The sequence below is a fragment of the Nocardioides aestuarii genome (assembly GCF_039527245.1).
In the GTDB taxonomy this organism is placed as follows: domain Bacteria; phylum Actinomycetota; class Actinomycetes; order Propionibacteriales; family Nocardioidaceae; genus Nocardioides; species Nocardioides aestuarii.
Genome location: NZ_BAAAJT010000002.1, coordinates 2196116 through 2309578, shown reverse-complemented (window position 1 = coordinate 2309578; position 113463 = coordinate 2196116). Strand labels below are relative to the sequence as shown.

Below are 113463 nucleotides of genomic sequence, written 5' to 3'. Positions count from 1 at the left end.
GGCCGGTGAACTCGCGGACCAGCCCGGTCGAGCGGTCCGCACCGTCGCGCAGCTCGGCGACCGCGGCGGCAGCCACGTCCGGTGGCACCACCGGACCGGGGCCGGCCAGGCGCCCGCCCACGGTCACGGCCAGCTCCCAGTCGACCATCTCGCTCATACCCGGACCCTAGCCCGCGGCCCCGCACGATCAGCGGGAGCAGCGGCAGGCGGCGATCTCGGCGGCGACCTCGTCGAGCGCCTGCTCGGCGTCCTCGGTCTTGAGGTACTTGATGCGGTCGGCGGCGAGCACGAAGGCGAGGGGGGTGCCGCGCTGGTCGACGGCGACCCCGGCGAGCGACCGGACGCCGGTGAGCGACCCGGTCTTGGCCCGCACCCGGCCGACCGCCGCCTCGGGGCCGGTGTCGAAGCGGAGGGCCAGCGACCCGGTGAACCCCGCCACGGGCAGCCCGGTGAGCACCGCCCGCAGCTCGGGGCGGTCGGGGTCGCCCGCGGCGCGCAGCACGCCGAGGAGGGTCTCGGCCGCGAGCAGGTTGTCGCGGGCGAGGCCGCTCCCGTCGTGGATCCTGACTCCGCGGAGGGGGACCCCGAGGTCGTCGAGGGTGCGGCGTACGCCGGCGGCCCCGCCCGTGAAGGACGCCTCCCCCTCGACCGCGGCGCCCACGTGGTGGGCGAGCACCTCGGCGCCCTCGTTGTCGCTGACCTCCAGCACGTGCTCGACCACCTGCGACAGCGGCGGGCTCTCGACGGCGGCGACCTCCTCGGCCGCGCGGGGAGCGCGGCGGGCGGTGACGGGACCGGCGACCGGCACCCCGGCCTCCCGCAGCGCCGCCGCGAACACGTCCGCAGCCGCGGCCGCCGGGTCGTCGAACCGGTAGGTGTGGTCGGGCGAGAGGCCCTCGTCGACCCAGAGCGCGGTGATCGGGCTGACGATGTCGTCGGGCACGTAGTCGGCGCGCCAGTGGCTGCTGGCCGACGGTCCGGTGAAGAGCGTCGCGTCGTAGGAGAGCCGGACCGGCTTCACCTTCTTCCTCCCGCCCTGCGCCTTCCCGCCCTGCGCGAGCGCCTCGGCCGTCCGGCGCGCCAGCGTCGCCAGGTCGGGGACGCCGGCGGACGCCTCGTCGGGGGTGCGTTCGAGGGTGGGGTCTCCCCCACCGACCAGCGTCAGCGCGCGGCCCCTCGCCACGACCGTCGTCTCGAAGCGGTGGTCGGGGCCGAGCGCCTCGAGTGCCGCGAGGCTGGTCGCCAGCTTCATCGTCGAGGCCGGCGTGAAGGTCGACCGGGTCGCGGTGTCCTCGGTGTAGGCGGGGGCGTTGCGCCGCTCGAGGTCGGCGACGGCGACGTGCACCGAGCGGCCGAGGTCGGGGTCGGCGAGACCCCGCGCGAGCGCGCGGCGTACGGCGGCGGGACGCATCGTGCCCCCGGACGCCGCCGCGGCGACCGGCTCCGGCTCCGGCAGTCCCGGCGCCTCGACGCCCTCGGGAGGGGGTACGGCGGCCGGTTCGGTGACCGGGTCGGGCTGCTCGGCGGTCAGGTAGCGGTCGACGAGGTCGTCGAGGGTGCCCGTCCGCCACGCGACAGCGGCACCACCGGCGAGCGCCAGCACGAGCACGACGGCCACCAGCCAGCCGACGCGGCCGCCCCTGCCGTCGCGCGAGTGGCGTCGGTCACCTCGTCCCACCCTGACCCCTTCCCCGATGCGCGTTCGCCGCTATTGTGCGCGACACTGGTCCGGGCCCGGACGGGCCGGGTCTGCGTGAGGAGGAGCAACGGTGCTCGAGTTCGATGTGCTGGTCGAGATCCCCAAGGGGGAGCGCAACAAGTACGAGGTCGACCACGAGAGCGGACGCATCCGCCTCGACCGGATGCTCTTCACCTCGACCGCCTACCCCGCCGACTACGGGTTCATCGAGAACACCCTCGGCCAGGACGGCGACCCGCTCGACGCGATGGTCATCCTCCAGCAGCCCACCTTCCCCGGCTGCCTCATCTCCTGCCGCGCGATCGGCATGTTCCGCATGACCGACGAGGCCGGCGGCGACGACAAGGTCCTCTGCGTCCCGACGCTCGACCCGCGCCTCGAGCACCTGCGCGACATCAACCACGTCTCCAAGTTCGACCGCCTCGAGATCCAGCACTTCTTCGAGGTCTACAAGGACCTCGAGCCCGGGAAGTCCGTCGAGGGCGCCGACTGGGTCGGCCGCGACGCGGCCGAGGCCGAGGTCCGGGCCTCCTTCCAGCGGTTCCAGGACAACGGCGGCCACTGAGGTCCCACGGGGGTGGCGATTTCCCCGGATATCCGGGGAACCAGTCATTTCGCGTGACTGGATCACTCCGGAACCGCACGACTCGCCCGGGAAGTCGGTCCCGCCTCAGGCCCTGACGCCGCGGAACCAGCCGAGCGCGCCGGTCACCCGTACCGACACCTGCTCCAGCCCGGCCTCGGCCAGCCACCGGCGTACGTCGCCGGCGGAGCCGGACGGGCCGATCAGGTTCGCCGCCCGCCCGACCCGGCGCAGCGGCTCGTGGCGCCAGCCCGTGCCGTCGAGCACGGCCGACCCGCTGAGCACACCGCCGGGTCGGAGCACCCGCCCCATCTCCAGCACCGCCGCGCGCGGGTCGGGGAAGCAGTGGAGGCCGGTGAACGACACCACGAGGTCGTAGGAGGCCTCGTCGAACGGCAGCGCCGCGACGTCGCACTCCACCGTCGTCACCTGGTCGCCGACGCCGCGTGCGTCGGCCGCCTCGCGGGTCCGGTCGAGCATCCGCGGCGAGAGGTCCGCGGCGACGTAGGCCACGCCCTGGCCGGGCCGCAGCCCGCGCAGCGCCACGCCGCCGCCGCAGGGCACGTCGAGGACGCCCGAGCCCGCCGGGAGCCGGCCGATCTCGTCGGCCGCCTCGTGGAGCAGCCGCAGGTCGCTGCCGGTGCCCGCCCGCCAGAGCGCGCCCCCGACGACCGGGTGCTCGACGATCCAGTCGTAGGCCGTCCCCCAGAGCGGGTCGGCGTCCCAGCCGCCCAGCAGCCGCCCCGCGAGCCCCATCAGCCGAGCAGCTCGGGCGAGCGGAGCATCTCGCGCGGGACCCCGAACGCGTCGACGAGGTCGACGGCGAGGGGACGGACCTTGCGGCACAGGCCGTTGACCTCACGGCTGATCGCCTTGGAGCGGGTGACCGACAGCCGCCCGTGCTCGATCCACCAGGCCCGGTCGGCCTCGATCGTCGACAGCGCGAAGAGGTCGGACAGCAGCGACAGCGCGACCTTCTGGTCGCCGTCCGGGAGCCCCGCGAGCTTGTCGAGGAAGGCGTCGAGGACCAGCCGCTCGACGTGGGCGTTGGCGGCGGCGATCACGTGGTCCTGGACCCGGGAGAACACCTCGCCGGCGTTCATGCCCTGGTCGATGCCGCGCTTGAGCCGGCGTGCGACGCCGGCGAGCATGTGCTCCTCACGGAAGCGGAACATCATCCGCTGGTAGTCCGGGTCGAGCAGCCCGGCCTCCTGGTCCCACTCGTCACCGCCGGGCAGGACGTCCCTCACCCGCTCGATCAGCTTGTGGACGGCCGTCTTCTCGATGACCGTCTCGACCGCGAGGCCCGCGACGAACCGGACCGTGCCGAACTGGTCCATGTCCTCGAACTCGCCGGCGTAGTCGGTGAGCAGGCCCTTCGCGACCAGCTGGAGCAGGACCGTGTTGTCGCCCTCGAAGGTGGTGAAGACGTCCGTGTCGGCCTTGAGCGCGGCAAACCGGTTGGCCGCGCGGTAGCCCTGGCCACCGCAGGCCTCGCGGCACTCCTGGATCGTGCGGGTCGCGTGCCACGTCCCGAGGGCCTTGGTCCCGGCTGCGCGCGACTCCAGTCGTCGTCGCGACTCCTCCCCGGCCTCGAGGCCCGAGAAGACCTGGTGGAGCTCGTCGGCGACGACCTCCTGGGCGAAGTGGAGCGCGTAGGTGCGCGCGAGCAGCGGCAGCAGCCGGCGCTGGTGCTGGCCGTAGTCGAGGAGCAGGTCCTCCTCCGGCGGGTTCGTGGCCTCGAACTGGCGCCGCCGGTCGGCGTACCTCACCGCGATCGCGAGCGCGACCTTCGCCGCGTTGATGCCGGCGCCGCCGACGCAGACCCGCCCCTGCACGAGGGTGCCGAGCATGGTGAAGAAGCGCCGGTTGGGGTTCTCGATCGAGCTCTCGTAGACGCCGTCCTCGGTCACGTCGGCGAAGCGGTTGAGCAGGTTCTCGCGCGGGACGCGGACACCGTCGAAGGTGATCCGGCCGTTGTCGACGCCGTTGAGCCCCATCTTGAGCCCGTCGTCCTCGATGGTGATGCCGGGCAGGACGTCGCCGTCGCGTCGCAGCGGCACGACGAAGCAGTGGACGCCGTGGCGCTCGCCGCCGACCTCGAGCTGGGCGAAGACGGCGCCGAGCTCGGCGTGACGGGCGGCGTTGCCGATCCAGTCCTTGCGCGCCTCGGGCGTGGTCGTGGTGAGGACGAACTCGGCCGTCTCCGCGTCGTACGTCGCCACGGTGCCGAGCGCCTGGACGTTGGAGCCGTGGCCGACCTCGGTCATCGCGAAGCAGCCCATGGTCCGCCCCGAGATCAGGTCGCGCAGGTAGGCGTCGTGATGGCGCCGCGTGCCGAGCTGGAGGATCGCGCCACCGAAGAGGCCGAACTGGACACCGACCTTCACCAGCACCGAGAGGTCGCCGAAGGCGAGGGTCTCGAAGGCCGCGACGCTGGCGCCGATGTCGCCGCCGCCGCCGTACTCCGAGGGGAACCCCATCCCGGTCTGGCCGGTCGCGGCCATCTCCACGACGAGGTCGCGGACGCGGTCGCGGAAGTCGTCGGTCGGCATCTGCTCGGCGTCCTCGAGCACGGCGTCGTAGGTGACGAGGTTGGTCCGCACGAGCTCGCGGACGTCGCGGTAGCGACCGTCGAGCAGCTCGAGCAACGACCCGACGTCGACCGTCGGCTGCTGATAGCCGGTCTCGGTCGCGGGGGCGCTGGCCGGGGAGCTCGTGTCGGTCGCCATGACACGAATCTACTGGCCGGTAGCCAACCTGTCCTCAGGGTCGCGCGTAGAAGTTCGGCGTCGTCCAGTAGTACATCGACTCCTGCACGACCGGCCGGCCGGTGCGCGGGGCGTGGATGATCTGGCCGCCACCGATGTAGAGCGCGACGTGGTAGATCGACGACGGGCTGCTCGAGGATCCCCAGAAGACGAGGTCGCCGGCCTGGAGCGAGCCGGCCGAGATCGGGCTCGACTGCTCGTACTGGGCGACGGAGTAGTGGGGCAGGCTCGTCCCGCCTGCGCCCCAGGCACCCATCGTGAGGCCGGAGCAGTCCCACGCGTCGGGCCCGGCGGCGCCCCACCGGTAGGGCTCGCCGAGCTGGGCCTTCGCGAACGAGACCGCCGCGGAGGCGCCGCCGGAGGGGGCGGGGGGCGGCGGCGGGGCGCTCGGCTGCGACGGCGTGCTGGGGGTGGTGGGGGTGGTGGGGGTGGTGGGCGTCGACGGGGCGCTCGGCTGCGTGGCCGGCTCCTGCGAGTCCTCGGCCTCCTCCTCAGCCGCCTGCTCGTCCGCGGCCTGCTGGGCGGCGGCCTCGGCGGCGGCCGCGGCCTCCTGGGCGGCCTGCTCCTCCAGTGCTGCCTGCCGCTGCTCGGCGAGCTCGATGCTGGTGTCCTGGAGCGCGGCGAGCTCGGCGATCAGACCGTCCTTGCGCCGGGCGACCTGCTGGGCCTGGGCGGCGGCGGAGTCCGCGGCCGCTGCGGCCGCGTCGCGCGCCTCCCGTGCCTCGACCTGGGCCGCGGAGGCGTCGGCCTCGGCCTCGTCGGCCTGGTCGCTGGCGACCTGGGCGAGCGTCGCCGCGGCACGGAACCCGTCGTACCTGCTGTCGAGGGCCGACTCGGCCGCCCGCATGGTCGTGGCCTGCTCCACGACGGTGGTGATCCCGTCGGCCTGCACGATCGACGACATCGCCGTGAGGCTGGGGGCGAGCTGATAGCTGGTGACCAGCGCGTCGGCGTACGCCGCCTGCTGCTCGTCGACATCGGTGCCGGCGATCGTGACCCGCTGGGCGGCGGCACGCGCCGCCTGCCGGGTCTGCCGGGCGCGGTAGCGGGCGCCGTTCCACTCCTCGGCCGCGCGGGCGGCGGCCGCGGCCGACTCCTGCAGCCGCGCGTTGGCGGCGGCGAGCTCGGCCTGGACGGCGGCGACGTCGCGCTCGGCGGCGTCCGCGGCGTCCCGGGCGTCGCGCACCTGCTGGCGGGTGGGCGTGCCGCCACCGGGTTCGGCGGCGGCGGGCCCGGCGACCGGGGGGATCGCCAGGACCGCTGCCAGTGCCAGAACCGCGGCCCGAGCCGTTCCTCCTGCACGCACGACGAGGCCTCCTGGGGGGTCGACTTGGTCCGTCGTCGACCGGCACGCTAGTGCGATTTCGTCCCAATGGGAACAAAAACCTCAGAAATCACGTGCGCCCCCGGCGTGTCGCCTTGCGAACTACACCCGTGTAGTTCTCACGGATCGGCCGAGTCGCGGGTTTGTGACGTGCCAGTCGCGCGCCTGTGACACCCCTGGCGGCCCACGTCCGCGACTCGACGGTCACGAACGCGCGACTCGACCTCGGGTCAGCCCTTGGTGGCGTCGACGGGGACCGCGGAGGTGGTGGTGGTCGGGTGGGAGGCGAGCCCGTGGCGTTCGAAGACCTGTCCACTCGCTCTGCCGCCGAGGTAGAAGGCGAGCAGGGCGATGAGGATGCCGGCGACGTCGTCGGCGACGTAGTGCCAGCCGAAGTAGAGCGTCGCGACGATGGTGACGGCGAAGTTGAGCCAGAAGACCCAGTGCACGATGCGGGAGTTGATCGTGTACTGCACCATCAGCGCGACGAGGAGCGTGATGGCCGTGTGGAGGCTGGCGAAGCCGGCCGTCGACTGCACGGCTCCCTCGACCCCCTCGATCATCACGCGGGCGCGCGCGTTCGACAACGAGTCCATCAACGCCGAGGTCGGCGTGCCCGCGTCGACCACCGGCTCGTAGACCCAGGCCACGAAGAAGCCGGGGCCGAGGGTGGGCAGCATGTAGTAGGAGAGCGTGCCGAGGCTCCAGGCGATGCACTGCGACGTCACGAACCAGTAGCCGTAGGAGATGTTGCGCGACCAGATCAGCCACGCCGTCAGCGCGATGGGCACCAGCGGCAGGAACCAGAGGTAGATGTAGGACAGGAAGTGGGCCGAGACCCCGGTCCCGAGCAGGTCCTGCATCACCCGGCCCGGCTCGTTGCCGAGGAAGATCGCCTTGTCGATCAGGTGGAGCTCGTAGTCGTACTTCTTGTCGCCCATGACGAAGGGCAGGAACGACTTGAGGTTCCGGTAGCTGACGTAGGTGATGTAGAAGCAGACCAGCCCCATCACCACGAGCGTCAGCCGCTCACGGGTCCAGTGGGTGCGCACGCGCTGGCGGACGATGTCCTTCCACATCGAGGGGTTGCCGCGGGAGTACCAGAGCGTCCGCGGGAGGACGTCGGCCAGGAAGGCACCGAGCAGCAGCAGCGGCAGCCGGACCCAGGCCGGCCCGAGGAAGCCCTCGGGGTCGGCCAGCTTCTTGTCGAGCGAGATCGCCGTGACGACCGCGAGCCCGCCCATGACGACGGCGCACCCCACGAGCAGGGCATAGGCACGGCGATACACCCCGACAGTCTAGGGGCGTCCCACCACCGCCAGCCGGGTGTGGTCCACGTGCAGCCCTACCTCGTCGCCGGCTCCGGCGTGGGCGTCCAGGGAGGCGACCGCGTCGAGGTCGCCGACGCCGTCGACGTGCACCCGCAGCCGGACCTGGTCGGGGGTGGCGCGGGCCTCCCGGACCCGCGCGCGCAGCGGGCCGTCGGGGTCGAGGGTCAGGGCCGAGCGCCGCAGGGCCACCACGTCGGCGGCCGGCAGCCCGGCCTCCGCCAGCAGCCGTACGGCGCGGGCGCCGTCGAGCACGGTCGCATAGCCGAGGAACAGGGCGGTCTGGGCGTCCGCGGGCGCCCGCCACACCTCACCGAGGTCGCCGTCCTGCACGATCCGGCCGCGGCGCATGACCGCGATCCGGTCGGCCACGGCGAAGGCCTCCTCGTGGTCGTGGGTGACCAGCAGTGCGGTCGTGCCCGCCTCCCGCAGGATCCGCTGCAGGTCGCCGGCGAGCCGCTCACGCAGCCCGGCGTCGAGCGCCGACAGCGGCTCGTCGAGCAGCAGCAGCCGCGGCTCGACCGCGAGGGAACGCGCCAGCGCGACCCGCTGCCGCTCGCCGCCGGAGAGCGTCGCCGGCATCCGGTCGGCGTGGTCCGGGAGGCCCACGAGGTCGAGCAGCTCGGCCACCCGGCGGTCCGTGCCGGGCGCCCGCCGCAGCCGCAGGGCGTAGCCGACGTTGCGGCCGACGGTGAGGTGGTCGAAGAGCTGGCCGTCCTGGAAGACCAGGGCGAAGCCCCGCTTGTGGGTCGGCACCCCCGCGAGGTCGGCGCCGTCCCAGCGCAGCGCACCGGCGGCGAGCGGCTCGATCCCGGCCACCGCGCGCAGCAGCGTCGACTTGCCGCAGCCGGAGGGGCCGAGCACCGCGGTCACCGAACCGTCGGGCACGGCCAGGGTCGCGTCGGACACGATCCGCTCACCCTCGAGGTCGACCGAGACGTCGGCGAGCTCCAGCACGTCAGAAGGCTCCCACGCTCGTGACCCGGAGCCGCTCGACGGCCAGCACGACGACCGCCGTCGTGGCGGCGAGCACGACCGACGCCGCCAGGGCCATGCCGTAGTTGAGCTCGCCCGGGTGTCCCAGCAGCCGGAAGATCACCAGCGGCATCGTCGGGAAGTCCTCGCGGGCCAGGAACGACGTCGCTCCGAACTCCCCCAGCGACACCGCGAACGCGAACCCGCTCGCCGCCAGCACCGGTCGCCACAGGACGGGGAGGTCGACCGTCGCGAGGGTGCGCAGGGCCCCCGCGCCGAGCGAGGCCGCGGCCTGGCGCTGCCGGTCGTCGATGCCGGCCAGCACGGGCACCAGCGTGCGGACGACCAGGGGCAGCGCCACCAGCGCCTGCGCGATCGGCACCAGGAGCGGGCTGTCCCGCAGGTCGAACGGAGGCCGGTCGAGGGTGATGAGGAAGCCGAAGCCGAGGGTGACGGCGGAGACGCCGAGGGGCAGCATGAAGAGACCGTCGAGCAGCCGCCGGGTCCGCCGCTCGGCCCGGCTCCGTGAGCGCCGGGTCACGACCACGGCGACCAGCAGCCCCGTCAGCAGCGCCATCCAGGTCGCGTCGACGGCGGTGCGCAGCGAGTTGAGCAGCGCGGCGGTCACGCTGACCTGGAGCGCGTCACGCTGACCGGTGGTCGAAAGCGCCGTGTAGTTCTCGAGCCCCCACGCGCCGTCGACCCGGAGCGAGCCCACCAGCAGGGCCAGCACCGGGGCGGCGATCGCCGCGAGCAGCAGCAGCGTGACCGCGACCGGCACCACGTCGGACCGGCGGAGACGGTGCGGCGTCGCCGGGCGGCGTACGACGGGGGTGGAGCGGGTGCGGCCGGCCACCAGCAGCAGGGCGAGCACCACCACGAGCTGGAGCACCGAGAGCGCGGCGGCGCCCGGGAGGTCGAAGACCTGGACCGTCAACAGGTAGATCTCGGTCTCGACGGTGGCGTAGCGGCTCCCGCCCAGGGTCAGGACGATGCCGAAGGCGGTGGCGCAGAAGAGGAAGACCACCGTCGCCGCGGAGACGACCGCCGGGCGCAGCTGCGGCCACGTGACCGTGCGGAACACCTGCACCGGGCTCGCCCCGAGCGTCGCCGCGGCGTGGCCGGGCCGGTCGTCGAGCTGCTCCCACGCGCCGCCCACGACCCGGATCACGACAGCGACGTTGAAGAAGACGAGGCCGAGGACGATCGCCGTCGCACTGCCGTCGAGGCCCAGGAAGCCGAGCGGGCCGCCGGCCCCGAGCAGCTGCCGGAAGGCGACGCCGACGACGACGGTCGGCAGCACGAACGGCACCAGCAGCGCCGAGCGCACCCCTCGCCGCAGCGGCAGCGCCGTCCGGTGGAGGACGTACGCCGCCGGCAGGCCCAGCCCCACCGACCCGACCGTGCCCGCCGCCGCCGACCACAGGGTGAAGGCGAGCACGCGCAGGGTGCGGTCGCGGGTCAGGACCTCCCAGACCTGGTCGGGCGCGAACTCGCCGTCGGGCCAGAAGCCGCGCGCCACCATGCCGCTCACCGGCACGACGAAGAACAGCCCGAGCACCGCCACCGGGACGGCGGCCAGCGCAGCGAGGGCGAGCAGCCGCCTCACGGGCGCGGTCACCGGGTGGTGAGGTCCCGCCACTGCTCGAGCCAGTCGTCACGGTGAGCCGCGATGTCGGCCGGGTCGAGCGTGAAGGGGTCGTCGGGCTGCTCGGCGTACTTCTCCCAGTCGGGCGGGAGGGCGACGCCCTCGCGCACGGGGAAGACGTACATCGAGTCGGGCAGGGCCGCCTGCACGTCCTCGGACAGCAGCCACTCGACGACGGCGGCGCCGCCCTCGGGGTTGTCGGCACCCTCGAGGACGCCGGCGTACTCGACCTGGCGGAAGCAGGTGTCGAGGAGGGCCGCCGTCGTCGACGCGCCGCCGCCCTTCGGCACGGTGAACGCCGGCGAGGAGTCGTAGGAGAGCACCACCGGCCGGTCTCCGTCGCCGCCCCCGCCGGTGAAGTCGGTGAAGTAGGCGTCGCTCCAGCCGTCGACGACGCGGGTGCCGTTGCCGAGCAGCCGGTCCCAGTAGGACGGCCAGTCGTCGCCGTACTCGGCGACCGTGGCGAGCAGGAAGGCGAGCCCCGGCGAGCTCGAGAGGGCCGAGGGCGTGACGAAGAGGTCACGGTAGGCGGGGTCGGCGAGGTCCTCGAGCGTCGCCGGCGGGTCGAGGTCGCGCTCCTCGAACCACGTCGTGTCGACGTTGACGCAGACGTTGCCGGTGTCGACGGGCACCATCCGGGCGCCGTCGTCGCCGGGCACCGTGTAGTCCCCGGCACCGGCGGGCACCTCGAGGTCGGTGGTCGCGAACACGCCCTCGTCGAGCGCGCGGGAGGCGAAGGTGTTGTCGACGCCGAAGGCGACGTCACCCGTCGGGTTGTCGGCCGTGACGGCGAGCTTGGTGGTGAGGGTGCCGGCGTCGCCGGCCGCCCGGACCTCGAGGTCGATGCCCGACTCGGCCTCGAACTCCTTCACGAGCTTCTTCGGCAGCGAGAACGACTCGTGGGTGACGAGCACGACCCGACCGCCGGCGTCACCGCCGGTCGCCGCCGACGGCTCCTCCTCGGTGGCGGTCAGGCTGCAGGCCGACAGGGTCGCTGCGAGCAGGACGACGGTCCAGGCAGCAGGAACGGGACGACGCTTCATGGTGACTCCCTACGCCGGTCTCAACCGGATCAGGTTCGGAGGGTCTGCGGCGGATCCGCACTCTCAGCCCGCGACCGGGCTCCCCTGTCTGTACGCCGCCAGCCTACGCCGCGCGTGGCTGCTTGGATGGGCCGGGTGACCGGTCCGAGCACCCGCACCCTGACCTTCGACCAGCTCGATCCCGCGACGGCGTACGCCGTCTGGCGGCTCCGGCAGGACGTCTTCGTGGTCGAGCAGGACTGTCCCTACCCCGACCTCGACGGACGCGACGACGAGCCCGGCACCCGCCACGTCCTCCTCGAGGACGACGGGGCGCTGCTCGGCTACGCGCGGGTCCTCGACGACGACGAGGTGTGGCGGGTCGGACGGGTCGTGCTCGCCCGTCCGGCTCGGGGGCAGGGACTCGCCGACGTGGTGCTGCAGGCCGCGCTGGAGGCCTGCCCGGGCCGCGACGTGGTGCTCGACGCCCAGTCGCCCCTGGCCGCCTGGTACGGCGGCCACGGCTTCGCCGTCGACGGCGCGGAGTTCCTCGAGGACGGCATCCCGCACCTGCCGATGCGGCGAAGTAACAAGATGTAACAACTTGTTAACGCCCGCGAGTGACCTCTTTACGTGACCACGGTCACGTCCATATGTTGTTTGCGACAACATATGCATGACGGTCTCGCACCCTGCGAGCCGGTGCGCGATCGAGATTTCCAGGAGGCGGTTCGCGTGAAGCGGAAGCACAGTTTGGTCCTCGTCCCCCTTCTCGGTGCCGCGATGGCGCTGAGCTCGTGCGGGAGCGACGACGGCGACACCGGGTCGGGCAGCGACTCGGGAAGTGGCTCGGCCGACGGCAAGATCGGCGTGATCCTCCCCGACACCGAGTCGTCGGTGCGGTGGGAGAGCGCGGACCGTCCGGCGCTCGAGGCCGCCTTCGACGAGGCCGGCGTCGAGTACGACATCCAGAACGCCGAGGGCGACGCGGAGCGGATGACCCAGATCGCCGACACCATGATCGGCAACGGCGTGACCGTCCTCGCGATCGTCAACCTCGACTCCGAGTCGGGTGCGGCCATCCAGGAGAAGGCGGCCTCGCAGGGCGTCGCGACGATCGACTACGACCGGCTCACCCTCGGTGGCTCGGCCGAGTACTACGTGTCCTTCGACAACACCGTCGTCGGCGAGCTGCAGGGCCAGGGCCTCGCGGACTGCCTCGGCGACAAGGACGCCAACATCGTCTACCTCAACGGCTCCCCGACCGACAACAACGCGACCCTCTTCGCCGAGGGCGCCCACAGCGTCCTCGACGAGATGAGCAACTACAAGGTCGTCGGCGAGCAGGCCGTCCCCGACTGGGACAACGAGGAGGCCGCCACGATCTTCCAGCAGCTCTACACCGCTGCGGACGGCAAGGTCGACGGCGTGCTCGCGGCCAACGACGGTCTCGGCGGTGCGGCGATCAGCATCCTCGAGGGCAACGGCCAGGCCGGCAAGGTCCCGGTCACCGGTCAGGACGCCACGGTCGAGGGTCTCCAGAACGTCCTCGCCGGCACCCAGTGCATGACGGTCTACAAGTCCGCCACGCAGGAGGCCGGCGCGCTGGCCGACGCCGCCATCGCGCTCGTCAACGGCGAGGACGCCGAGACCACCGGCACCACGGTCGACTCCTCCGACGACAGCGAGGTCCCCTCGATCCTGCTCGAGCCGCAGGCCATCACCAAGGACAACGTCGGCGACGTGATCGACGACGGCGGCCAGAAGCTCGAGGACGTCTGCACCGGCAAGTACGCGGACCTGTGCACGGACGCGGGCATCTCCTGATCGCCCTCTCCGTCGACTGAGTCCCCTCCCACGGGACGACGCCCGGGCCGTGACCCGGCCCGGGCGTCGTTCATGTTCTGCCGCACAACAAATTCAGCATCATCGGAAGGTGAGTCATGGAGCAACCGCTGCTCGAGCTGCGCGGGGTCAACAAGAGCTTCGGGGTGGTGCACGTCCTCCACGACGTGGACTTCGCCGTCTACCCCGGACAGGTCACCGCGCTCGTCGGTGACAACGGCGCCGGCAAGTCCACCCTGGTCAAGATCATCGCCGGCATCTACGGCCGCGACAGCGGTGACTACCACTTCGAGGGGAGGACCGTGGACGTCCACGGTCCGCGCGACGTCGCCGCCCTCGGCGTCGAGGTCGTCTACCAGGACCTCGCGCTCTGCGACAACCTCGACATCGTCCAGAACATGTTCCTCGGCCGCGAGGAGACCTCCGGCCTCGGCCTCGACGAGATCACGATGGAGTCGAGGGCCCGCGAGACGCTCGCCTCCCTCTCGGTGCGCACCGTGAAGTCGGTGCGACAGAGCGTGGCCAGCCTGTCCGGTGGCCAGCGCCAGACCGTGGCGATCGCCAAGGCCGTCCTCTGGAACTCCAAGGTCGTCCTGCTCGACGAGCCCACCGCGGCGCTCGGCGTCGCCCAGACCCGCCAGGTGCTCGACCTCGTACGCCGCCTGGCCGACCGCGGCCTCGGTGTGGTGCTGATCTCCCACAACATGGGCGACGTCTTCGAGGTGGCCGACCGGATCACCGCGCTCTACCTCGGCCGCGTGGCGGCCGACGTCGCGAGCAAGGACGTGACCCACAGCCAGGTCGTCGAGCTCATCACCGCCGGACGCTCCGGCGACCTCGGCATCTCCGAGAACACCGCCAACGCGACCGTCTGACCACGACCGGAGAATCCACCATGACCACCACCTCCTCCGACGCGGCCACCCCGGCCGCCTCCGGCTTCGACAACGACAACCGCCAGGCCGCCACGATCGCCGACTCGGCGCGCGACTACGTCAACCGCCTCCGTGGCGGCGACATGGGCTCGCTGCCCGCGATCCTCGGCCTCGTCGTGCTGTTCATCGTCTTCAGCTCGCTCCACGACCGGTTCCTCTCGACCTACAACATGGCCAACCTCGTGGTCCAGGCCGGCTCGATCTGCGTCCTCGCGATGGGCCTGGTCTTCGTCCTGCTGATCGGCGAGATCGACCTGTCCGCGGGCGTGGCCGGCGGTGCGTGCGCCACCGTCACCGCGCTCGTCCTCATCGACTACGACTGGACCTGGTGGGCCGCCACCCTCGCCGCGCTCGTCGTGGGGGCGGTGATCGGGAGCGCGATCGGATCGTTGGTGGCCTTCCTCGGCATCCCGTCCTTCGTGGTCACGCTGGCCTTCTTCCTGGGCCTCCAGGCGGTGCCGCTCAAGCTGATCGGTGCGGGCGGGTCGCTGCGCTTCGACGACCCGGTCCTGCGCGGGCTGTCGATCAAGAACGTGCCCGTCACGGCGGGCTGGGTCGCCGCGATCGTGATCGTGGTCGGCTTCGCGGCGCTCTCGCTGTGGCGCTACCGCACGCTGAAGTCCAACGGCCTCGTGCACCGGCCGATCGGCCTGGTGGCCGTCCGGATCGTGCTCTTCTCGGTGGTCGTGCTGCTGCTCACGGCGCTCCTCAGCGCCAACCGCGCGCCCAACCCGGACCTGTTCGAGATCCGGGGCATCCCGTGGGTGCTGCCGGTCGTGGTGGCACTGCTGCTGTTCTGGACCTTCGTCCTCGGCAAGACCCGCTTCGGACGCCACCTCTACGCCGTGGGCGGCAACGCCGAGGCCGCACGCCGGGCCGGCATCAACGTCCGCCGGATCAAGATCACGGCCTTCGTGCTCTGCTCCTCGATGGCAGCGATCAGCGGCATCCTGTCCGCGTCCTACACGGGCAAGGTCTCGCCGGGCTCGGGCGGCGGCAACGAGCTGCTCTACGCCGTCGGCGCGGCCGTGATCGGTGGCGTCAGCCTCTTCGGCGGTCGCGGCCAGGCGATCCACGCCGTCATCGGCGGCCTGGTCATCGCGACCATCCCGAACGGCCTCGGCCTGCTCAACCAGGCGAGCTACATCAACCTGCTGGTGACCGGCGGCGTGCTGCTGCTGGCCGCGAGCGTGGACGCCATCTCCCGTCGTCGTCGTTCCTCCGCTGGGGTCTAGGGGCCCAGGTGAGCGCTCAGCGGCGTACGGGCCTCGGCACCAACCAGGAGGCTGTCCGGCGCCACAACCTCGGCACGCTGCTGCGGCACGTGCACGCCGCCGGCCAGCTCTCCCGGGCCGAGCTGACCACGCTGATGGGCCTCAACCGCAGCACCATCGCGGGCCTGGTGGGCGAGCTGGAGGCGCTCGGCGTGGCCGAGCACGCCAGCCCGTCCGGCAGCGCCCGCCAGGGGGCCGGGCGGCCGTCGGCCGGCGTACGGATCGCGGACGCGGGACCCTTCGTGATCGCCGTCGACCTGGGGGTCGACAAGGCGGTCGTGGCCCGGGTCGGCCTCGGGGGCCGGATCCACCGACGCGCCCAGGCGCCGGTCGTCGGCGGCGGGGAGGCGTGGCAGGTGGGGGCGTCCGTGGCGTCGCTGATCCGGACCGTCGTCGAGGACGCTCCCGCCGCCTCGCCGCTGGTCGGCATCGGGATCAGCGTCCCCGGCCTGGTCCGCCGGAGCGACGGTCTGGTCCGGCTCGCGCCAAACCTCGAGTGGCACGACGTCTCCTTCGGCGGCATCGTCCTCGCGGCCCTCGGCCTCGACGTGCCCGTCTCCCTGGGCAACGACGCCGACCTCGGCGCCCTCGCCGAGCACACCCGCGGCGCCTGCGTCGGGGTCGACGACCTGATCTACGTCTCCGGCAACGTCGGCGTCGGCGCGGGGGTGATCATCGGCGGCCACCTGCTCCGCGGCTACGGCGGCTACGCCGGCGAGGTCGGTCACCTCCGCTTCAACCCCACCGGCCGGCCCTGCCACTGCGGCAACCGCGGCTGCTGGGAGACCGAGGTCGGCGCCCACGCGATCGCCGAGGCGATCCACTGCCCGCCCGACCGGGTCGCCCAGCTCGACGAGGTCCTGGCCGACTTCGGCAAGCCCTCCCCCGAGCTGCGCACGACCGGCACCGCGCTGGGCCACGGCCTCGCCAGCATCGTCAACACCTTCAACCCCCAGACGGTCGTGCTCGGGGGCTACTTCACCTCGCTCTACCAGCTCGTGAGCACCGAGGTGAGCCGCGGACTGGCCGACCTCGCCCTGCCCGCACCGCTGGAGTCGGTGACGCTGACCCTCCCGGGGCTCGGCGGCGACTCGCCCCTGCTCGGTGCCGCCGAGATCGCGCTCGAGCCGTTGCTGGTCGACCCCGTCGCCGCCCTCGACGCCGCGCTCGACGACGTGCACGCGCGCGTCGCGATGAAGGCCGGCTGACCCCAGCCGGCCGGTCACGCCAGGTCGCGCTCTCCCGAGAACACCGGGCCGAGCGACCGCTCGGCGGCGCCGAGCGCCGCGGCCCGGATGCCGAGCGTGCTGGGGCGCAGCTCGGGGCGGACCTGGACGGCCGACGCGAGCCGTGCGTCGAGCGTCCTGCGGGCCGGCCCGAGGACGAGCTCTCCCAGCGGCGCGAAGTAGCCGCCGAGGACGACCACCTCCGGGTCGAGGACGCTGCTGAGCAGGGCGATTCCCAGCCCCAGGTCCTCCCCGACCCGCGCCAGGCCGGCGCGCACGGCGGCGTCGTCGCGCGCCGTCGCCGCCACGACCTCGGCAGTCCGCACCGGGGTGTCGAGCTCCGGCAGGCCGACCGCGGCCAGCATCGCCTGGAGCCCGACCGACGCCTCCCAGCACCCACGCCGTCCGCACCCGCACGCGGCGGTCGAGCTGCCCACCGGCATGTGGCCGACCTCGCCCGCGAAGCCCGCGCCGCCGCTCATCAGCTCGCCGTCCTGCACGATGCCGGCCCCGATGCCGATGGTTCCCGTGAGGTAGAGGGAGTGGGCGACGCCGAGCGCCGCACCGTGGTGGGCCTCGGCGTACGCCGCGCAGTTGGCGTCGTTGCTGACCTCGACCTCGCCGGGAACCACCCCGCGGAGGGCCTCGGCCGGACCCGGGCCGTCGAGGTGCAGGTTGGGCGCCCACGCGACGGTCCGGTGGTCGTCGCGGACCAGCCCGGGGACGGCCACCGTCGTGCCGACCACGGTCCGGTCCGACCCGACGTGCTGGTCGACCACGGCGCGCGCCAGCTCCGGGAGCGCCTCGGAGCCGTCGGCCGGCTGGATCTCGGTGTGGACCGGCTCGCCCGCGAGGTCGAGGACGACGGCGGCGACGTAGTCGACGTTGAGCTCGAACCCGAGCGACACGAACCGGCTGCCCCCGAGGGCGACGGGACGGCCGGGACGTCCGCGGGCGCCGGGCCGGTCGGCCTCCTGCTCGACCACCGCGCCGGCGGCCTCGAGGTCGCCGACGATGACGCCCACGGTGGCCTTCGCCAGCCCCGTCTTCTTGGCCAGGTCGGCGCGAGTCGCCGGACCCTCCCGCCGCAGCGCGCGCAGCACCGCGGAGGCGTTCTGCCGGCGCAGGCCCTCGGTGCCCGCGGCCGGCTTCGCGACCATCGTCAGCGGACCCCGTAGAGGTGCTCCAGCGCCAGCTGGTCGAGCAGCTCGAAACCACCCTGCCGCGCGGCCAGGACGTCCGGGTCGACCAGCTCGGCGGCCTGCAGCTCGCGCCACCCCTCGCCGTCGGCGAGCGTCGGGACCTCGAGCTCGGGGACACGGGCCGCGGCCAGGGCCGACTGCACCTCCGGGTCGGCCCGGAACGCCTTCACCTTCTCGCGCAGGACCAGGTAGTTGCGCATGTTCGCCGCGGCCGAGACCCAGACCCCGTCCTCGCCCTCGGTGCGCGCGGGCTTGTAGTCGAAGTGGACCGGGCCGTCGTAGCCGCCGGCCAGCAGGGTGTCGACCACCCAGAAGGCGCCGCGGACGTTGCCCGCGCCGAAGCGGAGGTCCTGGTCGTACTTCGGGCCGTTCTGCCCGTTGAGGTCGATGTGGAAGAGCTTGCCCGCCCACAGCGCCTGGGCGTAGCCGGCGGCGGCGTTCACGCCGGCCATCTCCTCGTGGCCGATCTCCGGGTTGACCCCGACCATCTCGGGACGCTCGAGCCGCTCGATGAAGGCCAGCGCGTGGCCGACGGTCGGGAGCAGGATGTCGCCGCGGGGCTCGTTGGGCTTGGGCTCGATCGCGAAGCGCATCGAGTAGCCCTGCTCGGTGACGTAGTCGCCCAGCAGGTCGAACGCCTCCTTCATCCGGTCCAGAGCGACCCGGGTGTCCTGCGAGGCGCCGTACTCGGCACCCTCGCGGCCGCCCCACGCGACGTAGACCTCGGCGCCGAGCTCGGCGGCGAGGTCGATGTTCCTCATGACCTTGCGCAGCGCGAAGCGGCGTACGTCGCGGTCGTTGTTGGTGAAGGCACCGGACTTGAAGACCGGGTGGGTGAAGAGGTTGGTCGTCGCGGTGGTGACGGCCAGGCCGGTGTCGGCCAGCCCCTTGCGGAACCGGTCGATGATCGCCTGACGGGTGGCGTCGTCGCTGCCGAAGGGGATCACGTCGTCGTCGTGGAAGTTGACGCCGTAGGCACCGAGCTCGGCGAGCTTCTCGAGCGCGTGGACGGTGTCCATCTCGGGACGGGTCGCGTCGCCGAACGGGTCGCGGGCCTGCCAGCCGACGGTCCAGAGGCCGAAGGAGAACTTGTCCTCGGGGGTCGGGGTGGGGATGTCGGTCGTCATGGCGTGCCTTCCGGTGCGGGGTGGGTGTGGGTCCAGGAGTCGGTGCGGTCGCGGAGGCCGGCGTAGGCCTCGCGGACCTCGGGAGTGGGTGCGGCCTCGAGGACCGTGGTCCCGGCCGCGGGCCACTGCGGCGGTTCGGCCGTGCCCCCGAGCGCCCAGGCCGCCTGCCGCGCGGCGCCGAGCGCCACGTACTCCGACGGGGGCGGGAGAGTCACGGGGACCCCGAGGATCGCGGGGGCGAGGGCCTGCAGGGCGGCGCTCCGCGTCGCGCCGCCGACCATCAGGACGCGGCGCGGCTGCTCGCCGGTCGCCGCCACGAGCCGGTCGACCGCGTCGGCCAGGGAGCAGAGCAGCGCCTCGTAGGCCGCGCGGGCGAGGTCGGCGCGGGTCGTCGACGGCGAGAGCCCGGTCCAGGTCCCGGCGGCGTCGGGCCGGTTGGGGCTCCGCTCGCCGCCGTAGTAGGGCAGCAGGGTGACGCCGCCGGCGCCCGGCGACGACGACATCGCGAGCTCGGCCAGCCCGTCGTGGTCGACACCGAGCCAGCGGGCCTGGAGGTCGAGGATGCCGGCGGCGTTGAGCGTGGTCACCATCGGCAGGAAGCCGCCGGTCGCGTCGGCGAACCCGGTCACGACGCCGCTGCCGTCGGTCACGCGCGTCGCGCTCACGGCCGACGCGACCCCGGAGGTGCCGACCGAGACGAGCACGTCGCCCGGCGCGAGCGCCATGCCGAGGGCGGCACCCATGTTGTCGCCCGTGCCGCCCGCCAGCACGGCACCGGTGCGGGCCTCGCCGGCGACACCGCCGGGGGCGACCACGCGCGGCAGGGCGACGCCGTGACCCAACGCCTGCTCGACCAGGTCGGGCCGCCAGTCGTCGGTCACCGTCGAGAAGTAGCCCGTCCCGGACGCGTCGCCCCGGTCGGTGAAGGGCTCGGTGCCGGGGGCGGCCAGGTGGCGGGAGACGTGGTCGTGGGGCAGCAGCACCCGGGCGACGCGGGCTGCGGCCTCCGGCTCGTGGTCACGCAGCCACCGGAGCTTGGAGGAGGTGAAGGAGGCGACCAGGACGCTGCCGAGGACGTCGGCGCACGCCTGCGGCCCGCCCATCTCCTCGACCAGGTCACGGGCCGCGCCCGCCGATCGGGTGTCGTTCCAGAGGAGGGCGTCGCGGACCGGCACGTCGTCGGCGTCGAGCGCGACCATCCCGTGCTGCTGGCCCGCGACCGCGACGGCGTCGGCGCGGTCGAGCAGCCCCGCCGTGGCCTCGTCGACCGCCGTGAGCCACGCCCCCGGATCCACCTCGGTGCCGTCCGGGTGCGGCACCTGCCGGGCCTCGACGACGTGCCCGTCGTCGGCGTCGACGAGGAGCGCCTTGCACGACTGCGTCGAGGTGTCGACGCCCAGGGTGAGAGCCACGTCACCTATTAAGTACGAGATCTGAACTAAAGTCAACCGTAGCGGGCGACCCCGTCCAGCAGGGCCACCAGCGGCGGTGGTTCCGCCCCGGGTCGCAGCCGTCGACCCAGCTCGTCGGCGAGCGCCGCCTTGCGGCCGCTGCGGGTGCCGACGAAGCGCCGGAGCTGGTCGTCGACCGGACGGTCGCGCCACTCGGGCTGGCCGCAGAACGTCGCCCACCGCTCCTCGTCGCCGATGGCCGCGATCGCCTCGAGGACCTGGTCGCGACCCAGGGCACGGAAGAGCTCCTCCTCGAGGTCACGGTCGCAGAGGAAGACCCCGGCCAGCGGCGGCTCGACCTTCTCGAGGTAGCGCCGCTCACCGACGTCGCCGAGCGCGAGCAGCACCGGGTCCGCGCCGCCCGCACGCAGCTCCTCGGCGTGGCGCCGGACGTTGGTGACGCCACCCATTGCGACCACGACCTCGGGGTCCTGACCGCGCCCGCTCAGCAGGCGGCGCACGACGACGGCGTCGCTCTCGCCCTCGACCAGCACCACGACCCGCGCCACGCGGTCACCCTGCCACGGAACACGTCCGGGCTCAGCGCTCCCGCAGCGCCTCGATCAGCTCGTCCTTGGTCATGTCGGAGCGTCCCTCGACGTCGAGCTCGGCGGCCCGGTCGCGCAGCTCCTCGACCGTCCACTCCTCGTAGGCCGGCGACGAGCCGCCCCGCTTGCCCATCTCGGACCGCGAGGTGTTGGCGGCCGCGTTGGCGATGCGCGCGGACTTCTCCTTGCTGTTGCCCTCGTCACGGAGCTTCTCGTAGAGCTCGTCGTCCTTCACGCTCGGACCGGGGGACTTCTTCTCGGGCACGGCCTCTCCTCTCGTCGGTCTGCTCCGAGGCTGCCACGCGTCGAGTGACCGCACCTCACCCCCGGTGGTAGACCTCGTCGCCCCGGGACCAGGCCGCGACGACCTCGGCCGACCCGATGTGGTCCTCGTGGAGGTCGAAGGGATCGCGGTCGAGCACGACCACGTCGCCGGAGGCCCCGACCCGGAGGTTGCCGGAGTCCTCCTGGTGGTTGGCGTGCGCGGCCCCGCTCGTGTAGGCCTGCATCGCCTGGACCAGCGTGAGCCCCTGGTCGTCGCGCATCGGCGGCTCCTCGTCACGCTCGTCGGTCGTGCGCGACGAGCGGTTGACGAGCACGTGGATGCCCTCCATCGGGTCGGGCGGGTTGATCGGCCAGTCGGAACCCCCGGCGACCAGCGCGCCGCTGTCGACGATGTCGGCGAAGGGGTACTGCCAGTCCCGCCGCTCCTGGTCGAGGTAGGGCTCGACCATCTGCACGGCCGGGGTCTTGTAGCGCGCCCACATCCCCTCGACATTGGCGATCGCGCCGAGGAGACGGAAGCGGTTGCGGTCGGCGGGGGCGACGAGCTGGAGGTGGGCGAGCTGGTGGCGCTGGTGGCTCCAGCCGTTGTGGCGGCGCGCGGCCTCGATGGCGTCGAGCGAGGTCCGGACGGCCCGGTCGCCGAGGGCGTGGAAGTGGGCCTGGAAGCCGGCCCGGTCCAGCGCGACCACGGCCTCGGCGAGCTGGTCGGGCCCGAGGAAGGTCAGGCCGCGCTCCCCGCCCTGGCAGGGACAGCGCGCGCCACCGAGGTAGGGCTCGTCCACCGCCATCGTGAAGGTCTCGGAGACCCCGTCGACCATCAGCTTGACCGACCCGGCGTCGAGACCCGCCTCGCCGAGCCGCTCGCGCTCGGCCACCAGGTCCTCGACCTGCTCCGGACCGCGGTGGCGGTCCCACCAGAGCGCCAGCCGCACGCGGGCGGTGAGCTCGCCGGCCTCGACGAGGTCGAGGTAGGCCTGGGTCGGGTCGTCGATCCCGGCGTAGCCGCCGACCAACGCGTCCTGCCACCCCACGATCCCCCACTGGTGCAGGTGCGCCTGGGCGTCACGCAGGGCGTCCCGCTTCTCCTCGCGGGTGGTGTCGACGTGCCGGTGCACCAGCAGCGCGGCCGCCTCGCGCAGCGTGCCGGTCGGGTTGCCGTCGGCGTCGCGCTCGATCCAGCCGTCGGGCGGGTCCGGGGTGTGCCGGTCGATGCCGGCGAGCTCGAGGGCCCGGGTGTTGACCCACGCGTTGTGGTGGTCGTTGCTCGGCAGGAACGCAGGTCGGTGGGGCACGACGCGGTCGAGCTCGGCGGCCGTCGGTCCGGTGTGCTGATCGAAGTGCTCGAGTGACCAGCCGCCCGCCCGGAACCAGCCGTCACCCGCCTGCTCCGCCGCCGCGTCGGCGATCTTGTCGAGGCAGTCGGCCGCGCTGTCGCAGTCGGTCAGGAGGGCGCTGCGCATCTCGAGCCCGCCGATGAGCGGGTGGACGTGGGCGTCGTGGAACGCCGGCATGACCAGCCCGCCGTCGACGTCGACCTCCTCGACGCCGTCGGACACGGCGGCCATGTCCTCCCGGACCCGGTCGAGCGGGCCCACCGAGTGGATCACCTGTCCTCGTACGCCGAGCGCGTGCTCGTGGTGGTAGGCGAGGCCGTCGAAGAGCCGCCCGTTGGCGAAGATGAGGTCAGCCATCCGACCGACCCTAGGCGCCGCTGCCGGAGCGACGCCCCCGGCCCCTAGCCCGTCCAGGCGATGAGCTGCACCGGGCCGGGGTTCTCGCTCTCGGCGTTGCCGCCGTTGAGCACCACGAACTGAGCACGGTTGCCCACCTCGACCGCGGCGACGCTGTTGCTGTCGCCCCCGGCTCCGGGGACCTCGTGAGGCTGCCAGCCACCTCCCGCCGTACGGACGAACACGCCGTCGGCGGGGTTCCCGGACCCGGTGGAGGCGACCAGGCCGTAGACGTCGGTCCGGCCGTCGCCGTTGATGTCGCCCACCGCGACCCGCCAGCCGCGGCCACCCGCAGGAGGGGTGCCGATGCGGACGGTGGTGCCGCTCAGGCCCGCGGCGGTGCCGGCCCGGTAGGCGAACCCGGCGTCGTCGGCGAAGACGAGGTCGAGGATGCCGTCACCGGTCAGGTCTGCCAGCTCGACGCCGTTGACGGCGGGCAGCGGGACCTGCCCGCTCCGCCCGATCTCGGTGAAGCCCCCGCCGTCGTTGCGGTAGAGGCGCGGCCTCTGGTTGGCGTAGGCACCGGTGAGCAGGTCGTCGCGGCCGTCGTGGTTGTAGTCCCAGGTGATCGCGAATCGGTTGCCGGTGTTGGGCTGGGTGACGTTCCACTCGGTCCCGGCCCGGAAACCGCGCCACTCGCCCTGCGCGTTGTCCCCCAGGTTCACGAACACCTTCGACTGCTCGTTGTAGGGGTAGCCGGACTGCTGGTTGCACGGATCGCCGGAGGCATTGCGCTCCTTCTGCGCCCCCACGAACAGGTCGTCCCACCCGTCCCCGTTGACGTCGAGCACCGCGATGTGGCGGCCGCGGGTGCAGGGCTCACCGACCCCGGAGGCGGTGGCGACGTCGCGGAACGAGCCCGCCGACGTCTGGAGGAAGAGCTCGTTGTTGATGCTCTCGTCCTTCAGGCGGTTGCTGCGGTAGCGGCCGGCGGCACAGTAGAGGTCGGGCAGCCCGTTGCGGTCGACGTCGGACCACGCGCACGAGTGGCGGTCGACCAGGCCTCCCTCGGGGCTGGGGCGCGGCATGACGGCACCCACTCCCACCCGGGTGAAGGTGCCGTCGCCGTTGTTGCGACGCAGCTCCCCGGCGTTCCTCATGTGCAGTGACATCGAGAAGTCGACGTCCCCGTCGCCGTCGTAGTCGACGGGCGTGACGTCCCACGACGGCGTCGAGGGCCAGCTGATCCCGGCGGCGGCCGCGCGGTCGACCAGGTTGGGCGACGGAGCCAGCGCCGCGCTCGCCACCACGGTGGCTCGACCGGGCACGCCGGCGGCGACCCCGGACCCCAGTGGTACGGCGACCATCGCGAGGGCCGCGCTCGCGGCCACGACAACACTTCTGCGCACGTCTGACTCCTGACTGCTACCTCGTGGAACAACCCTTTCCTCGTGGATAACAGGAGTCACACCAGCCCACATCCGTGCAGCACACAGATCCACACAGTTCCCCAGTCCGGCGTACGCGCCGGTCGACTGGTCCACGCAATACTCCCGGGGAGGGGGTCGAGATGACGGTGCCGGCAGATCGAGCGCAAGCGTGGTCTCCCACGGACGCGCCGCCCCAGGCATCGCTGACGAGCCGGGAGCGGACCGTGCTCAGGCTGGTCGTCGAGCGCTACGACAACCAGGACATCGCCGACCTGCTGACCATCTCCAAGCGCACCGTCGAGACCCACATCGCCGCCCTGCTGCGCAAGCTGGACATGCCGGACCGGCGGACGCTGATCTCCGTCTCCGGTCCCGACGGGTTCCGCCGCCGGCTGACCTCGACGATGCGCACCGTCCGGGACCCTGCCCAGGTCCGGGTCATGTCCTCGAGACTGGTCGGGCGCCACCTCGGTGCCGACCGTGCGCACTTCCACGAGATCGACCTGGCCGGCGGCACGTTCGTCGTCCACCCCGGCTACGCCGACGGCCAGCCACCGATCGCGGGACGCTACCGGCTCCGGGACTTCAGTGATGCCACTGTCCGGACCGCGCTCCTGACCGGCGGCACGCTGGTGGTGCGCGACGCCCAGCGCGAGCTCGACCCCGAGACCGCCGCCGCCTGGTCCTCGCTCTCGGTCCGGTCCGCGGTGGCCGCGCTCGACTCCCGCGACGGTGTCTGCGTGTCCGCGCTGGGAGTCACCTCGGCGCGACCCCGCGACTGGAGCTCCGAGGACGTGGCCCTGCTCGAGGAGACCGCCGAACGCACCTGGACCCACCTCGACCGGCTGCGGCTGCGCCTCGAGCTCCAGGTCGAACGCCACCGCTTCGAGTCCCTCGCCGACTCGCTGGGCGACCTGGTCTGGCGCACCGACACCGACGGCTGCCTCGTCTATGCCAACCCCGCCTTCTCCCAGTTGACCGGGCGGGGACGAGGTGACACCACGGCGGGGCTCTTCTCGTCGGACCTCCCCCGCGACGGTCTCGCATGGAGCGGCCTCGCACAGCTCCACCGGGCCGACGGCAGCACCGTCGAGCTCGAGGTCCACCTCACCCCGGAGGCGGCTGCGGACGGCACGCTCGCCGGCCAGCTGGGCACGGCGCACGACCAGGACGGCCGCTGATCGGCAGGGCTCAGGGCTCGACCGGAGGGATCCCGACCGCCGCCGGACCGGCGGCCGCCTGCCGGGGGCTCCGCAGCTGCTCGCGGAGCTCGGCCGGGCCGGTGCCGAACCATCGCTTGACCGAGCGCGTCAGCACGCTCTGCTCGGCGTAGCCGAGCTCACGGGCGACCTGCACGAGGCCGAGGTCGGTGTCGCGCAGGTAGTGCTCGACGAGCTCACGGCGGGTGTCCTCGAGCACGTCCCCGAAGGTCGTTCCCTCCGCGGCCAGCCGCCGCTGGAAGGTCTTGGGATGCATCGCGAGCTGGCGGGCGACCAGCACCAGGGTCACGGCGCCGGTGGGCAGCAGCTGGCGCACCAGTCGGCGAGTGGGGGCGACCGTCCCGCCCTCGTCGGTGCTCACCAGCCCGTCGAGGTAGCGGAGGATCACCTGGTGGGCCTGGCTGTCGCCCGTCAGCGGCTTGGCGAGGTCCTCGGTGCGCATGGTCAGGCCGCTGCGCCGCTCCTGGAAGTGCGGCGGGCAGGCGAAGTAGTCGCGGTAGTCCTCCTCGTCGGTCAGGGGAGCGTGGTCGAGGTGGACGCTCACCGGCTCGTAGGCGTCGCCGCGCAGGAACCGGAACACGTCGAGCGCGATGCCCAACGACAGCTCGGTGGTGTGCCGGTGGGCCGGGATGCCCGACGCCACGACCTGGAACGAGAAGAAGGTGCGCTCGGGGTCCGGCAGCGGCTCGGCGGCCACCGCGATCGCGGGGCTGTAGGCCGACAGGTAGGTCGTGAAGATCTCGAGTGCCTCGCCCATCGTCGCGGCCGTCCGTGCCGCCACCCCCACCGGTCCCAGGATCTCGATGCCCTGCCGGGTCGCCAGCTGCCGCCCGAAGTCGGGAGCCCCGGTCGCCTCCGCCCCCAGCTCGACGGCGATGACCAGGCTGCGATAGCTGATGAACGTGTCGTGGTCCCCGGCGTCGCTCGGTCGCACGCCCGCCGATCGCAGCAGCGGGTCCGGGTTCGCGCCCAGCTCGCGGACCAGCTCGCGGTAGCCGAGCAGACCTGAGGCGCGGATCACACCCATGTCTCGAACTGTCAAACGGTTGTCCCCTTCTGTCAAGACGAGGAGACGATCGTCACGTCATGCTTGACACACGCAGCAGGCACCGGGATCGGCTGGAGACCAGCCCACCGGAGCCCGGCCGGCCCGAGCCGGCCCGCTGCCGGGGCTCGACGGCCGAGCCCATCTCCCGTTGTCGCCTGAGGTTCAGGCGCGCCCGAAAGGACCCTGCCCGCATGACCGCCACCACTCCCGTCCCGGCCACCACCTCGACCGGGGCGATGCTGCCGCTCGTCGCGCTCCCCCAGGGCGAGCTGCTCACCGTCGACACCAACGACCAGCCGCTGATCGTCGACGCGCTCGGCCCCGGCGTGCACTTCAAGCCGCTCCGCCTCGACCTCGAGCTCGGCGAGTGGGTGGTCCTGGCCACCTTCGCGCCGGGCGTCGAGCTGCCCCTCCACTACCACACGGGCGCCGTCGACGCCTGGACGATCAGCGGCTCCTGGCACTACGTCGAGTACCCCAAGCAGCCGCAGACCGCCGGCTGCTACCTCTACGAGCCCGGCGCCTCGGTCCACACCTTCAAGGTCCCCGAGGAGAACACCGGCGACACCGTCGTGCTCTTCCGCGTCAGCGGCGCCAACATCAACTTCAACCAGGACGGCAGCTTCCACTCCATCCTCGACGCCGCCCTGATCGCCCACCTGACCTCCGCCCTCGGCGAGGCCCAGGGTCACGGCTCGGTCAACTACATCGGTGGCGGCGCGGCCGACTTCACCAGCGAGGACCAGTGATGCGCGCCGTCGTCCTGTCGGAGGGCGAGCTGACCGTCCGCGAGCTCCCCGAGCCCGTCCCCGGCCCGGGCGAGGTGCTGGTCGAGGTGCTCGCGGCGGGGATCTGCGGCTCCGACAAGAGCTGTGCCGTCCACGCGGACGGCTTCAACCGCGCCTCGCAGGCCCTGATGGGCGTCGACCTGCTCGACCTCGACCAGCCGATCGTCTTCGGCCACGAGTTCGTGGCCCGGGTCGTCTCCTACGGTCCCGACACCCAGCAGCAGCTGCCCGTCGGCACGCGGGTCGTGTCGATGCCGATGCTGCTGCGCCAGCAGCCGGTGCTCCTCGGCTTCGCCGGCCAGGAGACCCCCGGCGCGTACGCCGAGCGGATGGTGCTCTCCGAGGCGCTCCTCATCCCGGTGCCGGACCAGCTCCCCACCGAGGTCGCCGCACTGACCGAGCCGCTGGCCGTCGCGCTGCGCTCGGTCAACCGGGTGGAGACCGCGGCAGACGACGTGCCGCTGGTGCTCGGCTGCGGGCCGATCGGCCTGGCGGTCATCGCCGTCCTGAAGATGCGCGGAGTGGGCCCCATCGTGGCCGCCGACCTGTCCGCGGAACGCCGCGACCTGGCCAAGGTCCTGGGCGCCGACGTCGTGGTCGACCCCGCCACCGAGTCGCCGTACGAGGCGTGGACGTGGGCGGCTGCCACCGACGACCCTGCCCGCATGGCCCCGCCGACCGCGGTGTTCGGCCAGATCCCGCTCCGGCCCACCGTGGGTTTCGAGTGCACCGGAGCTCCCGGCCTGCTCCAGCAGCTGATCGCCGGCGCGCCCGCGGGGTCGCGGATCTCGGTCGCGGGGATCAACCTCGACCCCGACACCATCGAGCCGGCCCACGGGATCCTGAAGGAGCTGGACATCCGCTTCAGCCTCTACTACTCGCCCGAGGAGTTCGCCGCGACCGTCGCCCACCTGGCGTCCGGTGAGCTCGAGGCCGCGCCGCTGATCACGGGCACGGTCGGGCTGGAGGGCGTCGCCGACGCGTTCGCGCGCCTGGGCCACCACCCCTCGGACGCCAAGGTCCTCATCGACCCGTCCGCCTGAGCCACGCGGCTCGTCCCGGACGCCGCCGCGTCGCCCCGGAGGGGCGGCGCGGCGGCACCCCGACTCCCTGCTCCCTGCCCCCTGCTCCCTGCTCCCTGCTCGATCACCTGCACCACAGAAGGTCCCCGTGCACGCTCTCTCCAGTCTCGACACGTTCTTCCTCGCCGCCGAGGACGGCCGGACGAACACCAACGTCTCCGCACTCGCCATCGTCGACGGCCTCCGGGCCGACGGCTCCCGGCTCACCCGCGAGCACCTCGTCGACCTCGTCGGTGAGCGGCTCCACCTGCTGCCGCCGTTGCGCTGGCGGCTGGCCGAGGTGCCCTTCGACCTCGGCCACCCCTACTGGGTCGACACCGACGTCGACGTCGAGTTCCACGTGCGCGAGCTCGGGCTGCCGGCCCCCGGAACCACCGCCCAGCTCGAGCAGCAGGTCGCCCGGCTGGCGGGCCTGCCGATGGACCGCACCCGTCCGCTGTGGGAGATCTGGCTGCTGCACGGCCTGGCGGACGGCCGTGTCGGCGTGCTCACCAAGCTGCACCACGCGGCGGTCGACGGGGTCTCGGGCGCCGAGATCATGGGAGTCCTGTTCGACGGCTCGCCCGAGGGTCGTGACCTCGCCCCTGCTCCCCCGTTCCGCGGGGAGCGGGTGCCCGGCCAGGTCGCGCTGCTCGGCCGCGGGCTCTCGGACGCCGCCCGGCACTCCCTCCGGGCGCTCGGCGCCGGCTGGCGGACCCTGACCCACCTCGACCACGTGCCCACGGTCCGTGGCCTCCCCGGCACCCGCACTACCGGGCGGACCGCCCGACGGCTCGCCGAGGTCGCGGGCATCCGTGAGGACGGCGACCTGCTCGACGCGCCGCGACTCGAGTCCCCACGGACCCACCTGAACGGCACCATCTCCCGGCACCGCCGGCTGGCCACCGTCTCGCTGCCGCTGGACGACGTCCGGCTGCTCAAGGACCGCCACGGCACCACCGTCAACGACGTCGTCGTCGCGCTGTGCGCCGGCGCCCTCCGCTCGTGGCTGGGATCCACGGCCCGGCTTCCTGCCGAGCCGCTGGTCGCCGCCGTCCCGGTCTCGGTCCGCACCCGTGCCGAGCAGGGCACCTTCGGCAACCGCGTCGGAACCATGGTCGTCCCGCTGCCGACCGACGAGGCCGACCCGATCGACCGGCTCCGGGCCTGCCGCGCGGAGCTGGCGGTCGCCAAGGAGCGGCACCGTGCGATCCCGGCGACGCTCCTGCGCGACTCGACCGAGCTGGTGCCCCCGGTGCTGTTCGGCCGGGTGACCCGGGCGCTGACCCGGCTGGCCGCGACCGAGGGCCTCTCGCCCGCGGCGAACGTCGTCATCTCGAACGTCCCGGGTTCGCGGCTGCCGCTCTACTGCGCCGGCTCCCGCGTGCTCGAGCACTATCCGGTGAGCACGATCAGCGACAGCCTCGGCCTCAACATCACCGTCTTCAGCTATCTCGACCAGCTCAACGTGGGCCTCGTCGCCGACCGGGACCTGGTCGACGACCTCGACGGACTGGCCGAGGCCCTGCGCGCCGAGCTCGCGACGCTGCTCGCGGCCGACGCCACGACGGCTCCCGCGCCGGCCGCGGAGGTGGCCCGATGAGGCGGCTCTCGAGCTTCGACACCCAGTTCCTGGCCGCCGAGGACGGCCGGACCCACACCCACGTCGTCCAGCTGACCGTGGTGGAGGGGACGACGTACGACGGCCGGCCGGTGACCCTGGAGACGGTGCGCTCGGTCATCGCCGAGCGGATCCACCTGCTCCCGCTGTTCACCATGACGCTCCGGACGGTGCCCTTCGACCTCGACTACCCGGTCCTGGTCGAGGACCCCGCCTTCGACCTCGACGACCACCTGTGGGAGATGGCGCTGCCCTCCCCCGGGACCGACGAGCAGCTCGGCGACCTGGTGGCGCGGGTCGCCTCGCGCCCCCTCGACCGCGGGCGCCCGCTGTGGGAGGTCTACGTGGTGCGTGACCTCGCCGAGGGTCGCGTCGCCGTCCTGACCAAGATCTCCCACGCCCTCGTCGACGGCGTCTCCGGCCTCGAGCTCCTGAGCACCCTCCTTGACGTGGCCCCCGAGGGGCGCGACGTCGAGCCGCCGGACCAGCCCCGGGAGCTCCCGGCGCCGCCGTCCGACCTGTCGCTCCTGGCCCGTGGCGTGGCGTCGCTGCCCCGCCAGCAGGTCCGGATGCTGTCGGCGCTGCCGGCCACGCTGCGCCACCTCGACCAGCTCCCGACCATGCGCACCCTGCCGGGGACCGGCCCGCTCACGCGGGCCGCGGACGCGGTCTACGGGCTGATCACGCGGGACCGAGACGGTGCCATCCTGGAGCGCCCGACCGGGCCGGGCCCCGAGGTGTCCTTCGGCGGCCGGATCTCCGCGCACCGCCGTTTCGCCTTCGGAACCCTCGACCTCGACACCGTCAAGGCCGTCAAGGACACCAAGCCCGGCCTGACCGTCAACGACGTGGTCGTCGCGGTCACCGCGGGTGCCGTCCGGCGCCGCCTGCTGGCGCGCGGGGACTCGGTCACCGAGCCACTCGTGGCCTACGTCCCGATCTCGGTGCGCACCCCGGGCACCGGCTTCGGCAACCACATCGCCTCGCTGATCGCCGAGATCCCCACCGACGAGCCGGACCCCGTGGCGCGGCTCGAGCGGTCGCACGCCACCATGCAGTCGGCCAAGACCCGGCACCGGGCCACCCCGGCGACGCTGCTGACCGACGCCAACCACACGGTGCCGCCGGCCCTCTTCGGCCGGGTGGCCAGGGCGATCAGCTTCACGGCGGCCAACGGCCTGATCGACCCGGCGTTCAACCTCACGGTCTCCAACCTTCCCGGCTCGCGGATCCCGCTGCACCTCGCGGGGGCGAGGGTCGTGTCCCAGCACCCGGTCAACCTGGTGTTCAACGGCCACGGCCTCGCCGTGACGTTGCTCAGCTACCAGGACCGGCTGGACTTCGGGCTCACCGTCGACCGGGACAACTTCCCCGACGTCTGGCACCTCGCGGCGGACCTCGAGGCCGCGCTCGCCGAGCTGGCCGAGGCCGTCGGCGTGCCGACCCGGCGCACCCGCCGCGCACCGAGGCGGCGCCGATGAGCGCCGGGGGACCGCACGGCATCGACGCGGTGCCGGCCTGGCGCCCGCCGTGGTGGCTCGCCCTGCGCGAGCTGCTGTCGCTGTGGCGGGCCGCCCTCTCGCTGCTGCCCGTTCCGGCCCAGCCGCCGGGAGGGGGCCGGGCCGCGGCCGTCGTGCTCGTGCCCGGCTTCCTGGCCGGCGACTGGTCGCTGCGCCCGGCCGCACGCCACCTGCGCAGGCGGGGCTTCCGCACCCACCGGAGCGGGATCCGCCTCAATGCCGGCTGCACCAGCGACCTGGTCGACCGCCTCGAGCGGCGGGTCGCCGCCGTGGCGGCCGCCGAGGGGCCGGTCGCGCTCGTCGGTCACAGCCGGGGTGGCACCCTGGCCCGCCTGGTGGCCGCCCGTCGTCCCGACCTGGTGCGCCAGGTGGTCACGCTGGGCAGCCCCCTCACCCACCAGCTCGCCGCCAGCGAGCGGGTCCTCGGCGTGGCCGAGGCGATCGCACGGCGGAACCGCCGCCACTCGCCGCTGTGGCTCGACGACGACTGCCTGCGCGGCGCCTGCGCCGAGCGCACCGGCCTCGCCCTCGCCGCGCCGCTCCCGACCGAGGTGCGTCTGACCTCCGTCCACACCCGCGGCGACGGCATCGTCGTCTGGAGCTCCTGCGTCGCACCGGGTGCCGTCCCGGTCCGCGTCCGCGGCAGCCACAACGGCCTCGCCAGCAGCCGCTCCGGCCTGCGCGCCGTCGTCCGGGCCCTGGCCCCGGTCACGACATTCCCCGTCCCACCCGTCCACGACACCGACACCACCGGGGCGCCCCGCCCCACACCTCAGGAGGAGAACACCATGAACCTCGCCGGCAACCTGCGGCACACCGCCGTCAGCCACCCCACGCGGGTCGCCGTCCGGCTCGACGAGCACGAGACCACCTACCGCGAGCTCGCCGGCGCCGCTGCCCGGGTCGCCGGTTGGCTGCGCACGATGGGCGTGCAGCCGGGCGACCGGGTCGGGGTGCTGCTGCCCAACCTGCCCTCGATGCCGGTCGTCTACTACGGCATCCTCTGGGCCGGCGCCGTCGTGGTGCCGATGAACCCCCTGTTCAAGGCCCGCGAGATCGGCTACGCCCTCGCCGACTCCGGCGCCGCCGTGCTCTTCGCCTGGGACGCCGCCACGGAGGAGGCCGCCAAGGGAGCCGCCGATGCCGGCGCGCTCCACGTCCCCGTCGGCCCCGGCTTCGCCGACGAGGTCGCCCGGCACCAGCCGATCAGCCTGGAGGTGCGGCACGCCGCCGACACCGCCGTCGTGCTCTACACCTCGGGCACCACCGGGTCGCCGAAGGGCGCCGAGCTCACCCACAGCAACATGAGGCGCAACGCCGAGGCGTGCCGCGGCTTCCTCGGGCTGACCGAGCAGAGCGTGGTCTTCGGCGGTCTGCCGCTGTTCCACTCCTTCGGCCAGACGGTCTGCATGAACACCGGCTTCCTGGTCGGCGCCACGCTCACCCTGCTGCCCCGCTTCGAGCCGGGCGCTGCGCTCGAGGTCATCCAGCGCGACGAGGTCACGCTCGTCGGCGCCGTCCCGACCATGTACGTCGCGCTCCTCCAGCACCCCGACCGGGCGCGCTTCGACACCTCGACCCTGGAGCTGTGCGTCTCGGGCGGCGCGTCGCTGCCCGTGGAGGTGCTGCACGGGTTCGAGGAGGCCTACGGCGCCCCGATCCTCGAGGGCTACGGCCTGTCCGAGACCAGCCCGGTCGCCTCCTTCAACCACCCGGACCGCGAGCGCAAGGCCGGCTCGGTCGGGCAGCCGATCGAGGGCGTGGAGTTCCGCCTCGTGGACGAGGACTGGAACGACACCCCCGAGGGCGAGGTCGGGGAGATCGCAATCCGCGGCCACAACGTCATGAAGGGCTACCTCAACAAGCCCAGCGCGACCGCCCAGGTGCTGCAGGACGGTTGGTTCCGCACCGGTGACCTCGCGCGCCGCGACGAGGACGGCTACTACTTCATCGTCGACCGCGCCAAGGACATGATCATCCGCGGCGGCTACAACGTGTACCCCCGCGAGATCGAGGAGGTGCTCTACGAGCACCCGGCCGTCGGGTCGGTCGCCGTCATCGGCGTCCCCCACGAAACCCACGGCGAGGAGATCGCCGCCGCGGTCGTGCTGAAGGACGGCGCCGCGGCCACCCCCGAGGAGCTGCGGGACTACGTGCGTGAGCGCGTGGCGGCGTACAAGTACCCGCGCATCGTCTGGCTCACCGACGCCCTGCCGCTGGGCGCCACCGGCAAGATCCTCAAGCGCGAGATCACCGTGCCCGCCGACGTCGCCGGCGCCTGACGCGCCACCCGGAAGGAAGGAACACACCATGGCAACCGTCGACGAGAGCGCCCGACCGGCCCCCCGACTCGACCTCCACGTCTTCATCACCGGCGCGAACGGCTTCATCGGCCGTGCGATGGCCGCCCGCTTCCGCGAGCTGGGTGCCACGGTCACCGGCGTCGACCTGGTCGCCGACCCCGACCGCGGCGTCGTCGCCGGCGACACCACCGACCCCGAGTCGTGGGCCGGTGCCCTCGACGGGGTCGACGTCGTGGTGCACACCGCGGCCCTGCTGGGCCCGGCGTACAGCCTCGAGCGGGCCTGGCACGTCAACGTCTTCGGGACCCACCAGGTCCTGCGTGCCGCGGTGGACGCGGGCGTCCCGCGCTTCGTCCACTTCTCCTCGATCATGGCCTACGGCTTCGGCTTCCCCGACGGCGTCGACGAGACCTACCCGGTACACGTCGACAACGACGTCTACACCGACACCAAGGTCAACTCGGAGGCCGTCGTCCTGACCGCGCACGCCGCCGGCGAGATCGACGTGACCGTCGTCCGACCCGGTGACGTCTGGGGACCGGGCTCGGTGTGGGTCCGGGTGCCGATGCAGGAGATGGCCAAGCCGACCGGCTTCCCGATCCCGGACGGGGGCAGGGGCGTCTTCTCCCCCGTCTACATCGACAACTTCGTCGACGGCATGGTCCAGGTGCTGGCGAAGCCGGACGACTCCCGCGGGCAGGTCTTCAACATCACCGACGGCGTCGGCGTTCCGTGCTCGGACTACTTCGGTCGCCTGGCCGAGATGGGCGGCGGACGCCTCGTGACGCTGCCGGTCCGGATCGCGGCCCCGCTGGCCGACCTGGTCGGTGGCGTGATCCGCCTGCTCGGCACCCACAGCGACCTCGCCGCCGGCACGATGTACATGCTCAACCGCCGCGGCACGGTCTCCATCGCCAAGGCGCAGAAGGTGCTGGACTACCAGCCGCTGGTCTCCTTCGACGAGGGCATGGCCCGCGTCGAGGAGTGGGTCGCCACCGAGGGCCTGGCCCGGTCCTGACACACGGAGGTCGTCCCCCGGTCGTCACCACGGCCGGGGGACGACGTCGCGAGGGGCCTGCGGAGCCGCCTGTCGGAATCGAACCGACGACCTATTCATTACGAGTGAATCGCTCTACCGACTGAGCTAAGGCGGCGTGCTGCCCGGGACGTCGAACGCCCGGGCAACCCGGCGAATCATACCGACGGGGTGCCCGGGCGTCGAAACCGCGGGGCGCGCGGGAGGGTCAGGCGGCGACGAGGGCGCGGGCCACGCGGGCGCCCTTGCCGGTGAGCGTGGTCTGCTCGGAGCCGCACCAGCAGGTGAAGGACACCGTGATGCCGAGCTCGTCGTTGGTCATCGCGGTCACCTGGCTGGTGAAGATCAGCTGGGTGCGGTCGCAGGCGGTGCAGTGGTGGCTGAACACGGGGGTCCTCCTCAGAGTCTCGTCGACGTTGCACCACTGATTCTCCGGGACACGGATCCATAGAGGTAGCCTGTCTTTTCAGCAGAACCTCAAGGAGATTCCTATGTTCTCCCTCCACCAGCTCCGGTGCTTCATCGCCACCTACGAGCACGGCTCGCTCACCGCGGCCGCCGAGGAGCTCGGCTACGCCCAGCCCTCGGTCTCCGAGCAGATCCGGTCGCTGGAGAAGTCGTGCGGGGCCCAGCTGTTCCGGCGCGTGGGTCGCGGCGTCGTACCGACCACCGTGGCCGACTCCCTGCGACCCCACGCCGAGCGCACCTTGGCCGCGGCCGAGGAGGCGCGACGCGCGGTCCAGCGGGTGACGACCTTCGAGACCGGCACCATCCGGTTCGGCATGTTCGGCACCGCGCGGCTCTACGCCGGCGCCGGGCTGGTCGCGGACGTGCTCGCCCAGCACCCCGGCGTCCGGGTCGAGCTGATCGGCCAGAACTCCAACGAGGTGCAGGACGAGCTCCGTCGCGGCCGGCTCGAGGCCGCGATGATCGCGGTGCCGACCGTCACCAGCGAGGGCATGAGCGTGACCCCCGTGGCACGTGACGAGCTCGTCTACATCAGCGCCGACCACGACCGGCTCGCCAGCCCGGTGACCGCGCGACGACTCTCGCAGGCCTCGCTCGTGATGCCCGAGACGACCTGGCGCGCCGACGACTCGACCCGGATCATCCTCCGGCAGCTCCTCCACGAGACGGGCCGCAACCCGATGACCAGGATCGAGGTCGAGGACGTCGAGACCGCGGTGGAGCTGGTCGGGATGGGGCTCGCCGACTCGGTGATCCCCCGCGGCGCCGCCGAGCAGCTCCTCCCCCGCCTGGCCCCGACGGCCGGCCTGGTGCCCCTGCGACCCCGCCAGTTCGACACCCTCGCCATCGTCCACCGCGCGGGCGCCACCCTCTCCCCCGCGGCCCGGCTGATGATCGACCTCGCCACGAAGCGGATCCAGGCGATCGCCCAACCGGTGAATCAGCAGGCGAGCCCGTCCTCGGGAACCTCGCCGCGCACCAGGTAGGCCTCCACGGCCCGGTCGACACAGGGGTTGCCGGCGTTGTAGCCGGTGTGGCCGTCACCGTCGCGCTCGACGAGGACGCCCGAGTCGAGCTGGTCGGCCAGCGCGACCGACCACTCGAAGGGGGTCGCGGGGTCGCGCGTGGTGCCGACCACGACGATCGGCGCGGCACCCGCGCCGTCGATCTCGATCGGCGGCTCGGTCGAGCGGGCGACCTGACCACTGCACCCGACCAGGCCCCAGGCGAACACCTCGCCGAACGACGGGGACGCCTCGCGGAAGTCGGGCACCTGCGCCGCGACCTGGCCGGGCCGGATCGACCACGGGTCGTCGAGGCAGCTGATCGCCGGGAACGCCTCCGAGGAGTTGTCGGTGTAGCCGCCGCCCGGGCCGCGCGAGGCGTAGGCGTCGGCGAAGCTCAGCAGCAGGTCGCCGTTGCCGTTGAAGCCCGACTGCAGCCCGGCACTCAGGGCGTACCAGTTGGAGCGGTTGTAGAGCGGCGTGATCAGGCCGTAGAAGGCCAGCCCGACCGTCAGGTCGCGACCCGAGGACGTCGGCAGCGGCTGCTGGTCGACCTCCTCGAGGAACCGGGTGATCCGGTCGAGGCCACCCTCGACGGAGTCGCCGAGGAAGCAGTCGTCGACCTCCTCGACGCAGTTCTGGACGTAGGCGCGCAGCGCGGTCTCGAAGCCGCGGGCCTGTTCGAGGCTGACCTCGCGCGAGGGCAGCGAGACGTCGACACCCCCGTCGAGCACGAGCCGGCCCACCCGCCGGGGGAACAGCTCGGCGTAGGTCGCCCCCAGCTTGGTGCCGTAGGAGGCACCGAAGTAGTCGAGGCGCCGCTGGCCGAGCGCGGCGCGCAGCACGTCCATGTCGCGCGCGGCCTCGATCGTCGAGACGTGGGCGGCGAGCATCGCGTCGTCGCGCACGCACCCGCGGCCGAGCTGGCGGTAGCCGCCCACGAGGTCGGCCCGCTCGGCCGCGGTGTCCGGCACCGGGTCGGCGGCGAGGTAGGCATCGAGCTCGGCGTCGGAGAGGCAGTCGACCGGGGCGCTGCGCCCCGTCCCGCGCGGGTCGAAGCCGACCACGTCGTAGTGGGCGAGGAGCGGGTCGCGGAACACGTCGGCGGCACGGGCGGCGTACTGCGTGCCGGGGGCACCGGGGCCCCCGGGGTTGACGACCAGCGAGGCGCGCCGCTCCCCGCGGGCCGGCACCCGCAGCAGGGCGAGCTCGATCGTCCGGCCCCGCGGCTGGGCGTAGTCGAGCGGCACCTCGAGCCGGGCGCACTGGGCGTCGCCGCACGCCTGCCAGCTCAGGCCCTGCTCGTAGAAGCGGGCCAGCGCCCGCCGCGGCGGCTGGTCGGACCCGGACTCGACCGGGGGCGGTGGACCCACCTCGGCCGGGCCACCGGCCGAGCCGCTGTCGTCAGGCAGGGCCTGGAGCAGGAGGTAGCCGGCACCGGCGAGCACCAGCGCCGCCACCAGCACCAGGGCGACGACCCTCCGCGCTCCCGCACTCACCGCCGCGCCCCGTCGGGCAGCTTGAGCGCGACCATCATCGACTCCAGGGCCAGGGCCACCGGCACGTTGAACTCCAGCATCTGTTCGCGGGCCTCGAAGATCCAGCCGATCCGGCGCAGGTTGAGCTCGGCGCTCGAGCCGTCGGCCAGCTTCGTCACCTCGTGACGGCGTCCCTCGTTGACCAGGTCACCCGGGGCACCCGCCGCCACCGCGATCGCGTCGCGGTAGACCGACGCCAGGTCCATCAGCGCCCGGTCGACCACGTCGAGGTGGCGCCGCTTGGCGCGGGTCTTCTGGTTCCTCTCGAGCGCCGCGAGCGCCGGGGCGTACTCGCGGGGCCGACGGCCCCGCTCGACGACCCCGTGGGCCTCGGCGAGGTCCTGCCGCTCCCGGGCGTCGAGAGCACTGGTGATCGCGTCGGCCTCGGCCTTGCTCGTCTCGGCCAGCGCCGTCGCCGCCGCGAGGCACGCCCCCAACGAGGTGAGGGCGGTCGGCACCGCCACGACCTGCTCGCGGCGCTCGCGCACGTCCTCGTCGCGGGCGAGCGCGCGGGCGCGGCCGATGTGGCCCTGGCTCGCACGCGCGGCATAGGCGGCGAGCTCGGCCGGCACCCCGTCGGAGCGGACGAGGAAGTCGGCGACGTCGCGCGCGGTGGGGGTGGTGAGGCTGACCAGCCGGGTCCGTGAGCGGATCGTCGGCAGCACGTCCTCGACCGTCGGCGCGCAGAGCATCCACACCATCCGCCCGGTCGGCTCCTCGATCGCCTTGAGCAAGGCGTTGCAGGCCTGCTCGGTGAGCCGGTCGGCGTCCTCCACGACCATGATCTGCCACCGCCGGCCGACCGGCGCGAGGGCGGCCCGCCGCACCAGGTCGCGGACCTCGTCGACCCCGATCGAGAGCTTCTCGGTCCGGACCACCGTGACGTCGGCGTGGGAGCCCTTCAGCGTCGTGTGGCACCCCTTGCACACCCCGCACCCCGGGACCTCGGCGTCGCACTGGAGGGCCGCGGCGAAGGCGGTCGCGGCGTTCGAGCGGCCCGATCCCGGCGGGCCGGTGAACAGCCACGCGTGGGTCATGCCGTGGCCGTCGGCCGCGCGGCGGAGCGCGTCGATCGCCCGGTGTTGCCCGACCAGGTCGTCCCACACCGAGCCCATCAGCCTGCCTGCCCCAGCAGCGGCTCGACCCGCGCGCGGATCGCCGCCGTCACCTCGTCGACCGGGAGGCGGGCGTCGAGGACGAGGTAGTGGGCGGGGTCGTCGTCCGCGAGGTCGAGCAGCACCTGGCGCACCCGCGCGTGGTAGTCGAGGTCGCGCTGCTCGATCCGGTCACGCTCGGTGAACCGGCCCAGCCCCTGCCGCGGCTCGAGGTCGAGCAGCACCGTCAGGTGGGGGCGCAGGTCGTCGGTCGACCAGCGCAGCATCGCCTCGAGGCCGGCGCGGTCGAGGCCGCCGGAGCCTTGGTAGGCGAGGGAGGAGTCGACGTAGCGGTCGGTCACCACGACCTCACCGCGCTCGAGGGCAGGCCTCACGACGGTGTCGACGTGCTCGGCCTTGTCGGCGGCGTAGAGCAGCGCCTCGGTGCGGGCCGACAGGTCGCCGGTCGCGGGATCGAGGACGATCCGCCGCAGCTCGCGGCCCACCGCGGTGTCGCCCGGCTCGAACGTGAGCCGCACGGTGTGACCGACCTCGGTCAGCCAGCCGGCCAGCGCCTTCGCCTGGGTGGACTTGCCGGCGCCCTCGCCGCCCTCGAGGCAGACGAAGACCCCGGTGTCGGTGTGGTGTCCAGCAGTCACGGGATCACCCTACGGGCGAGGGCCGACGGTCCCGTCAGGCCTTCTTCGCCGCAGCCTTCTTGGCGGTCTTCTTCGCCGTCGACTTCGTGGCGGTCTTCTTCGCCGTCGACTTCTTCGCCGTCTTCTTCGCGCCCTTCTTGGCCGTCTTCTTCGCCGGGCCCTTGGCGCGACGCTCGGCGAGCAGCTCGGCCGCGCGCTCGAGGTTGATCGACTCGACCGAGTCACCCTGGCGGAGGGTGGCGTTGTACTCGCCGTCGGTCACGTACTCACCGAAGCGGCCCGACTTCACCACGACCGGCTGGCCGGAGACCGGGTCGTTGCCGAGCTCCTTGAGCGGCGCGGTCGCCGCCCCGCGACCCCGCTGCTTGGGCTGGGCGTAGATCTTCAGCGCGTCCTCGAGCGTGATCGTGAGCAGCTGCTCCTCCGACTCGATCGAGCGGGAGTCGGTGCCCTTCTTGAGGTAGGGACCGTAGCGGCCGTTCTGGGCCGTGATCTCCTCGTCCGACTCCGGGTCGGTCCCGACCACGCGCGGCAGCGACAACAGCTTGACCGCGTCGTCGAGGGTGATCGTGTCGAGGCTCATCGACTTGAAGAGCGAGCCCGTCCGCGGCCTGTCCTTCTTCGGCGCGTCCTCGGGCAGCTGCTCGGTGACGAAGGGGCCGTAGCGGCCGTTCTTCGCGACCACCCGCAGCCCGGTCTCGGGGTGCTCGCCCAGCTCGATCTCCTCGCCGGCCGGGTTGGCGAACAGCTCGCGCGCCTTCGCCGCGGTCAGCTCGTCGGGCGGCAGGTCGTCGGGGACGTTGGCCCGCTTGCCGGCGTAGGCGCTGTCCTCGGTGCCCTCGAGGTAGGGGCCGTAGCGGCCGACGCGCAGGTTGACGCCGTCCTCGGCCGGGCCGATCGGGAACGTGGCGAGCTCGCGGGCGTCGATGTCGCCGAGCTCGTTGACGAGCGTCTTGAGACCCTCGACGTCGCCGGAGCCGTAGTAGAACTCCCCCAGCTCGCTGTTGCGGTCGCGGCGACCGCCGGCGATGTCGTCGAGCACGTCCTCCATCCGGGCCGTGAACTCGTAGGAGATCTGCCGGGGGAAGTGCTCGGTCAGCAGCCGGGTCACCGAGAAGGCGAGCCAGGCCGGCACCAGCGCGGTGCCCTTCTTGTAGACGTAGCCGCGGTTGAGGATGGTGCCGATGATCGAGGCGTACGTCGAGGGCCGGCCGATCTGCCGCTCCTCGAGCTCCTTGATCAGCGTCGCCTCGGTGTAGCGGGAGGGCGGCTTGGTCTCGTGGCCGTCGGCGGTGACCGACGCCGCGCTGACGGCGTCGCCCTGCTCGACCGCGGGCAGCCGGGTCTCGGCGTCGTCCTTCTGCTTGCCCTCGTCGGTGCCCTCGACGTAGGCCTTGAGGAAGCCGTGGAAGGTGATGACCCGGCCGCTGGCGGAGAAGACGACGTCCTCACCGGAGGCGGCGGCGCCGCCGAGCCGGATCGTGACCGACTGGCCGACGGCGTCCTTCATCTGGGAGGCGACGGTCCGCATCCAGATCAGCTCGTAGAGCCGGAACTGCTCCCCGGTCAGGCCGGTCTGCGCCGGGGTACGGAAGGACTCGCCCGCGGGGCGGATCGCCTCGTGGGCCTCCTGGGCGTTCTTGACCTTGCTCGCGTAGACCCGCGGGCTGTCCGGCAGGTAGTCGGCGCCGTAGAGCTCTCGCACCTGCGACCGCGCGGCGTTGACCGCGTCTCCCGACAGCGTCGTCGAGTCGGTACGCATGTAGGTGATGTAGCCGTTCTCGTAGAGCCGCTGGGCGACCGACATCGTCACCGAGGAGCTCATGCCGAGCTTGCGCGAGGCCTCCTGCTGCAGCGTCGTGGTCCGGAACGGCGCGTAGGGCGAGCGCCGGTAGGGCTTGGACTCCACCGAGCGGACGTCGAAGGTCGTGTCCTGGAGGCCACTCGCCAGCGACTCGGCCCTCGAGCGGTCGAGGTGGACGACGCCGGCCTTGCGCGCCTTCTCGGTCAGCTCTCCGTCGTCGCCGAACTCGGCGCCGCGGGCGACGCGGTGGTCGTCGACGCTGTGGAGCCGCGCCGGGAACATCCGCTGGTCGTGCTTGCTGCCGGCGTCGAAGGTGCCTTCGAGGTCCCAGTAGGACGCGGCACGGAACGCCATCCGCTCCTTCTCACGGTCGACGACCAGCCGGGTCGCCACCGACTGCACGCGGCCGGCCGACAGGCCGGACATGACCTTCTTCCACAGGACCGGGCTGACCTCGTAGCCGTAGAGGCGGTCGAGGATCCGGCGGGTCTCCTGGGCCTCGACGAGGTCCATCGCCAGCTCGCGGGGACTCTCGGCGGCCGCGAGGATCGCGGGCTTGGTGATCTCGTGGAAGACCATCCGCTTCACCGGGATGTTCTTCGGCTTCAGCTCGTCGAGCAGGTGCCAGGCGATGGCCTCGCCCTCGCGGTCCTCGTCGGTGGCGAGGAAGAGCTCGTCGGCGTCCTTGAGCAGCTTCTTGAGCTTGGCGATGTGCTGCTTCTTGTCGCGCGGCACCACGTAGTAGGGCTCGAAGCCGTGGTCGACGTCGACCGCCAGCCGGGCCCACGGCTCGTCCTTGATCTTCGCCGGGGTGTCGGCGGCGCTGTTCGGGAGGTCGCGGATGTGACCGATGGAGGACTCGACGACGTAGCCCGAGCCGAGGTACTCCGCGATCTTGCGGGCCTTGGCGGGCGACTCGACGATGACCAGCTTGTGGGGCACGGGTGCGACTCTCTCCTGGAGGTGCGGGGGGATGGGCGTGGGGTCAGGGGCTGTACGGCGGATCACGGTAGCGCGAGATGTCAATCCCCCAGTGGGTCGCCGGCCACCCAGAATGTCACCCGCGGGTCAGGAAGCCCTCCTCGACGAGCTCGGCCACGACCGGGAGGTAGGTGGCGCGCACCTGGTCGGCCGGCCGGTCGAGCAGGTGCGCGAGGGCGTCGAGGACCTGGCCGACGGAGAGGTCGCCGTCGCAGGCCCCGACGAGCGCGGCCTCGACCGTGTCGGCCCGGCGGGCGCGCATCAGACCGCGCTGCTGGCGCAGCACCACGGCCTCGGGGTCCTCCGCGCCCGGGGCGCCGACGGTCTCCTGCTGGACGTCCGGGCGGCGCAGCAGCCGCTCGTCCGGGTCGACCGGGAGCCCGACCGCCGATCCCCACGCGGCGATCGCCGGCGCCACCGGCTGCTCGACCGCGTGCGGCCACTCGAGGAAGCGGTGGGTGCCGCCGGGGCCTGCCGGCCGGAGCCGGGCGTTGAGCCAGCCGAACCCGACGCCCTCGATCCGCTGCTCGTCGAACCACGCGAGCCACGCGTCGTACCGCTGGACGTAGTCGGCGCCGCCGTGGCGCCCGGAGTCCTTGAGCCACAGCTCGACGTAGGACGGCGGGTCGAGGACCTCCCGCTGCACGACCAGCGCGTCGCAGTCGTCGCGCAGCCAGCCGCCGAGCCGCTCGTCCCACGGTTGGTCGCGGTGGATCGCCCAGTTGGCGAGCACCTGGAGCCAGCCGCCGGGTGCGAGGTGGTCGGGCGCGTCGCGGACGATCCGCTCGACGACGGTGTCCCCGGGGAGCCCGCTGTCGCGGTAGGTCAGCCGGTCACCGCCCGGCGGGCTGATGACGAACGGTGGGTTGGTCGCGACCAGGTCGAACGTCTCGCCGACGACGGGCTCGAGCAGCGAGCCGTGGCGGACGTCGAGGTTGTCGGCCCCGTTGAGGACGGCGTTCGCCCGGGCGAGCCAGAGCGCCCGGTCGTTGACGTCCGTCGCCACGACGGTCCTGCTGTGCGCGGCGAGGTGGAGCGCCTGGACCCCGCAGCCAGTGCCGAGGTCGAGCGCCCGGTCCACGTCGTGGCGCAGCGTCAGCTGGGCGAGCGAGGTCGAGGCCGGGCTGATGCCGAGCACGTGATCGGCATCGACGCTCGTCGGCCGGCCGTCGAGTCCCGGGGTGAGGTCGCTCATCACCCACAGGTCGTGGTCGTCGTCGGCGTAGGGCCGGCAGTCGACGAGCGCCCGCACCTCGGCGTCGTCGGCGACCAGCACGCCGCCGGCCGCGAGGTCGGGGACCAGGCCGGGGAGGGCGGCCTCCACCGCGGACCGGGGAACGGCGACCTGGAGCAGGAACAGCCGGACGAGCGTCTCCAGGGGCGACCCGCCGGCCGTACGGCGCCGGGCGGGGACGGTCTCGTTGCGGGCGAGCGCGTCGTGGGCCTCGCGCCCCAGCAGCCCGGCGACCGCGTCGTAGCCGTAACCGGCCGCGAGCAGCCCCTCGCGCAGCGGGACGGCCCACGTGGTGTCCTCGGTGCGCCCGCTCATGCCCCGACCTCCGGGGTCCGCTCGTGGTAGCCCGTCTCGCGCTCACCGCGCCGCCACTCCTCCAGCCCGCCGCGGTAGAGGCCGTGGCGCAGCTCGAGCTCGTAGCCGTCGTACTGCGGCAGCCCCATCTCGCGGGCGACCGCGAGCTCCGCCTCGACGTCGTAGGGCACGCGCACGTAGGCGATCGACCACGGCGCCGGCTCCTGGCTGTCGACCTCGCCCTCGAGGATGCAGTACATCGGGGTCGGGTCACCCATGCAGTTGCCGACGGAGCCGGTGTTGAAGGACGTGCGGCCCTCGAGCTGGCACTCGTAGAAAGGGTCGTGGGTGTCGCCGTAGCCGACGAGGTCGGGCTCCGGCCCGTCGCCGGTCGCGGCGGTGTTGGTGAAGAGCGCCTCGAACTCGGCCTGGGTCCGGACGTAGCGGACGCGGCGGTGGACGGTCTCCTCGCTGGCGTGGAAGAGCCGGACCCTGCGCCCGCTCAGCCAGAAGTCGTGGTTGAAGGGGAGCGAGCGCAGCCACTCGCCCTGCCCGGGCCCGAGCTGGTCGAGCCACCAGCGCAACGCCTCGTTGTCGAAGGTACGGTCCGGGTCGGGGAGGAAGTCGTCCCAGTTGCCGAGCAGGTTGACCTCGCAGCGCTCGCGGCACAGGTCGACGACCTCGCGCCCGCGCGGACCCTTGCCGACGTAGTCGCCGAGGTTGAGCACCCGGTCGATGCCCCGGGCGTCGATGTCGGCCAGCACCGCCTCGAGCGCGGTGAGGTTGCCGTGGACGTCGGACACCAGGGCCAGCCGCTGCATGCGGCGATCCTCGCACCCGCCCGGAACGGCGACGACCCCGCCCGGCGTCGGCCGGACGGGGTCGTCGGTGGTGCGGGCTAGAGCTGCCGCGTCGTGTCCGCGTCGTCGTGGGACGCGGACTCCGGCTCGTTCGCCGACGGGGCCGGCGGCGGGGTCGGCTCGGCCGGGGTGCCCGGCTCGTCCTCGCCGATCACGGCCGAGCGCCGCTTGGAGATGATGACCGCCGCGGCGATGCCGGCAGCCGCCAGCAGCGCGATGACGATCGACATCGGCCGGTTGGCGTCCTCGCCGAGGGTCAGGCTGACGACGGCACCGACGATCAGCAGCGACACCAGGTTCATCACCTTGATCAGCGGGTTGATCGCCGGACCGGCGGTGTCCTTGAAGGGGTCGCCGACGGTGTCACCGATGATCGTGGCCTCGTGGGCCGGCGAGCCCTTGCCGCCGTGGTGGCCGTCCTCGACCAGCTTCTTGGCGTTGTCCCACGCTCCACCGGCGTTCGCGAGGAACACGGCCATCAGGGTCCCGGCGCCGATGGCACCGGCGAGGAAGCCGGCCAGGGCGCCGATGCCCAGGCCGAAGCCGACCGCGATCGGGGCGAGGATCGCCAGGATGCCGGGGGTCGCGAGCTCGCGCAGCGAGTCCTTCGTGACGATGTCGACGACCTTGCCGTACTCGGGACGACCGGTGCCCTCCATGATCCCGGGGATCTCGCGGAACTGGCGGCGCACCTCCATCACGACCGCACCGGCCGCACGGCCCACGGCGTTGATCGCCAGGCCGGAGAAGAGGAACACCACCGAGACGCCGATCAGGATGCCGACGAGGATGTCCGGGTTGAAGACGTTGAAGGAGATCACGTCGTCCTCGGCCAGGGTGATCTCGCGCAGCGAGTCGAGCGCCGTGCCGATGTAGGAGCCGAACAGCGCGGAGGCGGCCAGCACGGCCGTCGCGATCGCGATGCCCTTGGTGATCGCCTTGGTCGTGTTGCCGACCGCGTCGAGCTCCGTGAGGATCTGCGCGCCCTCGGGGCTGACGTCGCCGGACATCTCGGCGATGCCCTGGGCGTTGTCGGAGACCGGGCCGAAGGTGTCCATCGCGACGATGACGCCGACGGTGGTCAGCAGGCCGCAACCCGCCAGGGCGACCGCGAACAACGCGACCGACAGCGACCCGGCACCGAGCAGGAAGGCCCCGAACACGGCGGCGCTGATGACCAGCGTCGTGTAGACCGCCGACTCGAAGCCGACCGAGAGGCCGGACAGGATCACGGTCGCCGGACCGGTGATCGAGGTGCGACCGACGTCCTTGACCGGGCGGTGGTCGGTGCCGGTGTAGTAGCCGGTCAGGGCGAGGATCGCGGCCGCGAGCGCGACGCCGATGACGACGGCCAGCGCGGCGATCATGGCCGGGCTGCCGTTGGGGGCGATGCCCGCGATCTGGTCGAGCGCGCTCCGCTCGGCGCCCTCGAGGTCGGCGAAGTCGGTCGGCAGATAGATGAAGGCGAGCGCGAACGAGGCCACGGCACCGACTGCGGCGGAGATGTAGAAGGCCCGGTTGATCGTGGTCAGGCCGTTCTCCCCGGCCCGCGGCTTGGTGAGGTAGACGCCGGCGACCGCGGACAGCGCGCCGATGGCCGGCACGAGGAGCGGGAAGACCAGGCCGGCGTCGCCGAAGGCGATCGACCCCAGGATCAGGGCCGCGACCAGGGTCACGGCGTAGGACTCGAAGAGGTCGGCCGCCATGCCGGCGCAGTCGCCCACGTTGTCGCCGACGTTGTCGGCGATCGTGGCCGCGTTGCGTGGGTCGTCCTCGGGGATGTTGTTCTCGACCTTGCCGACCAGGTCGGCACCGACGTCGGCGGCCTTGGTGAAGATGCCACCACCGACGCGCATGAACATCGCGAGCAGCGCGGCACCGAAGCCGAAGCCCTCGAGGACCTCCGGCGCCTGGTCCTGGAACGCCATCACCACGACACTGGCGCCCAGCAGGCCCAGGCCGACGGTGGCCATGCCGACGAAGGCGCCGGTGCGGAAGCCGATGTTCATCGCGGGGTCGCGGCCCTGCTCGTTGGCGGCCGCAGCCACCCGCAGGTTGGCGCGCACGGCGAGGCTCATGCCGAGGTAGCCGATGGCGGCGGAGAAGCTGGCCCCCACGAGGAAGAACACCGACCGGAAGACCCGGACGACCCAGTCCTCGGCGGGCAGCGCCAGCAGCAGCACGAACGCGATCGCGGCGAAGATCGCCAGCGTCCGGAACTGCCGCTGCAGGTAGGCGTTGGCGCCCTCCTGCACCGCCTGGGCGATGTTCTTCATGTTGTCGGTGCCTTCACCGGCGGCCAACACTTCCTGGCGGAACTTGTACGCCATCCCGAGCGCGCCGAGCGCGATCAGGAAGACGACCCCCACCAGTCCGAGATTGGCCCCGGAGACCTCCACGACAGCGGGAGCGATCCCGGTCATCTAGTTCCTCCTGAGTGACTCACGTCTCACGAACGTCGGGGAGTCTACGCACGGGTAAGGGCCAGTAGGCAGGCAGGTGTGAGGCGGACCACATCGTGTCCGCCTGGTTTTCTCGCTCTCAGCCGGCGGCGAGCGCCTGGTCGGCCGTGTCGTGGATGACGAACACCTTGGCCAGTCCGGTGATCCGGAAGATCTTCAGGAGCCTGTCCTGGTTGCAGACGAGCTGGAGCGAGCCGTCGTGGGCGCGCACCTTCTTCAGGCCGCCGACGAGCACGCCGAGGCCGGTGGAGTCGAGGAACTCGACGTCCTGCATGTCGATCACGAGGTGGTAGGAGCCACCGGCGACGAGCTCGGTGATCTTGTCGCGCAGCTTGGGCGCGGTGTAGACGTCGATCTCGCCGCCGACGGCGACCACGGTCTTGCCGCCCGCCTCGCGCGTCGTCAGTGAAAGGTCCACAAGATCTCCCCAGGGCCGCCCACCGAGATCACCCGAACGGTCCCGGCCGGCGGTCCATCGCTCCGTCTGCCGGACCTATCAAAGCACGCCGTCGGGCGCCGTGGGGCGGAAGGCGGCGTTCTCCACCGGGCGAGTCCGACTCCCGTCCCGCGCCCGTGTCACCGCGGTTTGCGAGACTGCGGTGGTGAGCGTGTCCGAGCCTCTCCCGGAGTCGCCGGCCCCGTCGTGGGCGACGGCGCTGCTCGAGCGGCTCACCACCGACCGCGGTGGGGAGGACAGGCTGACCCACCTCGAGGAGCTCCCGGCGCGTGCCGCCCGCCACGCCGACTGGCCGGGGTGGGTGCCGCTCGACGTCCGGGAGGCCTACGCGGCCCGGGGCGTCCTCCGGCCCTGGGCCCACCAGGTCGCCGTGGCCGACGCCGCCTGGGCCGGCGAGCACGTCGTGGTCTCGACCGGCACCGCGTCCGGCAAGTCGCTCGCCTTCCAGCTCCCGGCCCTGACGGCGGCCTCGGTCTCCCGCGGGCTGCGGGGCGAGCGAGGCGCTGCCGTCCTCTACCTCGCCCCGACCAAGGCCCTGGCCCACGACCAGTGGGCGTCGCTGCGCTCGCTCGACCTCGACGTCCGGATCTCCACCCACGACGGCGACAGCTCCCGCGAGGAGCGCGACTGGACCCGCGACCACGCCGAGTACGTCCTCACCAACCCCGACATGCTCCACCGGTCCCTGCTGCCCGGCCACGAGCACTGGTCCCGCTTCTTCTCCCGCCTGCGGTTCGTGGTCGTCGACGAGGCACACCACTACCGCGGCGTGTTCGGCGCCCACGTCGCCCAGGTGCTCCGCCGGCTCCGCCGGGTCTGCGCCCGCTACGGCGCCGAGCCGACCTTCGTGCTGGCCTCGGCGACCATGTCCGACCCCGAGGTCACGGCCTCCCGCCTGACCGGGCTCCCGGTCCGGGCGGTCACCGACGACGCCTCCCCGCGCGGCCGGGTGTCGCTGGCGCTGTGGGAGCCGCCCTTCGCGTCCTGGCTGGGGGAGAACGGAGCCCCCGTACGCCGCCCCGCCGGTGCCGAGGCCGCCGACCTGCTCACCGACCTGGTGGTGGCCGACGTGCGGACGCTGGCCTTCGTGCGGTCGCGCCGCGGGGTCGAGCAGCTGGCCCGCACCACCGGCGACCTGCTGGCCGAGGTCGATCCGTCGCTGCCCAGCAAGGTCGCCTCCTACCGGGGCGGCTACCTCCCCGAGGAGCGGCGCGAGCTCGAGGGTCAGCTCCGCCGCGGCGAGCTGGTCGGGCTGGCCGCGACCAACGCCCTCGAGCTCGGCATCGACATCAGCGGGCTCGACGCCGTGATCATGGTCGGCTTCCCCGGCACCCGCGCGGCGCTGTGGCAGCAGCTCGGCCGGGCCGGCCGCGGAGCCGGCGACGCCCTGGGGGTGCTCGTCGCACGCGACGACCCGCTCGACACCTACCTCGTCCACCACCCCGAGTCCCTCGTCGGCCGACCCGTCGAGGCGAGCGTCTTCGACCCCGACAACCCCCACGTGCTCGGGCCCCACCTGTGCGCGGCGGCCCAGGAGCTTCCGCTGACCGAGGCCGACCTGCCGATGTTCGGGCCCGCCAGCCGCGGGGTCGCCGACGCCCTCACCGCTGCCGGCCTGCTGCGCCGACGCCCGCGCGGGTGGTTCTGGACCGACCGGCGCCCGGCCTCCGAGCTCGCCGACATCCGGTCCGGCGGTGGCCCGCAGGTGCAGCTGCTCGAGGCCGCCACGGGACGGGTGGTCGGCACCGTCGACGGCGGCCGCGCCCACGGCGAGGTCCACACCGGTGCGGTCTACCTCCATCGCGGCGAGACGTGGGTGGTGCGCGAGCTCGACCTCGACGACCACGTCGCCATCCTGGAGGCCCACGACCCCGGATACTCGACGTCGGCCCGCGAGACGACGGAGATCTCGGTCGTCCAGGAGCGTGAGCACGTCGACTGGGGCAGCTGCCGGCTCTCGCTGGGCGAGGTCGAGGTGACCCACCAGGTCGTCGCCTACCTCAAGCGCCGCCACCCCGGTGGCGAGGTGATCGGCGAGGTGCCCCTCGACCTGCCCGAGCGCACCCTCCACACCACCGCGGTCTGGTGGACCGTGCCCGACGCGGTCCTCGACGGGACGGGGCTCGCCCCTGACGAGCTCCCGGGAGCAGCCCACGCCGCCGAGCACTGCTCGATCGGGCTGCTGCCCCTCGTGGCGACCTGCGACCGCTGGGACATCGGCGGGGTCTCGACGGCCCGCCACCACGACACCGGCGTGCTCACCGTCTTCGTCTACGACGGCCACCCGGGCGGCGCCGGCTTCTCCGAGCGCGGCTTCCGCGCGGCCCGGTCGTGGCTGCGCGCCACGCGCGACACGATCGCCGACTGCGGCTGCCCGGAGGGCTGCCCGTCGTGCGTGCAGTCACCCAAGTGCGGCAACCAGAACAACCCGCTCGACAAGGCCGGGGCGATCCGGCTGCTCGACGCCCTGCTCGAGCACGCACCACCCGACCGCGTCACCTGCTAGCGCCCCCGGCGACCGCTGGCTACGGTCGAGGCCATGGACGCTGCCATCTCCTCCGGACCTGCTTTCGCCATGGGGGTCGTAACGCTGCCCGCCGGGGGCGGGGTGAGGGTCGAGGCCGGCGCCATGGTGATGATGCGCGGCGACGTCTCGATCGAGACCTCCACGCGCGGCGGCTTCCTCAAGGGGCTCAAGCGCAGCCTCGGCGGGGAGAGCTTCTTCGTCAACGACTTCCACGCCGGCAGTGGCGGGCAGGTCGGTGTCGCGGCCACGCTTCCCGGCGACATGGTCATGGTCGGGGTCGACGCCGCCCGGCCGCTGATGGTGCAGTCCGGGTCGTGGATCGCCTCGGACCCGAGCGTCGAGGTCGACTCGAAGTGGGGCGGGTCGAAGTCGTTCTTCAGCGGCGAGGGGTTGCTGCTGCTGCGCTGCAGCGGCCAGGGCGACCTGCTCGTGTCGTCCTACGGCGCCATCGTCGAGACCACGCTGGGTGACGGCGAGGCGCTGACCCTCGACACCGGCCACGTCGTCGCCTTCGAGGAGTCGGTGCGCTACTCGGTGAGGAAGGCCGGCAGCTGGAAGTCGACCCTGCTCGGCGGCGAGGGACTGGTGACGGACTTCGTCGGGCCCGGCCGGGTGTGGATGCAGACGCGCTCGAGCAGCGACCTGATCGACTGGATCCGCCGCGTGAACCCCCAGCAGAGCAGCAGCTCCTAGCCGTCGGGGGCGACGGCCGACGGACCCGCGCGGGCACGACCGACCAGGTCGCCGTGCTGGCCCAGCCACCGCGGACCGACCACCTCGACCGCCACCGCCACGTCGGACCCGGCGACCGCGCAGGTGACGAGCCGCGCCGCGTTGGCCACCGCGAGCGACGTGGCGACGGCGCACGCGTCCTCACCGCGCTGGAGCGCGGCGGCGCCGCCGAGGGCGGCCAGGTCGGCGGCTGCGGCCGCCCGGCGGTGGTCGGCCACCATCGCGGCGACCACACCGAGCGCGCATCCCACGAGGAGCAGCACCGCCGCGAACGACACGACCAGCAGGCTGGCCGCGCCGCGCTCGCGGGTCACGGTGGACCCTCGGACGCGGCCACCGCCTCGTGGCTGAGCGAGGCGCCCGGCAGGGCGTCGAGCAGCCCACCCGGCCCGTCGAGCCGACGGGTGACCAGCACCCGCACCTCGGGTCCGGTGCTGACCACCGTGACCGTGGCCCGCTCCCCCGCGACCTCCTCCGCCCGGGCGACCACGACCGCCTGGTCGTCACCACGCGCCAGCGACCGGGCGGCCTCGCGGGCCGCGTCGACGACCCGCACCTGGCCAGCGCCCACGGCCAGCAGCCACACCAGCGCGACGACCACCGCGAGCAGCAGCGGGATGCCGAGGGCGAGCTCGGCGGTGACCGCCCCGCGCTGGTCCGGTCGTTCGGGCCGGCGTGGCCGCCGGCTCATCCGATGCCCAGCAGCCCGAGCACGTGGTCGAAGAGGCTGCGCAGCAGCTGGTCGCCGAAGCCCCCGCTGAGCAGCGTGTAGAGCAGGCCGGCGAGGCCGGCGCCCGCGGCGGTGCCGACGGCGTACTCGGCGGTGGTGATGCCGCGCTCCTGACCGGTCCGACGGATCTGGTGCTTCATCTGGTCTCCCCCAGGTCGTGGGCCACCCGGTGCGGCCCGCAGAGGAGACCCTTCCCGGTCGTCGACCACGCCGCCACGCCCTGCGGCCGGGCTGGGGAGGACCACGCCGGACGGACCCGCTGTGGACGGCAGAGGGACCCTCACCACGACAGGTCGGCCACCAGCGAGGCCACCAGCGGCACGATCCCGAGGAGCAGGAACGCCGGCAGCAGGCAGAGCCCGAGCGGGACGGCGGCCCGGACCCCGACCGCGCGGGCACGCTGCTCGACCTCGGCCCGCCCGGCACGCGCGAGGTCGTCGGCGAGCCGCTCCACGACGGCGGCGACGGGCGCGCCTGAGCGCTCGGCCCGCGCGAGCGCCCGACCGAGGGGCGCGAGCTCGGCGTCGTGCGCGACCTCGGTCCACACGCGCTCGGGGTCGACACCGAGGCCGAGCCGGTCTGCGGCACGGGCGAGCCGGTCGGCCGCAGGCCCGGGCAGGGCCCGCGCTGCGACGCGCACGGCCGGGCCCGTGGCCGACCCGGCCCGCAGCGCGAGCGAGACCAGCAGCACCAGCGCCGGCAGGTCCCGTCGCACCGCCTCCCGCTCGCGCCGCTGCTCGGGCGGCTCGGCGCGCGCGAGCACCAGGTGGACGCCGGTCCCGGCCACGACACCGGCCAGCAGGCCGGGGATGCCGCCGAGGAAGGACCATGCCCCGAGTCCGGCCAGCGCCGGCCAGAGCAGGCGCGCTCGGGCCCGGCCCCGGGCCGGGGGCGCGGCGACGGCGGCCGTGGGCGGCGCCGGCCGCGGAGGCCGCAGGAGCAGGAGGGCTGCCCCGAGCGCGACGGCGACCAGTCCCGCCGTCACCGGTGGACCCCGGCGGCGATCCGCTCGATCCAGGTCAGGCCGACCAGCCCGAGGAGCAACCCCCCGACGAGGCAGGCCCATCCCAGGGGCTCGGAGGTCACGAAGGCCCAGGCCCCGCCGCCGGTGGTGGAGGAGACCAGGAGCGCGAAGGCCGGCAACGCGGCCACCAGCCGTGCGGTGGCGCGGGCCGAGGCCAGCTCGCCCTCGACGACACGCTCGGTCGACCGGTCGTCGCGCAGTCCCTCCCCCACGCTGGTGAGCGCCTCGGCCAGTCCGCCGCCGGCGCGGTGGGCCACCTCCCAGGCGGCAGCGACCACCCGCAACCGCTCGGCGCCGGGTTCCGTCGCGAGCCCGCGCAGGACCACGGGCACCTCGCCACCCAGGACGGCGGTCGACGCCGCGGCGTCCAGCGGTCCCCAGGCCTCGGCTGCGTGGTGGAGCGCCGTCGCGGGCGGTGCACCGGCGGACACCTCGGCGGCCACGAGCTCCACGGCCTCGAGCACGGCGGCCGCGGTGACGGCCGCCCGGCGGCGGGACGAGCGCAGCGACCAGAGCCGCCGGCCGCCGGCCACCACCACGACGACCGCCACGACCAACGCCGGCGGCACCACGAGCAGGAGCACGGGCGCGGCCAGCCAGACGACTCCGACCGGGGGCGAGCCGCGCGGCGGTCGCTCCGGTCGGAGGGGCAGCGCCCACCAGCACGCGGCGGCGACCGCCACCGACACCACGAGGAGCGGCGGACTCACCCCAGCCTTCCCGCCAGGAGTCGCGCTCCGGGGCCACGCCGGGCGGCACCGTCGTCGTCGAAGTGCACCGCCGCCAGCACCTCCACCCGGCCGTCGGCGCCGCGGTGGGGCACCGCGACCTCCCGGAGCAGCCGACGCGGACCGCGCCGCTCGAGGTGGACGACGAGGTCGAGCGCCGACCCCAGCTGGGCGTGGGTCGCCTCGCGCCCCAGCCCTGCGGCGAGCGCGAGCGCCTCGATCCGGGCCGGGACGTCGGCCGCCGAGTTGGCGTGGAGGGTGCCGCAGCCGCCGTCGTGGCCGGTGTTGAGGGCAGCGAGGAGGTCGACCACCGACCCGTCGCGCACCTCACCGACGACGAGCCGGTCGGGCCGCATCCGCAGCGCCTGGCGGACGAGGGTGCGGACGGTGACCTCGCCGACCCCCTCGAGGTTGGGCGGCCGTGCCTCGAGGCCGACGACGTGGGGGTGGTCGGGCCGCAGCTCGGAGGCGTCCTCGACGAGCACCAGCCGCTCGCGCGGGTCCACGAGGGAGAGCAGGGAGGCCAGCAGCGTCGTCTTCCCGACGCCGGTCCCTCCGGTGACGAGGAACGCGAGCCGGGCGTCGACGACCTCGCGGAGCAGGTCGGCCCCCTCGTCGGTGACCGAGCCCGCGGCCCGCAGGTCGTCGAGGGAGAGCACGCGTTGGCTCGGCACCCGCAGCGAGATCGACGTGCCGGGTCGGGCCACCGGTCCCAGCACGGCGTGGCATCGGGTGCCGTCGGCGAGGCGGACGTCGACGTGGGGCGTCGCGTCGTCCAGTCGGCGACCGGCACTGGCGGCCAGCCGCTGGGCCAGCCGGCGCACGGCGTCGTCGTCGGGGAAACGGACGCCGGCCGGCTCGAGGCCCTGCCCCCGGTCGAGGTGGACCTGGTCGGGCCCGTTGACGAGGACGTCGGTGACCCCCGGGGTCCGCAGCAGCGGCTCGAGGGGCCCGGCCCCGACGACGTCGCGGCGCAGCTGGTCGTGGACGGCGAGCACGGTCGCGTCGCCGACCGGACGTCCCGCCGCACGCAGCGCCGTCGCCACCCGGTGGGGGGTGAGGGAACCGGGGTCGCGGGCGAGCCGGTCACGGACCAGCTCGACCAGCGGGACGAGCCGGTCGGGCTGGTCGCTCACGCGGCGCCCGCTCCCGCGACCGGGGCGAGCAGGCCGCGCGCGGTGCGCGCCAGCGGGGTCCGGCGGGAGCGCAGGGGCCCCAGGCCCAGCTCCATCGACTCCAGGAGGCCGCGCTGGTCGTTCATCCGCGACCACACCGGCAGCTCGGCGACGCGGGCGACGTCGCGCTCGTCGAGGCCCGACCCGCGGAGCACCAGCCCGACCCGGCCGTCGGGGAGGCCGGCGGCGACCCGGGCGGCGGCGGCCAGGCCCGCCACGGTCGGCCGGGCGACCACGGCCACCCGGTCGCACCGCGCCACCACCTCCTCGGCGATCGCGTCACGCCACCGGGGCAGGTCGACGACGACCACGTCGTGGCCACGCTGGGCGGCGGAGAGCACCTCCCGGACTGCGAACGGCTGCAGCACGCCGCGGCGGCCGGCGTACCAGGTGAGGACGCCGAGCCCGTCGCGGCGGGGCAGGCTCTCCCGCAGCGCCGCGGCGCCGAGCCGACCCGTGGTCTGGCACAGCTCGTCCCACCGGACCCCGGGACGGTCCTCCATCCCGAGCACCCGGTCGAGGCCCGGCCCGAGCGGGTCGAGGTCGACCAGCGCGGCGGGGCCGACGTGGCCGGCGACCTGGCCCATCGCCGCGGCCAGGACGCTCGCGCCGGCCCCGCCCGAGCCGGCCACGACACCGACGGTCACGGCCCGCCGCCGCCGGCCGTCGCCGAGGTCGGTCAGCTGCTCGATCACCCACTCCCCGGACTGGGGCAGCTCCGCGACGTTCTCGGCACCGAGCGCCAGCGCGGTCCGCATCGCCTCGTCCGGGAAGCCGCCCCAGGAGACGACGTGGACGCCGTCGCGGCGCGGCGGTCGCAGCTCGGCGAGGGCGGCCGCGACGTCGTCGCCCACCAGGACCAGGGGCGCGGACGCCCAGCCGCTGAGCCCGGCCACAGGGTCCGGGGCGACCTCGGGGGTGACGCCGGCGGCCGCGCCGAGCCGCAGCAGCTCGTCGAGCAGCCGTTCGTCGGCGGTGACGACCAGCGGGGTGCCAGGTGGGTTCGCTTCCATGGCGTCGACCCTCGCCGCGGCCGACGGGCGGCGCGGCCCCGCGCAGCCGGGGTTGTGGAGGACGACGCGGCGGCCCCCGATGTGGATGCTTCCGGGCCCGCGAGCCTTGCCACCCACCTACAGTGAACAGCGTGACCCGCCCGACCGCGGCCTTCTTCGACCTCGACAAGACGATCATCGCCAAGTCGAGCACGCTGGCCTTCAGCAAGCCGTTCCAGGCGGGCGGCCTGATCTCGCGTCGCGCGGTGCTGCGCTCGGCCTACGCCCAGTTCGTCTACCTCGTCGGTGGCGCCGACCACGACCAGATGGAGAAGATGCGGGCGTTCATGTCCCAGCTGTGCGCCGGCTGGGACGTCGCGACCGTGCGCGAGATCGTCGCCGACACCCTCCACAACGTCGTCGACCCGCTGGTCTACGACGAGGCGGTCGGCCTGATCGAGGAGCACCGGCTCGCCGGTCGCGACATCGTCATCGTCTCCACCTCCGGCACCGAGGTCGTGGGCCCCATCGGCGAGATGCTCGGCGCCGACCGCGTCGTGGCCACCCGGATGGAGATCGAGGACGGCCGCTACACCGGCGAGATCGCCTACTACGCCTATGCCGAGGAGAAGGCCCGGGCGATCGAGGAGCTCGCGTCCGAGCTCGGCTACGACCTCGAGAGCAGCTATGCCTACAGCGACTCGGTGACCGACGTGCCCATGCTCGAGGCCGTCGGCCACGCCCACGCGGTCAACCCCGACAAGGAGCTGCGCAGGGTCGCGGCGTCCCGGGGCTGGCCGGTCCTGGTCTTCACCAAGCCCGTGGCGCTGCGCAGCCGGGTCCCGCTGCCACCACCCCGGCCGACCCTGGCGGCGCTCGCCGTCGGCGGCGCGCTGGCGCTCGGCGGCCTGGTCTGGAGCAACGCCAGGCGCCGTCGTACGGCCTCCTGAGTGGCACTGGTCCCCGGCGTGGCGGTCGACTTCCGGACAGCTGCACGGGAGTTGGGAAGCAGGTGACCACTGGCCCTTGAAGTGTCGCCGCGGACGTGCCGTAATGGACTCACCAACTCCACAGAGTCCGCACGTGAGCCAGGTACCCACGCGGCGATCCACCCTTCCTACAGGGCGCTTGTCACCGGGATCTGCCCGGGGCAACAACAAAGAGATGCACGCCTGGTAGCCAGGCATCACGTGTCAGCGGCGGCACCCGAGTCCTCGACACGGGTGCCGCTCGCACGTGCGGCCCCTCAGGGGCTGACGACGGGACTCGCCTCGGTGCCGGCAGCGAAGGCCTCGGCGGAGTAGAGCAGCCACTGGTGCACCGCGTTGGCGGCGTCGTCCTTGAGCGCGGCCGAGGTCCGCTCGTAGCCGGGTCGCAGCGCGAGGTGACCGGCCTCCGGCACCACCAGGGACTTCTCGTCGACGCCGCGCGCGACGAGCACGAGCCGCTCGGTGGCGCGGGCGACGACGCCGTTGTGGGAGGCGAAGGGAGCGGCGGCCAGCAGCTGGCCGTGGACGACGGCGGCCACCAGCAGCGCGGGGGCGTCGGAGGCCAGCATGTCCGCGACCACACGCAGCCGCTGCGCCGCCTCGGCATCGCGGGGCCGCCCGAGCCGGTCGGCGTCGACCGACCCCGCACCGGCCAGCGTGTGGAGCCGGGCGAGGGCCTGCAGCGGACTGCGGCGCAGCACCGGCGCCAGGCCCAGCAGCTCGGTCGACACCCGGACGGCCGCAGCCGCGACCTCGTCGCCACCGCCGGCCCGCACCACGCCGAGGTCGGAGGTGGAGCCCTCGAGCGCGGCGCTGGCGTGGGCGCCGCGCAGGAGCGACTCGGCAGTCTGCTCCGGCGACGTACGCCGCAGCCCGCGGTCGCGCAGGACCGCGTCGATGCCGTCGCGCGCCGAGGCGAGGGCCGACGGCACCCCCTCCAGCGCGTGGAGGCGGGCCAGGGTCTCGGCGGTGCTCGTGCTGCTGGGGTCGCTCATGGTGGCCCCAAGGCTAGTCAGCGCCGGCGGTGTGGCCGACAGGTAGCCTGCCCCCGATGGACGACGACCTCAGCCGCCTCTCCCGCAGCTTCGGCCCCGTGGCCGCGGCCTACGACCGCGGGCGGCCCGGGTTCCCCGCCGAGGCCGCGCGCTGGCTGGTCGGCCGGGAAGCCGCCACCGTGCTCGAGCTGGGTGCCGGCACCGGCAAGCTGACGCGCGAGCTGGTCGCCCTCGGCCACGACGTCCACGCCACCGACCCCGACGCCGACATGCTCGGCGTGCTGCAGAAGGCGCTGCCCGACGTCCGGACCTCGGTCGCGGGCGCGGAGGAGATCCCCCTGGCCGACCGCTCGGTCGACGTCGTGGTCGCCGCCCAGGCCTTCCACTGGTTCGACCACGAGAAGGCGCTGCCGGAGATCGCCCGGGTGCTGCGCCCCGGCGGCCACGTCGCGGTCTGCTGGAACAACCGCGACGCGCGCATCCCGTGGGTGCGCAAGCTGTGGAACATCCTCACCGACCAGCCGCAGCTGGCGCACGCGGAGGACGCATCGGTCGACGCGCTCGTCCAGTCGGACCTCTTCGGCTTCGTCGACGAGCAGTCCTTCGCCCACTGGCAGCACGTCGACCGTGACTCGATCATCGACCTCGTCGGCTCCCGCAGCTATGTGTCCACCCTCGAGGTCGACGAGCGCGAGGCCCTGCTCGACCGGGTGCGCACCCTCTACGACGACTACGGCCGCGGCATGGACGGCATGAAGCTGCCCTACGACTGCGAGTGCTACCGCGCCCGCGTCAACGACCGGCCGGACGCTCGCCCCGAGCCCGCGCGCGACGAGCCGTCGGTCGAGGAGCCCGGGGACGCGGCCCAGGCCGGGCCGACGGAGCCGCCGACCGACGGCAGCGGCACGCTCCTGATCGACTTCCGCTGACGGCGACGCGCAGGTCGACCCGCCGACCGCCGGGGGCCGGTAGCCTCCGCCCATGACGCGAGGCTGGCGCCTGCGCCGGCGTACCCGGCTCGGGACCGAGGTCGACCGCGCGACCTACCGCGCGCTCCACACCGCGAGCCTGGCCTCCCCCGCGCTCCGCGAGGGGCTGACGACGGCGAGCGCCGAGCGGAGCATCCGCCACCTGCGCACCCTGCTCGGCACTCCCGCCGTCGCGCTCTCCGACACCGCCGCCGCCCTCGCCTGGGAGGGGCAGGGCGTCCACCACCGCGACGACCTCGGGCCGCTGCTGGACCGGGTCGTGGAGTCGGGCGAGACCGTCGTGAGCACCTTTCCCGAGTGCGACGACCCGAGCTGCCCCTGCCGCCAGGTCGTGCTCAGCCCGCTGCTCGTCGAGGACGTCGTCGTGGGCGCCCTGGTCGCCTGCTCCGACGCCCAGAGCGGGGCGCTCGTCCGTGCTGCCGACGAGGTCGCCCGGTGGGTGTCGGGACAGCTCGAGCTCGCCGAGCTCGACGCCTCGCGGACCCGGCTCATGGAGGCCGAGGTGCGGGCGCTGCGGGCCCAGATCAGCCCCCACTTCATCTACAACTCCCTCGGCGCCATCGCGAGCTTCGTCCGGACCGACCCGGACCGTGCCCGGATGCTCCTGCTCGAGTTCGCCGACTTCACCCGCTACTCCTTCCGCAGCCACGGCGACTACACGACGCTCGCGGAGGAGCTGAAGTCGATCGAGCGCTACCTCCTCCTCGAGCAGGCCCGCTTCGGCGACCGGCTCGAGGTGACGCTGCGGGTGGCGCCCGAGGTGCTGCCGGTCGCGGTCCCCTTCCTCTGCATCCAGCCGCTGGTCGAGAACGCGGTGCGCCACGGCCTCGCCGGCCAGCAGACCGGGCGGCTGACGATCGTCGCGCGCGACCTCGACCAGGAGTGCGTGATCTCGGTCGAGGACGACGGCGTCGGGGAGGACCCCGAGCGCGTACGCCGGGCGCTCGCCGGCGACGCCGACCTCGACTCCGTGGGCCTCGGCAATGTCGACGCGCGGCTGCGCAACGCCTTCAGCGACGACTACGGTCTGGTGGTGGAGACCGCGCCCGGCGCCGGCACGAAGGTGACCGTCCGGGTGCCCAAGTTCGCGCCGGGGGTGCACGTGCAATGAACCAGCCCCTGCGCGCCCTCGTCATCGACGACGAGCTGCCGGCCCGCGACGAGCTCTCCTTCCTGCTCGAGCGCGACGCCCGGATCGGCGAGATCCGGACCTGCGGCTCGGCGACGGAGGCGCTGCGCGTGCTCCAGGAGCACGAGGTCGACGTGGTCTTCCTCGACATCCACATGCCCGGCCTCACCGGCCTCGAGATGGCGCAGGTCCTCAGCCGGTTCCGAGACCCGCCGGCCGTGGTGTTCGTGACCGCCCACGACGCCCACGCGGTCGACGCCTTCGACCTCAGCGCCGTCGACTACGTCCTCAAGCCGGTCCGCCAGGAGCGGCTCGCCGAGGCGGTGCGACGCGTGACCGAGCGCAGCGGGGCCCCGGCCGCACCGGTCGAGGAGCAGGTGCCGGTCGAGCGCGGCGGGGTCACCCGGTTCCTCTCCCGCGGCGACATCCGCTACGTCGAGGCCCAGGGCGACTACGCGCGTCTCCACACCGAGGCCGACTCCTACCTCGTCCGCACCCCGCTCTCGACGCTCGAGGAGGACTGGCGAGACAGCGGGTTCGTCCGGATCCACCGCTCCCTCCTGGTGTCGCTGGCCCACGTCGACGAGCTCCGGGTCGAGGGCGGCCGCTGCTCGGTGCTGGTCGCCGGGCAGCTGCTGCAGGTCAGTCGCCGCCACACGCCGCAGCTGCGTGAGGTCCTCACCCGGCGGGGCCGGTGAGCGAGCAGCCGCCGCCCCGGGTCCGGGTCACCGGTCCCTCGCGGCGTCCCACGCGGCGTACGGCGCGGCCGCGGCGCAGCCAGATCGACGAGGAGACCCGCCTCGGCGAGATCTACCTGCGCTCGCTGCTGCGCGAGCAGCTGCGGCTGGCGGGCCTCGCGCTGCTGGTGCTCGCCGTGGGACTCGGCGGGCTGCCGCTGCTCTTCTGGCTGGTGCCCGACCTCGCCGCGACCCGGGTCGCCGGCCTGCCGCTGGCGTGGCTGCTGATCGGCGTGGCGGCGTACCCGTTCCTGGTGGGGGTGGGCTGGTGGTACGTCCGCGCCGCCGAGCGCAACGAGGACGACTTCACCGACCTCGTCGAGACCGTGGACCGCCCGTGACCTCCTCGGCGGTGCCGGGCGTCGTCGCGGTCGTGCTGGTCACGGCGGCGACGCTCGGCATCGGCGTGTGGGCGCTGCGGTTCTCGCGCACCACCAGCGACTTCATGGTCGCCTCACGCACGGTCGGGCCGCGTCTGAACGCCTCGGCGATCGGTGGCGAGTACCTCTCGGCCGCCTCCTTCCTCGGCATCGCCGGGCTGGTGCTGGTCAACGGCACCGAGATGTTCTGGTATCCCGTCGGCTGGACGGCGGGCTACCTCGTCCTGCTGGTGCTCGTCGCCGCCCCGCTGCGCCGGTCGGGCGCCTACACGCTCTCGGACTTCGCCGAGGCCCGGCTGGGCTCGACCCGGGTGCGCTCGCTCTGCACGCTCATCGTGGTGCTGATCGGCTGGCTCTACCTGCTGCCGCAGTTCCAGGGCGCCGGCATCACGCTCCAGTCGACGCTCGGCGCGCCCCGCTGGGCCGGCGAGGTCGTGGTGCCGGTGATCGTCCTGCTCAACGTGCTCGCCGGCGGGATGCGCAGCATCACCTTCGTCCAGGCCTTCCAGTACTGGCTCAAGCTCACCGCGCTGCTGCTGCCGCTGATGGTGCTGCTGCTGGTGTGGGTCGGCGACGGCGCGCCCCACCCGGTCGACGTCGTCGGCTCGGGGCAGCAGCCGGAGCTCTGGGCGCTGCCGCTGGCGGGCTCGGACGCGCAGGGCGTCTACCTCACCTACTCCCTCATCGTCGCGACCTTCCTCGGGACGATGGGGCTGCCCCACGTCGTCGTGCGCTTCTACACCAACCCCGACGGCCGCGCCGCGCGGCGTACGACGCTCGCGGTGCTCGGGCTGCTCGGCCTCTTCTACCTGCTGCCGCCGGTCTACGGCGCGCTCGGCCGGATCTACGCGGACGCGCTGGTGGCCTCGGGCCGGAGCGACGTGCTGGTGCTCGAGCTGCCGCGGCTGATGGTGCCGGGGCTGCTCGGCGAGGTGCTGACCGCGCTGGTCACCGCCGGCGCCTTCGCGGCGTTCCTCTCGACCAGCAGCGGGCTGGCGATCGCGGTCGCCGGCGTGCTCGGCCAGGACGTCACCGGGCGGGCGTTCGGCCGCCGGCTGAGCGGCGTCGCCGCCTTCCGGGCCGGGTGCGTCGTCGCCGTGCTGGTGCCGTGCCTGCTCGCGCTCTCCACACCCTCGGTCGGCGTGGCCCGCGCGGTCGGGCTCGCCTTCGCGGTCGCGGCGTCGACCTTCTGCCCGCTGATCGTCCTCGGCATCTGGTGGCGCGGCCTCACCGCCCGCGGCGCGCTCGCGGGCCTCGTCGTCGGCGGCGCCGGCTCCGGCATCGCCGTCCTGTGGACCCTCACGACCGAGCCCGGCACCGGCTGGGGCTCGACGCTGCTGGAGCAGCCCGCCGCCTGGAGCGTGCCCGCGGCGTTCCTGACGATGGTCGTCGTCTCCCGCGCGACGCGGAGCCGGGTCCCGGCCGACGTCCACCGCTTCATGGTCCGCCTGCACACCCCGGAGCAGGTCCAGCTCGACCGGGGCTAGCGGCTCACCCCTCCGCGGGCGTGGCCGCCAGGCGGCGCACGGCGAGCGCGGCGACGACGCCGCCGGCGAAGACCAGCACCAGGCCGGGACCGGGCCACCAGCCGTCGGTGCCGACGAGGTTGAGCACGTGGACGACCTGCCACACCGGGAGCACCAGCGCGACCACCGCCATCACCGACCCCTGCACGATGCGGAGCGTGCGGTGGGGGACGAGCGCGCCGGCGAGGCCGAGCATCGCGGCGTAGAACGTCCACAGCCCGCCTCCGCGCAATCCCGAGATCGAGCCCAGGCCGGTCATCAGCCAGGGGATCATCGAGCCGAAGGCGACCAGGGCGACCGCGCCGAGCAGCTGCCGGCGACCGGGCACCGGCGCGCGGCGGGTCGGGGCGGGGGACGTCGGGGCGGGGGCGCTCATGGCGGGGATGCTACGTCGGCTTCCGGACCACCGGGAGGCTCGCGCGGGCCGCTCACCCGCCGCGGCGCACGACGAACGGCACCCTGGCCGCGACGAGCGGTCGCTCCGGCGCCGTCAGGGGCTCCCACGCGGCCCCCGTGTGACCGCGGTCACCGCTCGCCGAGCACCCGCCACCACTCGGCGCACGAGGTGACCGCAGTCACAGGAACCCCTTGACCGGGCCTCGGCCCGATTGCTGTCCTCGGCGTCACCGAGACGCGGCGGCCCGCCGCGCGACCCCTGGGAGGACCCGTGGACGAACAGGCGCGCCGGGAGTACTGGCGCAGGAACCTACGACTGATGGCGGTGCTGCTGACGATCTGGGCGCTGGTGTCGTTCGGCGCCGGCATCCTCTTCGTGGAGCCGCTCAACAACATCGACTTCATCGGCTTCCCGCTGGGCTTCTGGTTCGCCCAGCAGGGATCGATCATCACCTTCGTCATCCTCATCGCCGTCTACGTCTGGCGCATGGACAAGCTCGACGCGGAGTACGGCGTCGACGAGTACGAGGAGGAGGTGCACCACTCATGACCGACATCCAGCTCTGGACGACGATCTTCGTCGTCGCCTCCTTCAGCGTCTACATCTACATCGCCTACGCGAGCCGGGTCTCCGACACCTCCGGCTTCTACGTCGCGGGCGGCGGCATCCCCGCACCGGCGAACGGCGCAGCGATCGCGGCCGACTGGATGAGCGCCGCGTCGTTCATCTCCCTCGCCGGCATCATCGGCCTGGCCGGCAACGGCTACGGCGGGTCGGTCTACCTGATGGGCTGGACGGGCGGCTACGTGCTGCTCGCGCTCCTGCTGGCGCCGTACCTGCGGAAGTTCGGCAAGTACACGATCCCCGACTTCGTCGGCGACCGTTACTCCGAGAGTGCCCGGCTGATCGCGGTCATCGCGGCGATCGTCGTCTCGTTCGTCTACGTCGCGGGCCAGATGGCCGGCGTCGGCCTGGTCTTCACCCGCTTCCTCGGCGTGAGCACGACGGTCGGCGTCGTCATCGGCATGGCCATCGTCTTCTTCTACGCCGTGCTCGGCGGCATGAAGGGCATCACCTGGACCCAGGTGGCGCAGTACACCGTGCTGATCATCGCCTACCTGATCCCGGCGTTCGCGGTGTCGGCGAAGGTCACCGGCATCGCCGTCCCGCAGATCGGGTTCGGCAGCATCTTGGAGGAGCTCAACGGGCTGCAGACCGACCTCGGCCTCAGCGAGTACACCGCGGCCTTCGGCTCGACCAACATGCTCAACATGGTGCTGATCACCGCGGCGCTGATGTTCGGCACGGCGGGCCTGCCCCACGTGATCGTCCGCTTCTACACCGCGAAGTCGGTGCGGGCGGCGCGGTTCTCGGCCCTGTGGGCGCTGTTCTTCATCTCGCTGCTCTACACCACCGCTCCGTCGGTGGCGGCGTTCAGCAAGCTGCAGATCATCAAGGACATCGACGGCACCGCGGTCTCCGACGTCCCGGGCTGGTTCAACACCTGGGCCGACGTCGGGCTGATCACGCAGGCCCCCGAGGCACCCGGCGCGGTCGGGGCCCCGATCGCGGACCTCGCCGGCGACACGGTGCTCAGCTATTCCGACGTCTTCGTCAACAACGACATCATCGTGCTGGCCTCGCCCGAGATCGGCGGCCTGCCGGCCCCGATCGTCGGCCTGGTCGCGGCCGGTGGTCTCGCCGCCGCGCTGTCCACGGCGTCCGGCCTGCTGCTGGTGATCTCCAGCTCGGTGGCCAACGACGTCTACTACAAGCGGATCAACCCGCAGGCCACCGAGGCCCGCCAGCTGCTGGTCGGTCGGATCGCGATGGCCGCGGCCATCGTGGTCGCCGGCTACCTCGGCATCAACCCGCCGGGATTCGTGGCCCAGGTGGTGGCACTCGCCTTCGGACTGGCAGCCGCCAGCTTCTTCCCGATCCTCGTGCTGGGGATCTTCTGGAAGAAGTGCACGGCGGCAGGCGCCACGGCCGGCATGGCGGTCGGACTGCTCACGACGATGGCCTACATGCTGTGGACCATCGACATCTACGGCAACTCCGAGGGCATCTTCGGGATCGCCGAGACCGGGTTCGGCACGATCGGCATGTTGATCAACTTCGCGGTGACCATCACGGTCTCGCAGTTCACGCGAAAGCCGTCGGCCGAGATGCAGGAGCTGGTCGAGGAGATCCGCTTCCCCGGCCGCACCCAGCTGGTCGCCAAGCACGCCCAGGGCGAGCTCTGACCTGAACCACCCCAACCCAGCGGCGGCGAGGTCTTCCTCGCCGCCGCTGTGGTTCCCGGTCCGACTGCGGGCGCCCCGCCCGCGCCAACCTCCCGACAACCCCGCAGGAGTAGGTTCCGAACCATGGCTGACGAGACGCTCTCGAACCTGATGAAGGAAGACCGCCGCTTCGAGCCCCCGGCCGAGCTGGCGGAGCACGCCAACGTGAAGGAGGAGGCCTACGCCCGCGCCGAGGACGATCCCGAGGCCTTCTGGGCCGAGGCCGCCGAGCGGCTCGACTGGGGCCAGAAGTGGGACCAGGTCCTCGACTGGTCGAACCCGCCGTTCGCCCAGTGGTTCGTCGGCGGCACGATCAACGCCGCCGTGAACTGCGTCGACCGGCACGTCGCGGCCGGCAACGGCGACAAGGTGGCGCTCCACTGGGTCGGCGAGCCCGAGGACGACACCCGGGATCTGACCTACAGCCAGCTCAAGGACGAGGTCTGCAAGGCGGCCAACGCGCTGGCCGAGCTCGGCGTGCAGAAGGGCGACCGGGTCGCCATCTACATGCCGATGATCCCCGAGACCGCGATCGCGATGCTCGCCTGCGCCCGGCTCGGCGCCCCGCACACGGTCGTCTTCGGCGGCTTCTCGGCCGACGCCCTCGCCAGCCGCGTCACCGACTGCGGCGCGAAGGTCGTCATCACCGCCGACGGCGGCTACCGCCGCGGCGCGCCGTCAGCCCTCAAGCCCGCCGTCGACGAGGCCGTCACCAAGCTCGACGACGACAGCCTGGCCGCGACCGTCCTCGTCGTACGCCGCACCGGGCAGGACGTCGACTGGAACGCCAGGTCCGACGGTGGTCGCGACGTGTGGTGGCACGACGTGGTCGACGCCGCCTCGGCCGAGCACGAGCCCGAGCTCCACGACTCCGAGCACCCGCTCTTCGTGATGTACACCTCCGGGTCCACCGGCAAGCCCAAGGGCATCCTGCACACGACCGGCGGCTACCTCACCGGCACGTCGTTCACCCACTGGGAGGTCTTCGACCTGAAGGACGACGACGTCTACTGGTGCACCGCCGACGTCGGTTGGATCACCGGCCACTCCTACATGGTCTACGGGCCGCTGGCCAACGGCGCGACCCAGGTCATGTTCGAGGGCACCCCGGAGAAGGGCCGGTGGTGGCAGATCGTGCAGGACCTCAAGGTCACGATCTTCTACACCGCGCCGACCGCGATCCGGACCTTCATGAAGCAGGGCCGCGAGATCCCCGACGGCTACGACATGTCCTCGCTCCGGCTGCTCGGTTCGGTCGGCGAGCCGATCAACCCCGAGGCCTACGTCTGGTACCGCGAGGTGATCGGCGGCGACCGCTGCCCGGTCGTCGACACCTGGTGGCAGACCGAGACCGGCCAGATCATGATCAGTCCGCTCCCGGGCGTCACCGCCGGCAAGCCCGGCTCGGCGATGAAGGCGCTGCCGGGCGTCGCGGCCGACGTCGTCGACGACGAGGCCCGCTCGGTCGGCCACGGCGCCGGTGGCTACCTGGTGCTGAAGAAGCCGTGGCCGGCCATGCTCCGCACGCTGTGGGGCGACGACCAGCGCTTCAAGGACACCTACTGGTCGCGCTGGGAAGGCCTCTACTTCGCCGGCGACGGCGCCAAGCTCGACGACGACGGCGACATCTGGCTGCTCGGTCGCGTCGACGACGTCATGAACGTGTCGGGCCACCGGCTCTCCACCACCGAGATCGAGTCGGCGCTCGTCTCCCACCCGAAGGTCGCGGAGGCGGCGGTCGTCGGCGCCGCCGACGACACCACCGGCCAAGCGGTGTGTGCGTTCGTCATCCTGCGCGAGTCTGCCGGCGACGGCGGACCCGACATCGTGGAGGAGCTCCGCAAGCACGTCGCCCACGAGATCGGCGCGATCGCCAAGCCCCGTCAGGTGATGGTCGTCCCCGAGCTGCCGAAGACCCGCTCGGGCAAGATCATGCGCCGCCTGCTCAAGGACGTCGCCGAGCACCGCGAGGTCGGCGACGTCACGACGCTCGCCGACTCCACGGTGATGGACCTGATCAAGGACAAGGAGGGGTCGGGGTCCTCCGACGAGGACTGACCTCCCCCTCCTTCCGCCTCAGCGCGACGCGACCGCCGGGTCCTCGACGTCCTCGGACGTCGGGGACCCGTCGTCGTCGTCGCCCTCCTCGGCGGGTGCACCGCCCATGAGCAGGAAGGCGACACCGAGGACCGCGCTCACCAGCGACCCGGTCAGGATGCCGATCTGGGCCTCTGCCGTCATCAGCTCCTCGCCCGGGAAGGACAGCCCGGCGATGAAGAGGCTGACGGTGAAGCCGATGCCGGCCACGAACCCCAGGCCGATCATCATCCGCCAGCCTGACCGGTCCGGGAGCCGGCCGAGGCCGAACCTCACCGCGAGGAAGGCGAAGACCACGATGCCCACCGGTTTGCCGACGACGAGGCCGAACGCGATGCCGAGCCCGATCGCGGAGGTGAGCGCCTCGCCGAACACGCCCCCGCCCACGGAGACGCCGGCGTTGGCGAGCGCGAAGACCGGCAGCACGAAGAACGACGACACGGGGTGGAGCCGGGTCTGCAGCCGCTCGACCACCGGGACGGACTCGTCGAGCAGGAACCGGAGCCGGTCGCTCTCGTCGGCATCGAGCTCGTGGTCGGCGAGGGCCTTCTTGGCGTACTCGCGCGCGACCTTCTCCTCGAGCAGCGGCACGGTCGGGGTGATGAGGGCAATGGCGACGCCGGCCAGGGTCGCGTGGACGCCCGACTCGAGGGTGGCGACCCAGACCAGCACGCCGACGACGACGTAGGCCCAGATCGCCCAGATCCGCAGCACCCGCATCATGACCATCAGGCCGAGGAGCAGCAGGGCGACCGCGAGGGCGGTGAGGTTGAGGTCGGAGGTGTAGAACACCGCGATGACCACGATGGCGCCGATGTCGTCGACGATCGCCAGAGTCAGCAGGAAGAGCCGTGCGGGCGAGGGGATCCGCCGGCCGAGCAGGCCGAGCACACCGACGGCGAACGCGATGTCGGTCGCCATCGGGATCCCCCAGCCGTGGGAGCCCTCCTGGCCGCCGAGGACCGCGACGTAGATGAGCGCCGGCACGATCATGCCGCCGAGCGCGGCCACGATCGGGAGCGCCGCGGTCTTGGGGTCGCGGAGGTCTCCCTGCACCAGCTCGTACTTGATCTCGAGCCCGACGACGAAGAAGAAGATCACCATCAACGCGTCGTTGACCCAGTGCTGGAGGCTCTCGTCGAGCGTCAGGATCCCGAGGTCGAGGGTGATGTGGCTGTGCCAGAAGGAGTCGTAGGTCTCCGCCCACGGCGAGTTCGCCCAGACGAGGGCGACGAGGGCGGCACCGAGCAGCAGCGCCGAGCCGGCGGTCTCGACCCGGAGGAACTCCCGGACGGGGCGGGCGACGAACCGGGCCAGCGGGCGGCTGCTCTCGCTGTAGACGGGACCGGTACGCCAGACACGCTCGTCGATGCGCTTGCGGTTCTCGGACTGGGACATGTGAGGCCTCTCGGTCGTGGTCGGACACCGTTCACCGCCGGCACTGAGTACGCCGACGAGCCGACCAGACTTCCCGGCACACCGCTTCCACCTTATCGGGACGATAGGGTCGGCGACATGGCACCGGAACCCGTCCGTGAGACCGACCCCACCATCGGCCGTCTGGTCACCGACGCCAGCCGCGACATCTCCAGCCTCGTGCGCAAGGAGATCGAGCTCGCGAAGTCCGAGCTCAAGGTCAGCGCGAAGGCCGGCGGGCTCGGGATCGGGCTCTTCGCCGCGGCCGGGTTCATCGCCGTGCTGGCGATCATCATGCTGTCGGTCGCCATCGCCTACTTCATCCACTGGGCCGGACTCGGCCTGCACTGGTCCTTCCTCATCGTCTTCGGCTTCTACCTCCTCGTCGCCGGGCTGCTGGTGTTCCTCGGCGTGCGCAGCGTGAAGAAGGTCAAGGCGCCCGAGAAGGCGATCGAGCAGGGCCGTCAGATCCCGCAGGCCCTCAAGGGCAAGTCGTAGGGCTCAGGCCGTACGCCTCCTCACCGGGTCTCGACACGCCGGTCCCGACCTCGTGCCTCGGTCGGGCGGCTCGCTCGACCACCATCAGCGGATCCGCTGGCGCGTCTCCGCTACCCGGCGCAGTCGCCGGTGGAGACCGGCTCGGAGCGGGAGATGCCGGTCGCGGCGCTGCGGGCGACCTGCTCGGCGGTGAGGGCGTAGCCGGTGTCGTCGTCCTGCACCGACGCGGCGAAGACCACGCCGGCGACGTCACCACCGGAGGTGACGATGGGGCCGCCGGAGTTGCCGGGTCGGACCAGGCCACGGACCGAGAACACCTCGCGCAGCACGCTGCCGCGGCCGTAGATGTCGGGTGACCGGAGCCGCTGCTCGGCGCGGACGCGGCCGGGCTGGACGTCGTAGGGCCCGTCGAGGGGATAGCCGAGGATCGCGACGCCGTCGCCCGGTCCGACGCCCTGGTCGAACGGCAGCGCGGGGAGGCCGCTGGTGTCGAGCGCGAGGACCGCGACGTCGAGGTCGGAGTCGTAGTGGACGACCTCGGCCGGCACGGTGTCGCCGGCCACCTCGACCTGCGGCTCGTCGACGCCGGCGACCACGTGGGCGTTGGTCATGACCCGGCCGTCGGAGTAGACGAACCCGGAGCCCTCGACGCCGCGTCCGCAGTCGTTGGTGCCGCGGATCTTCAGGACGGAGGCGCGGGCGGCCTCCACGTCGGGGTCGGTGCGCAGCCGCTTGGGCCCGGGTCCCACCTCAACGATCCGCTCGGGGGCGAACGGGTCGAGGTATTGCGGGAAGAAGCCCGAGCCGACGACGTCGTTGAAGGCGCTCAGGGCGGTGTCGGCACTGTCCGGCAGCACCTGGTCGACCTCGGCGAGCACCGCGGAGCCGCGGACCTGGGTGGACACGCCAGGGAGCCCGGAGCCCGCGATCGCGACGCCCAGCGCCCACGCGACCAGCAGCACCGCGACGGCGCTCAGCAGCGCGCCGCCGACGGCGTCGAGCGCGCGTGCGGGCTGCCAGGTGACGCGGTCGCGCAGCCGCGCCCCTCCGTACTGGAGCAGCGCCTGGCCGAGCGAGGCGCACAGGATCACGATGAAGAGGGCACCGAGCGAGACCAGGACCGACGGCGCCGCGTCGCCGAGAGCCACGGGCGCCAGCCAGACGCCGATCAGGCCGCCGACCAGCAGCCCGACCGTCGCGAAGGCGCCGGTGATGAAGCCCTGCCAGTAGCCGGAGAGGGCGTAGGTCAGCACCAGGACGACGAGGAGCCAGTCGAGGACGTTCACTGGGCACTCACGGAGCGCTCACCGGTCCTCTCCGAGTCGGGTGTTCTGGCGCGGCAGCTGCTGACGGGTGGGATCACCCTGCAGCATGTGGGCGGGGAGCGCACGCAGGGGCGCGTCGTCGACCTGCTCGGCCCAGCCGACGAAGTCGAAGAGCCGCGCGATGATGCCGGCGGTGAAGCCCCACAGCACCCGGTCGTTGGCCTCCCCGACGAGGTAGCCGGGGCCGACCCAGCCCGAGGGGTGCTCGACACGGATCCGGTGCTGGGGGCCGACGAGGTCGCGGATCGGGACCCGCATCACCTCGTGGACCTCGTCGGGGTCGACGACGCCCACCGGGCTCTCGGTCTCCCACCAGGCCAGCAACGGGGTCACCGCGAAGTTGGACGGCGGCAGCCACAGCTCGGGGAGCTCGGCGAAGACGTCGACCCCCGCCGGGTCGAGGCCGGTCTCCTCCTCGGCCTCGCGCAGCGCCGCGTCGTGGGCCGTCTCCCCGGGGTCGATCGACCCGCCGGGAAAGGAGATCTGGCCGGGGTGGCTGCGCATGTGGTGGGCACGCTCGGTCAGCAGCAGGTCGGGGCCGGACTCGCCCTCGCCGAAGAGGATGAGCACTGCGCCGCGACGCGGGTCGCTGTCCTCGGGCGGCATGAACCGGGTCAGGTCGTGGACCGAGATCTCGCGGGCGCCCTCCTCGATCGGCCGCAGCCAGTCGGGCCTCACAGCGCGACCCCGAGCCGGTCCCGCACCTCGTCGCGCAGCTCGTCGAGCGACTCGATCTCCCCCGCCACCAGGGTGACCGTGCCGTCCGCCGCGACGTAGGCCGTCGTCGGCAACCCGATGGAGCGGAAGGGCCCCGCACCTTCGAGCAGGTTCTGGGGATCGGCGAGCAGCGGGTAGGTGACCCCGCTGTCGGCCACCAGGTCCATGGCACCGGCCGTCTGGGCGTCCTGCCAGTCGACGCCCAGGATCGGCACCTCGTCGCCGTAGCGCTCGTGGAAGTCCTGGAGGACCGGCATCTCCTGGCGGCACGGGCCGCACCACGACGCCCAGAGGTTGACGACCATCGGGCCCCGCAGGCCGCTGAGGGCCACGTCGGGACCGCCGCCGAAGCACGGCAGCGTCACGTCGGGCAGGCCACCGTCGACCGGGTCCGCTGCGACCTCGGGGCAGGGCTCGACGCCCGCGCGGTCCTTCGCGAGCCGCAGCTCGGGGGTGTCGACGTCGATCCGCGCCTCGCCCGGTGGCGGCGTCGAGCAGCCGGTGAGGACGAGGAGGGTGGTGGCGAGCGCCAGGGGGAGCCCGAGCCTCACGCCGGGCCCTGGGTCTTCACGAGGGCCGCGGCGGCGACCGGGTCGGTCGGCCCCTCGCCGTAGGACGGGCACCAGTGCGCCACCGGGCAGGCACCGCAGGCGGGCTTCTTGGCGTGGCAGCGGCGGCGGCCGTGCCAGATCAGGTGGTGGGAGAGCATCGTCCAGTCGCGCTTGTGGAACAGCGCCCCGATCTCGTGCTCGACCTTGACCGGGTCGGTCTGCTCGGTCCAGCCGAGCCGGCGCACGAGGCGGCCGAAGTGGGTGTCGACGGTGATGCCGGGGACGTCGAAGGCGTTGCCGAGGACGACGTTGGCGGTCTTGCGGCCCACGCCGGGGAGCGTGACCAGGTCGTCGAGCCGCGGCGGCACCTGGCCGTCGAAGCGCTCGACGAGCGCGGCGGAGAGCTTGAGGACGGACTCGGTCTTGGCGCGGAAGAACCCGAGCGGGCCGAGCAGCTCCTCGAGGTGCTCGCGCGGCGCCGCCGCCATCGCGGCCGGGTCGGGATAGGCGGCGAAGAGGTGGGGGCGCACGGCGTTGACCCGGCGGTCGGTCGTCTGGGCGGAGAGCACCGTGACGATGAGCAGCTGGAAGGGGTCGTCGAAGTCGAGCTCGCATCGCGCGTCGGGGTAGGTCTCGGCGAGGACCCGGTCGACCTTGCGGGCGCGCCGCACCAGCGACGTACGACTCTCGGACGACATGGGCACAGCCTATGTGGGTACGGTGACACCCGACGATCCGGCGGATTTACCCTGTGAGATCAGCCACTGGCTAGGATCAGCACCGACTCGACGATCTTGGAGGATCCGTGGACAACGACGTGCTGCGTCAGGCACCTCTCTTCAGCGCGCTCGACGACGAGGCTGCCACCGCGCTGCGCGGTTCCATGGCCGAGACCCGGCTGCGCCGCGGCGAGGTGCTCTTCCACGAGGGCGACTCGGGCGACAAGCTCTACATCGTCCTCGACGGCAAGGTGAAGCTCGGCCGCACCTCCAGCGACGGTCGCGAGAACCTGCTCGCCATCCTCGGCCCCGGCCAGATGTTCGGCGAGCTCTCGCTCTTCGACCCCGGTCCGCGATCGGCCACCGTCACCGCGGTCACCGACGTCGCCTTCGCCTCGCTCTCCCACGACGACCTGCTGCGCTGGCTCGAGGGCCGCCCCGTCGTCGCGCTGGGCCTGCTCTCGCAGATCGCCGGCCGCCTGCGCAAGGCCAACGACGTCAACGCCGACCTCGTCTTCTCCGACGTCCCCGGCCGTGTCGCCAAGGCGCTGCTCGACCTCGCCGACCGGTTCGGCCGCACCGCCGACGACGGCGTCCACGTCCACCACGACCTCACGCAGGAGGAGCTCGCGCAGCTCGTCGGCGCCTCCCGCGAGACGGTCAACAAGGCGCTCGCCGACTTCGCGTCGCGTGGCTGGCTGCGCCTCGAGCCCCGCTCGGTCGTCATCATGGACATCGAGCGACTGTCGCGTCGCGCACGCTGACCCCATTTCGCCCACCTCATCGCGTCTGACGCGGTGAAGGGGGTGTGACGTGGACGCTCGGGAAGCGGAGTTCAACGACTTCGTCGCGTCGCGCAGCGGCGCACTGCTGCGCACGGCCTACCTGCTCACGGGCGACCACCACCACGCCGAGGACCTGCTCCAGGTCGCCCTCGTCGAGGCGGCGCGCCGCTGGGAGAAGCTCGACGAGCCCGAGGCCTACGTGCGCCGCGTGCTCTACACACGCAACATCTCGCGCTGGCGCAAGCGCCACCTCGACGAGGTGTCGCTCCTCGACCACGATCGGCCCGCGAGCTCCGCGGCCGACCACGACCTCCGGCTCACCCTCGAGCAGGCGCTGGCCCGGCTCACCGTGAAGCAGCGCACGATCCTGGTGCTGCGCTACTTCGAGGACCTCACCGAGGAGCAGACGGGCCGGGCCCTCGGCATCAGCCGCGGCACCGTGAAGTCGGTGACCCGGCAGGCCTTCGAGCGGCTCCGCACGCGCGCCCCGGAGCTCGCCGACCTGATCGGAGCACACGCATGATCGGAGTGCTGACATGACGGATCTCCGCGAGGAGCTCACCCGGATCGCCGAGCGTGCTCCCTCACCCCGTCCCTACGACGCCGCCCACGACGCCTGGCGCCGGGGCCGTCGCGCCCGTCGCCGCGACCGCGCCGTCGTCCTCGGGGTCGTCGCGGCCGTCCTCGTCGTCGTGGGCGGTACGGCGTCGCTGCTCGTCACCGCCCCGACGCGGATCGCCCCCGCCGCACCCGTCGACGCGCCGGCCGCCGTCCCCACCGACCTGCGCGCCGTGCCCGACCACGTCCTCGCCGACCCCGCCTTCCGCACCTCGGACCTCGCGATCGGGGTCCAGGCCGCGGCCTTCACCAGTGGCGGCCTCCCGGTCGCGGTGTCGGCGACGGACGGCAGCTACCGGATCCTCGACCTCCCGGGGTGGAACGCTCCGGGTGGCGCATCCCCGAGCCACCGGGTGGCGCTCTCCCCCGACGGTCGACAGCTGGCCTGGGCCTACCTCGACCCCGACGGGGAGACGGGGGTCCGCACCGTCACCCTCGAGGACGGCACCGTCCGCGAGATCCCCGTCGTTCCTGCCAACGAACCGGGCCCGCAGCAGGAGGTCCTGGCCGTGACCTGGTCACCCGACAGCGGCTGGCTCGTCTGGGCCTCGGGCGTGATCGAGACCGAGGGGTGGGTCAGCCACGGTCGCGTCGCGCCCGGGAGCTCCTCGACCAGGCCGTGGCCGGCGCGACCGGACACGACCGCGGTGCTCGCCGGCGATGACGCCGTCCGGGGTCTGCTCCACCCGGGCCACATCTCCGTCAACGACGACGAGGCACGGATCGCCGGCTTCACGATCCAGCGTGTGCTGGAGCCCACTCCCGTGGCTGCCATGTCACCCGACGGCACACGGGTCGCCGTGGGCTCGACGACTCCCAACGGCGCGGTCGACGTCGTCGACCTGAACCGGATGCGGGTGCGCCTCGCCTACTTCGGCGGCTACGACGAGGGACAGACGACCTACGCGCCGCTCGGCTGGCTCGGGGCGGACACGATCGCGGTGGCGGCGGACGTCGCGTCGCGCGGGACGGACATCGTCCTGGTGCCCGCCCCCGGCAACCGGCGCGACGGGGAGGCCGTCGTGGCACGAGTGGAGGACGGGGTCGCGGACCTCACAGTGGCCGTCGACCTGCTCGACCGGCCCACCGTCGACCGGCCGGGCCCGGACTGGCCGTGGTCGGAGGAGCGGCAGCGGCTCGTGCTCGCCGGTGCCGGGCTGCTGGTGCTGCTGGCGGTCGCCGCGGCGGTCGTCGTACGACGACGCCCGGCCAGGTGAGACCTGACCGGGCGTCGTGACGACGGGCGAGCGTGTCGTCAGACGCGCTCCACCGGCTGCTGGGCGGTGCCCGTGGCGGTGCCGTTCGAGCTGCCGTTGGTGGTCACCGACAGGTCGTAGTCGTCGTTGGTGTGCAGCTCGTGGGCGACCTCGCGGGCCAGCCACTTCCGCTTAGCGCGCTGGCGGACGCCGTTCTCCGCCAGCAGCGCCTTCGCGGTCGCGATCACCATCAGCACCATCACGATGCTGAACGGTGCCGCGACGAGGATCGCGGAGGTCTGCATCGCAGCGAGACCGCCGGAGCCGACGAGGAGCAGGACGATGGCGATGAGGCCCTCCATCGTTCCCCAGAAGGCACGGCTCCAGACCGGCGGGTTCTGGTCGCCGCCCTCGGCCAGCATGTCGACCACGAACGAGCCGGAGTCGGAGCTGGTGACGAAGAAGATCGTGACCAGGGCCATGAAGAGCACGGCGAGCAGGCCCGAGGCGGGCAGGCCGTCCAGCAGCTGGAACAGGGCGGTGTCGGTCGAGACCGAGCCGTCCTCGGCGATCAGTCCGCCGCCGCCGAACATCTCACGGTAGATGGCCGAGCCACCCATGATCGAGAACCAGAGCATCGTCACCAGGGTCGGCACGAGCATCACGCCCAGGACGAACTCGCGCACCGTACGGCCACGGGAGATACGCGCGATGAAGATGCCGACGAAGGGCGCCCAGCTCATCCACCAGCCCCAGTAGTAGGTCGTCCAGCCGGACAGCCAGGAGCTGCCCTCGTCTCCCTGGAACGGCTTCACGTCGAAGGAGAGCCGCAGGAAGTTCTGGAGGTAGGACCCGATCTGGGTGACGAAGTCGCTGAGGATGAAGACCGTCGGTCCGAGCAGCAGGACCACGGCGAGCAGGACGCCGGCGAGGCCCATGTTGATGTTCGAGAGGAGCTTGATGCCCTTGTCGAGGCCGCTGATGACCGAGGCCAGCGCCATCGCGGTGATCGCGACGACGAGCACGACGAGCAGGCCGGTGCCGGCCTCCTCGACGACGCCGAGGTAGGACAGGCCGGCGCCGACCTGGGTCACGCCGAAGCCGAGCGAGGTCGCGACACCGAAGAGGGTGCCGACGATCGCGACGACGTCGATGAGGTCGCCCCAGAAGCCGAGGACCTTCTTGCCGAACAGCGGCTCGAGGGCGTAGCGCAGCGAGATCGGCCGGCCCTTGCGGTGCACGGCGTAGGCGACGGCGAGGCCGACCACCACGTAGATGCCCCACGCGTGGAGGCCCCAGTGGAGGAAGGTCGTGTCCATCGCGGCGCGACCCGCAGCGGCGGTGCCGGTCTGGGCCTCGGAGCCCGGCGGCGGCGCCGCGTAGTGGTTGAGCGGCTCGGCCACGCCCCAGAAGACGAGACCGATGCCCATGCCGGCCGCGAAGAGCATCGCGAACCACGACTTGAGCCCGAACTCGGGCTCCTCGTCGTCCTTGCCGAGGACGATGTCACCCATCGGCGACAGCGCCATCCAGAGGGCGAAGGCGACGAAGCCGGTCACGATCGCGACGTACCACCAGCCGAGGTCGACGACGACCGTGTTGTTGGCCGTGGTCAGCAGGTCCGAGAGCCGGTCCGGCATCGCGATCGCGATCGCGACGAAGACCAGGACGATGGCCGCCGCGGGGATGAAGACGCGCGGGGCGCGGAGGGGACCGAGACGGGTTGGAGGGTCGTGCTCGTGGGAGTCGTTCGGGTGGTGCTGTGGATCGACCGTCGTGCGGTCAGACATGCGCTACCTCTCGGTTGGACGTGCAAACGGTTGGTCGTGCAGTGACACGTGCGAACAGCCCTCGACGTTATGACAGGCTCCGTGCGAGCGCACATCCCGAGGGGTGAGCCGTGACCGCCCCGTGACCTGCCCGTGACCGAGGCGTGACCCGCCCGCCTCAGGCGCGGTCGGCGAGGTGCTCGAGCTGCGCGCGGACCGAGAGCTCTGCGGCTCCCCAGAGGACCGGATCCACGTCGGCGTAGACGACCTCCACGACCTGGCGCGGGAGGTTCGCGGCGTCGGCGACCCCGCCGGCCTGCAGCTGCCGGACGGCATCGGCGACCTGGCCGAGACGTTGCTGCCGGTGGGAGATGTAGTGCTCGAGCACCGGCAGCGCCTCGGGCAGGACCGGCCCGTGGCCCGGCCAGATCGCGGTCAGCTCCTGCGCCTCGGCGAGCGCGTGGAGCCGGTCGAGGGAGTCGAGGTAGGCGCCGAGCTGGCCGTCGGGGTGGGCCACGACGGTCGTCCCCCGACCGAGAACCGTGTCGCCGGTGAGCACCACCCGTTCCTGCGGCAGCAGGAACGACAACGAGTCGGACGTGTGGCCGGGCGTCGCCACGACGTGGACCTCGAGCCCGTCGACCGCGACGACGTCACCCCCGCCGAGACCTTCGTCGCCGAGCCGGTGGGCCGGGTCGAGGGCGCGTACGCCGCAGCCGACCGACTCGGCGAACTCCCGGGCCGCCTCGGAGTGGTCGAGGTGGTGGTGGGTGAGCAGCACGACCGCGACGTCACCCGCGAGCTCGCGCACCGCGGCGAGGTGGCCGGGGTCGGGCGGCCCGGGGTCGACCACGACCGACCGGCGGCCGCCGGGCTCGCGCAGCACCCACGTGTTCGTGCCGTCGAGGGTCATGTGGTTGGCGTTGGGCGCGAGCACGCAGTGGCCGCGCTCGCCGAAGGACCCGCCGTCCCACTCGCCCGGAGCGGTCATCGGCCGGCCAGCAGGTCGGCGTACTGGGGAGGCGTGGAGAGGACGAAGTCGCCCTCCTCGGAGGCCACGACCTCGGGGGTGAACATGTCGACCCGTCGACCGGCGGCCTCCTCCAGGACCGCCGCAGGCCCGGCGTAGCGGTCCACGTCGAGGCAGGTCAACCACGTCGGCGGCATCATCATGATCTCGCCGGCCTCGGCCTGGGCGACCGCGTCGCCGACCGGTAGCCACGCGACCGCCGACGACTCGCTCGAGATGTCACTGGTGACCTGGCCCCCCGGGAGCCGGGCCACGAAGAACCACGTGCGGTAGCGGCGCGGCTCGAAGACCGGCGTCAGCCAGGCCGCCCACGCCCCCAGCAGGTCGGTGCGCAGGACCAGCCCACGCCGGTCGAGGAAGTCGGTGAGCGACAGCTCGCGCGACTCCAGCGCGACCCGGTCGGCCTCCCAGTCGTCCGCCGTCGTGTCGGCGACCACCTCGGTGGCGGTGCCGGCGAGCAGGACGCCGGACTCCTCGAAGGTCTCGCGCACGGCGGCGCACACCAGCGCCCGCGCCATCGGCTCGTCGCACCCGAGCCGCTCGGCCCACTCCGTCGGCGTCGGCCCCGCCCACGCGACCGCGTGGTCGAAGTCGCGGCGGTCGACGCCGCCGCCCGGGAAGACGCACATGCCCCCGGCGAAGGCCATCGAGGTCTGCCGCCGCAGCAGGTAGACCTCCGACGTGCTCTCGCCAGCGCCCGGCCGCAGCAGCACGACGGTCGCCGCGTCCCGCGGCTCGGCGGGCGTCGCCGAGCCGTCGGCGTAGGCCCGGGCCTGGGCGACCAGCGAGTCGGGCAGCGGCAGCCGCTGGACCACTAGTCGGCCTCCGCTGCCACCTCGACGATGATCTCGACCTCGACGGGGGCGTCCAGCGGCAGCACCGGCACGCCGACCGCGGACCGTGCGTGGACACCGGCATCGCCGAAGACGCTGCCGAGCAGCTCGGAGACACCGTTGGCGACCTGCGGCTGGCCGGTGAAGTCGGGGGTCGAGGCGACGAAGCAGACCACCTTGACCACGCGCTTGACCTGCGCGAGGTCGCCGACCTGGGCCTTGACCGCCGCGATCGCGTTGAGCCCGCACTGCTGCGCGCAGGCCACGGCGTCCTCGACGCTGACGTCACCGCCGACCTTGCCGGTCATCATCAGCTCGCCCGACCGCATCGGCAGCTGGCCGGAGGTGAAGACGTGGTCGCCGGACCGCACGGCCGGGACGTAGACGGCCACCGGCTTCGCGACCTCCGGCACGCTCAGTCCGAGCTCGGCCAGACGCTCCTCGGGGTGGGTCATCGCCTCATCCTTCCTGCGGGCGCTTGAGGAAGGCGACCAGCCCGCCCTGCGCGTTGGTCTGGATGGCCACCAGCTCCCAGCCGTCCTGGCCGAAGTTGTTGAGCATCAGTGCCTCGTTGTGGAGCGGAATCGGCGCCACCTGGTACTCCCACTTGGTCATGCCCGGACCCTACTCCCGCCGCTCAGGCAGACTCGACGGCATGGGTGAGCGCAACGAGGCCGTGAAGAGCCGCCGGGGTGACGGTGACCGCCGCAACCAGTTCGAGCGGTTCGTCACCGCCGTCAACGACCGCGTCAGCAGGGCGCCCTTCTTCTTCGTCATCGTCGCCGCCCTCGTCCTCTGGGCGGCGAGCTTCCCGCTGTGGTCGAGCTCGACGAAGTGGGAGCTCGCGCTCCACACGGGGTCGTCCGTGCTGTCGCTGCTGCTGCTGGTCCTGCTCGAGAACGCAGGCCGCCGCAACAACGAGGCGGAGCACGAGAAGCTCAACGTCATCGCCGAGGCGCTCTCGGACCTGATGGAGTCGCGCGCCGCCGAGGATGCCGACCTGCACGACTCCGTCACGCGCCTGCGCGACGCCGTCGGCCTCGAGAAGGAGCACTGACCCGCCGGCCCAGACCACCCAACCCGGCCCCGGGCTACGGCGTTCAATGGTCAGGAACGACGCGGGGAGCGGTCGATGCGGGACGACGAGGGTTTCGAGGAGTACGTGTCAGCACGGTGGGTCACGCTCCACCGGCTCGCGCTCCTGCTGACCGCCTCGGACGGAACGGCCCAGGAGCTGGTCCAGGAGACCCTCGAGAAGGTCTACGTGGTCTGGCCACGGGTCGCCGGGATGGACTCCCCCGACGCCTACGTCCGGCGCGTGATGGTCAACGCCCTCACCTCCCAGCACCGCCGGGCGTTCCGAAGGCGCGAGGTCGTGGTCGCGGACCCGCCCGAGATCGCGGTCCCGCCCGCGTACGAAGGGGATCTCGCCGACCACGACCTGCTCTGGCCCCTGGTGTGCGCCCTTCCCCCGCGACAACGTGCCGTCGTCGTCCTCCGCTACTACGAGGACCTCAGCGAGCGTGAGATCGCCGACGAGCTCGGCTGCAGCGCCGGGACCGTGAAGTCGACCGCCCACGACGCGATGACAGCGCTCCGGCGCGCCGTCGCCGCCCTCGCCACGACCGCCCAGGAGGTGGACCGATGAGCCTCGAGACCGACCTCGTCGACGCTCTCGACCGCGCCGCAGCCGCCCACCGTCCCGGCGCCCCCGACCTCGACCGGCTGCGGTCCGGCGGTCGCCGCCGCGCCCGGCGCCGTACGACGCTGCGATCGGTCGGCGTCGCAGCCGGTCTGGCCGTCGTGGCCGTCCTGCTCCCTCAGCTGCGTGCGGGCGGACCCTCGACGGCCCCCGAGCCGGCCGCACCACCCCTGGGGGAGCTGCCGGTCGGCGAGCCGCCGGGGATCCCCCACTGCGACGGTGGCCGGACCATCGTCAGCGGAGCCACGAGGGTCTCTGCCTGGTGCGACGTGCTGGTGTCGCGGGGCGGCTCGACGCTCTACCTGGGGGACCGCCGCGGCGTGGTCCTCCTCCGGGACGAGGGCGTCCCGGTGCTCCTCGACCGCAGCGGCCCGGAGCACTGGTTCCCCGCGGTCAGCAACGACGGCGACTGGGCAGCCTGGCTCACCTCGGCCCAGCCGGAGCCGACGCTCGTCGTGGTGGACCTCCTGCGAGCGACGGTGGTCGCCGAGGTCCCGTGGGACAGCGCCAACGGGTGGGTGCCGGGCATCGACGACCTCGGGCGGGTCTACACCGTCGACTTCGACACCTCCGAGATCCGGCTCTACGACATCGCGACGGACCGGGTCCGGATCGTCACCGGCGCACCCGACCACGCGGCCACGGGTGTCCGGTTCGTCACCGCGGACGGCCTCGGCATCCTCCAGGGCAACCCCGTCGGCCCCGTCGTCGTTGGTCAGGTGGCGGCCGACGGCCGCTTCTCCGCAGGAGAGGAGACGTCCTGGGACTGGGTGAACTGGTCACCCGACCGCTCCCGGGTGGTGCGCGACACGGAGACCGGCCCGGTCATCAGCCCAGCCGGCGGCGGCCGCGACGTGCCCCTGATGGTCCCGGAGCTGGGCAGCATCACCTGGGTCCCCGTGTGGGAGGACGACGACCACGTCCTGGTCCAGTACGACCCACTCACGCCGAACGACCCCGGCCTCGTGAGCGACACCAACGGTCTCGAGGTCCCGGCCGGACGCACCTGGCTGCTGCGCTGCTCGGCCGACACCGGCGAGTGCGAGATCGCCCTCGAACCCGGCTGGGCCGGCAACTTCGGGTTCCCGACCTACCGCTGAGTGCGGCTCACCGGCGGATCGCATACCTCACGTGGGTCGCGTACGCCGCAGCGTGGACGTCGAGGATCTGGAGGTCGACGTCGCGGTCGAACCCGTCGAAGAGCCGTTTGCCGCCGCCGAGCAGGACCGGCGCCGTCGAGATCGCCAGCTCGTCCACGACCCCGGACCGCAGCCCCTGCCGGATCAGGTCGGCCCCTCCCCCGAGGGAGACGTCCTTGCCGTCGGCGAGCCCCCGGGCCGCCTCGAGCGCGGCGTCGAACCCGTCGACGAAGAGGAACCCGGCCGACTCGTCCGGCTGGTCCTCGACGCGGTGGGTGAGCACGACGAGGGTGCCGGGGAACGGGTTCGTCCCGCCCCACGCCCCCGCGGCGTCGTACATGCCCCGGCCGACGACGCCGGCACCGAGGTCGGCGGTGAGGCTGTCGTACCAGGCGCGGTCGACCTCGCCCATGCCCGCTCCGGCCTCGCGCTCGGAGTCGTAGGTCCACGGCCCGCCCATGACCCAGTAGTGGAGCCGCTCCCCACCGGTGCCGAGGCCGTGGCCGGGTCCGTCGTCAGGACCGGTCACGTAGCCGTCCAGCGAGACCGTGATGCTCGCCATCACCTTGCCGCGGTCACTGCTCATGATGTGTCCTCCTCGTGGTCGGTCGGAGAGACTGACCGTCGGACCGGGCCCGACTCATCGCCGACGGCTTGATCTCAAGCACACTTCAACTCCTAGCGTCCACCAGGTGACCGTGACCAGCAACCAAGAGGCGCCCGCTCCCGCGAAGGGCGGCATCCTCTCCGCGACCTACCTCGCCACGACCATCGGCGTCTTCTCGCTGATCGCCTTCAACGCGTTCGAGGCGATGGCGGTCACGACCGTGATGCCGACGATCGGTCGCGAGCTCGACGGGCTCAGCCTCTACGCCCTCGCCTTCGCCGCGCCCCTCGCGAGCGGCGTCGTCGGCACCGTCGCCGCCGGCGCGTGGTGCGACCGGCGTGGTCCGGCGGGGTCGCTGGTCGCCGCCCTCGTCCTCTTCACCGTCGGCGTCCTCATGGCCGGCCTCTCCCCGACGATGGAGGTCTTCGTCGCCGGCCGCGTCGTGCAGGGCCTCGGCACCGGCGCACTCACGGTCAGCCTCTACGTCGTGGTCGGGTTGGTCTATCCGCCCCGACTGCGTCCCGCGGTCTTCGCGAGCTTCGCCGCCGCCTGGGTCCTTCCCTCTCTCTTCGGCCCCGCGATCGCGGCGCTCGTCGCCGACGCGTTCGGCTGGCGCTGGGTCTTCCTCGGCATCGTCGCCCTGGTCGCGCTGGCGGCCGTGATGGTCGCGCCCGTCGTCCCCGGCCTCCGCTCGACGTCGGAGTCCGAGCCGGCGCCCCGATCCCGGATGGTCTGGGCAGTCGTCGCCTCCGCCGGCGTCCTCGCCGTCGAGCTCCTCGGCTCCAACGACACGCTGCTCGGTCCGGTCGGAGCGCTCCTCGCCCTCACGGTCGTGCTGGTGGCGGTGCGGTCGTTCACGCCGAGCGGAACCCTTCGCGCCGGTCGTGGCCTGCCCAGCGTCATCGGCACCCGCGCCCTGATGAGCGCTGCCTTCTTCTGCGGACAGGCCTACATCGTGCTCGTCCTCCAGGTCCGCTGGGACCTCACGCCCACGCGCGCCGGCCTGGCGCTCACCGTCGTCGGGGTCGTGTGGGCGACCGCCAGCCAGGTCCAGGCCCGCCTCGGCGAGCGGATCACCAGCGAGCGCGCGATGCAGGTCGGGACGTCGACGCTGCTCGGCGCGGTCATCCTGCTCTGGCTCGCGGTCCGGTTCGACCTCAGCCCGCTCGTCGCGGCCGGCGCGTTCGTCGTCGCCGGCTCGGGCATGGGCTTCGGCTTCTCCCGGACCGGCGTCGCGATGCTCGCCGCCTCGACCGACGTGGACCGCGGCTTCAACTCCTCGGCCATCAGCATCGCCGACTCCCTGGGAGCCGCGCTCTCGCTCGCCCTCTGCGGGATGGCCTACGCCGCCTCGGAGCGCGCCGGCACCGACCCGTTCCTCGCCGTGTTCGGCATCGCCGTGGTCGCCGCTGTCGGCGCGGTGTTCACGGCGTCGCGGACGCCGGTCCCGCGGGCCGCGTGACCCGGTAGCGCACGAACGCCGGGACGAGCAGCGCGGCTGCGACCGTCCCGACCACGACCAGGACACCGCCACCCGCCGCCGCGACCGCGGCACCGGTGACGGCCGCGGTGGCGCCGTGGGCGACGTCCGCCACCCGTGGTCCGCCGGCGACGACGACGATGAAGATGCCCTGGAGCCGGCCGCGGACCTCGTCGGAGGCGGCGGTCATCAGCATGGACATCCGGAAGGCGGCCGAGGACATGTCGGCCGCACCGCCGATCGCCAGCATGAGGACAGCGACCGCGAGCATCCCGGGAACGGTCGGCGCCAGCAGCGCGGAGACGCCGAACCCGACCATCGCGAGACCCCAGACGATGATCGACACGATGACGGCCAGCCCCTGCCGCTCGACCCGCGACACCCAGCCGGACAGCACGCCGCCGAGCACGGCGCCGGCCGGGATCGCCGCGAAGAGCAGCGCGAACGCCAGGCCGCCCTCGCTGGGCCCGCCGAAGTCGAGGTGGGCCATCTCGGGGAACAGCGCCCGCGGCATGCCGAAGACCATCGCGATGATGTCGACGACGAAGCTCATCATCAGGACCGGCTGGGTGCGCAGGTAGCGGAATCCGTCGATCACCGCGCCGAGGCCGGGGGCGCCCACCGCGCCCTCGACGGGCAGCCGCGGCAGGCCGACGACGGCGAACAGCGTCGCGAACAGGGTCACGGTGTCGATCGCGTAGAGCCACGAGAACCCGACGATCGGGATCAGCGCGCCGCCGACGAGGGGACCGGCGATGCCGCCGGCCTGCATGACCGTCATGTTGAGGGAGTTCGCCGCCGGCAGGAGGTGGCCCGGGACCAGCTTCGGCAGCACGGCGGACCGGGTCGGCTGGTTGACCGCGAAGAACGCCTGCTGGACGGAGAAGAGCCCCAGCAGCAGCCACACGTTGTCGGCGCCCGTCGCCGCCTGGACGTAGAACAGGCCGCTGGTCACGATCAGCCCGGTCGTCGTGATCATCAGCAGCGTGCGCCGGTCCATGTGGTCGGCGAGCGCCCCGCCCCACAGCCCGAAGACGACCAGCGGGACGAGGCCGAAGACGCCGGTCAGCCCGACGTAGGCCGACGACCCGGTGATCGAGTAGATCTGGGCCGGCACGGCGACGACCGTCAGCTGCGCGCCGACGACGGTGACGATGTTGGCCAGCCAGAGCCGCCGGAAGTGGGGGATCTGGAGCGGCCGGGTGTCGGCCAGCAGACCCCTCGTCGTCACCTGCTCACGCTAGGTCATCGCTCCAGCAGCACGAGCCGCTGGGTCGCCCGCGTCATCGCGACGTAGCGGTCGACCGGCGTCAGCGCGCCCGCGTCGACGATCACGACGAGGTCGAACTCCAAGCCCTTCGCGAGCTCGGCCGTCAGCGACCTCACCCGCTCGGTCCCGGTGAGCTCCGGCGCCCCGATGACCACGCCGATGCCCTCGCACCCGGCGACCACCTCGTCGAGCTCGTCGACCGTCCCGTGGTGGACGGGGATGCCGCTGCTGCGGACGGACGTCGGGACGTTGGCGTCCGGGACCGCCGTGCGGATCACCGGCTCGGCCTCGGCCATGACCTCCTCGGGCGTGCGGTAGTTGACCGTCAGCGACGCCCGTCGTACGCCGGTCATGCCGACCCGCTGGAGCCGCTCCTCCCACCCCTCGTGGAAGCCCGCACGCGACTGCGCCCGGTCGCCGACGACGGTGAGGCTGCGGCTCGGGCAGCGGCTGAGCACCATCTGCCACTCGGCGTCGGTCAGCTCCTGCGCCTCGTCGACCACGACGTGGGCGAACGGGCCGGCGAGCTCGTCCGGTGCGGGCACCTGGACGTCGTCGAGCGCGCCCTGGAGGTCCTGGCCCCGCAGCATCGACATCAGCATCATCTCGGAGTCGTCGTGCTCGACCAGGGTGCTGACGACGTCGGCCATCTCCTCCCGCCGGGCCTCGCGCTCCGCCTCCTGGCGGCGCCGCTTCCGGCCGATGTCCGGGTCACCGAGCAGCTGGCGCGCCGCATCGAGCAGCGGCAGGTCGGAGGTCGTCCACGCGGTCGGGTCGTCCCGCTGGAGCAGTCGCACCTCGTCCGGGGTCAGGTGGGGCGCGCAGTGGCGCAGGAACGCCGGCACGGAGAACAGGTCGCCGACCAGGTCGAGCGGGTCGATCAGCGTCCAGGCCGCGTCGAGGGCCGTGGCGAGCCCGGCGTTGCGCAGCAGCTCGCGGCGTACCTGCTGCTCCGGCGCCTCCCCGTCCCCTGACACCTTGTCGACGAGGATGTCGTGCAGCGCGTCGCGCACCTCCTCGCGCGCGACGTTGTGGGGTACGTCGGCGTCGGCGGCCTCGAACGCCTCCGCCCAGTCGGCCGGCGACAGCCACGCGTCCCCCCACGGCGTCTCGACCTCCATCCCCTCGGTCGGCAGCTCCTCGTAGACCTTCACCGCCCGCCCGACGGCCGCGACCATCCGGGCGTCGGCCTTCAGCCCCGCCACGACGGGATCAGCCTCGTCGTCCGCCGTCGCGCCCTCGGGCACGAGGTCGCGCAGCGTGCAGGTCCTCACCCCCTCCTCCCCCAGGCTCGGCAGGACGTCGGAGACGTAGGCGAGGTAGGGCCGGTGGGGACCGACGACGAGGACGCCGCCGCGCCGGTGGCCCAGCCGCGGGTCGGCGTAGAGGAGGTAGGCCGTGCGGTGCAACGCCACCACGGTCTTGCCGGTGCCGGGTCCCCCGTCGACCACGAGCGGTCCGCGGCTGCTCGCCCGGACGATCGCGTCCTGGTCGGCGGCGATGGTGCCGAGGACGTCGCGCATCCGGTCGGTCCGGGTCTCCCCGAGGGTCGCGATGAAGGCGGACTGGTCGTCGAGGGCGGCCGCGTGGCCGGCGAATGCCTCGGGGTCGAAGACCTCGTCCCAGTAGTCGGTGATGACGCCGCCCGCCCAGCGGTAGCGCCGCCGGCTGACCAGCCCCATCGGATCGGCGTGAGTCGCACCGAAGAACGGTTCGGCCGCGGGCGAGCGCCAGTCGACGAGGAGTCGGTCACCTTTCGGGTCGGTCAGCCCGAGCCGCCCGACGTAGATCGACTCGCCGTCGACCGGGTCCATCCGCCCGAGGCAGAGGTCGAGGCCGAACCGGCGCAGCGCCCGGAGCCGTGCCGTCACGCGGTGGACCTCCTGGTCGCGCTCGAGGGCGGCAGTCCCGTGGCGGGAGGAGTCGTGCTGCGCGGCGTCGAGGCGCTGCTCGAGCTCGGTGACGGTCTCGGCGAGACCGGCGGCGATGACGGCGAAGTGGGCCTCGTCGTCGGCGACGAGGGCAGGGTCGGTCTTGGCGACGAGGTCGCTCGGGAGGGCGAAGACAGTGCTGTTCTCTGGGCTGTTCTCTGGGCTGTTCTCTGGGCTGTTCTCTGGGGGCACGACGGACCATGGTGGGGCCGCGCGGGGGGCTTGCCGCAAGGCCCCGGTGCCGCTATACCTTGGTAGTGGCGGGAGGTTCACCTCCCGCCTTTCGCATGCCCGCACGGCGGTGTCGCGCACGAAGAAGCGGCCCCCGCCACCATGGGGATGGCGAGGGCCGCGTCGGGCGGCCAGTCTCGGGTTCTGGTCGCCACGTCCGATGTCCCCCCACAGGCGCATCGGACTAGGACCAACGGTAGGGACCGGTGGCCTGGTACGTCGGGACTTGGCAGGTCTGTCACCAAGATGTGGGAAAGCGCGTGGTCTCCCTCACGTCCGCCGCGCGAACCTCACACTCCCGTCAGGGAGCCGTCTCGCGTCGTAGCGGTCGTCGTGGGCGCGGTGGTGGTGCCACGTGCAGAAGAGGACCCCGTCGTCGAGGTCGGTCTTCCCGCCACGGGACCACGGGTCGGCGTCGTGGTGGGCCTCGCACCAGGCGGCGGGGATCGTGCAGCCCTCGGCCCGGCAGTGGACGTCACGGACGGCCATCGCCTTGCGCTGGGCGGGCGAGAAGAGTCGCCGGTGGCGGCCGAGGTCGAGGATCTCGGAGTCGCCGCCGAGGACGAGGGGCACGATGCTGGCCTGGCACGCGAGGCGGCGGACCTCGCCGGCGCTGATCGGCTCGTCACCGACGAGTCCGACGCCGACACCGTCGCGGAGCTCCTCGAGCGGCATCGACACGATGATCGTCGTGGCCGAGCCGCCGTGGATCGGGAGCCGCGCGGGGTCGGCGCACTCGAGGAAGGCCATGAATGCCTGGCCGAGCTTCTGGTCGTAGGGCCGGCGGTCGGTCGTGTCGTGCTGGCGCGGCGAGGTGAAGGCCTGGAGATAGGTCAGCAGCCGGTGGGCGGCGGCATCGGAGACCCGGACCTTCAAGTCGGTGGTCCCGTCGCCGTTGCGGCGGGTCGTCAGGAAGGTCCGCCGCAGCGCGTTCTGCTCCTCACGCTCGAGCGCCTTGCGCTCCTCGTCGTCGGCGACGTCGGGGGCGACGAGGTGGAGGATCCGGCGGCCCATGATGCGTAGCTGCCGCGGGCCCCACGTCCGGGCCTCGTCGACGAGCCGCTGCTCGGCGTGGCGGTAGACCTCGGGATCGAGGTCGTCGGGCAGCCGGTCGAGCGCGTGGACGATCACCTCGGCCTGGTCGCGGTTGACCGCTCCGGTGCGGAACGCGGCGGCGACGCCTCGCCAGCGGGCGTCGAGTGACTGGGCGAGACGCAGGTCGCGACGGGTGGCCGCGCCGTCGAGACGGGACTCGTGGGCGTGGAGCGCGGCGATGTCGCGCGCCGCGGCGTCCAGCGCGAGGTCGTCGGCGCCGGCCATGACCCGCAGCCGCAGCTCGTCGAGCCGGGCGGCGGCCTCGACCATCGCCGCCAGCGCCTCACGCTTCTCGGGGGTGGTCATGTAGATCGGGTCGACCCCGGCAACGTCGTCGAGTCCGGAGCCGATCGCGCGCACGCACTCCACCACCGGATGGAGGTGTGGCGTGATGGTCAAGGACGGCCCCCGTGATGCTGCACTCCCCCGTTGAAGTGCTGGCACTATTCGAACACATGTTCGAACACCATGTCAAGGGATGCCGCACAATGAGTTCCGATGACCGACACACCGGTGGTCCTGATCCGGACCGCCCTCGACGCCGGCGAGCTGCTGCCGCTCGGTGAGCAGCTCGCGGCCGCCGGCCTGCGCCCGGTCGACTGTCCGCGGCCGTCACTCGGCTCGATCCGCGGGGAGGCCGACAGCGTCGCGGAACAGCTGCGCGACCTCGCCCACGGACCGGTGCACGTGGTGGGCGCGAGCTACAGCGCGGCGGTCGCGCTGGCCCTCGCCAGCCACCGCCCCGACCTGGTCTCCCGCCTCACCCTCGTCGAGCCGCCACCCGCGGGCACGGCGTACGACGGCGTGTTCCGGGGCCTGTGCGAGGAGATGGTGGCCGACCAGCGTGAGCGGGGGACGGCGGCCGCGCTCGACGGCTTCATGGGAGCGCTGGCCGGTGACGACTGGCGGGCACGCCAGGAGTCGCTGCGGGCGGGGTCCGTCGGGGAGATCGAGGCGGGCGCCGAGGCATTCTTCACCGCCGACCTCGCGGCACTTCTCGGCTGGTCCTTCAGCGACGAGGAGGCGGCCGCCGTCGCGTGCCCGGCCCTGGTGGTGCAGGGCGCCGCGACCCGGCCGATGTTCGCGGCGATGGCCGAGCGGGTCGCACGGCTGGTGCCGCAGGCCGCGCTGGAGATCGTGCCCGGCGCCGACCACCTGGCGGCGTCGACCCACCCGGTCGAGGTGGCAGGGCTGATCAGCGCAGCGACAGCGAGCCGCTGAGGTCGGGCTCGAAGGGAAGGCGCGCGTCCTCGGCGATCTTCTCGTCCATCGCGGCGGCGACGTCGTCGGGCCACGGGGCCGTCTTGCGGCTCTCCATGTCGATGTGGAGGAAGATCTCCTCCATCACGAAGCTGACCCGCTCGTGCGTCTCGTCGAGGAGGTAGACGAGGGCGTGGGCGGCGCGCTCGGAGCGGCCGAGCAGGCGGACGCGGGCGGAGAGCCGGTCTCCGGTGCGCATCTCGGCGAGGTAGGTCAGGTGGTGCTCGGCGGAGAACACCGCGTGTCCCATCGCCGGCCACATCTGCGGGATGCCGACCCCGACCAGAGACTCGTCGAGGCCCTCGCTGGCGATGCCGGTGTAGTGGCGGACGTTGAGGTGTCCGTTGGCGTCCTCGAAGGCGATCGGGACCGGCTGCTGGACGTGGGCCGGGAGGTCGACGAGCTGCTCGTAGGTGGGGTGGGGTGCACTCACGGGTGCTGACCCTACTTGTCGGCGAATCTGCCGGGCCGCTCACCCGAACGTAGACTCGCGGCGTGAGCCGCGGCGACCACCTCTTCGTCAGGCGGCGGCACTACACCCACCACGGCATCGACTGCGGTGACGGAACCGTCATCCACTTCGGCCGGAAGAGTGCGGGAGGTGCCGGCCGTCGGGTCGAGCGTGTCTCCAGGCAGGCGTTCGCCCGTGGCGGCGAGATCCGGGTGAAGTCCTACCGGTTCAAGCTGCCCACGGAGCAGATCCTCCGCAACGCGGAGTCGCGGCTGGGCGAGACCAACTACTCGCTGGTCCGCAACAACTGCGAGCACATCGCGACCTGGTCGGTCACGGGCCGGCGCCAGAGCAAGCAGGTCCGCAACTGGGCGGTCGCCGCCCCGGGCGCGATCTTCTCCTTCGGCTTCCTCGACGCCATGGGCCTGCAGTTCCTGCTGCTCGGCTCGCTCAGCGTCGGGCTGCTGGCCTGGCGCCGCCGCCCCCGCCGTCGCTGAGGCGCACGGCCCGGACTCAGGCGGCCGAGCGCGCGAGAGTGCGGCGGATGTCGCTCTCCGTCTCCTCGAGCGCGGTGGCCTCCTGATCGTCGAACGTCTCCCTCGCGATCACACGTCGCGTCCGCTCGAGCTCGACGAGGACGACGGCCCGCTGGTCCGGTGAGACGCGGCGACTCAGGTCGAGCAGGACCTGCAGGACCTTCTGCATGACCTGGGCGTCCGCCGCGCCGTACTTGCGGGGCTGGGCCAGCGCCAGGGCGACCAGGTCGGCCAGGTCGGGGCCGTGGAGCACGACCCGGGTCCGGCCGTCGTCGTCCGCGAGCAGCCGCGGACCGAGGTCGCGGTCGCTCAGGGAGCAGAGCAGCGCCGAGATGTGGCCCAGGGCGTGGACCGCCGTCGTCGGGTCGTTGACACCCGGGGAGAGCGCCTTGACCGCGACGTCGACCAGCTGGCGCAGTCCGAAGCCGACGTCCTGGGCCGAGGTCCGCTCGAAGCCGAGCCGGACGCACGAGGCCACGCGGTCACCGACACGCTCGACGGCCGCGCTGGACAGCGGACGCAGGTCGCGCGCCCAGAGGCTGCCGAGGGGCGTGGCCGCCACCACGAAGCTGCCCGGGTCGACCGACATGCCCAGGACCACGTCCTCCTCGGTCGCGACGGCGAGGAGTCCGTCGCGGTCGATCCAGGTGACGAAGCCGTCCCCCCGGGCGAGCAGGTCCGCGGCCGACGACGGCGGGCTGGGTGGCGGCGGACGTACGGCGCCGCCCGGTTCCCGCTCCTCGAGGACCTCGCCCAGGGTGGCGACCGCCTCCCGGTGGACGTTGCGGAGCATGGTCTCGACCCGGATCTGCTCGGTCAGGTGGGCCAGGAAGAGCACCAGTGCCAGCACGCTGGCGATCGCGAGCACGAAGGCCAGCGTGACGGCGACCTGCGGCACCAGCTCGGCGCCTCCGTCGTCACCGGAGCCACGGATGGCACGCAGGACGGTCAGCGCATAGGTGAAGGTCGCGAGGAAGAGCGCGAGGGTGACCTGGACGAACCGGTCGCGGGTGAAGGTGCGCAGCAGCCGCGGCGAGAACTGGCTGCTCGCGAGCTGGAGGGTCACGACGGTCAGCGAGAACGTCAGTGCGGTGACGGTGATCATCGACGAGGCGATGGCACCCAGGAGCGACCGCGCGGCGTCCGCGTCCCCGCCGAAGAGCCACGCGCTGACGCGGTCCGAGAGCTCTCCGTCGACCACCTCGTCGAGCGCGGGCACGCCCAGGCCGAGTCCCACCGCCAGCACGACCGCGATCGTCGGGATCGGCCACAGCCGGGTCCTGAATGCTTCCCGGGCGGTGGCGAGCAGGGTGACCATGCCCCCGACCCTCCCATCCGACGGCGCGGTCTCGCACCGTCTCGAGGGGCTGATCGGTCGCCCACACCCTCACGGGTGGTCTGGCTCGTGCGGGGGTCACGTAGTTTGGACGAGCAAGCCACAACTGTGTGGCGCTACCCCGGACCTCGGTGGCGCGGACATCGTCCCCACCCGAGCCTGGATCTTCTCCTTCTCGCCGTGCCGGTGACGGTGCCGTGCCGCCACGGCCGGAGCAAGGAGCTGAACCATGGATGCGCTTCAAGACGGCCTGACCGACGGCCTCAGCACGATCGCCGAGTTCCTGCCGAAGCTGATCCTGTTCCTGATCCTCCTCGTCGTGGGCATCGTCATCGCGAAGGCGATCGGCAAGGCCCTGAGTGCTCTGCTCGAACGGGTCGGTTTCGACAAGGCGGTCGAGCGGGGCGGGGTGAAGCGGGCGCTGGAGAACTCCAGCATGGACGCCAGCGACATCATCGCGAAGCTCGTCTACTACACGCTGGTGCTGTTCGTGCTCCAGCTGGCCTTCGGCGTCTTCGGGCCCAACCCGATCAGCGAGCTGCTCACCCAGGTCATCGCCTTCCTGCCGAGCATCATCGTGGCGATCATCATCGTCGTCGTCGCCTCGGCCATCGCCGCCGCCGCGAAGACGCTGGTCGAGGGGACCCTGGGCGGTCTCTCCTACGGGAGGACGCTCGCGAACGCCGCCTCGGTCTTCATCCTGTTCCTCGGGATCATCGCCGCGCTGAACCAGGTCGGCGTCGCCACCACGGTCACCACCCCGGTCCTGGTCGCGATCCTGGCCGCTGTGGCCGGCGTCGTCGTGGTCGGTGTCGGCGGTGGCCTGATCAAGCCCATGCAGCACCGGTGGGAGAGCTACCTGACCCGGGCGGAGGCCGAGGCGCCCCAGATCAAGCGGGCCGCCGCCAACGCTCCCGGGGTCGACGAGCAGGCGCGCCGGGCCACCGACGACCACGACTGGAGCGGCGACGAGCACACGGGCGCGTCCACCGACGCGGCGTACGACGGCAACCCGCTCTACTGAGGCCGCGCGCCCACCCGATCACCCGTGGCCGTCCCCGAACCGGGGGGAGGGGGCGGCCACGTGTCACCACGCAGCAGAAGCACGCAGCAGAAAGAGGACACGACATGAGCCACAGCGCAGGCACAGGTCCCGACCGGGACACCCGAGACCGCCGGTCGGACCGTGACGACGAGTCGATCGGCTCCACCTCGCGGTGGACGCCGCCCGCGCGGGAGCGCTCGCGCGGCGGGGACCGCAAGGCGGTCGTCGCGCGCGAGAGGGAGGAGCACGGCGGCATCAAGTGGGGCTCGGCCTTCTTCGGCTTCCTGACCGCCACGGGCGTGACGGTGCTGCTGACGGCGCTCGCCGCTGCTCTCGGTGCCGCCGTGGGCCTCGCCACCGACACCGGGGCCGGGGAGGCCGCCGCGGAGGCGGCGGACTCGGCCGGCACGGTCGGCCTGTTCAGCGGCATCGTCCTGCTGGTCATCCTGTTCGTCGCGTACTACTGCGGTGGCTACGTCGCCGGCCGGATGGCCCGGTTCGACGGCACGAAGCAGGGACTGGCCGTGTGGGTGTGGGCCCTCGTCGTCGCCGTCGTCGTCGCGGTCCTGGCCGTCGTTGCGGGCGCGAACTACAACGTCCTCTCCGAGCTCAACAGCTTCCCCCGCATCCCGGTCTCCGAGGGCGACCTCACCACCGGCGGCATCGTCGCCGCCGTCCTCCTGGTGGTGGTGACCCTGCTGGGTGCGGCCCTCGGGGGGCTGGCCGGCATGCGGTTCCACCGGACGGTCGACAGGACCGGTCTCGGGGTCTGACCGACAGGACGTCGGTCGCCGTCGTCCGTCGGTGGCGTCCGTGGCCGCCGCGTGCGGCCGGAGGGTCAGTCCTCGTCAGACGCAGGACGGAGCTGCGTCCACGCATATCCGGCCAGCCCGACCAGGACCGGCCAGAGAGCGAGGCGCTCGAGGGCGCCCGACGCGTGGTCGTCGCCGGTCAGCACGAACCCGACGGCGGCGGCGCCGGTGACGACTCCCGTGGCCATGAGCGCCTTGCCCAGGCGTGGGTGGTCGTGTCGCACCCGTGCACCGAGGACACCCAGGGCGACCGGCTGCGCCACGAACAACGGGGTCGCGGCCAGCGCGTGCCGGACGGCGTCCTGGTCGAGGGGAGCCAGGCCCGTGGCGACCGAGCTGGCGCCGGACACCACGAGCAGGCCGGTGACCCAGGGCCCCAGCGGCCGCGACAGCAGCACGGCCCCGCCGGCGAGCAGCACCCCGAAGCCGACGAAGGAGCCGTTCATCAGCTCGTGGCGCGGTGAGCAGTAGGCGTCCGAGCACCCGACCTCGCCCAGCTTGCTGACCGAGTCACGGACGAAGCTGTAGCCGCCCGTCGTCGCCGCGGCCACGACGTACTCGGTGGCGATGTAGACCGGCCGGACGAGCAGCGCCAGTGCCCCCCACCGCGTCGCTGACCTCACCAGAAGAAGCGTGACGTCGCCCGGACGATGTTGTGGTTGGACAGGCCCTTGCCCGCGATGGTCTCGCTGATCGTCGAGCCGGTCGGCTTGGTGCGGCTGGCGTTGAAGAACACGTAGTCGACCTTCTTCCCGTTCATCGTCGGCTGCCCACTCTTGCAGAAGGGCTGGTTGGCGCAGGCCGAGGCGAAGTAGCGGCCGTCGTTCTGGTCGCCCTCGTAGAAGCTCCCGGCACCGGTCTCGGAGCCGTTGTTCCGGATCCGGTAGAGCTTGTTCATCATCGGGGAGTCGGGCAGCGTGTTGAGGTCGCCGCCGAAGATCACGCCGCGGCCGTAGCCGACGCTCCACTCGAGCTCGTACTTGATGGTGTTGAGCTGGGCCTCGCGGATCGCGGCGTTCTTGTCGCCGGCGCTGAGGTGGGTCGTGCAGGCGAGGTACTCCCGGCCGCCGTTCTTGAGGAACGTCAGGCAGGACAGGTGGTACTTGATGCCGTCGGGGTTCTCGCTGGCCAGCTCGGGGGCGTAGAGGCCGCTCGCGCCGTTGCGCGGGGTCGCGATCACCTCGCCGATCATCTCGCCGCAGCCCGTGTGGTACTTGCGCTCACTGAAGTGGACGGTCCAGCCGTCGGACGCGGGGAACCGGCGCTTGAAGTCGACGTACTGCGAGGCACAGACCTCCTGGAGCATCACCACGTCGGGCGAGTGCTTCCGGACCTGCCGGCTGACGGTGTTGAGCGTGGCCAGGTCGCCCTTGTTGATCTGGCCGCCGCGGATGTTGTGGGTGATGACCGTGATGTCGGTCTGCTCGGCGTGGGCCGGAGCAGCGACGAGGACGGTGCCGGCCAGGGCCAGCGAGAGAGCGGCCACGCGGCCGCGAGCAGACGACAGGAAGCGCATCAGTTGTTCCCCCGAGATGATGATGTGTCCGACACGAGGGCCGCAGTCGACCACGCGCAGGTTTCGCGGGTCAATCTCGTGCGAGCCCGACGGGAAGCCCGGTCCGGACGGCTGCGCGTCCCCTGACCACCCCGGTGGAAGACTTCGTCCGCGGAGCACCACGACGGCGAGGGAGGTGGGCGTGGGCCAGTCCCTGCGCGGTCGCTACGGACTCGTCGCCGCCCTCGCACTCCTGGGTCTCGGGCCCTACGTCGTGCTCTCCACCGCGCTCTTCCCGCTCGAGGACGTGCTGACCAAGGACCTCGCGGCGTCCCCACGCAGCCTCCAGCTCGCGGCGGGCCTCGGCAACGCCGCCTACGCGCTGGGCGTCGTCGCGGCGGCGCAGGCGGCGCAGCGCTTCGGGCAGCGCCGGCTGTTCCTGGCCTACCAGGCGGCGTTCGTGGTCGGGACGGTCGTGGCGGCGTACGCCGCGGGGGAGGTCGCCTGGACCCTGGGACGCATCGTGCAGGGCGCGGCCGCGGGCGGGATGCTCATCAGCTCGCTCCCCCCGCTCGTGACGCGGTACGGCGCGCGCCGGCTCCCGCAGACGGTGGTGATCATCGACGTGGGGCTCTTCGGGATGATCACCCTGGGCCCGATCATCGGCGGCGAGCTCGCCGTCACCGGTGCGTGGCGGGGCTTCCTGCTGGCCACGGCCGGGATCGCGGCCGTCGGTTGGGTCGTCGCCTTCGTCGGCTATCCGGAGCTCGACCCCGCCGACCCGGACCTGCCCGTCGACACCGCGGCGCTCTCCCTGGCCGCGACGGCGGTCGTCGGGATGTTCTTCGCCATGTCGTGGCTCTCCGGCAGCTCGCTGACCGACCCGGTGGTGCTGGTGCCGCTGGCGGCCGGGGTCGTCGCGCTGCTCGCCCTCCTCGTCGTGGAGCGCCGCAAGGACGACGCGCTCATCCCGGTGTCGCGTCTGGTGACCCAGGTCCCCGTGACCGGGGTGACGGTGGCGATGCTCGGTGGCGCGTTGTTCGTGACGCTCTTCGAGCTGGCGCAGACCTGGCTGGTGGAGGTCGGCGGCAACGCCCCGGACGAGGCGGGCTGGCTGTGGTGGCCGATGCCCGTCGGTCTCGGGGTCGCGGCCGTCACGTTCGGCCTGCTCTTCACCACCCGCTTCGTCCCGGTGCTGGCGAACGCCGGCCTGCTGGCGCTCGGCGGGGCCGCCGCGACGCTGCTCGCGGTGACGACCGCCAACCAGGGGTGGCTGGTCCCCCTCGTCGCACTCCTGCTGGGCTTCGGCGCGGGGGCCACCGTCTCGCCCGGCTTGCTGATGACGGGGCTCGCGATGCCGTCCACCTCGCTGGGACGCGCGTTCGCGCTGGTCCAGCTGCTGCGGTCCACGGCCACCTTCGGTGTGGCCCCCGTCGTGCTCTACCTCGCCCTCTCGAGCAGCGACCTCGCCGCCGGGCTGCGGGGCGGGTTCCTCGGGATGCTGGTGCTCGCAGGTTCGGCAGTGGTGGTCGCGCTCCTCGTCCCGGCCCTGTCCGGCGCCCGCCTCCGGACCCCCGACCTCGAGGCGTGGCTCGACGGCGGCCAGGCCCTCCCCTCGCCGACGACGGCGGTCCACGTCCGGCCGGGCGTGGACGACGAGGACGCCGAGCCGCTGCTGTCGCCGGGCGACTGAGGTCCCTCGCCGTTACCGAACGGTGGAGCGTGAGGGTGTGGCGCAGGTCACATCCGGCCGCTACCTTCCGAAGATGGATCGTCGCCGTGTGCTCGTCCCGCTGACCACCGCGCTGCTGGCGTTCGCCGCGGCCGCGACCGGAGCCCAGAGCGAGGCCACGGCCGGCCCCCCGCCGCCGTCGCGGCCGGACAAGGTCGTGATCATCGTCGTCGACGCCCTGAGCAAGGAGATCGTCGACAAGTACGACATGCAGAACGTCCAGGCCCTCATGGCCGACGGCGTCGACACCCCGCGCAGCTATCTGGGCCACACGGGCTCGGTCACGGTCGTGACCCACAACGTCATCACCTCCGGCATGCTCCCGAAGCACATGGGCTGGACCAACGAGGGCTACCGCGACGTCGACGGGGTCCTCGGCGCACCGGGCGGCCTCTACCTGACCAGCAACTTCGGCTACGACCAGATGGCTCCGCTCCAGGAGCACGCCGGCTATCCCCACCTGTCGGACTACCTCGACGACACGGGGAAGGTCTTCACGGTCAGCCCCAAGGGGTACGCCGCCTACGGGCTCGCGGGACCGGGCTCGGAGAACACCTCGGTCACGACGTTCACCAGCGGCCCGACCTGCGACGGGATCCGCTACCGGATGCCGACCGGCGTGCCCGCCCCGCCGGCGTACATCTCGAGCGCCTGCGGCTCGCGCTACCTCGTCGAGCGCGACAAGGGCTACGACACCCTGCAGTTCCCGGCGCAGCTCTATCCCGCGACCGACGACCGCTACGTCGTCGGCGACGAGCCCGCCCACCAGGGCGGCGACGTCTGGGCGACCGACGCGGTGCTCGACATCATGGACCACGAGGGCGACGGGTGGAGCGGCATCTTCGTGAGCCTGCCGGGCGTCGACAAGGCGGCCCACATGTGGGGCGGCGTCAACGACCCCGAGGGTGCGACGCCGAACTACGACCCGATGACCCACATGGAGTTCGCCACGGCGACCGCCGACGCGCAGGTCGGCCGGATCATGGACGCGCTGGAGGAGAGCGGCCAGCTCGACAGCACGCTCGTCGTCCTCACCGCCGACCACGGGTCGGTCGCGGCCGACGAGGGCCACTGGCACGGTGACTTCGAGCCGGAGAACGACTACGGCTTCTTCAACTGGTACTACGGCGACCCGGAGAACGACATCTTCTACAACCGGCCGCAGGAGGCGCTCCAGCCGCTCGTCGACACCGGCAACGTCGGCTTCTCCTACAGCGACTCCTCGCTCAACGTCTGGCTCACCGACCAGTCCCCTGCCGCCACTCGGGAGGCCGCGGCCGTGATGAGGACGCTGCCCGACGTGACCGCGGTGTGGCACCGCAACGGCGACCACTTCGACCGGGTCACGCCGGTCCGATGGAAGCTGATGCGCTCACCCGGCGAGAAGGCGTGGTTCTCGCGCAAGGCCCAGGAGCTCGTCGACACCCAGGCCGCCGACTACGGTCCCGACCTGGTCGCGACGCTGCGCGACGACACGACCTACTCGGTCCTCGGTGACCACGGCGGCATCCAGCGGAGCACCCAGCAGATCCCGATCGTCTTCGCCGGCGGCGGCCTGTCGTCGAAGGACCTGCGGGCCGAGGTCCGGTCGATCGACATCATGCCGACCGTCCTGAGGACCCTGGGGATCGAGCCGACCTACGACATGGACGGGAAGGCCTACTGGCTGCCGCGCGCCAAGCGGTGACGCCCGACCGGTCGGGCCATGCGTCGGCTCGTCGTCTTCCTCGCCTTCGCCTTCACGGTGATGGCGGACCCCGTCTCGTCGGTGGCCTACGCGATCGAGGCGGCGCTGCGCGGACTCGAGGGCGACCTGTCCACCCTCGTGCCCACGATGGCCGTCATCGTCGCGGTCATCGCGGTGATCGCGACGACCTACGGCGAGCTGATCCGACGGTTCCCGAGCGGTGGCGGCGGCCCGGAGGGTGTGGCCGCCGCCTTCAGTGAGGGGTGGGCCTTCATCCCGCTGGGTGCGCTGCTCGTCGACTTCACCCTCACGGTCGCGGTCAGCTGCGCGGCCGGGGCCTCGGCGTTGATCGCCTACTTCCCCGGCCTCGCCGGGGTGCGTACGCCGCTCGGGCTCGCACTCGTCGCGCTCGTCGCCGGGGTCGTCCTGCTGGGACAGACGGGACGGGTCGCGTTCGCGGTCGCGACCGTGCTGTTCATCGTGCTCGGCGGCTCGGTGATCGCCCTGGCGCTGCTCGGCGACCCCGCCGGCGCGACCGCCAGCGGATCGGCCCCGCCACCGTTTCTCTCCGACGCCGCCCTCGGCCCGCTGCTGCTCGCCGTACCCCTCGGAATGGCGCTCGCCACCGGCGTCGAGGCTCCCTCCAACGCGATCGCCCAGCTCTCCGACCTCGACGATCGCGCCCGGCGTCGCTACGGGCTCTGGACGCTGTGGCTGATGATCGGGATCGTCGGCGGGCTGACGATCGGGTTCACGGTCGCCGCGATCCGGATGGGCGTGGGTACGCCGCCGGAGAACTCGACCCTCCTCGCCGAGCTCGCCCGCCATGCGGTGGGTGACGGTGTCGCCTTCGCCGGCTTCCAGGGCGTGAGCGCACTGCTCCTGCTGTCGGCGGCGGCCTCCTCCTACCTCGCCGGCTCCGGGGTGCTGAAGGCGCTGGCAACCCTGGGTCGCGAGGGGGAAGGCCTCGTCCCACGCGCCTTCGGCCGGGTCAACCGCTTCCTCGTCCCGGAGTGGGGCGTGGCGCTGGTCCTGCTGGCGGCGGCCAGCCTGGTCGCCGCCGGCGGGCGCGAGCAGCGACTGGTCCCCTACTACGCCGTCGCGGTGTTCGCGAGCTTCCTGGCGGCGACGCTGGCCTGCGCGCGGCTGTCCCACCGGGACCGGCGGCGGGGGCTGCTGGCCCTCAACCTCCTCGGTTCGCTGCTCGTCGGCCTCGTGCTCGCCGTCAACGCGACCCGGGTCGACGGCCTGGTCGCCCTGCTCGCCTCGGTCGTCGTCGCCGGCGTCCTCTGGCGGGTGTGGGTCTCACGCGGACGGCCGAGCGGGGTGGCCGGCGCGGGCGTCGCCTGAAGCCGACGGGCGGGATACTCGTCGGGTGACCCACCCCTTGAGCTCGCGTGCCCGTGCGGCCCTGCTCCTCAACGCGGTCGTGGCCTGGGCCGGCGTCGTCCTCACGGTGCTGCTCTCCACGCTCGGCTGGTATCAGCAGCTGCCGGTGGAGCCCGGCCTGTACGGCGACACCCCGCCCGGCGCGGCCGGCGCGCTGCCGCGGCTGCTCGACACCCTGAGCTATTTCACGATCTGGTCGAACATCGCCGTCGCCGTCGGCGTGACCCTGCTCCTCGCGCGGCCCCTGCGCGACGGCGTGGCCGTCCGGGTGCTGCGTCTCAGTGGGCTGCTGATGATCACGGTCACCGCGATCGTCTACCAGGTGCTGCTGGCGCCGACCGCCGAGGTCGTGGGCTGGTCGTTGCTCACCGACCCGATCCTGCACGTCGTCACCCCGGTGCTCACCGTGCTGGTCTGGGCGATCTGGGGGCCACGCGGCTGGATCGACGCCCGGCTGGTCCCGGCGGCGCTGACGGTGCCGCTGCTGTGGATCGTCTGGATGCTGGCTCGGGGGGCCGTGATCGATGCCTACCCCTACGGCTTCGTCAACGTCGCCGAGGTCGGCTACGCCTCGGTCGCCCGGACGCTGGCGCTGATCCTCGTCTTCGGTGTCGTGGTGGCGGCTGCCTTCTGGGGACTCGACGTGCTGCTCCGGCGGCGGTCACGCGGCAGCGGCGCACCCGGCCATCACGCCGGTCGCGCCGCCGGCTGACGTCGGTCAACGGTCTGCGACTCCACGTCGCCAGGGTCGTGGCGGTGCCGCGCGAGCAGCGCCGGCGCCGTGAGCGCCGCTCCGACGCACGCGACGACGACCAGCCCGCCGCCAGGACCGGCGACCGCCGAGAGCGGACCGGCGATCAGCGAGCCGAGCGCGATGGCGCCGACGTTGAGCTGGTCGTAGATCCCGAAGACCCGGGCCAGCGTGCCCTGGTCGGTGGCGCGCTGCAGGAGGGTCACGGCGGCGACCTCGGCGACCAGGGTCGTGCCACCGGCGAGCCCGACGAGCAGCACGCCGAGCGCGGTGGCGCCGACCGCTCCGAGGAGGACGAGAGCGGCGCAGAAGGCGAGGAGCGTCCAGAGCAGGACCAGGGCCGTCCGTTCGCCGCGGGTCCACCGGTTGACGACGACCATCGACGCCAGAGCACCCGCCGTCAGGCTGGCGTTGAGCAGGCCGAGCCGGCCCTCGGCGTCGGGCGCGGCCGCGGCAAGCAGGACGAGCGCGACGACGAGGTAGCCGTAGAGGAAGTTGTCGAGGACGGCGAGACCCATGGGTCGACGGATCCCGGGCTGACGGGCCGTCGTGGTCACGCCGACGACGAGGTCGCGCAGCCAGCCAGTCTGCTGGACCCGCGCAGGTCGGTGGAGCCCGACAGGTCCGGCCAGCGCACCGGCGACGGCGAACAGGCCGGCAGCGACGAGCACGGTCTTCGTCGTACCGACCCCGGCGAGGACGAGCAACCCGAAGACACCGGGGCCGGCGACCCAGGTGACGTTCTCGACGCAGGTCACGAGCGCGTTCGCGGGCGGCAGGTCGCGGTCGGGGACGCACTCCGGCGTGGCCGCGGCGAGCGCGGGGTAGGACGGCGTCGCGGCGACCGCGAGCAGGGCGGTCACCCCGACGACCACGCCCACCGGCCAGCCGGTCGCCAGACCGACCACGAGCACGACCGCGAGGGCCGCCCGGACCCACGCGGCGCTGGCGAGGACGGCGCTGCGCGACCGGCGGTCAGCGAGGACGCCGGCGAGCGCCGAGCAGGCGGCGTACGGTGCGAACGCGAGCGCGACCGTGACGGAGACCCAGATGCCTGACCGGGTCTCCGCCAGGACGTGGACCCCCACCGCGAAGGTGAGGACGAGCTGTCCGACCGTCGCCAGGCCGTGGGCGAGGCAGAGCCGGCGGAACGCGCCGCTCGCCAGCGCCGACCGGAAGCCCGGGGCGCTCACCGATGGACCTCGCGGAGCGGGTCGAAGCCGTTGAAGCCCACGGAGGAGTAGGTCGTCGTGTAGGCGCCCGCGGCGTGGATGCGCAGCCGGTCGCCGATCCGCAGGTCGAGCGGGAGCCGGGGCCGGTGCTGCTGGTAGAGGATGTCGGCGCTGTCGCAGGTCGGTCCGGCGAGGACGACGTCCCCGGCCGGTTCCAGGAGCGGGCGGCCATCGCGGTGGGCCGTGATCCGGTAGCGGATGGCCTCGTCCAGCGTCTCGGCCAGCCCGGAGAAGAGCCCGACGTCGACGTAGACCCACCGGCGACCGGCGCGCTCGCTGACGAGGACGACCTCGGTCTCGAGGGTGCCGGCGTCGGCGACGAGCCCGCGGCCCGGCTCCGCCATGAGCGGGGGGACGTCCGGGCCGAGGTGCTTACGGACCGCCGCGGTGATGGCGCGACCGAAGGACGGCACCTCCGGCGTCGGCTCGGCGGCGTGCGCCGGGAAGCCGCCGCCGAGGTCGACGACGGCGAGGTCGGACCCGCACGCGCGGACGACCTCGCGGAGCCGGGCGGTCGTGGCGAGCGGCTCGTCCCACGCGTCCACGTCGTGCTGCTGGCTCCCGACGTGGAAGCAGACCCCGACCGGGTGGCCGTGGCTGACCGCCCGGGCGAGCAACCGCCCGGCGGTGCTCTCGTCGCACCCGAACTTCTGGCCGAGCGCCCAGTCCGCGCCGGCGCCGCTCGTGGTGATGCGGACCAGGAGCGTGGCGCCGGGTGCGTGCTCGATGAGCTTGTCGAGCTCGGCGTCGCAGTCGACGGAGAAGCGGCGTACGCCGCGAGCGTGGGCGTAGGCGATGTCGGCGGGCTTCTTCACAGTGTTGCCGTAGGAGATCCGCGCCGGGTCCGGGTCGACGGCGAGGACGGCGTCGATCTCGCCGGGGCTGGCGACGTCCCACGAGGCCCCCTCGTCCAGGAGCGCGTCGAGGACCGGCCGCGACGGGTTCGCCTTGACCGCGTAGTGGAGGTCGACGCCCGGGAGCGCCGCGTGCAGCTGGCGGTAGCAGCGACGAACGGTCGACAGGTCGACGGTCAGCACCGGCGTCGCCGGTACGCCCAGTCGGTCGACGCGGACGTCGACCACGCGCGGCTCCGGCAGGATCGGCGGGGCGAGGCTCGTCATCGCTGGCTCCTCTGGTCCATGGGCAGGAGGAGCCGGCGCGGATGTGCGCTGATACCGGTCTGGACGGCGACGGCCGTGCGCCGCATCGGCCCGCCTCGTACGCTCGGGGGATGAGCAACTATCTGACCGATCAGCGCGATCGTCCGGTCAGCGCTTTCGTCGCCGTCGTCGTGGCCCTGCTGACCGGTGGCTACATGCTGCCGTGGGCCGTCGCGGCCCTGCGCGGCAAGTCGAACCACTGGACGATCTTCTGGATCAACCTGCTGGGCGGCTGGACGGTGATCCTCTGGATCGTCGCCCTCATCATGTCGTTCAGCTCGCACAAGTCCCTCGGGCGCTAGGCACCGTCATGGCGAAGACGTGGCAGGACATGTCCGACCGTGAGCGGACCGCCGTGCTGACGATCGGGTGCGTGCAGCTCTCGCTCGCCGCGACGGCGTGGGCGGACCTGGCGAGGCGTCCCGCGGACCAGGTCAACGGCCCGAAGTCGAGGTGGGCCGCGATCATCGCGATCAACGTCGTGGGCCCGATCCTCTACTTCACGAAGGGCCGCCGGAAGACCACGTGAAGGCCGTCCCCGGGAGGCTCCGGCTGAGAACCAGCCGGGGTGGACGCCGCGCCTGAGCGGAACTGTCTGCGCGCACGCCTACTGTTCGTCTTGTGGATGCGCGATGAGCAAGGAAGCCGCGATGCGGGCGATGCGGGAGGCGCGTTATCGCGAGAGGACGGCGACGCCGACTCCAGCCTCCAGACCGGCCCGCCCCGTGAGGACGCCGACGGTCGCTGCCGCCGTTGAGACCCCACCCACCGATGAGCTGTGCGGGCACCGCTCGATGAACGGGCGCACCTGCACGCGCGAACAGGGCCACACGGCGAAGAGCCACCGCTACTCCTAGTCCCCCTGCCGGACGTGGCAGAGAAATCCACGCGGACCGCGACACTGCGGTCGTCCCTCATCCTTCGGAGCGTGGGCCCGGCTCTGCCGCTGGGAGCACGCGGCCGTCGCTGGCACGTGCGGCTGCCGACGAGGGTTCCGCCTCGGCGCAGGTGACGCCTTCGGCGGGCATCACGAACCAGTGGCGTTGCACACAGCGGACGTGGACGTGCTCGACGGGGCCGGCCGTGGAGGCGAGCCAGTCGCGACGGGTCACCTCGGCCACCAGTCCGCACTCCGGGCAGCTGACGATGTCTAGCGACATGGATGCGTCACCCACGTCCGCAGAGCGATGCTCTGGTCCACGCGGGGCGCCTGCTCGGCCGGACTGGTCATGGTCACTCCTCGGGATGCCCTGTGGGGTCCACCCACCGTAGGAGCGGCGCGGGGCTCGGCGCATGACCGGATCTGACGTTGTCGTGACGTTGTCGTGACGTTGACGTGCTAGTCAGATCTGGCCAGTCACCGCCCGTTGAGTGGTCAGGTCGGACTCATCACTCCATCGCGAGGAGATCCCGAGGAGGCCGGCCGTACGCGCCACCAGAACGGACGCAGGACTCGGCGGCGGTCGAGAGTTCCCGCGCTGCCCTGTGCCTCACGGCTCCGGCCGTCTAGGTTGGACGTGTCGACGGTGCCGAGTGGGGACCTCCCAAGCAGGAGCTGTCGGCACCTATCGAGAGGCTTCAGATGCCTGTATTCATGGTGGAGCGACGGTTCGCCGATCAGCTGGAGGTCGCCCCGGAGACGGCTGCATCGATCAACCGGATCAACGACGAGGCTGGGGTGCGCTGGCTGCAGTCCTTCCTCTCCTCCGACAAGCGGAAGACGTTCTGCCTCTACGAGGCCGACGACGTCGACGCGATCCGCACGGCGGCGATCCGCGCCGGCATCCCCGCCGACGCGATCATGGAGCTCTCGGGCACGCTGGCTCCCGACGGCTCGTTCGCACCGATGTAGTCGGTTGCGTGGCTAGAGGAGACCGTGCTCGGTGGCGAAGACGGCGGCCTTGGTCCGATTCGGTGCGCCGGTCTTGAGGAGGATGCTCCGGACGTGATTGGCGGAGGTGTTGGTGCTGATGAAGAGCCGCTCGCCGATCTCTCTGTTGGAGAGGCCGTCGGCGACCAGGCGGAGCACGTCGACCTCCCGCTCGGTCAGGCCGTTGGGCAGGGGACTGAGCTCGGGAGGGACCGCCTGGCCGGCATCGAGAGCCGGGGGTTCTCGGCGGTGACCGATCTGTCGGGCCAGCGCACGCGCCTCCTCACCGAGGCTCGAGGCGGAGGGTGACGACCGTCCGTCCGCGGGTCCGCCGAGCCGGGCTCGGTGCCAGCTCCACGCGGCGAGCGTCTCCACCTGGTGGGTGACCGCGCCCATCTGCCGGTCCATCGCGAGGGCACGCTCGAAGTGCTCGTCGGCACCGGGCGCGCCGAGCACGGAGTCGAGCTGACCCAGGTAGCGGTCGGCAGAGCCGAACACGGCAGCGTTCGCGCCGGCCATGAGGTTGCTGCCGGCGTGAGCGGCGAGGAGCGGCCGGACCGTCGCGGCAGCCGCGGCGTCGTCCAGCTTCGCAGCCGCCTCGGTGATGAACGCCAGCACCCCGGCCCACTGGGCACCGGCTCGGTAGTCGTCGAGTCGTCGGCAGAGGTGCGCCAGGAGGCGTGCGGCCGGATCGACCAGGTCCAGGTCTGTGTAGAGGGCGAGGAGGCCGGGCAACCAGTGGTCGTCGAAGCTCTCGTCGCCGGAGATCAGGGGGCGGACGTCCTCGAGGCCGCCGGTGACCCGTTGCAGCATGAACTGCTGAAAACCCCACGACCCTTCGGTGGCGCCGTCGAACTCCTGGCTGAACTGGTCGTCGAGCCACGCCACGATGTGCTGGGCTCCGACGTAGTCACCGACCGCGAATCGATGGGTGTATCGCGAGCATCCGGCGACGTATCGGAAGAAGGGCTGGCCGCGAGACAGAGCGATCTCGGTCAGGTCCCGTTGCGCGTTGCTCCACGCGGGCTGGTCACCCACGATGTAGGCGAAGGCTCCCCGGTGGAAGGCTGCCTGCCCGAGGTGGTCGTCGTCGCCGAGACGTGACCCGATCTCGTTCATCTCGAGTGCGCGAGCCAGCAGCGTGGGAGCCAGGTCGGGGGTGAGCCCCTGCCACAGGGTCGCGCCGAGGGCGTGGGCGGTGAGCTCATCGTCACCGCTGGCGCGGGCCAGGTGAAGGGCCTTGTCCCCGAGTCGGCGAGCCTGGGCTCGGTCGCCGGTGAACGACGCCGCGCGGCCCATGCTGGCGAGGGCCCGGATGCTCAGCGGATCGCCCTCGTCGAGCGCGGCGGCGCGGCGGGCCTCGCTGAGCATCGCCATCGACCGCTGACCGTTGTGCGAGGGGCGCCACGACGCGTCCTCGTGCCCGATGGCGGCCAGCAGCCGGACCCTGGGGTTCTTGTCCGTGCCCAGGTCCTCGTAGATGTGTCGGGCGGTGGGGAAGTGGCCGGCCTGCAGGTGGCATCTCGCCGCGGCGGAGAGCAGCTCCACGCGCGGCGGCGCCTCGTCGGCGTGCAGCCGGGCGACCTGCTCGTACAGCATGGCCGCCTCGCCGTGGGCAATGCTGCGCACGGCCTGCTCGGCCGCCAGCACCAGGTAGTGGGCGGCCTTGCCTCCGTGTCCGAGGGTGCGGGCCTCGAAGAAGTGGTGGGCCAGCTGGGCCATGAGCCCGGGGTCGTCCTCGCCCACGCGAGCCTCGAGCACACGAGCGACCCGCGCGTGCGTCGCTGCGAGATCGGCGGCCGTCATACGGTCGAGCACCGCCCCACGCGCCAGTGCGTGGACGAACCGGTATCCGCCGGCACCGGCGTCGAAGGTGAGGTCCGCGGTGAGGAGTCCGGCGCGGACCGCCAGGTCGATCCCCTCCAGGACTGCGTCCGCGCCGAGCTCGCTGGCCTGGACCAGGAGGGCGGGATCGACGATGTCGCCGCTGACCGCGGCGAGCTCCAGGACATCCGTGTGGGCGGCATCGAAGGCGGCCAGTCGGCGGGCCAGAGCGTCCTGGACCGAACCAGGCGCCTTGGCGTTGCCGGAGCGGACGGCGGCGAGGCCACCTCGGGACGCGAGATCGTGCCAGTACTCCTGGAGGAAGAAGGGGTTGCCGCCGGTGTGGTCGCGCAGCACCGGTGCGGCTGCGAGCGCCACGTCGGGAGGGACCTCCGCCTCTCCGACCAGGTACTGGGCGACGTCCTCGGTGGTCAGCCCGCCGAGGTCGATCCGGGCAACGCCATCGAGCCGGTGCAGGTCGGCGAGGGCGAAGCTGAGCGTGTCCGTACGCTCCGGGGCGGTCGTGCGGCGGGTGGCGAGAACGAGCAGCTGCTCTCCCGCGGTGGACTCGACGAGGTGGGACAGCATCGCCAGGGTGGGTTCCGGGGCCCAGTGCAGGTCCTCCAGGACCAGCACGGTCGGTCCCTGCTCCGCCACCGCCAGCAGCACGCGCAGGACGGCGTCGAAGAGAAGCGGCCGGGAGTCCCCGTCCCCGGGTGCGACGGTGGCGGTCGGCCAGGGGCCGAGGGCGGCTGCGGTCAGGCGTAGGAGCGGGGCCGCCGCGTGGGGACTGATGTCGCGCAGGGTCTCCGGACGGGCCTGCACCAGCGCCTGTTCGAGGACGGCGACGAACGGCCGGTAGGGGGTGTTGAACTCCTCCCGGCACGCACCACTCAGCACGGCGGCGCCGTGCTCGCTCAGGGCGGCCACCACCTCGGCCACCAGCCGGGTCTTGCCGACACCTGGCTCGCCGCCGACGAAGACGACTTGTCGCCGGTCGTCCTCGACGGCCGCCCAGACCGTCTCCAGACGCTGGATCTCCGCGTGACGCCCCACGAAGGTGGTCCGACTCTTCGCAGGTCCACCGCTGGGGCTCACCGGAGCAGGTTGCATCGTCCCTCGACTCTAGCCCGGTTCCGCGGCCGCCGAGATAGTCAGATCGGACCCCCGGACGGTTCGCGCCGAGGAGGTCCGATCAGGTCAGGCGAGCCGCTCGCGACGTCCCTAACGTCATTGGTCTACCGACACCACCCATCGAAACGGAGCGCCGCCATGGCCATCGCGATCAAGGACCTTCCCGTCGAGGTCGCCCAGGGCGACCTCGAGACCAGGTACGTCGAGTCAGGCGACATGGCCATCCGGCACGTACGGGTCCCCGCCGGGACCGACTTCGGCCCCGTCCTGATGGGCCTGCCGGACGATCGTTGCCCCAGCCCTCACTGGGGGATCGTGCTGGAGGGGTCGGTCCGGCTCGAGCACGCCGACGGAACCGTGGAGACCGCGAGTGCGGGCGAGGTCTACCACTGGCCCGCCGGCCACACCGCTACCTCCTCCGACGGTGCCGTCTTCATCGAGATCGGTCCGCTCGCCCCCATGCGTCAGTTCCACCACCATGCCCAGGCGCTCTTTGCCTGAGAGCCAGGGCCACGCCCCCCCGGACACATCCACGGCAGCATCGACACCACAGGAGCACCCATGAGCGGCACCCCGGCACTGACCACCCTCGACGCCGTCCGCGGCGACGTCATCACCTCCCAGTCGCCTGCGTACGACGGGGCGCGATCGGTCTACAACGCCATGATCGACCGGCGGCCGCTCGCGATCGTCCGCGCGACGGACGTCGCCGACGTGCGCATCGCCGTCAACGCTGCCCGCGAGGGTGGGCTGCCGCTGGCCATCCGGGACGGCGCGCACAGTGTGCCCGGCTTCGGGACGGTCGATGACGGGATCGTCCTCGACCTCAGCGGGATGAAGGGGATCCGCATCGACCCGGTGAACCGGATCGCCCGGGTACAAGGCGGCTGCGACTGGGGCGACTTCGACCATGCCGCACACGGCTTCGGCCTGGCGACCACGGGGGGGATCATCTCGACCACCGGGGTCGCGGGCCTCACTCTCGGTGGCGGCATCGGCTACCTGGCTCGGGCGCACGGGCTGTCCATCGACAACCTGCGGTCCGCGGACGTCGTCCTGGCCGACGGCAGCTTCGTGACCACCAACGCGACCGAGCACCCCGACCTCTTCTGGGCGCTGCGAGGTGGCGGAGGGAACTTCGGTGTGGTCACCGAGCTCGAGTTCGACCTGCACCCCGTCGACACGATCTACGGCGGGCCGATGTTCTTCGAGCTCGACGCCGCCGAGGAGCTGTTCAGGACCTTCGGGGAATGGATCGCTGCCGCACCACGCGCGATGGGCGCCTTCCCGGCCTTCCAGATCGCCCCGCCGCTGCCCTTCATCCCCGAGGACCGCGTCGGGGACCCGCTGGTGCTCCTGGTCTCGTGCTTCAACGGCAGCGACGAGGACGCCGAGTCGATGCTCAAGGACCTGCGCACCGTCGCGACGCCGGTCGCCGAGCACGTCGGGCGGATGCCCTACCCCGCACTCAACAGCGCCTTCGACGGTCTGCTCCCCAAGGGTCTCCAGCACTACTGGAAGGCCGCGTTCCTCCCCGAGCTCACTGCCGGGGTCATCGCCGCCCACGTCGAGCACGGACCCCGGGTGCCGGCCATGCAGTCCACCATGCACCTCTACCCGATCGACGGCGCCGTGCACGACGTCGCGGCGGACGCAACGGCCTTCGCCTACCGGGACGCGAACTTCGCCCCGGTGATCGCCGGGATGTGGCCCGACCCGGCCGACAACGAGGCCAACATCAGGTGGGTGCGTGACTACCACGCGGCGCTCGAACCACACACGAGCGAGGGCGGCTACATCAACTTCATGGCCGGAGACGACCAGGGCCGCATCCGTGCCAACTACGGCTCCAACTACGACCGCCTCGCCTCGGTCAAGAAGACCTACGATCCGGGCAACCTCTTCCGGATCAACCAGAACATCGTTCCTGCCCAGTAGCCCCGCACCTCCGTGTCCGGGGAGGGCCGCCATCGAGGCCGACCTGACGAACGCAGCGCAGGTCATCTAGGGGCCCGACACCTGGGCATCCTGGTGCCGGCGCTTCACCGGCTCGTCGGGTTCAACGCCGCGATCCCGGCATCCCAACCGGGGGCGCGGCCGTCGCCAGGCGGGCGCAGCTCGGCGGGGTCGACCCCGGCCCGCGCGAGGATCCAGGCGATGACCGAGTTGGAGTTCCACATCTCGCCGATGCGGAGCTCGTCGCGGCCCCACGTCAGGATCGGGACCTCGCACGCGGCGCCCAGCGCACGGCGCACGACGGACTCGTCGTCGGTCAGCCGCTGCGGACCGCCGACGGCGTACGCGAGGTCGGGGATCACGCCGTCGGGCCAGCAGCGGATCTCGTAGCGGAACCACCGCCAGCGGCCGAGGGGCTGGAGGCCGACCGGGCCGGTGACGACCGCGCCATGGTCGAGGGAGCCGTCGATCCGGTTCCACGCCGGGCCGACCTCGATGGTCGTACGACCCTCCGGGAGCTCGGCGACGAGGGCTGCGTGGAACAGCGCTCGACGGGCGCGGTGCTGACGACGGGCGACGATCGCCTCGTAGACCAGGCCGTTGAAGTGGACGACGTGGCCGCCCGCGCCGAGCGGGATCCAAAAGAGGTCGAGCGACGCGGTCATGGGCTCAACAGGGGTCGGTAGGTCACGACCGTGAGGACGAGGGCGCCGGACGCGGCCAGGCCGAAGCCGTTCGCGAGGCCGACGCTCGCGCCCGCCCCCTCGTTCGCCAGCATCGTGAAGGCCATGCCCGCCACCGCGGTCGCGAGGAGGGCACACCAGCCGACGACGGGCGCGAGGGCGCGGCGCGCCCACGACCGTCCACGGAGCAGGCCGACGCCGACGGCCCCGAGCAGCGGCGCGACGTACGCCAGGTCCATCAGCTTCACCACCCAGAAGGCGACGGGGTCGGCGAGATACTCGGTGCTCGCCGGCTGGTCGCGCCAGGCGTCGAGCAGGCTCGGGACGTGGAGGCCGAGGACGAGGAAGGCGGTCACGGCAAGGAGATACCACCCCACCCCGCGCTCCAGCCGCGGACGGGGCGCAGGCGCGGGGAGAGCAGCCAGCCGAGCACCGGCGAGCGCCAGCACGGCACCGCAGGCGACGACGAGCAGCCAGAGGAGTGGATACCAGCGTTCCGCGTTGCCGTCGTAGCGCGCGAGGTCGCCGGTGATCGAGAGCTGCGTATAGGTGTAGATCCCGTACGCCGCCGGCGCGATCGCCAGCGCCTCCGCACCAGGCCGGCCGCGATGAAGGAGCCAGGCCGCGACCAGGCTCACCGGCCCCACGAGCAGCAGGCCGGCGACGTCGCCGCCGCAGATCTGGTCGGCCGCCCCACCCGACACGTGGTAGTCGATGACGCCGAGGACCAGCGGCCCCAGCAGCGCCACCACGACCGCCCCCACCCCGACGACCAGGAGCACGACGGTGAGGCCGCCGGTGTGGGAGCGGACGTGGGTCCGCGCTGCTGGAGGCGCGGTCGCGGTCACGGCTGGTGCGCCTCCTGGGCGTGGGGTTCAGCGGCGGAACCAGCGGGCCAGCCGGTCCCGGACGGCGCGGGAGCCGGGGCGGGTTCGGCCGGGCCCTGGTCGAGCCGGAAGGGCGGGTAGTCGTCGGTCATCAGCGCGACGTAGGCGATCACGCGGTAGACCCACCGGTTGAGCCCGACGAGGAGGTCGAACAGCGGCGTCGGGTAGCGGCCGGTGACGAGGAGCACCAGCCCGGCCGCCAGCGTCAAGGCGCCGATGAGGCCGCCGACCGTGACCTGCGCACCCTCGTCGCTGCCGAGCTGCCAGGCGCCGGCGAGGACCGAGACCACGATCAGGTGCGGGATGGCCAGCAGCCACGACTTCACCAGCACCAGCCCGCGCGAGAGCTGCTCGGGATACGCGATGTCGAGGTCGGCCGGGTAGGCCGGCGACGGCGCGAGCGAGAAGGGCGGGTAGCGGTCGGTGCCGATCGCGTTGGTCGCGTAGAACTGCACGCGCCACGACCAGCGCAGGATCCCGACGTTGAGGTCGAAGAGCGACCGCGGGTAGCGGCCGGTGACGAGGATCGCGACGAAGGCGACGAACGTCAGGACGACGAACGCCGTCCACAGGACGGCGAGCACGATGAAGTGGGGGATCGCCAGGAACCACTTCACCAGCCACAGCCAGCGGCTCAGCGATGCGTCCTGCATCCCGGTCACAGTGACGGGCGAGGCGCGGCCGTCGTCGACGGTCGTGACCTTGCGACGCCCGGGCGCTGCGGGGTCCGGGGGCGAGGCGCCCCAGACGATGAGCACCGCACCCGCCGCGGCCAGGGCCACCCCGAGGAGGCCGAGCGTCCACGCGAGCGGCACGAGCATCCCGAGCCGACCACCTGCGCTGACGTCGGCGGTGACGCCCGGTGACCCGTCGGTGTTCATGATCACGACCGTCCAGCTCCCCCCCGTGACGTCCCACTCGAGCGTCTGCTCCCCCGGGCCGCTCACCTGCGCGATCCAGATCTCCTGGTCCCCCGGCGCGCCGGTGAGCGACCCTCCCTCCCCTCGTCGGGTCAGCGTGTAGTCGAAGGGGTCGGCCGTGACGTCCGTGAGCTCGTCGTACGCCGCGGCGTCGAGCCAGGCCCGGACGTCGTCGCTCGGGCCGATGCCGAGGAAGACCGGCGACTCCGACGACGCGCGGACCCGCACCGTCGCGACGTCGTTGTCGGCCCACCAGTCGTCCTCGCCGGCGCGGCCGAGCTCGAGGACGGTGCTGCTCAGCGCGACGGTCTCGGTGGTCAGCTCGCGAGCCGGCGTCGTGAAGAAGCCGTCGGCGTCCCGCTGGGTCCCCAACGCCCAGCCGAGGCCGAGCCCGGCGACCAGGAGCGGCACGCCCATGAGCGCGAGGACGATACCGAGGACCAGCGGCACCGGTCTGGCCTGCGGCCGGGCGCTCGGGCGGATCTCGACCGGTTCGACGTCGTTCATGGCGGTCACTCCTCCGTGGCTCCACGCTCACCCTCCCGCCGGCCCCGGCCGGGCGCAGCGGGCGGAGGTCGGCGACCGACGGGACCTTGGTCCCGGCGGACGGTAGACCGCCGCCACCGGACTGGGTGCGGTGGCGGCGGCGGGACGAGCGAACGGGTCAGGCCGTGGCGGTGACCAGCTCCCTCTCGTCCGTGTCGGCCACGGCGCTGCGTGAGTGCCGGAAGCCGAGCGCCGCCAGCAGCAGCATCACGACGCCGCCCGCGAAGGCGACGGCGGCTGCGATGCCGGCGATGGTGCCGATCGTGGCGAAGGCGTAGCCGTAGAGCAGCAGCCCGCGCAGCGTGTTGCCCATGAACAGCGTCTGCCGCAGGCCGGCGAGCGCCTGGCCCTCGTCGGACGCCTTCTCCTCGTCGCTCAGCGCGATGTATTCCCCGCTGACCTCCTCGTAGGTCCGGCCGTCGCTGGAGGCGTTCATGTGGGCGAGGATGTAGTGGTCGGCGAAGGCCTTGGCCTCCGGACCGGTGTCGAGCGCGCTGCCGGCGTACTGCTCGAGCGCGGCGGCGTCCTCGGCCGGCAGGCTCGAGAGCGCCTCGCCCTCGGGCATCGTGATGTCCTGCATGGTCAACTGCTGGTGCACCTGGTCGCCCACGAACACGC

106 protein-coding genes, 1 tRNA gene and 1 riboswitch (2 of these 108 only partly in view) are annotated in these 113463 nt (G+C 72.8%); of the genes, 46 read left to right on the top strand and 61 right to left on the bottom strand.

Annotation, left to right across the window (positions count from 1 at the left end; genetic code table 11):
- Together ABD091_RS11665 and dacB are read right to left on the bottom strand one after the other, a co-directional pair.
- Positions 1-157 carry the 5' portion of a zinc-dependent metalloprotease gene (locus ABD091_RS11665; protein WP_343918572.1) on the bottom strand. The gene continues 863 nt to the left of window position 1, outside the view, so only the first 157 of its 1020 coding nucleotides appear in the window; the start codon lies at positions 155-157; its stop codon lies beyond the left edge, outside the window.
- 30 nt (positions 158-187) lie between these two features.
- Positions 188-1678 carry a D-alanyl-D-alanine carboxypeptidase/D-alanyl-D-alanine endopeptidase gene (gene dacB / locus ABD091_RS11660; RefSeq protein WP_343918570.1) on the bottom strand — a complete coding sequence of 497 codons (1491 nt, stop codon included), beginning with the start codon at positions 1676-1678 and terminating at the stop codon, positions 188-190.
- Positions 1679-1769: 91 nt separating this feature from the next.
- Between dacB and ABD091_RS11655 the strand changes: the two genes are divergently transcribed.
- The gene (locus ABD091_RS11655; protein ID WP_343918568.1) at positions 1770-2264 is read left to right on the top strand and encodes an inorganic diphosphatase; all 495 of its coding nucleotides are present in this window, start codon (positions 1770-1772) and stop codon (positions 2262-2264) included.
- Between the two features lie 105 nt (positions 2265-2369).
- On the opposite strand, the gene ABD091_RS11650 is transcribed toward ABD091_RS11655, so the two are convergent.
- From ABD091_RS11650 to ABD091_RS11620, 7 genes are all read right to left on the bottom strand, one after another.
- Positions 2370-3038 carry a class I SAM-dependent methyltransferase gene (locus ABD091_RS11650; RefSeq protein ID WP_343918566.1) on the bottom strand — a complete coding sequence of 223 codons (669 nt, stop codon included), beginning with the start codon at positions 3036-3038 and terminating at the stop codon, positions 2370-2372.
- On the bottom strand, positions 3038-5014 hold the full coding sequence (locus ABD091_RS11645; RefSeq protein ID WP_343918564.1) for an acyl-CoA dehydrogenase family protein: 1977 nt from the start codon (positions 5012-5014) through the stop codon (positions 3038-3040). The genes ABD091_RS11650 and ABD091_RS11645 overlap by 1 nt, the downstream gene beginning before the upstream one ends.
- Positions 5015-5048: 34 nt before the next feature.
- Positions 5049-6359 carry a C40 family peptidase gene (locus tag ABD091_RS11640; protein ID WP_343918562.1) on the bottom strand — a complete coding sequence of 437 codons (1311 nt, stop codon included), beginning with the start codon at positions 6357-6359 and terminating at the stop codon, positions 5049-5051.
- A 248-nt stretch (positions 6360-6607) separates the two neighbouring features.
- Positions 6608-7666: a phosphatase PAP2 family protein gene (locus tag ABD091_RS11635; RefSeq protein WP_343918560.1), complete on the bottom strand. Its 1059-nt coding sequence runs from the start codon at positions 7664-7666 to the stop codon at positions 6608-6610.
- A 9-nt stretch (positions 7667-7675) separates the two neighbouring features.
- On the bottom strand, positions 7676-8662 hold the full coding sequence (locus ABD091_RS11630; protein ID WP_343918558.1) for an ABC transporter ATP-binding protein: 987 nt from the start codon (positions 8660-8662) through the stop codon (positions 7676-7678).
- A 1-nt stretch (position 8663) separates the two neighbouring features.
- A complete protein-coding gene (locus ABD091_RS11625) occupies positions 8664-10289 on the bottom strand; it encodes an ABC transporter permease (RefSeq protein WP_343918556.1) in 1626 nt (541 codons plus the stop codon).
- A gap of 8 nt (positions 10290-10297) precedes the next feature.
- On the bottom strand, positions 10298-11371 hold the full coding sequence (locus tag ABD091_RS11620; protein ID WP_343918554.1) for a thiamine ABC transporter substrate-binding protein: 1074 nt from the start codon (positions 11369-11371) through the stop codon (positions 10298-10300).
- Positions 11361-11467: riboswitch (TPP riboswitch) on the bottom strand. It overlaps the preceding gene by 11 nt.
- A gap of 18 nt (positions 11468-11485) precedes the next feature.
- Between ABD091_RS11620 and ABD091_RS11615 the strand changes: the two genes are divergently transcribed.
- The 5 genes from ABD091_RS11615 to ABD091_RS11595 all read left to right on the top strand — a co-directional run bounded on the left by ABD091_RS11615 (position 11486) and on the right by ABD091_RS11595 (position 16612).
- On the top strand, positions 11486-11950 hold the full coding sequence (locus tag ABD091_RS11615; protein ID WP_343918552.1) for a GNAT family N-acetyltransferase: 465 nt from the start codon (positions 11486-11488) through the stop codon (positions 11948-11950).
- Positions 11951-12085: 135 nt separating this feature from the next.
- Positions 12086-13177, top strand: coding sequence for a sugar ABC transporter substrate-binding protein (locus ABD091_RS11610; protein WP_343918550.1), 1092 nt, complete (start codon positions 12086-12088; stop codon positions 13175-13177).
- Between the two features lie 116 nt (positions 13178-13293).
- The gene (locus ABD091_RS11605) at positions 13294-14070 is read left to right on the top strand and encodes an ATP-binding cassette domain-containing protein (protein WP_343918548.1); all 777 of its coding nucleotides are present in this window, start codon (positions 13294-13296) and stop codon (positions 14068-14070) included.
- Positions 14071-14090: 20 nt separating this feature from the next.
- Positions 14091-15365 (top strand): sugar ABC transporter permease, encoded by a 1275-nt coding sequence (locus ABD091_RS11600; protein ID WP_343918546.1) that lies wholly within the window; start codon positions 14091-14093, stop codon positions 15363-15365.
- Between the two features lie 8 nt (positions 15366-15373).
- The gene (locus ABD091_RS11595) at positions 15374-16612 is read left to right on the top strand and encodes an ROK family protein (protein WP_343918544.1); all 1239 of its coding nucleotides are present in this window, start codon (positions 15374-15376) and stop codon (positions 16610-16612) included.
- A gap of 14 nt (positions 16613-16626) precedes the next feature.
- Here ABD091_RS11595 and ABD091_RS11590 read toward each other — a convergent pair whose 3' ends face one another.
- The 7 genes from ABD091_RS11590 to ABD091_RS11560 are packed head-to-tail and all read right to left on the bottom strand — an operon-like array spanning position 16627 to position 24322.
- The gene (locus tag ABD091_RS11590) at positions 16627-17790 is read right to left on the bottom strand and encodes an ROK family protein (protein ID WP_343918542.1); all 1164 of its coding nucleotides are present in this window, start codon (positions 17788-17790) and stop codon (positions 16627-16629) included.
- 2 nt (positions 17791-17792) lie between these two features.
- Positions 17793-18959 (bottom strand): xylose isomerase, encoded by a 1167-nt coding sequence (xylA, locus tag ABD091_RS11585; protein WP_343918540.1) that lies wholly within the window; start codon positions 18957-18959, stop codon positions 17793-17795.
- Positions 18956-20371 carry a xylulokinase gene (xylB, locus tag ABD091_RS11580; protein ID WP_343918538.1) on the bottom strand — a complete coding sequence of 472 codons (1416 nt, stop codon included), beginning with the start codon at positions 20369-20371 and terminating at the stop codon, positions 18956-18958. Before xylB ends, xylA begins: the two co-directional genes overlap by 4 nt.
- 32 nt (positions 20372-20403) lie before the next feature.
- Positions 20404-20919, bottom strand: coding sequence for a hypothetical protein (locus ABD091_RS11575; protein ID WP_343918536.1), 516 nt, complete (start codon positions 20917-20919; stop codon positions 20404-20406).
- 31 nt (positions 20920-20950) lie between these two features.
- Complete coding sequence (locus tag ABD091_RS11570; protein ID WP_343918534.1) at positions 20951-21223, bottom strand: DUF7218 family protein; 273 nt, start codon at positions 21221-21223, stop codon at positions 20951-20953.
- Between the two features lie 55 nt (positions 21224-21278).
- Positions 21279-22934, bottom strand: a complete 1656-nt coding sequence (locus ABD091_RS11565) for an amidohydrolase (RefSeq protein ID WP_343918532.1) — start codon at positions 22932-22934, stop codon at positions 21279-21281.
- A gap of 44 nt (positions 22935-22978) precedes the next feature.
- Complete coding sequence (locus tag ABD091_RS11560) at positions 22979-24322, bottom strand: FG-GAP repeat domain-containing protein (RefSeq protein ID WP_343918530.1); 1344 nt, start codon at positions 24320-24322, stop codon at positions 22979-22981.
- 161 nt (positions 24323-24483) lie between these two features.
- Here ABD091_RS11560 and ABD091_RS11555 point away from each other — a divergent pair, with 161 nt between their 5' ends.
- Positions 24484-25524 (top strand): LuxR C-terminal-related transcriptional regulator, encoded by a 1041-nt coding sequence (locus tag ABD091_RS11555; protein WP_343918528.1) that lies wholly within the window; start codon positions 24484-24486, stop codon positions 25522-25524.
- 10 nt (positions 25525-25534) lie between these two features.
- On the opposite strand, the gene ABD091_RS11550 is transcribed toward ABD091_RS11555, so the two are convergent.
- Positions 25535-26590 (bottom strand): AraC family transcriptional regulator, encoded by a 1056-nt coding sequence (locus tag ABD091_RS11550; protein WP_343918526.1) that lies wholly within the window; start codon positions 26588-26590, stop codon positions 25535-25537.
- Positions 26591-26802: 212 nt separating this feature from the next.
- Here ABD091_RS11550 and ABD091_RS11545 point away from each other — a divergent pair, with 212 nt between their 5' ends.
- The 6 genes from ABD091_RS11545 (at position 26803) to ABD091_RS11520 (ending at position 34922) form a co-directional block, all read left to right on the top strand.
- Positions 26803-27360 carry a 2,4'-dihydroxyacetophenone dioxygenase family protein gene (locus ABD091_RS11545; RefSeq protein WP_343918524.1) on the top strand — a complete coding sequence of 186 codons (558 nt, stop codon included), beginning with the start codon at positions 26803-26805 and terminating at the stop codon, positions 27358-27360.
- The gene (locus ABD091_RS11540) at positions 27360-28442 is read left to right on the top strand and encodes a zinc-binding dehydrogenase (protein ID WP_343918522.1); all 1083 of its coding nucleotides are present in this window, start codon (positions 27360-27362) and stop codon (positions 28440-28442) included. Before ABD091_RS11545 ends, ABD091_RS11540 begins: the two co-directional genes overlap by 1 nt.
- Before the next feature lie 127 nt (positions 28443-28569).
- A complete protein-coding gene (locus tag ABD091_RS11535; protein ID WP_343918520.1) occupies positions 28570-30063 on the top strand; it encodes a WS/DGAT/MGAT family O-acyltransferase in 1494 nt (497 codons plus the stop codon).
- Complete coding sequence (locus tag ABD091_RS11530) at positions 30060-31562, top strand: wax ester/triacylglycerol synthase family O-acyltransferase (protein ID WP_343918518.1); 1503 nt, start codon at positions 30060-30062, stop codon at positions 31560-31562. The genes ABD091_RS11535 and ABD091_RS11530 overlap by 4 nt, the downstream gene beginning before the upstream one ends.
- Complete coding sequence (locus ABD091_RS11525) at positions 31559-33883, top strand: alpha/beta fold hydrolase (protein WP_343918514.1); 2325 nt, start codon at positions 31559-31561, stop codon at positions 33881-33883. The genes ABD091_RS11530 and ABD091_RS11525 overlap by 4 nt, the downstream gene beginning before the upstream one ends.
- A gap of 28 nt (positions 33884-33911) precedes the next feature.
- Positions 33912-34922 carry an NAD-dependent epimerase/dehydratase family protein gene (locus ABD091_RS11520; protein WP_343918512.1) on the top strand — a complete coding sequence of 337 codons (1011 nt, stop codon included), beginning with the start codon at positions 33912-33914 and terminating at the stop codon, positions 34920-34922.
- Between the two features lie 63 nt (positions 34923-34985).
- Here ABD091_RS11520 and ABD091_RS11515 read toward each other — a convergent pair.
- Together ABD091_RS11515 and ABD091_RS11510 are read right to left on the bottom strand one after the other, a co-directional pair.
- Positions 34986-35058 (bottom strand) — tRNA-Thr (locus ABD091_RS11515).
- Between the two features lie 90 nt (positions 35059-35148).
- Positions 35149-35328, bottom strand: coding sequence for a hypothetical protein (locus ABD091_RS11510; protein WP_343918510.1), 180 nt, complete (start codon positions 35326-35328; stop codon positions 35149-35151).
- Between the two features lie 103 nt (positions 35329-35431).
- On the opposite strand from ABD091_RS11510, the gene ABD091_RS11505 reads away from it, so the two are divergent.
- Positions 35432-36394 carry a LysR family transcriptional regulator gene (locus tag ABD091_RS11505; RefSeq protein ID WP_343918508.1) on the top strand — a complete coding sequence of 321 codons (963 nt, stop codon included), beginning with the start codon at positions 35432-35434 and terminating at the stop codon, positions 36392-36394.
- On the opposite strand, the gene ABD091_RS11500 is transcribed toward ABD091_RS11505, so the two are convergent.
- The 8 genes from ABD091_RS11500 to ABD091_RS11465 all read right to left on the bottom strand — a co-directional run bounded on the left by ABD091_RS11500 (position 36349) and on the right by ABD091_RS11465 (position 47756).
- The gene (locus ABD091_RS11500; RefSeq protein WP_343918506.1) at positions 36349-37911 is read right to left on the bottom strand and encodes an alpha/beta hydrolase; all 1563 of its coding nucleotides are present in this window, start codon (positions 37909-37911) and stop codon (positions 36349-36351) included. The genes ABD091_RS11505 and ABD091_RS11500 overlap by 46 nt on opposite strands.
- Entirely contained in the window at positions 37908-39065 is a 1158-nt protein-coding gene (locus ABD091_RS11495; RefSeq protein ID WP_343918504.1) for a DNA polymerase III subunit delta', read from the bottom strand. Before ABD091_RS11495 ends, ABD091_RS11500 begins: the two co-directional genes overlap by 4 nt.
- Positions 39065-39703, bottom strand: a complete 639-nt coding sequence (gene tmk / locus ABD091_RS11490) for a dTMP kinase (RefSeq protein ID WP_343918502.1) — start codon at positions 39701-39703, stop codon at positions 39065-39067. The genes ABD091_RS11495 and tmk overlap by 1 nt, the downstream gene beginning before the upstream one ends.
- 34 nt (positions 39704-39737) lie before the next feature.
- A complete protein-coding gene (topA, locus tag ABD091_RS11485) occupies positions 39738-42449 on the bottom strand; it encodes a type I DNA topoisomerase (protein WP_343918500.1) in 2712 nt (903 codons plus the stop codon).
- Between the two features lie 115 nt (positions 42450-42564).
- Positions 42565-44037: a DUF7059 domain-containing protein gene (locus ABD091_RS11480; RefSeq protein WP_343918498.1), complete on the bottom strand. Its 1473-nt coding sequence runs from the start codon at positions 44035-44037 to the stop codon at positions 42565-42567.
- Complete coding sequence (locus ABD091_RS11475; RefSeq protein ID WP_343918496.1) at positions 44034-44837, bottom strand: metallophosphoesterase family protein; 804 nt, start codon at positions 44835-44837, stop codon at positions 44034-44036. Before ABD091_RS11475 ends, ABD091_RS11480 begins: the two co-directional genes overlap by 4 nt.
- A gap of 77 nt (positions 44838-44914) precedes the next feature.
- On the bottom strand, positions 44915-47299 hold the full coding sequence (locus ABD091_RS11470; protein WP_343918494.1) for a sodium-translocating pyrophosphatase: 2385 nt from the start codon (positions 47297-47299) through the stop codon (positions 44915-44917).
- Positions 47300-47417: 118 nt separating this feature from the next.
- Complete coding sequence (locus ABD091_RS11465; RefSeq protein ID WP_343918492.1) at positions 47418-47756, bottom strand: anti-sigma factor antagonist; 339 nt, start codon at positions 47754-47756, stop codon at positions 47418-47420.
- 190 nt (positions 47757-47946) lie between these two features.
- Between ABD091_RS11465 and ABD091_RS11460 the strand changes: the two genes are divergently transcribed.
- Entirely contained in the window at positions 47947-50301 is a 2355-nt protein-coding gene (locus ABD091_RS11460) for a DEAD/DEAH box helicase (protein ID WP_343918490.1), read from the top strand.
- Between the two features lie 33 nt (positions 50302-50334).
- Entirely contained in the window at positions 50335-51015 is a 681-nt protein-coding gene (locus tag ABD091_RS11455) for a TIGR00266 family protein (protein ID WP_343918488.1), read from the top strand.
- Here the strand turns inward: ABD091_RS11455 and ABD091_RS11450 are convergent.
- The 7 genes from ABD091_RS11450 to ssd all read right to left on the bottom strand — a co-directional run bounded on the left by ABD091_RS11450 (position 51012) and on the right by ssd (position 55724).
- Positions 51012-51368 carry an Rv3654c family TadE-like protein gene (locus ABD091_RS11450; protein ID WP_343918486.1) on the bottom strand — a complete coding sequence of 119 codons (357 nt, stop codon included), beginning with the start codon at positions 51366-51368 and terminating at the stop codon, positions 51012-51014. The two genes, ABD091_RS11455 and ABD091_RS11450, sit on opposite strands and share 4 nt — an antisense overlap.
- Positions 51365-51745, bottom strand: coding sequence for a TadE family type IV pilus minor pilin (locus ABD091_RS11445; RefSeq protein WP_343918484.1), 381 nt, complete (start codon positions 51743-51745; stop codon positions 51365-51367). The genes ABD091_RS11450 and ABD091_RS11445 overlap by 4 nt, the downstream gene beginning before the upstream one ends.
- Entirely contained in the window at positions 51742-51924 is a 183-nt protein-coding gene (locus tag ABD091_RS11440; RefSeq protein ID WP_343918482.1) for a DUF4244 domain-containing protein, read from the bottom strand. The genes ABD091_RS11445 and ABD091_RS11440 overlap by 4 nt, the downstream gene beginning before the upstream one ends.
- A 140-nt stretch (positions 51925-52064) precedes the next feature.
- Positions 52065-52769 carry a type II secretion system F family protein gene (locus ABD091_RS11435; protein WP_343918480.1) on the bottom strand — a complete coding sequence of 235 codons (705 nt, stop codon included), beginning with the start codon at positions 52767-52769 and terminating at the stop codon, positions 52065-52067.
- Positions 52766-53518, bottom strand: coding sequence for a type II secretion system F family protein (locus ABD091_RS11430; protein ID WP_343918478.1), 753 nt, complete (start codon positions 53516-53518; stop codon positions 52766-52768). Before ABD091_RS11430 ends, ABD091_RS11435 begins: the two co-directional genes overlap by 4 nt.
- Positions 53515-54672, bottom strand: coding sequence for a TadA family conjugal transfer-associated ATPase (locus ABD091_RS11425; protein WP_343918476.1), 1158 nt, complete (start codon positions 54670-54672; stop codon positions 53515-53517). The genes ABD091_RS11430 and ABD091_RS11425 overlap by 4 nt, the downstream gene beginning before the upstream one ends.
- Positions 54669-55724, bottom strand: a complete 1056-nt coding sequence (ssd, locus tag ABD091_RS11420) for a septum site-determining protein Ssd (RefSeq protein WP_343918474.1) — start codon at positions 55722-55724, stop codon at positions 54669-54671. Before ssd ends, ABD091_RS11425 begins: the two co-directional genes overlap by 4 nt.
- 131 nt (positions 55725-55855) lie before the next feature.
- Between ssd and ABD091_RS11415 the strand changes: the two genes are divergently transcribed.
- Positions 55856-56653, top strand: coding sequence for an HAD family hydrolase (locus ABD091_RS11415; protein WP_343918472.1), 798 nt, complete (start codon positions 55856-55858; stop codon positions 56651-56653).
- Between the two features lie 296 nt (positions 56654-56949).
- On the opposite strand, the gene ABD091_RS11410 is transcribed toward ABD091_RS11415, so the two are convergent.
- Positions 56950-57687, bottom strand: coding sequence for a Fic family protein (locus ABD091_RS11410; protein WP_343918470.1), 738 nt, complete (start codon positions 57685-57687; stop codon positions 56950-56952).
- A 56-nt stretch (positions 57688-57743) separates the two neighbouring features.
- Here ABD091_RS11410 and ABD091_RS11405 point away from each other — a divergent pair, with 56 nt between their 5' ends.
- From ABD091_RS11405 to ABD091_RS11385, 5 genes are read left to right on the top strand one after another with little or no spacing between them, the layout of a single operon-like run.
- Complete coding sequence (locus ABD091_RS11405) at positions 57744-58616, top strand: class I SAM-dependent methyltransferase (RefSeq protein WP_343918468.1); 873 nt, start codon at positions 57744-57746, stop codon at positions 58614-58616.
- 52 nt (positions 58617-58668) lie between these two features.
- Entirely contained in the window at positions 58669-59787 is a 1119-nt protein-coding gene (locus ABD091_RS11400; RefSeq protein WP_343918466.1) for a histidine kinase, read from the top strand.
- Positions 59784-60503 carry a LytR/AlgR family response regulator transcription factor gene (locus ABD091_RS11395; RefSeq protein WP_343918464.1) on the top strand — a complete coding sequence of 240 codons (720 nt, stop codon included), beginning with the start codon at positions 59784-59786 and terminating at the stop codon, positions 60501-60503. The genes ABD091_RS11400 and ABD091_RS11395 overlap by 4 nt, the downstream gene beginning before the upstream one ends.
- The gene (locus ABD091_RS11390) at positions 60500-60883 is read left to right on the top strand and encodes a DUF485 domain-containing protein (RefSeq protein WP_343918462.1); all 384 of its coding nucleotides are present in this window, start codon (positions 60500-60502) and stop codon (positions 60881-60883) included. Before ABD091_RS11395 ends, ABD091_RS11390 begins: the two co-directional genes overlap by 4 nt.
- Positions 60880-62409, top strand: coding sequence for a sodium/solute symporter (locus ABD091_RS11385; RefSeq protein WP_343918460.1), 1530 nt, complete (start codon positions 60880-60882; stop codon positions 62407-62409). Before ABD091_RS11390 ends, ABD091_RS11385 begins: the two co-directional genes overlap by 4 nt.
- 4 nt (positions 62410-62413) lie before the next feature.
- Here ABD091_RS11385 and ABD091_RS11380 read toward each other — a convergent pair whose 3' ends face one another.
- Positions 62414-62824: a hypothetical protein gene (locus ABD091_RS11380; protein WP_343918458.1), complete on the bottom strand. Its 411-nt coding sequence runs from the start codon at positions 62822-62824 to the stop codon at positions 62414-62416.
- Between the two features lie 291 nt (positions 62825-63115).
- Between ABD091_RS11380 and ABD091_RS11375 the strand changes: the two genes are divergently transcribed.
- The 3 genes from ABD091_RS11375 to acs all read left to right on the top strand — a co-directional run bounded on the left by ABD091_RS11375 (position 63116) and on the right by acs (position 67188).
- Positions 63116-63394, top strand: a complete 279-nt coding sequence (locus ABD091_RS11375) for a DUF4212 domain-containing protein (RefSeq protein ID WP_343918456.1) — start codon at positions 63116-63118, stop codon at positions 63392-63394.
- Positions 63391-65091, top strand: a complete 1701-nt coding sequence (locus ABD091_RS11370; RefSeq protein WP_343918454.1) for a sodium:solute symporter family protein — start codon at positions 63391-63393, stop codon at positions 65089-65091. Before ABD091_RS11375 ends, ABD091_RS11370 begins: the two co-directional genes overlap by 4 nt.
- A 123-nt stretch (positions 65092-65214) precedes the next feature.
- Positions 65215-67188, top strand: a complete 1974-nt coding sequence (gene acs, locus ABD091_RS11365; protein ID WP_343918452.1) for an acetate--CoA ligase — start codon at positions 65215-65217, stop codon at positions 67186-67188.
- Between the two features lie 18 nt (positions 67189-67206).
- Here acs and nhaA read toward each other — a convergent pair whose 3' ends face one another.
- Complete coding sequence (gene nhaA, locus ABD091_RS11360) at positions 67207-68625, bottom strand: Na+/H+ antiporter NhaA (RefSeq protein WP_343918450.1); 1419 nt, start codon at positions 68623-68625, stop codon at positions 67207-67209.
- 117 nt (positions 68626-68742) lie between these two features.
- On the opposite strand from nhaA, the gene ABD091_RS11355 reads away from it, so the two are divergent.
- Entirely contained in the window at positions 68743-69141 is a 399-nt protein-coding gene (locus tag ABD091_RS11355; protein ID WP_343918448.1) for a phage holin family protein, read from the top strand.
- 110 nt (positions 69142-69251) lie between these two features.
- Here ABD091_RS11355 and ABD091_RS11350 read toward each other — a convergent pair whose 3' ends face one another.
- Genes ABD091_RS11350 through nth form a run of 4 tightly spaced genes read right to left on the bottom strand, consistent with a single transcriptional unit; the run spans position 69252 to position 72432 of the window.
- On the bottom strand, positions 69252-70427 hold the full coding sequence (locus tag ABD091_RS11350) for a MarP family serine protease (RefSeq protein WP_343918446.1): 1176 nt from the start codon (positions 70425-70427) through the stop codon (positions 69252-69254).
- 18 nt (positions 70428-70445) lie between these two features.
- Positions 70446-71144, bottom strand: coding sequence for an NUDIX hydrolase (locus ABD091_RS11345; RefSeq protein WP_343918444.1), 699 nt, complete (start codon positions 71142-71144; stop codon positions 70446-70448).
- Positions 71141-71734, bottom strand: coding sequence for a TlpA family protein disulfide reductase (locus ABD091_RS11340; protein WP_343918442.1), 594 nt, complete (start codon positions 71732-71734; stop codon positions 71141-71143). The genes ABD091_RS11345 and ABD091_RS11340 overlap by 4 nt, the downstream gene beginning before the upstream one ends.
- Positions 71731-72432: an endonuclease III gene (gene nth / locus ABD091_RS11335; RefSeq protein WP_343918440.1), complete on the bottom strand. Its 702-nt coding sequence runs from the start codon at positions 72430-72432 to the stop codon at positions 71731-71733. The genes ABD091_RS11340 and nth overlap by 4 nt, the downstream gene beginning before the upstream one ends.
- A 107-nt stretch (positions 72433-72539) precedes the next feature.
- On the opposite strand from nth, the gene ABD091_RS11330 reads away from it, so the two are divergent.
- The 3 genes from ABD091_RS11330 to ABD091_RS11320 are packed head-to-tail and all read left to right on the top strand — an operon-like array spanning position 72540 to position 75073.
- A complete protein-coding gene (locus ABD091_RS11330; protein WP_343918438.1) occupies positions 72540-73217 on the top strand; it encodes a Crp/Fnr family transcriptional regulator in 678 nt (225 codons plus the stop codon).
- A 49-nt stretch (positions 73218-73266) separates the two neighbouring features.
- The gene (locus tag ABD091_RS11325; protein ID WP_343918436.1) at positions 73267-73761 is read left to right on the top strand and encodes a SigE family RNA polymerase sigma factor; all 495 of its coding nucleotides are present in this window, start codon (positions 73267-73269) and stop codon (positions 73759-73761) included.
- 13 nt (positions 73762-73774) lie between these two features.
- Positions 73775-75073 carry a WD40 repeat domain-containing protein gene (locus ABD091_RS11320; RefSeq protein ID WP_343918434.1) on the top strand — a complete coding sequence of 433 codons (1299 nt, stop codon included), beginning with the start codon at positions 73775-73777 and terminating at the stop codon, positions 75071-75073.
- A 38-nt stretch (positions 75074-75111) separates the two neighbouring features.
- Here ABD091_RS11320 and ABD091_RS11315 read toward each other — a convergent pair whose 3' ends face one another.
- The 5 genes from ABD091_RS11315 to sp36 form a co-directional block, all read right to left on the bottom strand.
- Positions 75112-76842 (bottom strand): BCCT family transporter, encoded by a 1731-nt coding sequence (locus ABD091_RS11315; RefSeq protein ID WP_343918432.1) that lies wholly within the window; start codon positions 76840-76842, stop codon positions 75112-75114.
- Positions 76843-76999: 157 nt separating this feature from the next.
- A complete protein-coding gene (locus ABD091_RS11310) occupies positions 77000-77812 on the bottom strand; it encodes an MBL fold metallo-hydrolase (RefSeq protein WP_343918430.1) in 813 nt (270 codons plus the stop codon).
- A complete protein-coding gene (locus ABD091_RS11305; protein ID WP_343918428.1) occupies positions 77809-78666 on the bottom strand; it encodes an NUDIX hydrolase in 858 nt (285 codons plus the stop codon). The genes ABD091_RS11310 and ABD091_RS11305 overlap by 4 nt, the downstream gene beginning before the upstream one ends.
- Positions 78666-79139: a RidA family protein gene (locus ABD091_RS11300; protein WP_343918426.1), complete on the bottom strand. Its 474-nt coding sequence runs from the start codon at positions 79137-79139 to the stop codon at positions 78666-78668. The genes ABD091_RS11305 and ABD091_RS11300 overlap by 1 nt, the downstream gene beginning before the upstream one ends.
- Before the next feature lie 4 nt (positions 79140-79143).
- Positions 79144-79299 (bottom strand): Sp36 family protein, encoded by a 156-nt coding sequence (sp36, locus tag ABD091_RS11295; RefSeq protein WP_343918424.1) that lies wholly within the window; start codon positions 79297-79299, stop codon positions 79144-79146.
- Positions 79300-79339: 40 nt separating this feature from the next.
- On the opposite strand from sp36, the gene ABD091_RS11290 reads away from it, so the two are divergent.
- The 3 genes from ABD091_RS11290 (at position 79340) to ABD091_RS11280 (ending at position 81486) form a co-directional block, all read left to right on the top strand.
- Complete coding sequence (locus tag ABD091_RS11290; protein ID WP_343918422.1) at positions 79340-79741, top strand: low affinity iron permease family protein; 402 nt, start codon at positions 79340-79342, stop codon at positions 79739-79741.
- 75 nt (positions 79742-79816) lie between these two features.
- Complete coding sequence (locus tag ABD091_RS11285; RefSeq protein ID WP_343918420.1) at positions 79817-80332, top strand: SigE family RNA polymerase sigma factor; 516 nt, start codon at positions 79817-79819, stop codon at positions 80330-80332.
- Positions 80329-81486, top strand: coding sequence for a hypothetical protein (locus ABD091_RS11280; RefSeq protein WP_343918418.1), 1158 nt, complete (start codon positions 80329-80331; stop codon positions 81484-81486). The genes ABD091_RS11285 and ABD091_RS11280 overlap by 4 nt, the downstream gene beginning before the upstream one ends.
- Before the next feature lie 7 nt (positions 81487-81493).
- Here ABD091_RS11280 and ABD091_RS11275 read toward each other — a convergent pair whose 3' ends face one another.
- Positions 81494-82111: a dihydrofolate reductase family protein gene (locus tag ABD091_RS11275; protein WP_343918416.1), complete on the bottom strand. Its 618-nt coding sequence runs from the start codon at positions 82109-82111 to the stop codon at positions 81494-81496.
- Positions 82112-82217: 106 nt separating this feature from the next.
- On the opposite strand from ABD091_RS11275, the gene ABD091_RS11270 reads away from it, so the two are divergent.
- Positions 82218-83594, top strand: coding sequence for an MFS transporter (locus tag ABD091_RS11270; RefSeq protein ID WP_343918414.1), 1377 nt, complete (start codon positions 82218-82220; stop codon positions 83592-83594).
- On the opposite strand, the gene ABD091_RS11265 is transcribed toward ABD091_RS11270, so the two are convergent.
- The 3 genes from ABD091_RS11265 to ABD091_RS11255 all read right to left on the bottom strand — a co-directional run bounded on the left by ABD091_RS11265 (position 83557) and on the right by ABD091_RS11255 (position 88538).
- The gene (locus ABD091_RS11265) at positions 83557-84843 is read right to left on the bottom strand and encodes an MFS transporter (RefSeq protein ID WP_343918412.1); all 1287 of its coding nucleotides are present in this window, start codon (positions 84841-84843) and stop codon (positions 83557-83559) included. The two genes, ABD091_RS11270 and ABD091_RS11265, sit on opposite strands and share 38 nt — an antisense overlap.
- A gap of 14 nt (positions 84844-84857) precedes the next feature.
- Entirely contained in the window at positions 84858-87005 is a 2148-nt protein-coding gene (helR, locus tag ABD091_RS11260; protein ID WP_343918410.1) for an RNA polymerase recycling motor ATPase HelR, read from the bottom strand.
- A 309-nt stretch (positions 87006-87314) separates the two neighbouring features.
- Complete coding sequence (locus ABD091_RS11255) at positions 87315-88538, bottom strand: DUF222 domain-containing protein (RefSeq protein WP_343918408.1); 1224 nt, start codon at positions 88536-88538, stop codon at positions 87315-87317.
- A gap of 99 nt (positions 88539-88637) precedes the next feature.
- Here ABD091_RS11255 and ABD091_RS11250 point away from each other — a divergent pair, with 99 nt between their 5' ends.
- The gene (locus tag ABD091_RS11250; RefSeq protein WP_343918405.1) at positions 88638-89360 is read left to right on the top strand and encodes an alpha/beta fold hydrolase; all 723 of its coding nucleotides are present in this window, start codon (positions 88638-88640) and stop codon (positions 89358-89360) included.
- On the opposite strand, the gene ABD091_RS11245 is transcribed toward ABD091_RS11250, so the two are convergent.
- Complete coding sequence (locus ABD091_RS11245) at positions 89335-89832, bottom strand: thioesterase family protein (RefSeq protein WP_343918403.1); 498 nt, start codon at positions 89830-89832, stop codon at positions 89335-89337. The genes ABD091_RS11250 and ABD091_RS11245 overlap by 26 nt on opposite strands.
- Before the next feature lie 62 nt (positions 89833-89894).
- Between ABD091_RS11245 and ABD091_RS11240 the strand changes: the two genes are divergently transcribed.
- Positions 89895-90347: a lecithin retinol acyltransferase family protein gene (locus ABD091_RS11240; protein ID WP_343918401.1), complete on the top strand. Its 453-nt coding sequence runs from the start codon at positions 89895-89897 to the stop codon at positions 90345-90347.
- A gap of 16 nt (positions 90348-90363) precedes the next feature.
- Here the strand turns inward: ABD091_RS11240 and ABD091_RS11235 are convergent, their stop codons facing one another.
- Entirely contained in the window at positions 90364-91704 is a 1341-nt protein-coding gene (locus tag ABD091_RS11235; RefSeq protein ID WP_343918399.1) for a DUF2254 domain-containing protein, read from the bottom strand.
- Between the two features lie 247 nt (positions 91705-91951).
- Between ABD091_RS11235 and ABD091_RS11230 the strand changes: the two genes are divergently transcribed.
- Entirely contained in the window at positions 91952-92746 is a 795-nt protein-coding gene (locus tag ABD091_RS11230) for a mechanosensitive ion channel family protein (RefSeq protein ID WP_343918397.1), read from the top strand.
- Between the two features lie 104 nt (positions 92747-92850).
- Complete coding sequence (locus tag ABD091_RS11225) at positions 92851-93540, top strand: hypothetical protein (RefSeq protein ID WP_343918395.1); 690 nt, start codon at positions 92851-92853, stop codon at positions 93538-93540.
- 65 nt (positions 93541-93605) lie between these two features.
- On the opposite strand, the gene ABD091_RS11220 is transcribed toward ABD091_RS11225, so the two are convergent.
- Positions 93606-94202 (bottom strand): DUF998 domain-containing protein, encoded by a 597-nt coding sequence (locus ABD091_RS11220; RefSeq protein ID WP_343918393.1) that lies wholly within the window; start codon positions 94200-94202, stop codon positions 93606-93608.
- Positions 94199-95095, bottom strand: a complete 897-nt coding sequence (locus ABD091_RS11215) for an endonuclease/exonuclease/phosphatase family protein (protein WP_343918391.1) — start codon at positions 95093-95095, stop codon at positions 94199-94201. Before ABD091_RS11215 ends, ABD091_RS11220 begins: the two co-directional genes overlap by 4 nt.
- A gap of 181 nt (positions 95096-95276) precedes the next feature.
- Between ABD091_RS11215 and ABD091_RS11210 the strand changes: the two genes are divergently transcribed.
- The 4 genes from ABD091_RS11210 (at position 95277) to ABD091_RS11195 (ending at position 100594) form a co-directional block, all read left to right on the top strand.
- The gene (locus ABD091_RS11210) at positions 95277-96767 is read left to right on the top strand and encodes an MFS transporter (protein ID WP_343918389.1); all 1491 of its coding nucleotides are present in this window, start codon (positions 95277-95279) and stop codon (positions 96765-96767) included.
- Positions 96768-96840: 73 nt separating this feature from the next.
- Complete coding sequence (locus ABD091_RS11205; protein WP_343918387.1) at positions 96841-98493, top strand: alkaline phosphatase family protein; 1653 nt, start codon at positions 96841-96843, stop codon at positions 98491-98493.
- An 18-nt stretch (positions 98494-98511) separates the two neighbouring features.
- The gene (locus ABD091_RS11200) at positions 98512-99843 is read left to right on the top strand and encodes an amino acid permease (RefSeq protein WP_343918385.1); all 1332 of its coding nucleotides are present in this window, start codon (positions 98512-98514) and stop codon (positions 99841-99843) included.
- A 25-nt stretch (positions 99844-99868) separates the two neighbouring features.
- Positions 99869-100594: a Pr6Pr family membrane protein gene (locus tag ABD091_RS11195; RefSeq protein ID WP_343918383.1), complete on the top strand. Its 726-nt coding sequence runs from the start codon at positions 99869-99871 to the stop codon at positions 100592-100594.
- Here the strand turns inward: ABD091_RS11195 and ABD091_RS11190 are convergent.
- Positions 100570-101826, bottom strand: coding sequence for an MFS transporter (locus ABD091_RS11190; protein ID WP_343918381.1), 1257 nt, complete (start codon positions 101824-101826; stop codon positions 100570-100572). The genes ABD091_RS11195 and ABD091_RS11190 overlap by 25 nt on opposite strands.
- On the bottom strand, positions 101823-102986 hold the full coding sequence (locus ABD091_RS11185) for a type III PLP-dependent enzyme (RefSeq protein ID WP_343918379.1): 1164 nt from the start codon (positions 102984-102986) through the stop codon (positions 101823-101825). The genes ABD091_RS11190 and ABD091_RS11185 overlap by 4 nt, the downstream gene beginning before the upstream one ends.
- A 110-nt stretch (positions 102987-103096) precedes the next feature.
- Between ABD091_RS11185 and ABD091_RS11180 the strand changes: the two genes are divergently transcribed.
- From ABD091_RS11180 to ABD091_RS11170, 3 genes are all read left to right on the top strand, one after another.
- Entirely contained in the window at positions 103097-103327 is a 231-nt protein-coding gene (locus ABD091_RS11180; RefSeq protein ID WP_343918377.1) for a superinfection immunity protein, read from the top strand.
- A gap of 8 nt (positions 103328-103335) precedes the next feature.
- Positions 103336-103554 carry a PLDc N-terminal domain-containing protein gene (locus tag ABD091_RS11175; protein ID WP_343918375.1) on the top strand — a complete coding sequence of 73 codons (219 nt, stop codon included), beginning with the start codon at positions 103336-103338 and terminating at the stop codon, positions 103552-103554.
- Positions 103555-104607: 1053 nt separating this feature from the next.
- On the top strand, positions 104608-104877 hold the full coding sequence (locus ABD091_RS11170) for a DUF4242 domain-containing protein (RefSeq protein WP_343918373.1): 270 nt from the start codon (positions 104608-104610) through the stop codon (positions 104875-104877).
- 12 nt (positions 104878-104889) lie between these two features.
- Here ABD091_RS11170 and ABD091_RS11165 read toward each other — a convergent pair whose 3' ends face one another.
- Positions 104890-107775 (bottom strand): helix-turn-helix transcriptional regulator, encoded by a 2886-nt coding sequence (locus ABD091_RS11165; protein WP_343918371.1) that lies wholly within the window; start codon positions 107773-107775, stop codon positions 104890-104892.
- 216 nt (positions 107776-107991) lie between these two features.
- Here ABD091_RS11165 and ABD091_RS11160 point away from each other — a divergent pair, with 216 nt between their 5' ends.
- Positions 107992-108354, top strand: coding sequence for a cupin domain-containing protein (locus ABD091_RS11160; RefSeq protein ID WP_343918369.1), 363 nt, complete (start codon positions 107992-107994; stop codon positions 108352-108354).
- A gap of 60 nt (positions 108355-108414) precedes the next feature.
- Positions 108415-109791, top strand: coding sequence for an FAD-binding oxidoreductase (locus ABD091_RS11155; protein WP_343918367.1), 1377 nt, complete (start codon positions 108415-108417; stop codon positions 109789-109791).
- A gap of 104 nt (positions 109792-109895) precedes the next feature.
- Here ABD091_RS11155 and ABD091_RS11150 read toward each other — a convergent pair whose 3' ends face one another.
- From ABD091_RS11150 to ABD091_RS11135, 4 genes are all read right to left on the bottom strand, one after another.
- Entirely contained in the window at positions 109896-110474 is a 579-nt protein-coding gene (locus ABD091_RS11150) for a hypothetical protein (RefSeq protein ID WP_343918365.1), read from the bottom strand.
- On the bottom strand, positions 110471-111340 hold the full coding sequence (locus tag ABD091_RS11145; RefSeq protein WP_343918363.1) for a hypothetical protein: 870 nt from the start codon (positions 111338-111340) through the stop codon (positions 110471-110473). Before ABD091_RS11145 ends, ABD091_RS11150 begins: the two co-directional genes overlap by 4 nt.
- Positions 111337-112806 carry a DUF4389 domain-containing protein gene (locus ABD091_RS11140; protein WP_343918361.1) on the bottom strand — a complete coding sequence of 490 codons (1470 nt, stop codon included), beginning with the start codon at positions 112804-112806 and terminating at the stop codon, positions 111337-111339. The genes ABD091_RS11145 and ABD091_RS11140 overlap by 4 nt, the downstream gene beginning before the upstream one ends.
- A 157-nt stretch (positions 112807-112963) precedes the next feature.
- Positions 112964-113463 carry the 3' portion of a hypothetical protein gene (locus ABD091_RS11135; protein ID WP_343918359.1) on the bottom strand. The gene runs 91 nt beyond the window's last position, so 500 of the gene's 591 nt are visible here — the last part of the coding sequence; its start codon lies off the right edge, out of view; the stop codon is at positions 112964-112966.

What these genes read in the sequence shown, in the direction of transcription:
- ABD091_RS11650 (WP_343918566.1), bottom strand. Translation starts at nt 3,038, where the DNA reads ATGGGGCTCGCGGGGCGGCTGCTGGGCGGCTGGGACGCCGACCCGCTC.
- ABD091_RS11645 (WP_343918564.1), bottom strand. Translation starts at nt 5,014, where the DNA reads ATGGCGACCGACACGAGCTCCCCGGCCAGCGCCCCCGCGACCGAGACC.
- ABD091_RS11620 (WP_343918554.1), bottom strand. Translation starts at nt 11,371, where the DNA reads ATGAAGCGTCGTCCCGTTCCTGCTGCCTGGACCGTCGTCCTGCTCGCA.
- ABD091_RS11605 (WP_343918548.1), top strand. Translation starts at nt 13,294, where the DNA reads ATGGAGCAACCGCTGCTCGAGCTGCGCGGGGTCAACAAGAGCTTCGGG.
- ABD091_RS11600 (WP_343918546.1), top strand. Translation starts at nt 14,091, where the DNA reads ATGACCACCACCTCCTCCGACGCGGCCACCCCGGCCGCCTCCGGCTTC.
- ABD091_RS11590 (WP_343918542.1), bottom strand. Translation starts at nt 17,790, where the DNA reads ATGGTCGCGAAGCCGGCCGCGGGCACCGAGGGCCTGCGCCGGCAGAAC.
- xylA (WP_343918540.1), bottom strand. Translation starts at nt 18,959, where the DNA reads ATGACGACCGACATCCCCACCCCGACCCCCGAGGACAAGTTCTCCTTC.
- ABD091_RS11565 (WP_343918532.1), bottom strand. Translation starts at nt 22,934, where the DNA reads ATGGCTGACCTCATCTTCGCCAACGGGCGGCTCTTCGACGGCCTCGCC.
- ABD091_RS11555 (WP_343918528.1), top strand. Translation starts at nt 24,484, where the DNA reads ATGACGGTGCCGGCAGATCGAGCGCAAGCGTGGTCTCCCACGGACGCG.
- ABD091_RS11550 (WP_343918526.1), bottom strand. Translation starts at nt 26,590, where the DNA reads ATGGGTGTGATCCGCGCCTCAGGTCTGCTCGGCTACCGCGAGCTGGTC.
- ABD091_RS11545 (WP_343918524.1), top strand. Translation starts at nt 26,803, where the DNA reads ATGACCGCCACCACTCCCGTCCCGGCCACCACCTCGACCGGGGCGATG.
- ABD091_RS11540 (WP_343918522.1), top strand. Translation starts at nt 27,360, where the DNA reads ATGCGCGCCGTCGTCCTGTCGGAGGGCGAGCTGACCGTCCGCGAGCTC.
- ABD091_RS11530 (WP_343918518.1), top strand. Translation starts at nt 30,060, where the DNA reads ATGAGGCGGCTCTCGAGCTTCGACACCCAGTTCCTGGCCGCCGAGGAC.
- ABD091_RS11525 (WP_343918514.1), top strand. Translation starts at nt 31,559, where the DNA reads ATGAGCGCCGGGGGACCGCACGGCATCGACGCGGTGCCGGCCTGGCGC.
- ABD091_RS11520 (WP_343918512.1), top strand. Translation starts at nt 33,912, where the DNA reads ATGGCAACCGTCGACGAGAGCGCCCGACCGGCCCCCCGACTCGACCTC.
- ABD091_RS11505 (WP_343918508.1), top strand. Translation starts at nt 35,432, where the DNA reads ATGTTCTCCCTCCACCAGCTCCGGTGCTTCATCGCCACCTACGAGCAC.
- ABD091_RS11495 (WP_343918504.1), bottom strand. Translation starts at nt 39,065, where the DNA reads ATGGGCTCGGTGTGGGACGACCTGGTCGGGCAACACCGGGCGATCGAC.
- ABD091_RS11480 (WP_343918498.1), bottom strand. Translation starts at nt 44,037, where the DNA reads ATGAGCGGGCGCACCGAGGACACCACGTGGGCCGTCCCGCTGCGCGAG.
- ABD091_RS11475 (WP_343918496.1), bottom strand. Translation starts at nt 44,837, where the DNA reads ATGCAGCGGCTGGCCCTGGTGTCCGACGTCCACGGCAACCTCACCGCG.
- ABD091_RS11470 (WP_343918494.1), bottom strand. Translation starts at nt 47,299, where the DNA reads ATGACCGGGATCGCTCCCGCTGTCGTGGAGGTCTCCGGGGCCAATCTC.
- ABD091_RS11455 (WP_343918488.1), top strand. Translation starts at nt 50,335, where the DNA reads ATGGACGCTGCCATCTCCTCCGGACCTGCTTTCGCCATGGGGGTCGTA.
- ABD091_RS11445 (WP_343918484.1), bottom strand. Translation starts at nt 51,745, where the DNA reads ATGAGCCGGCGGCCACGCCGGCCCGAACGACCGGACCAGCGCGGGGCG.
- ABD091_RS11440 (WP_343918482.1), bottom strand. Translation starts at nt 51,924, where the DNA reads ATGAAGCACCAGATCCGTCGGACCGGTCAGGAGCGCGGCATCACCACC.
- ssd (WP_343918474.1), bottom strand. Translation starts at nt 55,724, where the DNA reads ATGGAAGCGAACCCACCTGGCACCCCGCTGGTCGTCACCGCCGACGAA.
- ABD091_RS11410 (WP_343918470.1), bottom strand. Translation starts at nt 57,687, where the DNA reads ATGAGCGACCCCAGCAGCACGAGCACCGCCGAGACCCTGGCCCGCCTC.
- ABD091_RS11405 (WP_343918468.1), top strand. Translation starts at nt 57,744, where the DNA reads ATGGACGACGACCTCAGCCGCCTCTCCCGCAGCTTCGGCCCCGTGGCC.
- ABD091_RS11400 (WP_343918466.1), top strand. Translation starts at nt 58,669, where the DNA reads ATGACGCGAGGCTGGCGCCTGCGCCGGCGTACCCGGCTCGGGACCGAG.
- ABD091_RS11395 (WP_343918464.1), top strand. Translation starts at nt 59,784, where the DNA reads ATGAACCAGCCCCTGCGCGCCCTCGTCATCGACGACGAGCTGCCGGCC.
- ABD091_RS11380 (WP_343918458.1), bottom strand. Translation starts at nt 62,824, where the DNA reads ATGAGCGCCCCCGCCCCGACGTCCCCCGCCCCGACCCGCCGCGCGCCG.
- ABD091_RS11370 (WP_343918454.1), top strand. Translation starts at nt 63,391, where the DNA reads ATGACCGACATCCAGCTCTGGACGACGATCTTCGTCGTCGCCTCCTTC.
- acs (WP_343918452.1), top strand. Translation starts at nt 65,215, where the DNA reads ATGGCTGACGAGACGCTCTCGAACCTGATGAAGGAAGACCGCCGCTTC.
- nhaA (WP_343918450.1), bottom strand. Translation starts at nt 68,625, where the DNA reads ATGTCCCAGTCCGAGAACCGCAAGCGCATCGACGAGCGTGTCTGGCGT.
- ABD091_RS11355 (WP_343918448.1), top strand. Translation starts at nt 68,743, where the DNA reads ATGGCACCGGAACCCGTCCGTGAGACCGACCCCACCATCGGCCGTCTG.
- nth (WP_343918440.1), bottom strand. Translation starts at nt 72,432, where the DNA reads ATGTCGTCCGAGAGTCGTACGTCGCTGGTGCGGCGCGCCCGCAAGGTC.
- ABD091_RS11320 (WP_343918434.1), top strand. Translation starts at nt 73,775, where the DNA reads ATGACGGATCTCCGCGAGGAGCTCACCCGGATCGCCGAGCGTGCTCCC.
- ABD091_RS11315 (WP_343918432.1), bottom strand. Translation starts at nt 76,842, where the DNA reads ATGTCTGACCGCACGACGGTCGATCCACAGCACCACCCGAACGACTCC.
- ABD091_RS11310 (WP_343918430.1), bottom strand. Translation starts at nt 77,812, where the DNA reads ATGACCGCTCCGGGCGAGTGGGACGGCGGGTCCTTCGGCGAGCGCGGC.
- ABD091_RS11300 (WP_343918426.1), bottom strand. Translation starts at nt 79,139, where the DNA reads ATGACCCACCCCGAGGAGCGTCTGGCCGAGCTCGGACTGAGCGTGCCG.
- sp36 (WP_343918424.1), bottom strand. Translation starts at nt 79,299, where the DNA reads ATGACCAAGTGGGAGTACCAGGTGGCGCCGATTCCGCTCCACAACGAG.
- ABD091_RS11290 (WP_343918422.1), top strand. Translation starts at nt 79,340, where the DNA reads ATGGGTGAGCGCAACGAGGCCGTGAAGAGCCGCCGGGGTGACGGTGAC.
- ABD091_RS11285 (WP_343918420.1), top strand. Translation starts at nt 79,817, where the DNA reads ATGCGGGACGACGAGGGTTTCGAGGAGTACGTGTCAGCACGGTGGGTC.
- ABD091_RS11280 (WP_343918418.1), top strand. Translation starts at nt 80,329, where the DNA reads ATGAGCCTCGAGACCGACCTCGTCGACGCTCTCGACCGCGCCGCAGCC.
- ABD091_RS11275 (WP_343918416.1), bottom strand. Translation starts at nt 82,111, where the DNA reads ATGAGCAGTGACCGCGGCAAGGTGATGGCGAGCATCACGGTCTCGCTG.
- ABD091_RS11250 (WP_343918405.1), top strand. Translation starts at nt 88,638, where the DNA reads ATGACCGACACACCGGTGGTCCTGATCCGGACCGCCCTCGACGCCGGC.
- ABD091_RS11235 (WP_343918399.1), bottom strand. Translation starts at nt 91,704, where the DNA reads ATGGTCACCCTGCTCGCCACCGCCCGGGAAGCATTCAGGACCCGGCTG.
- ABD091_RS11230 (WP_343918397.1), top strand. Translation starts at nt 91,952, where the DNA reads ATGGATGCGCTTCAAGACGGCCTGACCGACGGCCTCAGCACGATCGCC.
- ABD091_RS11225 (WP_343918395.1), top strand. Translation starts at nt 92,851, where the DNA reads ATGAGCCACAGCGCAGGCACAGGTCCCGACCGGGACACCCGAGACCGC.
- ABD091_RS11215 (WP_343918391.1), bottom strand. Translation starts at nt 95,095, where the DNA reads ATGCGCTTCCTGTCGTCTGCTCGCGGCCGCGTGGCCGCTCTCTCGCTG.
- ABD091_RS11205 (WP_343918387.1), top strand. Translation starts at nt 96,841, where the DNA reads ATGGATCGTCGCCGTGTGCTCGTCCCGCTGACCACCGCGCTGCTGGCG.
- ABD091_RS11200 (WP_343918385.1), top strand. Translation starts at nt 98,512, where the DNA reads ATGCGTCGGCTCGTCGTCTTCCTCGCCTTCGCCTTCACGGTGATGGCG.
- ABD091_RS11185 (WP_343918379.1), bottom strand. Translation starts at nt 102,986, where the DNA reads ATGACGAGCCTCGCCCCGCCGATCCTGCCGGAGCCGCGCGTGGTCGAC.
- ABD091_RS11180 (WP_343918377.1), top strand. Translation starts at nt 103,097, where the DNA reads ATGAGCAACTATCTGACCGATCAGCGCGATCGTCCGGTCAGCGCTTTC.
- ABD091_RS11175 (WP_343918375.1), top strand. Translation starts at nt 103,336, where the DNA reads ATGGCGAAGACGTGGCAGGACATGTCCGACCGTGAGCGGACCGCCGTG.
- ABD091_RS11170 (WP_343918373.1), top strand. Translation starts at nt 104,608, where the DNA reads ATGCCTGTATTCATGGTGGAGCGACGGTTCGCCGATCAGCTGGAGGTC.
- ABD091_RS11160 (WP_343918369.1), top strand. Translation starts at nt 107,992, where the DNA reads ATGGCCATCGCGATCAAGGACCTTCCCGTCGAGGTCGCCCAGGGCGAC.
- ABD091_RS11155 (WP_343918367.1), top strand. Translation starts at nt 108,415, where the DNA reads ATGAGCGGCACCCCGGCACTGACCACCCTCGACGCCGTCCGCGGCGAC.
- ABD091_RS11150 (WP_343918365.1), bottom strand. Translation starts at nt 110,474, where the DNA reads ATGACCGCGTCGCTCGACCTCTTTTGGATCCCGCTCGGCGCGGGCGGC.
- ABD091_RS11140 (WP_343918361.1), bottom strand. Translation starts at nt 112,806, where the DNA reads ATGAACGACGTCGAACCGGTCGAGATCCGCCCGAGCGCCCGGCCGCAG.